111 protein-coding genes, 2 tRNA genes and 1 pseudogene (1 of these 114 only partly in view) are annotated in these 113,958 nt (G+C 59.9%); 51 read left to right on the forward strand and 63 right to left on the reverse strand.

Features of this window, described 5'->3' with window-relative positions; all coding sequences use genetic code 11:
* Window positions 1-293 precede the first annotated feature (293 nt).
* From MHX61_RS03125 to dapE, 7 genes are read right to left on the reverse strand one after another with little or no spacing between them, the layout of a single operon-like run.
* Entirely contained in the window at window positions 294-1,160 is an 867-nt protein-coding gene (locus tag MHX61_RS03125; protein ID WP_204609539.1) for a methyltransferase domain-containing protein, read from the reverse strand.
* A gap of 9 nt (window positions 1,161-1,169) precedes the next feature.
* Entirely contained in the window at window positions 1,170-1,337 is a 168-nt protein-coding gene (locus MHX61_RS03130) for a DUF3117 domain-containing protein (RefSeq protein WP_005323535.1), read from the reverse strand.
* A gap of 12 nt (window positions 1,338-1,349) precedes the next feature.
* On the reverse strand, window positions 1,350-1,643 hold the full coding sequence (locus tag MHX61_RS03135) for a DivIVA domain-containing protein (RefSeq protein ID WP_005327512.1): 294 nt from the start codon (window positions 1,641-1,643) through the stop codon (window positions 1,350-1,352).
* Between the two features lie 3 nt (window positions 1,644-1,646).
* Complete coding sequence (locus MHX61_RS03140; RefSeq protein ID WP_239192496.1) at window positions 1,647-2,369, reverse strand: glucosyl-3-phosphoglycerate synthase; 723 nt, start codon at window positions 2,367-2,369, stop codon at window positions 1,647-1,649.
* Window positions 2,366-3,178, reverse strand: coding sequence for a dihydropteroate synthase (gene folP / locus MHX61_RS03145; RefSeq protein WP_200435252.1), 813 nt, complete (start codon window positions 3,176-3,178; stop codon window positions 2,366-2,368). The genes MHX61_RS03140 and folP overlap by 4 nt, the downstream gene beginning before the upstream one ends.
* Window positions 3,179-3,192: 14 nt before the next feature.
* Complete coding sequence (locus tag MHX61_RS03150) at window positions 3,193-3,957, reverse strand: TIGR00730 family Rossman fold protein (protein WP_239192499.1); 765 nt, start codon at window positions 3,955-3,957, stop codon at window positions 3,193-3,195.
* 3 nt (window positions 3,958-3,960) lie between these two features.
* Complete coding sequence (dapE, locus tag MHX61_RS03155; RefSeq protein WP_239192502.1) at window positions 3,961-5,049, reverse strand: succinyl-diaminopimelate desuccinylase; 1,089 nt, start codon at window positions 5,047-5,049, stop codon at window positions 3,961-3,963.
* Window positions 5,050-5,138: 89 nt separating this feature from the next.
* Here dapE and MHX61_RS03160 point away from each other — a divergent pair, with 89 nt between their 5' ends.
* The 6 genes from MHX61_RS03160 to MHX61_RS03185 all read left to right on the forward strand — a co-directional run bounded on the left by MHX61_RS03160 (window position 5,139) and on the right by MHX61_RS03185 (window position 10,852).
* Window positions 5,139-6,497, forward strand: a complete 1,359-nt coding sequence (locus MHX61_RS03160; protein WP_204609545.1) for an amino acid permease — start codon at window positions 5,139-5,141, stop codon at window positions 6,495-6,497.
* Between the two features lie 17 nt (window positions 6,498-6,514).
* Window positions 6,515-7,486, forward strand: coding sequence for a 2,3,4,5-tetrahydropyridine-2,6-dicarboxylate N-succinyltransferase (gene dapD / locus MHX61_RS03165; RefSeq protein WP_239192505.1), 972 nt, complete (start codon window positions 6,515-6,517; stop codon window positions 7,484-7,486).
* Window positions 7,487-7,585: 99 nt separating this feature from the next.
* The gene (locus tag MHX61_RS03170; RefSeq protein WP_239192758.1) at window positions 7,586-8,917 is read left to right on the forward strand and encodes an amino acid permease; all 1,332 of its coding nucleotides are present in this window, start codon (window positions 7,586-7,588) and stop codon (window positions 8,915-8,917) included.
* 335 nt (window positions 8,918-9,252) lie between these two features.
* A complete protein-coding gene (locus tag MHX61_RS03175; protein ID WP_239192513.1) occupies window positions 9,253-10,110 on the forward strand; it encodes a type IV toxin-antitoxin system AbiEi family antitoxin domain-containing protein in 858 nt (285 codons plus the stop codon).
* Window positions 10,111-10,167: 57 nt separating this feature from the next.
* A complete protein-coding gene (locus MHX61_RS03180; RefSeq protein WP_049377975.1) occupies window positions 10,168-10,377 on the forward strand; it encodes a helix-turn-helix transcriptional regulator in 210 nt (69 codons plus the stop codon).
* The gene (locus tag MHX61_RS03185) at window positions 10,370-10,852 is read left to right on the forward strand and encodes a transcriptional regulator (protein WP_204609553.1); all 483 of its coding nucleotides are present in this window, start codon (window positions 10,370-10,372) and stop codon (window positions 10,850-10,852) included. The genes MHX61_RS03180 and MHX61_RS03185 overlap by 8 nt, the downstream gene beginning before the upstream one ends.
* Window positions 10,853-11,163: 311 nt before the next feature.
* On the opposite strand, the gene MHX61_RS03190 is transcribed toward MHX61_RS03185, so the two are convergent.
* The 7 genes from MHX61_RS03190 to MHX61_RS03220 are packed head-to-tail and all read right to left on the reverse strand — an operon-like array spanning window position 11,164 to window position 16,926.
* Complete coding sequence (locus MHX61_RS03190; RefSeq protein WP_204609555.1) at window positions 11,164-11,727, reverse strand: GtrA family protein; 564 nt, start codon at window positions 11,725-11,727, stop codon at window positions 11,164-11,166.
* 30 nt (window positions 11,728-11,757) lie between these two features.
* Entirely contained in the window at window positions 11,758-12,633 is an 876-nt protein-coding gene (locus MHX61_RS03195) for a pseudouridine synthase (protein ID WP_239192517.1), read from the reverse strand.
* Window positions 12,590-13,678: a succinyldiaminopimelate transaminase gene (gene dapC / locus MHX61_RS03200; RefSeq protein WP_239192520.1), complete on the reverse strand. Its 1,089-nt coding sequence runs from the start codon at window positions 13,676-13,678 to the stop codon at window positions 12,590-12,592. Before dapC ends, MHX61_RS03195 begins: the two co-directional genes overlap by 44 nt.
* A gap of 3 nt (window positions 13,679-13,681) precedes the next feature.
* Complete coding sequence (fdxA, locus tag MHX61_RS03205) at window positions 13,682-14,005, reverse strand: ferredoxin (protein ID WP_005327491.1); 324 nt, start codon at window positions 14,003-14,005, stop codon at window positions 13,682-13,684.
* 53 nt (window positions 14,006-14,058) lie between these two features.
* Window positions 14,059-14,436, reverse strand: coding sequence for a hypothetical protein (locus MHX61_RS03210; RefSeq protein WP_005327488.1), 378 nt, complete (start codon window positions 14,434-14,436; stop codon window positions 14,059-14,061).
* Entirely contained in the window at window positions 14,436-15,305 is an 870-nt protein-coding gene (locus tag MHX61_RS03215; protein WP_239192522.1) for a PIG-L family deacetylase, read from the reverse strand. The genes MHX61_RS03210 and MHX61_RS03215 overlap by 1 nt, the downstream gene beginning before the upstream one ends.
* Complete coding sequence (locus tag MHX61_RS03220; protein ID WP_239192525.1) at window positions 15,295-16,926, reverse strand: ABC transporter family substrate-binding protein; 1,632 nt, start codon at window positions 16,924-16,926, stop codon at window positions 15,295-15,297. The genes MHX61_RS03215 and MHX61_RS03220 overlap by 11 nt, the downstream gene beginning before the upstream one ends.
* An 89-nt stretch (window positions 16,927-17,015) precedes the next feature.
* Here MHX61_RS03220 and MHX61_RS03225 point away from each other — a divergent pair, with 89 nt between their 5' ends.
* Window positions 17,016-17,678 carry a GPP34 family phosphoprotein gene (locus tag MHX61_RS03225; RefSeq protein WP_239192528.1) on the forward strand — a complete coding sequence of 221 codons (663 nt, stop codon included), beginning with the start codon at window positions 17,016-17,018 and terminating at the stop codon, window positions 17,676-17,678.
* Window positions 17,679-17,689: 11 nt separating this feature from the next.
* Here MHX61_RS03225 and typA read toward each other — a convergent pair whose 3' ends face one another.
* The gene (gene typA, locus MHX61_RS03230) at window positions 17,690-19,600 is read right to left on the reverse strand and encodes a translational GTPase TypA (protein WP_239192530.1); all 1,911 of its coding nucleotides are present in this window, start codon (window positions 19,598-19,600) and stop codon (window positions 17,690-17,692) included.
* Window positions 19,601-19,875: 275 nt separating this feature from the next.
* On the opposite strand from typA, the gene MHX61_RS03235 reads away from it, so the two are divergent.
* The 3 genes from MHX61_RS03235 to MHX61_RS03245 are packed head-to-tail and all read left to right on the forward strand — an operon-like array spanning window position 19,876 to window position 22,092.
* Window positions 19,876-20,604, forward strand: coding sequence for a hypothetical protein (locus tag MHX61_RS03235; protein ID WP_204609569.1), 729 nt, complete (start codon window positions 19,876-19,878; stop codon window positions 20,602-20,604).
* The gene (locus MHX61_RS03240) at window positions 20,605-21,141 is read left to right on the forward strand and encodes a DUF402 domain-containing protein (protein ID WP_239192533.1); all 537 of its coding nucleotides are present in this window, start codon (window positions 20,605-20,607) and stop codon (window positions 21,139-21,141) included.
* Between the two features lie 3 nt (window positions 21,142-21,144).
* Window positions 21,145-22,092, forward strand: coding sequence for a DUF808 domain-containing protein (locus MHX61_RS03245; RefSeq protein ID WP_239192536.1), 948 nt, complete (start codon window positions 21,145-21,147; stop codon window positions 22,090-22,092).
* A gap of 27 nt (window positions 22,093-22,119) precedes the next feature.
* Here MHX61_RS03245 and zupT read toward each other — a convergent pair whose 3' ends face one another.
* Both zupT and MHX61_RS03255 read right to left on the reverse strand, forming a co-directional pair.
* Window positions 22,120-22,917 (reverse strand): zinc transporter ZupT, encoded by a 798-nt coding sequence (gene zupT / locus MHX61_RS03250; RefSeq protein ID WP_150851315.1) that lies wholly within the window; start codon window positions 22,915-22,917, stop codon window positions 22,120-22,122.
* A gap of 34 nt (window positions 22,918-22,951) precedes the next feature.
* Window positions 22,952-24,889: a BCCT family transporter gene (locus MHX61_RS03255; protein ID WP_239192539.1), complete on the reverse strand. Its 1,938-nt coding sequence runs from the start codon at window positions 24,887-24,889 to the stop codon at window positions 22,952-22,954.
* A gap of 194 nt (window positions 24,890-25,083) precedes the next feature.
* On the opposite strand from MHX61_RS03255, the gene MHX61_RS03260 reads away from it, so the two are divergent.
* On the forward strand, window positions 25,084-26,169 hold the full coding sequence (locus tag MHX61_RS03260; protein WP_239192542.1) for a hypothetical protein: 1,086 nt from the start codon (window positions 25,084-25,086) through the stop codon (window positions 26,167-26,169).
* A gap of 27 nt (window positions 26,170-26,196) precedes the next feature.
* Here MHX61_RS03260 and selB read toward each other — a convergent pair whose 3' ends face one another.
* From selB to MHX61_RS03275, 3 genes are all read right to left on the reverse strand, one after another.
* On the reverse strand, window positions 26,197-27,969 hold the full coding sequence (gene selB / locus MHX61_RS03265) for a selenocysteine-specific translation elongation factor (protein WP_239192545.1): 1,773 nt from the start codon (window positions 27,967-27,969) through the stop codon (window positions 26,197-26,199).
* The gene (selA, locus tag MHX61_RS03270; protein ID WP_316987277.1) at window positions 27,970-29,286 is read right to left on the reverse strand and encodes an L-seryl-tRNA(Sec) selenium transferase; all 1,317 of its coding nucleotides are present in this window, start codon (window positions 29,284-29,286) and stop codon (window positions 27,970-27,972) included.
* Between the two features lie 25 nt (window positions 29,287-29,311).
* Window positions 29,312-29,406: transfer RNA gene (locus MHX61_RS03275), tRNA-Sec, on the reverse strand.
* Window positions 29,407-29,576: 170 nt separating this feature from the next.
* Between MHX61_RS03275 and selD the strand changes: the two genes are divergently transcribed.
* Together selD and MHX61_RS03285 are read left to right on the forward strand one after the other, a co-directional pair.
* The gene (selD, locus tag MHX61_RS03280; protein ID WP_239192548.1) at window positions 29,577-30,560 is read left to right on the forward strand and encodes a selenide, water dikinase SelD; all 984 of its coding nucleotides are present in this window, start codon (window positions 29,577-29,579) and stop codon (window positions 30,558-30,560) included.
* 125 nt (window positions 30,561-30,685) lie between these two features.
* Window positions 30,686-31,153 carry a hypothetical protein gene (locus MHX61_RS03285; protein ID WP_239192551.1) on the forward strand — a complete coding sequence of 156 codons (468 nt, stop codon included), beginning with the start codon at window positions 30,686-30,688 and terminating at the stop codon, window positions 31,151-31,153.
* Here MHX61_RS03285 and nrfD read toward each other — a convergent pair.
* The 5 genes from nrfD to MHX61_RS03310 form a co-directional block, all read right to left on the reverse strand.
* On the reverse strand, window positions 31,150-32,265 hold the full coding sequence (gene nrfD / locus MHX61_RS03290; RefSeq protein WP_239192553.1) for an NrfD/PsrC family molybdoenzyme membrane anchor subunit: 1,116 nt from the start codon (window positions 32,263-32,265) through the stop codon (window positions 31,150-31,152). The genes MHX61_RS03285 and nrfD overlap by 4 nt on opposite strands.
* Entirely contained in the window at window positions 32,262-33,320 is a 1,059-nt protein-coding gene (locus MHX61_RS03295; RefSeq protein ID WP_204609591.1) for a 4Fe-4S dicluster domain-containing protein, read from the reverse strand. The genes nrfD and MHX61_RS03295 overlap by 4 nt, the downstream gene beginning before the upstream one ends.
* Window positions 33,321-36,587 (reverse strand): formate dehydrogenase-N subunit alpha, encoded by a 3,267-nt coding sequence (fdnG, locus tag MHX61_RS03300; protein ID WP_239192555.1) that lies wholly within the window; start codon window positions 36,585-36,587, stop codon window positions 33,321-33,323.
* Between the two features lie 47 nt (window positions 36,588-36,634).
* The gene (gene pcp / locus MHX61_RS03305; protein WP_204609596.1) at window positions 36,635-37,222 is read right to left on the reverse strand and encodes a pyroglutamyl-peptidase I; all 588 of its coding nucleotides are present in this window, start codon (window positions 37,220-37,222) and stop codon (window positions 36,635-36,637) included.
* A 186-nt stretch (window positions 37,223-37,408) separates the two neighbouring features.
* The gene (locus tag MHX61_RS03310) at window positions 37,409-38,476 is read right to left on the reverse strand and encodes a thermonuclease family protein (protein WP_204609598.1); all 1,068 of its coding nucleotides are present in this window, start codon (window positions 38,474-38,476) and stop codon (window positions 37,409-37,411) included.
* Window positions 38,477-38,757: 281 nt separating this feature from the next.
* Between MHX61_RS03310 and MHX61_RS03315 the strand changes: the two genes are divergently transcribed.
* Window positions 38,758-40,119: a dicarboxylate/amino acid:cation symporter gene (locus MHX61_RS03315; RefSeq protein ID WP_204609600.1), complete on the forward strand. Its 1,362-nt coding sequence runs from the start codon at window positions 38,758-38,760 to the stop codon at window positions 40,117-40,119.
* Window positions 40,120-40,188: 69 nt separating this feature from the next.
* Here the strand turns inward: MHX61_RS03315 and MHX61_RS03320 are convergent, their stop codons facing one another.
* The 4 genes from MHX61_RS03320 to ychF form a co-directional block, all read right to left on the reverse strand.
* On the reverse strand, window positions 40,189-41,109 hold the full coding sequence (locus MHX61_RS03320) for a PRC and DUF2382 domain-containing protein (RefSeq protein ID WP_239192558.1): 921 nt from the start codon (window positions 41,107-41,109) through the stop codon (window positions 40,189-40,191).
* 514 nt (window positions 41,110-41,623) lie between these two features.
* Window positions 41,624-42,535: a cation diffusion facilitator family transporter gene (locus MHX61_RS03325; RefSeq protein WP_239192764.1), complete on the reverse strand. Its 912-nt coding sequence runs from the start codon at window positions 42,533-42,535 to the stop codon at window positions 41,624-41,626.
* 226 nt (window positions 42,536-42,761) lie between these two features.
* Window positions 42,762-43,295, reverse strand: coding sequence for a type 1 glutamine amidotransferase domain-containing protein (locus MHX61_RS03330; RefSeq protein WP_239192560.1), 534 nt, complete (start codon window positions 43,293-43,295; stop codon window positions 42,762-42,764).
* Between the two features lie 130 nt (window positions 43,296-43,425).
* Window positions 43,426-44,511: a redox-regulated ATPase YchF gene (gene ychF / locus MHX61_RS03335; protein ID WP_239192590.1), complete on the reverse strand. Its 1,086-nt coding sequence runs from the start codon at window positions 44,509-44,511 to the stop codon at window positions 43,426-43,428.
* Between the two features lie 47 nt (window positions 44,512-44,558).
* Here ychF and MHX61_RS03340 point away from each other — a divergent pair, with 47 nt between their 5' ends.
* From MHX61_RS03340 to MHX61_RS03350, 3 genes are all read left to right on the forward strand, one after another.
* On the forward strand, window positions 44,559-46,028 hold the full coding sequence (locus tag MHX61_RS03340; RefSeq protein ID WP_239192593.1) for an AI-2E family transporter: 1,470 nt from the start codon (window positions 44,559-44,561) through the stop codon (window positions 46,026-46,028).
* Between the two features lie 36 nt (window positions 46,029-46,064).
* Window positions 46,065-47,135, forward strand: a complete 1,071-nt coding sequence (locus MHX61_RS03345; protein WP_239192596.1) for a DNA recombination protein RmuC — start codon at window positions 46,065-46,067, stop codon at window positions 47,133-47,135.
* A 62-nt stretch (window positions 47,136-47,197) separates the two neighbouring features.
* Complete coding sequence (locus MHX61_RS03350; RefSeq protein ID WP_239192599.1) at window positions 47,198-48,001, forward strand: DUF6542 domain-containing protein; 804 nt, start codon at window positions 47,198-47,200, stop codon at window positions 47,999-48,001.
* A gap of 65 nt (window positions 48,002-48,066) precedes the next feature.
* Here MHX61_RS03350 and MHX61_RS03355 read toward each other — a convergent pair whose 3' ends face one another.
* Entirely contained in the window at window positions 48,067-49,017 is a 951-nt protein-coding gene (locus MHX61_RS03355; RefSeq protein WP_239192602.1) for a 4-hydroxy-3-methylbut-2-enyl diphosphate reductase, read from the reverse strand.
* 141 nt (window positions 49,018-49,158) lie between these two features.
* Here MHX61_RS03355 and xseA point away from each other — a divergent pair, with 141 nt between their 5' ends.
* From xseA to MHX61_RS03370, 3 genes are read left to right on the forward strand one after another with little or no spacing between them, the layout of a single operon-like run.
* Entirely contained in the window at window positions 49,159-50,400 is a 1,242-nt protein-coding gene (xseA, locus tag MHX61_RS03360; RefSeq protein WP_239192605.1) for an exodeoxyribonuclease VII large subunit, read from the forward strand.
* A gap of 21 nt (window positions 50,401-50,421) precedes the next feature.
* On the forward strand, window positions 50,422-50,691 hold the full coding sequence (locus MHX61_RS03365; protein ID WP_204609618.1) for an exodeoxyribonuclease VII small subunit: 270 nt from the start codon (window positions 50,422-50,424) through the stop codon (window positions 50,689-50,691).
* Window positions 50,691-51,059, forward strand: a complete 369-nt coding sequence (locus MHX61_RS03370; RefSeq protein WP_204609621.1) for a hypothetical protein — start codon at window positions 50,691-50,693, stop codon at window positions 51,057-51,059. The genes MHX61_RS03365 and MHX61_RS03370 overlap by 1 nt, the downstream gene beginning before the upstream one ends.
* Here MHX61_RS03370 and MHX61_RS03375 read toward each other — a convergent pair.
* Complete coding sequence (locus MHX61_RS03375) at window positions 51,043-51,612, reverse strand: DUF4245 domain-containing protein (RefSeq protein WP_200435108.1); 570 nt, start codon at window positions 51,610-51,612, stop codon at window positions 51,043-51,045. The genes MHX61_RS03370 and MHX61_RS03375 overlap by 17 nt on opposite strands.
* 188 nt (window positions 51,613-51,800) lie before the next feature.
* Here MHX61_RS03375 and glpX point away from each other — a divergent pair, with 188 nt between their 5' ends.
* The 4 genes from glpX (at window position 51,801) to MHX61_RS03395 (ending at window position 56,660) form a co-directional block, all read left to right on the forward strand.
* Entirely contained in the window at window positions 51,801-52,814 is a 1,014-nt protein-coding gene (glpX, locus tag MHX61_RS03380; protein WP_239192608.1) for a class II fructose-bisphosphatase, read from the forward strand.
* An 85-nt stretch (window positions 52,815-52,899) separates the two neighbouring features.
* Window positions 52,900-54,300 (forward strand): class II fumarate hydratase, encoded by a 1,401-nt coding sequence (locus tag MHX61_RS03385; protein WP_239192611.1) that lies wholly within the window; start codon window positions 52,900-52,902, stop codon window positions 54,298-54,300.
* 174 nt (window positions 54,301-54,474) lie between these two features.
* Window positions 54,475-55,098, forward strand: a complete 624-nt coding sequence (locus tag MHX61_RS03390) for a TetR/AcrR family transcriptional regulator (protein WP_239192614.1) — start codon at window positions 54,475-54,477, stop codon at window positions 55,096-55,098.
* Window positions 55,092-56,660, forward strand: a complete 1,569-nt coding sequence (locus tag MHX61_RS03395) for an MDR family MFS transporter (protein WP_239192617.1) — start codon at window positions 55,092-55,094, stop codon at window positions 56,658-56,660. Before MHX61_RS03390 ends, MHX61_RS03395 begins: the two co-directional genes overlap by 7 nt.
* A gap of 170 nt (window positions 56,661-56,830) precedes the next feature.
* Here MHX61_RS03395 and MHX61_RS03400 read toward each other — a convergent pair whose 3' ends face one another.
* The 5 genes from MHX61_RS03400 to MHX61_RS03420 all read right to left on the reverse strand — a co-directional run bounded on the left by MHX61_RS03400 (window position 56,831) and on the right by MHX61_RS03420 (window position 61,667).
* Window positions 56,831-57,943 (reverse strand): hypothetical protein, encoded by a 1,113-nt coding sequence (locus MHX61_RS03400; protein ID WP_239192620.1) that lies wholly within the window; start codon window positions 57,941-57,943, stop codon window positions 56,831-56,833.
* A 65-nt stretch (window positions 57,944-58,008) separates the two neighbouring features.
* On the reverse strand, window positions 58,009-58,578 hold the full coding sequence (locus MHX61_RS03405; protein ID WP_049378460.1) for a GNAT family N-acetyltransferase: 570 nt from the start codon (window positions 58,576-58,578) through the stop codon (window positions 58,009-58,011).
* Between the two features lie 77 nt (window positions 58,579-58,655).
* Window positions 58,656-60,020, reverse strand: a complete 1,365-nt coding sequence (locus tag MHX61_RS03410; RefSeq protein ID WP_239192623.1) for a PhoH family protein — start codon at window positions 60,018-60,020, stop codon at window positions 58,656-58,658.
* A 184-nt stretch (window positions 60,021-60,204) separates the two neighbouring features.
* Window positions 60,205-60,846 (reverse strand): LGFP repeat-containing protein, encoded by a 642-nt coding sequence (locus tag MHX61_RS03415; RefSeq protein WP_239192626.1) that lies wholly within the window; start codon window positions 60,844-60,846, stop codon window positions 60,205-60,207.
* Between the two features lie 146 nt (window positions 60,847-60,992).
* Window positions 60,993-61,667, reverse strand: coding sequence for a LysR family transcriptional regulator substrate-binding protein (locus MHX61_RS03420; RefSeq protein ID WP_204609636.1), 675 nt, complete (start codon window positions 61,665-61,667; stop codon window positions 60,993-60,995).
* Window positions 61,668-61,738: 71 nt separating this feature from the next.
* Between MHX61_RS03420 and MHX61_RS03425 the strand changes: the two genes are divergently transcribed.
* Entirely contained in the window at window positions 61,739-62,068 is a 330-nt protein-coding gene (locus tag MHX61_RS03425) for a DUF5997 family protein (RefSeq protein WP_023021891.1), read from the forward strand.
* Here MHX61_RS03425 and glyA read toward each other — a convergent pair.
* On the reverse strand, window positions 62,065-63,348 hold the full coding sequence (gene glyA, locus MHX61_RS03430) for a serine hydroxymethyltransferase (RefSeq protein ID WP_239192629.1): 1,284 nt from the start codon (window positions 63,346-63,348) through the stop codon (window positions 62,065-62,067). The genes MHX61_RS03425 and glyA overlap by 4 nt on opposite strands.
* 118 nt (window positions 63,349-63,466) lie before the next feature.
* Between glyA and coaA the strand changes: the two genes are divergently transcribed.
* Window positions 63,467-64,393 (forward strand): type I pantothenate kinase, encoded by a 927-nt coding sequence (gene coaA, locus MHX61_RS03435; protein ID WP_204609640.1) that lies wholly within the window; start codon window positions 63,467-63,469, stop codon window positions 64,391-64,393.
* A gap of 3 nt (window positions 64,394-64,396) precedes the next feature.
* Here coaA and MHX61_RS03440 read toward each other — a convergent pair whose 3' ends face one another.
* From MHX61_RS03440 to mca, 3 genes are read right to left on the reverse strand one after another with little or no spacing between them, the layout of a single operon-like run.
* Window positions 64,397-65,173, reverse strand: a complete 777-nt coding sequence (locus tag MHX61_RS03440; protein ID WP_150850761.1) for an isoprenyl transferase — start codon at window positions 65,171-65,173, stop codon at window positions 64,397-64,399.
* 12 nt (window positions 65,174-65,185) lie between these two features.
* Entirely contained in the window at window positions 65,186-65,497 is a 312-nt protein-coding gene (locus MHX61_RS03445; protein ID WP_204609642.1) for a hypothetical protein, read from the reverse strand.
* Window positions 65,498-65,500: 3 nt separating this feature from the next.
* The gene (mca, locus tag MHX61_RS03450) at window positions 65,501-66,391 is read right to left on the reverse strand and encodes a mycothiol conjugate amidase Mca (protein ID WP_239192633.1); all 891 of its coding nucleotides are present in this window, start codon (window positions 66,389-66,391) and stop codon (window positions 65,501-65,503) included.
* A gap of 95 nt (window positions 66,392-66,486) precedes the next feature.
* Here mca and MHX61_RS03455 point away from each other — a divergent pair, with 95 nt between their 5' ends.
* The 3 genes from MHX61_RS03455 (at window position 66,487) to MHX61_RS03465 (ending at window position 67,919) form a co-directional block, all read left to right on the forward strand.
* Window positions 66,487-66,957, forward strand: coding sequence for a DUF4307 domain-containing protein (locus MHX61_RS03455; protein ID WP_239192637.1), 471 nt, complete (start codon window positions 66,487-66,489; stop codon window positions 66,955-66,957).
* Window positions 66,958-67,077: 120 nt separating this feature from the next.
* Window positions 67,078-67,599, forward strand: coding sequence for a transcription elongation factor GreA (gene greA, locus MHX61_RS03460; protein WP_005323614.1), 522 nt, complete (start codon window positions 67,078-67,080; stop codon window positions 67,597-67,599).
* A 41-nt stretch (window positions 67,600-67,640) separates the two neighbouring features.
* Window positions 67,641-67,919: a thiamine biosynthesis protein X gene (locus MHX61_RS03465; RefSeq protein ID WP_239192640.1), complete on the forward strand. Its 279-nt coding sequence runs from the start codon at window positions 67,641-67,643 to the stop codon at window positions 67,917-67,919.
* Window positions 67,920-67,963: 44 nt separating this feature from the next.
* Here MHX61_RS03465 and MHX61_RS03470 read toward each other — a convergent pair whose 3' ends face one another.
* The 7 genes from MHX61_RS03470 to MHX61_RS03500 all read right to left on the reverse strand — a co-directional run bounded on the left by MHX61_RS03470 (window position 67,964) and on the right by MHX61_RS03500 (window position 74,084).
* Window positions 67,964-69,823, reverse strand: a complete 1,860-nt coding sequence (locus MHX61_RS03470; RefSeq protein WP_239192643.1) for a hypothetical protein — start codon at window positions 69,821-69,823, stop codon at window positions 67,964-67,966.
* A 19-nt stretch (window positions 69,824-69,842) separates the two neighbouring features.
* Window positions 69,843-70,550 (reverse strand): DUF3558 family protein, encoded by a 708-nt coding sequence (locus MHX61_RS03475; RefSeq protein ID WP_239192645.1) that lies wholly within the window; start codon window positions 70,548-70,550, stop codon window positions 69,843-69,845.
* A 363-nt stretch (window positions 70,551-70,913) separates the two neighbouring features.
* Window positions 70,914-71,663, reverse strand: a complete 750-nt coding sequence (locus MHX61_RS03480; protein WP_255717538.1) for a Bax inhibitor-1/YccA family protein — start codon at window positions 71,661-71,663, stop codon at window positions 70,914-70,916.
* Window positions 71,664-71,873: 210 nt separating this feature from the next.
* Window positions 71,874-71,950 (reverse strand) — tRNA-Leu (locus tag MHX61_RS03485).
* Window positions 71,951-71,990: 40 nt separating this feature from the next.
* A complete protein-coding gene (locus MHX61_RS03490) occupies window positions 71,991-72,956 on the reverse strand; it encodes a Ppx/GppA phosphatase family protein (protein ID WP_239192651.1) in 966 nt (321 codons plus the stop codon).
* A gap of 10 nt (window positions 72,957-72,966) precedes the next feature.
* Window positions 72,967-73,515, reverse strand: coding sequence for a DUF501 domain-containing protein (locus MHX61_RS03495; protein WP_239192654.1), 549 nt, complete (start codon window positions 73,513-73,515; stop codon window positions 72,967-72,969).
* Between the two features lie 8 nt (window positions 73,516-73,523).
* Window positions 73,524-74,084: a septum formation initiator family protein gene (locus MHX61_RS03500; protein WP_239192657.1), complete on the reverse strand. Its 561-nt coding sequence runs from the start codon at window positions 74,082-74,084 to the stop codon at window positions 73,524-73,526.
* A 98-nt stretch (window positions 74,085-74,182) separates the two neighbouring features.
* Here MHX61_RS03500 and MHX61_RS03505 point away from each other — a divergent pair, with 98 nt between their 5' ends.
* The 3 genes from MHX61_RS03505 to MHX61_RS03515 all read left to right on the forward strand — a co-directional run bounded on the left by MHX61_RS03505 (window position 74,183) and on the right by MHX61_RS03515 (window position 76,625).
* Window positions 74,183-74,713 (forward strand): ribonuclease, encoded by a 531-nt coding sequence (locus tag MHX61_RS03505; RefSeq protein ID WP_204609660.1) that lies wholly within the window; start codon window positions 74,183-74,185, stop codon window positions 74,711-74,713.
* Between the two features lie 35 nt (window positions 74,714-74,748).
* On the forward strand, window positions 74,749-75,333 hold the full coding sequence (locus MHX61_RS03510) for a hypothetical protein (protein ID WP_239192660.1): 585 nt from the start codon (window positions 74,749-74,751) through the stop codon (window positions 75,331-75,333).
* Window positions 75,334-75,527: 194 nt separating this feature from the next.
* Window positions 75,528-76,625: an HNH endonuclease signature motif containing protein gene (locus MHX61_RS03515; protein WP_239192663.1), complete on the forward strand. Its 1,098-nt coding sequence runs from the start codon at window positions 75,528-75,530 to the stop codon at window positions 76,623-76,625.
* Here MHX61_RS03515 and eno read toward each other — a convergent pair.
* From eno to MHX61_RS03530, 3 genes are all read right to left on the reverse strand, one after another.
* Window positions 76,615-77,892, reverse strand: a complete 1,278-nt coding sequence (gene eno, locus MHX61_RS03520; RefSeq protein WP_239192666.1) for a phosphopyruvate hydratase — start codon at window positions 77,890-77,892, stop codon at window positions 76,615-76,617. The two genes, MHX61_RS03515 and eno, sit on opposite strands and share 11 nt — an antisense overlap.
* A 90-nt stretch (window positions 77,893-77,982) precedes the next feature.
* Window positions 77,983-78,744, reverse strand: coding sequence for a lytic transglycosylase domain-containing protein (locus tag MHX61_RS03525; protein ID WP_049379128.1), 762 nt, complete (start codon window positions 78,742-78,744; stop codon window positions 77,983-77,985).
* 11 nt (window positions 78,745-78,755) lie between these two features.
* Window positions 78,756-79,343, reverse strand: a complete 588-nt coding sequence (locus tag MHX61_RS03530; protein ID WP_239192669.1) for a MazG nucleotide pyrophosphohydrolase domain-containing protein — start codon at window positions 79,341-79,343, stop codon at window positions 78,756-78,758.
* Between the two features lie 57 nt (window positions 79,344-79,400).
* Between MHX61_RS03530 and MHX61_RS03535 the strand changes: the two genes are divergently transcribed.
* Window positions 79,401-80,876, forward strand: a complete 1,476-nt coding sequence (locus MHX61_RS03535; RefSeq protein ID WP_239192672.1) for an amino acid permease — start codon at window positions 79,401-79,403, stop codon at window positions 80,874-80,876.
* Here the strand turns inward: MHX61_RS03535 and mfd are convergent, their stop codons facing one another.
* From mfd to MHX61_RS03550, 3 genes are all read right to left on the reverse strand, one after another.
* Window positions 80,877-84,515 (reverse strand): transcription-repair coupling factor, encoded by a 3,639-nt coding sequence (gene mfd, locus MHX61_RS03540; RefSeq protein ID WP_239192675.1) that lies wholly within the window; start codon window positions 84,513-84,515, stop codon window positions 80,877-80,879.
* Window positions 84,516-85,121 (reverse strand): TetR/AcrR family transcriptional regulator, encoded by a 606-nt coding sequence (locus MHX61_RS03545; RefSeq protein WP_239192679.1) that lies wholly within the window; start codon window positions 85,119-85,121, stop codon window positions 84,516-84,518.
* A 159-nt stretch (window positions 85,122-85,280) separates the two neighbouring features.
* Window positions 85,281-85,997, reverse strand: a complete 717-nt coding sequence (locus tag MHX61_RS03550; RefSeq protein ID WP_239192683.1) for a trimeric intracellular cation channel family protein — start codon at window positions 85,995-85,997, stop codon at window positions 85,281-85,283.
* Window positions 85,998-86,119: 122 nt separating this feature from the next.
* Between MHX61_RS03550 and MHX61_RS03555 the strand changes: the two genes are divergently transcribed.
* The 11 genes from MHX61_RS03555 (at window position 86,120) to MHX61_RS03605 (ending at window position 97,307) form a co-directional block, all read left to right on the forward strand.
* A complete protein-coding gene (locus MHX61_RS03555) occupies window positions 86,120-87,316 on the forward strand; it encodes an MFS transporter (RefSeq protein WP_204609677.1) in 1,197 nt (398 codons plus the stop codon).
* Between the two features lie 67 nt (window positions 87,317-87,383).
* Window positions 87,384-88,829 (forward strand): bifunctional UDP-N-acetylglucosamine diphosphorylase/glucosamine-1-phosphate N-acetyltransferase GlmU, encoded by a 1,446-nt coding sequence (gene glmU / locus MHX61_RS03560; protein ID WP_239192686.1) that lies wholly within the window; start codon window positions 87,384-87,386, stop codon window positions 88,827-88,829.
* 15 nt (window positions 88,830-88,844) lie between these two features.
* The gene (locus MHX61_RS03565) at window positions 88,845-89,819 is read left to right on the forward strand and encodes a ribose-phosphate diphosphokinase (RefSeq protein WP_204609681.1); all 975 of its coding nucleotides are present in this window, start codon (window positions 88,845-88,847) and stop codon (window positions 89,817-89,819) included.
* 241 nt (window positions 89,820-90,060) lie between these two features.
* Entirely contained in the window at window positions 90,061-90,711 is a 651-nt protein-coding gene (locus tag MHX61_RS03570; protein WP_239192689.1) for a 50S ribosomal protein L25/general stress protein Ctc, read from the forward strand.
* Between the two features lie 92 nt (window positions 90,712-90,803).
* Window positions 90,804-91,334, forward strand: a complete 531-nt coding sequence (pth, locus tag MHX61_RS03575) for an aminoacyl-tRNA hydrolase (protein ID WP_204609684.1) — start codon at window positions 90,804-90,806, stop codon at window positions 91,332-91,334.
* Between the two features lie 5 nt (window positions 91,335-91,339).
* Entirely contained in the window at window positions 91,340-92,200 is an 861-nt protein-coding gene (locus MHX61_RS03580) for a fumarylacetoacetate hydrolase family protein (protein WP_239192692.1), read from the forward strand.
* Between the two features lie 76 nt (window positions 92,201-92,276).
* Complete coding sequence (gene ppk2 / locus MHX61_RS03585) at window positions 92,277-93,164, forward strand: polyphosphate kinase 2 (protein ID WP_204609688.1); 888 nt, start codon at window positions 92,277-92,279, stop codon at window positions 93,162-93,164.
* Between the two features lie 29 nt (window positions 93,165-93,193).
* On the forward strand, window positions 93,194-94,372 hold the full coding sequence (locus MHX61_RS03590; RefSeq protein WP_204609690.1) for a sensor histidine kinase: 1,179 nt from the start codon (window positions 93,194-93,196) through the stop codon (window positions 94,370-94,372).
* Window positions 94,365-95,024 carry a response regulator gene (locus MHX61_RS03595; protein WP_239192695.1) on the forward strand — a complete coding sequence of 220 codons (660 nt, stop codon included), beginning with the start codon at window positions 94,365-94,367 and terminating at the stop codon, window positions 95,022-95,024. Before MHX61_RS03590 ends, MHX61_RS03595 begins: the two co-directional genes overlap by 8 nt.
* A gap of 86 nt (window positions 95,025-95,110) precedes the next feature.
* Complete coding sequence (locus MHX61_RS03600; protein ID WP_239192698.1) at window positions 95,111-95,824, forward strand: ATP-binding cassette domain-containing protein; 714 nt, start codon at window positions 95,111-95,113, stop codon at window positions 95,822-95,824.
* The gene (locus MHX61_RS03605; RefSeq protein WP_239192701.1) at window positions 95,817-97,307 is read left to right on the forward strand and encodes a hypothetical protein; all 1,491 of its coding nucleotides are present in this window, start codon (window positions 95,817-95,819) and stop codon (window positions 97,305-97,307) included. Before MHX61_RS03600 ends, MHX61_RS03605 begins: the two co-directional genes overlap by 8 nt.
* A gap of 137 nt (window positions 97,308-97,444) precedes the next feature.
* Here the strand turns inward: MHX61_RS03605 and MHX61_RS03610 are convergent, their stop codons facing one another.
* Window positions 97,445-98,899: a glyceraldehyde-3-phosphate dehydrogenase gene (locus tag MHX61_RS03610; RefSeq protein ID WP_370658400.1), complete on the reverse strand. Its 1,455-nt coding sequence runs from the start codon at window positions 98,897-98,899 to the stop codon at window positions 97,445-97,447.
* Window positions 98,900-98,963: 64 nt separating this feature from the next.
* Window positions 98,964-99,947 (reverse strand): nitronate monooxygenase, encoded by a 984-nt coding sequence (locus MHX61_RS03615; RefSeq protein WP_239192704.1) that lies wholly within the window; start codon window positions 99,945-99,947, stop codon window positions 98,964-98,966.
* 35 nt (window positions 99,948-99,982) lie between these two features.
* Here MHX61_RS03615 and pth (MHX61_RS03620) point away from each other — a divergent pair, with 35 nt between their 5' ends.
* Window positions 99,983-100,630 carry an aminoacyl-tRNA hydrolase gene (pth, locus tag MHX61_RS03620; protein ID WP_239192708.1) on the forward strand — a complete coding sequence of 216 codons (648 nt, stop codon included), beginning with the start codon at window positions 99,983-99,985 and terminating at the stop codon, window positions 100,628-100,630.
* Here pth (MHX61_RS03620) and MHX61_RS03625 read toward each other — a convergent pair.
* Both MHX61_RS03625 and MHX61_RS03630 read right to left on the reverse strand, forming a co-directional pair.
* Window positions 100,627-101,319: a TrkA family potassium uptake protein gene (locus MHX61_RS03625; RefSeq protein ID WP_005329053.1), complete on the reverse strand. Its 693-nt coding sequence runs from the start codon at window positions 101,317-101,319 to the stop codon at window positions 100,627-100,629. The two genes, pth (MHX61_RS03620) and MHX61_RS03625, sit on opposite strands and share 4 nt — an antisense overlap.
* Window positions 101,312-102,664 carry a potassium transporter TrkG gene (locus MHX61_RS03630; protein ID WP_239192712.1) on the reverse strand — a complete coding sequence of 451 codons (1,353 nt, stop codon included), beginning with the start codon at window positions 102,662-102,664 and terminating at the stop codon, window positions 101,312-101,314. The genes MHX61_RS03625 and MHX61_RS03630 overlap by 8 nt, the downstream gene beginning before the upstream one ends.
* Window positions 102,665-102,745: 81 nt before the next feature.
* Between MHX61_RS03630 and MHX61_RS03635 the strand changes: the two genes are divergently transcribed.
* Together MHX61_RS03635 and MHX61_RS03640 are read left to right on the forward strand one after the other, a co-directional pair.
* Complete coding sequence (locus MHX61_RS03635; protein ID WP_239192715.1) at window positions 102,746-103,582, forward strand: SDR family NAD(P)-dependent oxidoreductase; 837 nt, start codon at window positions 102,746-102,748, stop codon at window positions 103,580-103,582.
* Between the two features lie 24 nt (window positions 103,583-103,606).
* A complete protein-coding gene (locus tag MHX61_RS03640) occupies window positions 103,607-105,241 on the forward strand; it encodes a peptide chain release factor 3 (protein WP_005329056.1) in 1,635 nt (544 codons plus the stop codon).
* Between the two features lie 72 nt (window positions 105,242-105,313).
* On the opposite strand, the gene MHX61_RS03645 is transcribed toward MHX61_RS03640, so the two are convergent.
* A complete protein-coding gene (locus MHX61_RS03645; protein WP_239192718.1) occupies window positions 105,314-106,879 on the reverse strand; it encodes a TrkA C-terminal domain-containing protein in 1,566 nt (521 codons plus the stop codon).
* A gap of 152 nt (window positions 106,880-107,031) precedes the next feature.
* Entirely contained in the window at window positions 107,032-107,901 is an 870-nt protein-coding gene (locus MHX61_RS03650; RefSeq protein ID WP_239192721.1) for a patatin family protein, read from the reverse strand.
* A gap of 25 nt (window positions 107,902-107,926) precedes the next feature.
* Between MHX61_RS03650 and MHX61_RS03655 the strand changes: the two genes are divergently transcribed.
* A complete protein-coding gene (locus MHX61_RS03655; RefSeq protein WP_239192724.1) occupies window positions 107,927-108,268 on the forward strand; it encodes a hypothetical protein in 342 nt (113 codons plus the stop codon).
* Between the two features lie 197 nt (window positions 108,269-108,465).
* Here MHX61_RS03655 and MHX61_RS03660 read toward each other — a convergent pair.
* The 3 genes and pseudogenes from MHX61_RS03660 to MHX61_RS03670 form a co-directional block, all read right to left on the reverse strand.
* Window positions 108,466-108,942, reverse strand: a pseudogene (locus MHX61_RS03660) (gluconokinase).
* Between the two features lie 108 nt (window positions 108,943-109,050).
* On the reverse strand, window positions 109,051-109,437 hold the full coding sequence (locus MHX61_RS03665; protein WP_239192727.1) for a hypothetical protein: 387 nt from the start codon (window positions 109,435-109,437) through the stop codon (window positions 109,051-109,053).
* 395 nt (window positions 109,438-109,832) lie between these two features.
* Window positions 109,833-110,447 carry a hypothetical protein gene (locus tag MHX61_RS03670; protein ID WP_239192730.1) on the reverse strand — a complete coding sequence of 205 codons (615 nt, stop codon included), beginning with the start codon at window positions 110,445-110,447 and terminating at the stop codon, window positions 109,833-109,835.
* A 300-nt stretch (window positions 110,448-110,747) separates the two neighbouring features.
* On the opposite strand from MHX61_RS03670, the gene MHX61_RS03675 reads away from it, so the two are divergent.
* Together MHX61_RS03675 and MHX61_RS03680 are read left to right on the forward strand one after the other, a co-directional pair.
* Entirely contained in the window at window positions 110,748-111,125 is a 378-nt protein-coding gene (locus MHX61_RS03675) for a hypothetical protein (protein ID WP_239192734.1), read from the forward strand.
* A gap of 19 nt (window positions 111,126-111,144) precedes the next feature.
* Window positions 111,145-111,684 (forward strand): gamma carbonic anhydrase family protein, encoded by a 540-nt coding sequence (locus MHX61_RS03680; protein WP_239192737.1) that lies wholly within the window; start codon window positions 111,145-111,147, stop codon window positions 111,682-111,684.
* On the opposite strand, the gene MHX61_RS03685 is transcribed toward MHX61_RS03680, so the two are convergent.
* Window positions 111,681-112,334 carry a hypothetical protein gene (locus MHX61_RS03685; protein ID WP_204609722.1) on the reverse strand — a complete coding sequence of 218 codons (654 nt, stop codon included), beginning with the start codon at window positions 112,332-112,334 and terminating at the stop codon, window positions 111,681-111,683. The two genes, MHX61_RS03680 and MHX61_RS03685, sit on opposite strands and share 4 nt — an antisense overlap.
* Window positions 112,335-112,565: 231 nt before the next feature.
* Here MHX61_RS03685 and MHX61_RS03690 point away from each other — a divergent pair, with 231 nt between their 5' ends.
* Window positions 112,566-113,958, forward strand: the 5' portion of a protein-coding gene (locus MHX61_RS03690) for an MMPL family transporter (RefSeq protein WP_239192740.1). It continues 986 nt past the right edge of the window; only the first 1,393 of its 2,379 coding nucleotides appear in the window; it begins with the start codon at window positions 112,566-112,568; its stop codon lies beyond the right edge, outside the window.

The raw sequence follows: 113,958 nt of genomic DNA on the forward strand, positions 1-113,958 counted from the left end.
CCCCCGCCCTTCGCGCTCACCAGCGCGGCCGCCCACCGCGGTTCCGCCTCTCCTGGTGAGCGGCAAGGGCGGGGTTGCGCGTTTTCAGCCTCACTCCGCTGGGTCGCGTCTTCCCTCGCCCCCTCACTCGCGTCCTTCGCGCTCACGGGGAGAAGCTGGGGCGTCGGCAAGCGCGTGCCGGTGAGCGGCAAGGGCGGAAACCTCCCCTCGCGCTCACTGGGGAGACGAAAGAACCGCCCCACGCGCTGCCGGTGAGCGCGAAGGGCGGTGAGGTGGCTGGGGCCAGCCGGGAGCTAGACGGCGCGGAGGCGGTCCAAGCGGGCGCGAGCGGTGACCGTGAGCGTCGGGGGCAGCGCGGCCATGCGCTCGGCGAGTTCGCCGGCGCTGATGTGGCGCGCGGACGGGCTCATGCCTACCTGAGCGGCGACGGAGGCCTTATCCAGCTCGATGGGGAACGAGATATCGACCGGGTCGGCCGCCTGCTCGAGGAAGCCCTCGGCCTGCTCATACATGCGCTCGACCTTGCCTTCTTCCACGCCGAGGATGCCGAGCGGCTCGCGCAGCTCATCCAGGTGTCCGGCGCCGGGGGTCAAGACGATGACCTGGCCGCCTGGGGCAAGCACGCGCTGGAATTCGGCGGGATTGCGCGGGGCGAAGACGACGGAGATTGCGTCGACGGACTCATCCTGGATGGGAAGGCGCTCCCACACATCGGCCACGACGGCGCCGACGCGCGGGTGGCACTTAGCCAAGTGCTTCGCAGCGTGCGGGGAAATGTCGAGGCCAACGCCGCGGGCCTCCGCGATGGAGTCCAGGGTGTGGGCCAGGTAGTAGCCGGTGCCGGCACCCACCTCGAGGAGGGAGGCGGGCGTGGACTCGGCCAGGGAGGCGGAATCCAGTCCGTCCTGGACGGCCCCGGTTACGGCCTCAACGAAGGGCGCGAAGTGGCCCATGGCCAAATAGGTCTCGCGGGCGTTGACCATATCCATGTCATCGCCCTTGTGCTTGAGTCCGGCGCCGGCCGCGAGGGTGACGTAGCCCTGCTTGGCCACATCATAAGAGTGGCCGGATTCCGAAACGAGGCGAGAGAAATCATCGGCACCAGAAAGCGCGGTGCCATCGTTGGGATCGGCCAGAATGTCGACGATATGAGAAAGCATGTACCTAGACTAGCTAGAAACCTCGGTCAACAGGGAACCGAGCTCGGCGGCCTCGTCCTTGCTCAGCTCGATGACGATGCGACCGCCGCCATCCGAGGGGATGCGCATGACAATTTTGCGGGACTCCTCTACTGCTTCCATTTCTCCGCCCGTCGTGCGCGGCTTCATTGCTGCCATAGTGAGTCTCCTTTAGTTAACTTCTTTTCCTTCCAGCTTAGACCTTTTCTGCGCGGAAGATAGTTGTTCTTCCAGTTGCGCGAGGAGATCGTCTACCTGGTCCTGGCGGTATCCACGGGGAACTACCTCGAATTTCACCTGGTCAAGGCGGCCTTCGCGGAGGGCGGCGCGGTTATTTTCGCGCACCTTCTGCGGCTCGTCGAGCGGGTGCATGACCTCGCCGCGGCCAAAGATGGAGCCCCATACCCAGGTGCCGATGACGGTCAGGGCGATGAGGACAAGGAGGAGCATAATCCAAGACAGCATGGCTTAAACCTTACCTTTTAGCGGCGGGCGTTGAGCAACGGGAGCGATGACCCCGGCGCGGGCGAGCAGCGTGCGCGCAACCACCTCGGCCATCGGCGCCAGCTCGTGCAGCGGCCGGTTGCGGTGTACCCGCGTGCCCAGGTCTACCTGTGCGACTTTGCCCCGCTTGGCGACGTCCACCATTAGCCCCGCTTCCACCCCATACCCCTCCACGAAGGGAAGTTCTAAGGCGGTGGCGCGGCGCAGGGCGTATTCGCCTCCAAGGGGCTGATCGATGTGGGCGAGCTCGGGAAAGAGCTGCTTGATGAGCGGCTTGGCGGTCAGTTCGGTCACGCGGCCGCCGCCGGTGGGCTGGCCGTTGAGGCTGCGGCGGTAGCAGGCTTTGACCATCTCCACCGCGGGGTCAGCGAAGGGCGCGGCCAAGGCAGTGACCATGCCGGGCGCGGCGGATTCAAGGTCGGCGTCGACAAAGACGACGATGTCTCCCTTCGCTGCGGCAACCCCGCGCCAGAGGGATTCGCCCTTACCGGGGCGCGGTTCCTCTGGGAGGATATCGCGCCAATTGCGCACATCCGCCCCGGCGACGGCAGCGCGGGAGGCGGTGTCGTCGGTGGAGTCGGCGTCGATGACGAGCACCTCGAGCGGTTCATCGGCGAGGCAGGCGCGCACGACGTCCGCGACGGTGTCCTCCTCGTTGAGCGCTGGAATGATTACAGAGACGCTCATGCAAGGCCTCGCGTGGTTGCTAGTGGGGCCACCTCGCCTTGGATGGCGGCGGTCATGCGGATGACATCAGCCGTCTCGGCCACCTCGTGCACGCGAAAGGCGGCCACGCCGCGGGCGGCGGACCACGCGGTGGCGGCCAGGGTGCCGGCCACGCGCTCTCCTACCCCGCGGTCGAGCGTCTCGCCCACGAAGTCCTTATTGGATAGCGCCATGAGCACCGGCCATCCAGTGGCGACGACCTCGTCGATGCGCCGCAGGAGCTCGAGCCCGTGAAAGGTGTTTTTGCCAAAGTCATGCGTCGGATCGATGAACGTCAGGTCCTCCGGGCAGCCGAGGGAGGCGGCGCGCTCGGCCAATTGGGTGGTTTCCGCGATGACATCGGCCACCACGTCATCAAAGTGCACTCGGTGGGGCCGGGTGCGCGGGGTGATGCCGCCGGTGTGCGAACACACGTAGCCCACGCGGTGGTGGCCGGCGACCTCGATGAGCTCGGGATCCCAACCGGCCCAGGTGTCATTGACCAGGCCGGCGCCGGCTGCGATGGCGGCCTCTGCCACCTCGCTGCGCCAGGTATCGACGGAGATGAGCACATCCGGGTGGCGCTCGTGCACCTTCTCGATGGTCGGCACCACGCGGTCGATTTCCTCCGCCGCGTCCACTGCCTTGCCGGGGCCAGCCTTCACACCGCCAATATCGACGATCGACGCACCGGCCGCGATCACCTCATCACAACGGCGCAGCGCCGGGTCAAGGTCAAAGGTTGCGCCCTTGTCATAGAAGGAATCCGGGGTGCGATTGACAATCGCCATCACACGCGCGAGGCTCAACGCGGCTCCCTGATGCGCTTATCGCTCATGACTTGGTGGCGCTGGATGATGTGGGAGAGGGCCTCATCGGGGTCGTCGGTAAGCAGGAAAAGCTCCCGGTCGCCCTCGTTGATATAGCCGTTGGCCGCGAGGGTGTTTTCCATCCATTCCAGCAGGCCGGACCAGTATTCGGTGCCCATGAGCACGATGGGGTAATTGGTTACCTTTCCGGTCTGCACCATGCACATGACCTCGAAGAACTCATCCATCGTGCCCATGCCGCCAGGCAGGCAGATGAAAGCCTGCGAGTACTTCAAGAACATTGTCTTGCGGGCAAAGAAGTAGCGGAAATTCAGGCCCAGATCCACATACTCATTAAGCCCCTGCTCGTGGGGAAGCTCGATGCCCAGGCCCACGGATAGCCCGCCGGCCTCGTGGGCGCCGCGGTTGGCTGCCTCCATGATGCCGGGGCCGCCGCCGGTGATGACGGCATAGGAGTGCTCGGCCAGCTTGCGGCCAACCTCGACGCCCAGCTGGTAGCTCGCATCCTCCGGCGTGGTGCGTGCGGAACCGAAGACGGTCACGGCCTTCGGCAGCTTGGAAAGCGCATCGAAGCCAGCGACGAACTCGCCTTGGATGCGCAGGACGCGCCACGGATCGGCATGCTGCCACTCATGGTCCGCGCCGGACTCCAAGAGCCGTTGGTCAAAGGTGGAGGTCTGTTCGCCTTCGGTGCGCAGCAGCATCGGGCCGCGCAGGGTGCGCATCTGCTCAGGGGTCATGGTCTATCCCTTCAGGTAGTTCACGAGGGCGGTGGATACTTCGGTGATCTGCGCGGTGGGGACCTGCTCGTCCTTCTTATGCGCGAACCCGGGGTCGCCGGCGCCGAAGTTTACGGCCGGGGTGCCCATTTCAGAAAAGCGGGCGACGTCGGTCCAGCCGTACTTGGCGCGGACGTTGCCCCCGACGGCGTCGATAAGAGCCTTGGCCGCTGGCTGGCCCAAACCGGGCTGGGCGGCCGGTGCGATGTCATCGATCTCGATGGTGACGTCTTCTTCCTCGCCGATGATGGACTTCATGTAGTCCAGCGCCTCGTCGCTCGTACGGTCCGGCGCGAAGCGGAAGTTCACAAACATCCATGCCTCATCCGGCAGCGTATTGGTGGCCACGCCGGACTCGAGGTGGACGATGTTGAGGCCCTCGCGGTAGGTGCAGCCATCGATGGTGACATCGCGGGACTCATAGGCGGCGATGCGGCTCATAATGGGCGCGAGCTTGTGTGCTGCGTTGGAGCCGAGCCAGGCGCGGGCCGAGTGTGCACGGGTGCCGTGGGCGGTCACGCGCAGGCGAATGGAGCCCTGGCAGCCGGCCTCCACCATGGCACCGGAGGGCTCGCCCAGAAGAGCGAAGTCGCCCTCGAGCCACTCCGGGTGGTCTTTTTGCAGGTGGCCCAGGCCATTAAATTCAGTGGCCACTTCTTCGCCCTCGTAGGCGATGACGGTCAGGTCATGCTTGAGCTCGTCCGCTTCGTGCAGCTGGGCAAAGGCATTGAGGTAGACGGCCATGCCGGACTTCATGTCCACAGTGCCGCAGCCCCACATAATCTCTACCCCGTCTTCAGAGGTTTCCATGTGATGCGGTACATTTTCTGCCAACGGAACGGTATCAATGTGGCCAGCGAGCACCACGCGGGAACCGAGCCCGCGGTTCGTGCGGGCGCACACGGTATTGCCGTAGCGGGCAACCTCGACGTCCAATCCGCGCAGCGCTTCTTCGATGGCGTCTGCGATGGCCTCCTCATGGTGGGAGGGGCTCGGAATATCTACGAGCGCCTTGGTTAGTTCGATGGGGTCTGCATATAGATCTAAAGTCACAAAGCGCCATGCTAGCGCCCCGCGCAGCTCACCGCATTGTGTAAAGTTCACTTCACTGCAAATAATTCGTCCTCCCTAAGGTGATAACAATGGCCGAAGCCACTCAATTGAAATCCCGTCATCTCACGATGATGGGCCTTGGCTCTGCCGTAGGCGCCGGCCTTTTCCTCGGCGTCGGCCTCGGCATCCAGATTTCCGGCACCTCCGTGCTCATCTCCTATGCCGTAGCCGGCGCGCTTATCGCACTGGTGATGTGGATGCTCGGTGAGATGGCCGCCGCCCGCCCCTCTTTAGGGTCATTTTCCACCTACGCCGGCCAGGCCTATGGCCACTGGGCGCGCTTTACCATGGGGTGGATTTTCTGGTTCATGCTGATCATGGTCATGGGTGCCGAAATCACCGGCGCGGCCGCCATCATTTCCAATTGGTTCGATATTGCCCCGTGGATTCCAGCGCTTATTGCCGTGGCCTTCTTCGCGGTGGTCAACTTCGCGGCCGTGGGCGGTTTTGGTGAGTTCGAGTTCTGGTTCGCCATCATCAAGGTTGGCGTCATCGTCGCCTTCCTCGTCATCGGCGTACTCATGGCGCTGGGCATCCTGCCGGGCATGGATTTCTCCTTGGCCGGTACCAACTTCACCGAGAACTTCCTGCCCAATGGCATGCCGGGCTTCGCCGCCGGTTTGCTGGCCGTTGCCTTTGCCTTTGGCGGCATCGAGCTGGTGACCATCGCGGCGGCCGAGTCCGAGGATCCGGCGCACAACGTAGCCACCGCGGTGCGCGCCATTATCGTGCGCATCATGATTTTCTACATCGGCTCCATCGTGGTGATCACCATGGCGCTGCCGTTTAGCTCCATCCAGGACGCCGATGTCGCGGCCGATTCCCCCTTCACCCTGGTGCTCGCGGCCGCCAAGATTCCTTTTGCGGCCGGCTTCATGGAGGCGATTATCGCCCTAGCACTGTTGTCTGCCTTCAACGCGCAGATTTACGCCACCTCCCGCTTGGTCTTCGATATGGCCAAAGACCACTGCGCCCCGGGATTCTTCCTGAAGCAAAATCGTGCCGGCTCCCCCATCAACGCCGTCATCTTGTCCATGGTCTTCGCCTTCGCTTCGGTGGGCCTGCAGTTCTGGAACCCGCCAGGGCTTCTGGCCTTCCTCTTCAACGCGGTCGGAGGGTGCCTGCTGGTCATCTGGTCCTTCATCGTGGCTTCCTTTATCAAGTTGCACCCCGTCCTGCGCGATAATGGCGAGCTGACCGAGATCCACGTACCCGGCTTCCCCTGGCTTCCGTGGGTTACGGCCGCCGCCCTGGCCGGACTGACCCTGCTCATGCTCTTTGATCCGGCCGCGCGCAACCAGGTCATCTCGGTGCTCATCCTGGCTGCGGTGCTCGTCATCTTGTCCTTTGTACTTCCCACCGGCCAGCGCGCGGGGGCGCGGAAGTAGTTGCTAAGCTAGCGGGCATGACTTCTGCATCCGCACGTGGCCTAGCAACCATTACCCATGACGGCACCGTCCTGGACGTATGGTTCCCGGCCGTATACACCGATAAGAACGTAGAGACCACCGAGACCAAGCGCCTGGAAGAGGTTCCCCAGCAGTTCTCCGCACTGGCAGGCCCGGACGAGGAGCGTGGCGTGGCCCGCGTCGCCGTTGAGACCTCCATCAAGGATCTGGATGACGCCCCCGTCGATACCTACGATGCTTACCTGCGCCTGCACCTCCTCTCCCACCGCGCGGTCAAGCCGCACGGCCTGAATATGGATGGCATCTTCGGCCACCTCAATAACGTGGTGTGGACCAACTACGGCCCGTGCGCCGTGTCCGATTTCCAGATGGTGCGCGGCCGCTTGGCCTCCCGTGGCCCGGTCGTTGTTTACTCCGTGGACAAGTTCCCCCGCATGGTGGACTACGTTGTGCCGTCCGGCGTCCGCATCGGTGACGCAGACCGCGTCCGCCTGGGCGCCCACCTGGCTGAGGGCACCACCGTCATGCACGAGGGCTTCGTCAACTTCAACGCCGGCACCCTGGGCGCCTCCATGGTGGAAGGCCGCATCTCCGCGGGCGTCGTCGTGGGCGATGGCTCCGATATCGGCGGCGGCGCGTCCATCATGGGCACCCTGTCCGGCGGCGGCAAGGAGGTCATCTCCATCGGCGAGCGCTGCCTGCTCGGCGCCAACTCCGGCATCGGCATTTCGCTTGGCGACGACGCCGTGGTCGAAGCCGGCCTCTACGTCACCGCCGGCACCAAGGTAGCCGTCTTTGGCAAGGTCGCGGAAGCACTGGGCGTCGAAAATGGCGAGAACGTCAAGGGCTCCCAGCTCTCCGGTGCCTCCGGCATGCTGCTGCGCCGCAACTCCGTCTCCGGTGCGGTTGAGGCCGTGGAGTGGAAGGCTGAAGCCGTCGCGCTTAACGACGAGCTGCACAAGAATTAACACCCCCGATTCCTATAGCCCAATCGGGCAAAATAAGATGGAGGGGTGACTGATAACTCCTCCACCCTCGGTTCTGGCCTGAAGGTCCGCCACCTGACCATGATGGGGCTAGGCTCCACCATCGGTGCCGGACTTTTCTTGGGCACCGGCGTCGGCATTTCCGCCGCCGGCCCCGCCGTGCTCCTCGCCTACGTCATCGCAGGCTTTCTGGCCATTTTGGTGATGCAGATGCTGGGCGAGATGGGCACCGTTATCCCCGCCTCCGGCTCCTTTTCCGAATACGCCGAACACGGCATCGGCCGCTGGGCGGGCTTTACCCAGGGCTGGATCTATTGGCTAGCCACCGTCGCCGTCCTCGGCGCCGAAATCACCGGCGCGGCCGGCTTCATCGGCTCTTGGTTCAACGTCTCGCCATGGATTCCCGCCGCCATCTGCGTGGTCCTCTTCGGAATCATCAATCTGCTGCGCGTGCGCAGCTTCGGCGAATTCGAGTACTGGTTCGCCCTCATCAAGGTCGTTGTCATCGTGGCCTTCCTCACTATCGGCGCGCTGCTCATCCTGGGCCTCCTGCCCGGCCATTCCTTCATCGGTACCTCCGTCTTCTTGGAGGACGGCTTCATGCCCAATGGCCTCGGCGGCGTCGCGGCCGGCCTGTTGGCCGTAGCCTTCGCCTTCGGCGGCATCGAGGTGGTTGCCATCGCTTCTGCCGAATCCGAGGACCCCGAAAAATCCCTAGTCAACGCCGTGCGCTCCACCATCTTGCGTATCTCCGTGTTCTACTTGGGCTCCGTCCTCGTCATCACGTTCCTCCTGCCCTATTCCATCCTGGGCGGTGCCTCCACGGCCGCGGAATCCCCCTTCACCATGGTTCTCGAGCGCGCCGGCATCCCGGGCGCGGCCGGCATCATGGAAGTCGTCATCGTCCTCGCACTACTCTCCGCCTTCAACTCGCAGATCTACGCCTCCTCCCGCATGATGCATTCCCTAGCCTCCCGCGGCGAGGCCCCGCGCATCTTCACCACCACCAATAAGGACGGCGTTCCCACCACCGCCATCGCCCTCTCTGTCCTCCTCTCGGCCGTCATGGTGGTGCTCAACTACGCCGATACCGGCTGGCTGCTTAGCTTCATGCTCAACGCCGCCGGCGCCTCTCTACTCATCGTCTGGGTCTTCATCGCCGTCAGCCAGCTACGCCTGCGCCGCCAGCTCGAGGCCCTCCACCCCCTGCCCATCCGCATGTGGGCCTTCCCCTACCTCACCTGGTTCGCCCTCGCCCTCTTTGCGGCCATCGCGGTGCTCATGCTTACCGACGCCACCGCCCGCACCCAACTCCTCTCCGCCGCCGCCATGTTCGCGGTGCTCGCCATCGCCGGCGTCATCAATTCCAAGGTTCGCGGCATCAACCCGACCTCAACGCTGCCCCTCACCTAGCCCCTTATCCCAGGGGGCTCACCTCGCCCCTCCGTCCTCCCTCGGCCACTCCTCGCCCTTGGCCCCTCCCTGCCCTTCGCGCTCACCGGCACGAGGCGGGGTTTCTCTTTTTCGTCACCTGGTGAGCGCCTAGGGCGAACTCTGCCCACGCCCTTCCCGTCGCGCTCACGGGGAACTCAAATCAGGGCCACCCGGGGCCGCCGGTGAGCGCGAAGGGCAGTTATCCACAGCTATCCGGACCACGCAGCGGAAAATCACCCCCGAACCCCGGGTTATCCACAGGATGCCGCGACGCACATAGCTCCAGCCCACCACGACCGCTTAGGTTAAGCCCCATGGGGGAATGGACTACCGCGGAACTGCGCGGGCAAGGTTTGAGCAAGGATGCGATTCGTCGCAAAGTGCGCGAGGGGAAGCTCTATCGCGTGCATCGGGGGATTTATACCGATGAATGGACGCCGTGGGCGGTGGCGCGGGCGCTGGCGCATGGGCTCAGCCGCATCCATTTCACGGGAAAGACGGCGCAAGAGATTTACCTCGGCCGGCAGCTGACATTTCCTCTGGAAGCGGAGGGACCGCACACTTTGAAGGATAAGAGCTTTCGCGTTTCACACTCGCGACTTCAAGCCACGCACAATGTCAACGGCCTTCCGGTGATGCAACCGTTGTGGGCCGCGCGAAGGATTTCGCGAGCCTGCAGGCCTCTTTTGGAAGAACACTACCGAGGGAAACACGGCCCCGGCCGTCTAGAAACGGATCGTCGGCGAATGCGGCGCGTCCCAAGGAGTCTAAATGAGACGATCCGGCACGCCGCGATTGGAGCGGATAGCCCACCGGAGCGCACTTTAAGCAGAAAGCTGCGCACTGAAGGAATTTTCCCAGAACACAATGCTCTCATTGCGGGGTACCGCTTTGATCTCAGGATTGGAAGGCTCCTTGTGGAGGTCGATGGCTGGGAATACCACAAGCACAGCGAGGCCTTTCAAGCTGACCGGTCCAAACAAAACTCGGCCGTCGCCCACGGATATACGGTTTTGCGCTTTACTGCCGACGACATCAACTACCACCTCAGCGAAGCCATCCTACTTATCAAAGCCACTCTTGAGGTGCTAAAAGGCCGCAACCCTGAGCTTCCGACCTCAGCAACTCAGCCTTACTGGAAATGGCATCTATGTGTGAAACATTTGCTTTAATGACAATTATCCTTTACATTCGGATATGCAAGCAAGACACACAGTAAAGGAGTCCAGATGGCCGACCACCCCAACATGGTCCGCAAATGGCGCCGCTGGCTCGAATTATCACAAGCCGAACTCGCTGAAAAAGCCGGCGTCTCCCGCCAGACCATCGCCAATATCGAACGGGGCAATTACTCCCCTTCGGTGCACCTCGCACTGGACATTTGCCACGAACTAGGTAAATCCGTCGAAGAAATCTTTGGAGCCGAACAACATGATTAACGCCATTGCCAACTACTCCCTCAATGAAATCGAGCGCGCCACTCGCGATGAATTCGAACGCGACACGCTCTATAAAGCCTGCGCAATTGGCATCACTCTCATCCCATTCCTCGAGCTCGTCGTCGCCGCAATCCTCGCCTGGGTTCTCCCCGGCCGAATGAGCATGCTGTGCTTCCTCGCGCTCGTACCGTCCATCCTCGGCAATTCCATCGGCACAGCTTGGATGCGCAAGCGCGTCGCCACCCCACCAGTGGGCCGAAATTGGACCGCAATGGCCGTCTATTTCATCCCACTTATCGCCATGTTCGCTGGCATTGCCTATAACGCCTACGCGCCTGCCGACGGCCACAGCCCCGCCTCTTACCTCCTCGGCACCGCCGTCGGTGTAATCACCGTACTCATCCTCACCCCCTTCATTCGTCGCCGCCAGCACCGCCGCGACCAGGCTCGCCTGGATGCCGAGCTCGAAGACTAGTCCCACTCCCGCTCCCCTCCACCCGCCCTTCGCGCTCACCGCGGACGGCGGGTTCTCGCGTTTTCTGCCCCAGTGAGCGCGTGGGGAGGTACCGCCCCCTCGCACTCACCGAGAGGCCCACTCACCGTCGTCGAAGGGATGCCGGTGACCGCGACGGGAGCATTGCTTGCCGACGCCCCCCTTCCCGCTCACCGGCAGCTAGAAAAAGCCCCATCGCCGTGCGCTGGTGAGCGCGAAGGGCGGTGGGGCGAAAGGCGATGCGGCCAAGGGGCGGGACAGAGCGAGGCGGATGAGGCCGGCCCGGGACCTGGCTAGGCAGGTTCAGTTTCCTGGACAACCTGAGGCGCCTTCGGCTTCGAGCGGAAGGTCCACAGCTTGTTGATGACGAAGTTGATGGGCATCGCCACGATGATGGAAATGGCGTTTGCCCAGTAATACATCGTGCGCAGGCCGGTGGAATCATCCAGAATATCGGCCGGCAAATGGAGCGGAGAGGTGGGATTCATCAGCAGATGCTGAATCGCCATCGACACCACGAAGGCACCAATACCGGCGAGCAGGAAGGGGAAGAATCCGCGGATCCAGGACACTTTAGACACTGACTTGAAGGTCCACATGCGGTTGAGCTGGTAGTTCCACGTATTTGCGACTAAGAAAGCGATGGTGGAATAGAGCATGAACCAGCGCAGGTGAAATTGGGTTCCGAAGAGGTTGACCAGCGGGTCATTGGGCATCGCTTCGAAGCATGCCCAGCCCCACTTCTTCGCCAGGACCGAGGTGATGAGATTTACCGCGGTACCGGAACCGCCGACGATGCCGAATTTGAGAAACTGCCCAAAATTGGACACAAAGCGCGCGACGCTGAGGTCTGCCATGGGCCGCCTTTCTAGCCAGTGATTAAATAACTACTCGATTGTAGTTCTTAAAGCCTGGGAACTGAAAAATTGACGCTCGGAATGTGATAGAGGATCTATAAAAGTTATAGCCTCGTGGAGCAGGGCGAGCGGGGTTCGGAAACCATAGAGGTCGAGCTTGCGCGGGGTAGGATAGGTATCGTCGCCAAGCAGTGGGTGGCCGAGGTAATTGAGCAGCACGCGCAGCTGGTGGGTATGGCCGGTGCGCGGCCACATGGTCACCTCCCGGCCGGCGGCGCGTACGTACGTGGAGGTCAGTGTGCCTTCGGGGGCCACGAGCACCTGGCGCGCTCCGCGGGGCTTGCGCATGCGCAGGTCAATTTCCCGGTCTATGAAAAGCGGCTGCTTGACGACGCCCCGATACCTCTTCACCGCACTCCCCTCCAGGAAGATGCGCTGGTAGGCGGCGCGGGTTTCGGGATTGCGGGAGCAGATGACGAGGCCAGCGGTCAGGCGATCCAGGCGGTGCAGGGGTACGATGTCGTCCTCGCCAAAGTCCACGCGCAGGCGCGTTTGCAGCGTTTCGCGTTGGAGGCGGCCGTTGGTGGTCGTGGGCAGGAAGTGCGGCTTATCGGCCACGATGAGGTCGCGGTCGGCGTGGACCACGGAGTAGTCGAAAGGAATCGGGGGCTCCGGCGGCACCGCAGGGTGGTACCAGGCGGGCACGGGGTGTGAAAGTGCGGCGCCGGGCGGCAGCACGGTGCCGGGCGAAAAGGGAGAGTCGCCGGCACGGGCGGCGAAGTACTCCCCTTCCTCCGGCACGCGGCCACGCAGGACCGTTTTGCGCGGGGAGATGCCCGCGCGGGCGGGAGGCCTGCCCGAATTAGGCACCGGCGAGGCGGTCGACGGCGGCATCGATGCGCTCATCGGCGCCATTGAGGCCGATGCGCACGTGCTTCTCGCCGGCCGGGCCGTAGAAGTCGCCCGGGGCAGCGAGGATGCCGCGCTCAGCCAGCCAGTCGATGGTCTCGCGGCAATTCTCGCCCCGGGTGGCCCACAAGTACAGGCCGGCATCGGAGTGGTCGATGGTAAAGCCGGCGTCGACAAGCGCGTGCATGAGCACCGCACGGCGGGAGGCGTAGCGGTTGCGCTGGAGGGCCTCGGTGTCGTCGTCGTTTAGCGCGGCGACCATGGCGGCCTGGATGGGGCCTGGAACGATGAGGCCAGCGTGCTTGCGCAGCTGCAGCAGCTCGGCGATGAGCTCGTTATCGCCCGCGAAGAAGCCGGCGCGGTAGGAGGCCATATTCGCCGTCTTGGACAGCGAATGCATGGCGATGAGGCCGGTGTTATCGCCATCGGTCACGCGCGGATCAAGGATGGACACCGGCGGATTATCGTCGTTCCAGCCCAGGCTCATATAGCACTCATCGGAGGCGATGATGGCGCCGGTCTCCCGTGCCCACGCCACGATGCGGCGCAGCTCCTCCACGCCGAGGACGCGGCCGGTGGGATTGGAGGGCGAATTCAAAAAGACCAGGGAGGCATCCTGGAAATCGGAATCCGCGCGCAGCGGCTTAGCACCGGCGAGCAAGGCGCCCACCTCATAGGTGGGATAGGCCACCGAGGGGAAGGCGACGGTCTCGCCGCGCATACCCAGAAGCGTGGGCAGCCAGGCGATGGCCTCCTTGGTGCCGACCACCGGTAGGACGCGGTCAACCTGCATGTTATAGCGGCGGGTGAGCGCGGCGGCGATGGCCTCGCGCAGCTCCGGGGTGCCGGCGGTCTGCGGGTAACCAGGGTTCTGCGCGGCCGCGGTCAACGCGAGCTGCACGCCCGGGGACACAGGGTCAACGGGGTTGCCCACCGAGAGGTCAACGATTCCACCCGGGTGGGCCTGGGCCTTCTTCTTGGCGCCGGCCAGCGAATCCCAGGGGAAGTCTGGAAGCGTCTTTCCTAGCGGTGTGCGTGCCATGTCTTACTCCTGATTCTGTGGCGGAAGCGCGGCAATCATCGGGACGTCAAAGTCCTGTGGCCCAAGGGCTGCCGCGCCGCCCGGGGAGCCCAGGTCATCGAAGAAGGCCGCGTTGGCGTCGTTGTAGTCCAGCCACTCATCGGGAACGTCATCCTCGTAGAAGATGGCCTCGACTGGGCAAGCCGGCTCGCAGGCGCCGCAGTCCACGCACTCATCCGGGTGGATGTAGAGCATGCGCTTGCCCTCATAGATGCAGTCAACAGGGCATTCCTCAACGCAGCCGCGGTCCATTACGTCAACGCAAGGCTGTGCGATCGTATAAGTCATGGAGATTCCTTGAAGCTTCCTGATTTCTCGGATTTGGGATGTTTAACAGTATGTCACTTCTGCTTGAAAAATGGCCAAACGCCCCCGCCTATCCCGGCCAAAAGCAGGAGCAGGCTGAGAATATTATTGGCCAAGAGCATGTCTCCTGTCATCGGTACGAGGAGCATGAAGGCGAAAAAGCCCAGGCACCAAACGATGAGCGGGATGGCGCCGACCATCGGCGCGGGGCTCCATAGCCGGGCGGTGCGGGTGAGCACGGAGTTAAACCACCACGCAAGCAGGATGGTGATGGGAAAAGCCACACTCGCCCCATTGGATAGCGGAATGCGGGCGGTGAGGTAGATGACCTCAAGAAAGACCGATAGCAACGCGCCGATGGCCAGCCACACTAGGCCGGTGACCTGCTCGCCGCGACTAAAATCCGTGCGCATTATAGGCCGCCCAGCAAGTCATCGGCCGGCTCACCCTGGCCCAGCTGGAAGTACTCGGCGCGCAGCAGGGGCATGACCAGCAGGTTGGATAGGCCATAGGCTCCGGGCACGTGCTCGGGTTCGTGCAGCGCGGCCACGGCGGCCTCGGGGTTGGTGCGGGTGGTGGTGCCATCGGCCACCCAGATTTGGGAGGCGTGGGCGCGCATAGCGCAGCGCTTGGCGTCCAGGGCGGCGTCGGAAAGAGCGACGGTGACGTCCGCGCCCTCGTTGGTGAAATTGTCTAGGTACTCCTGGCTGGGCTTGGTCCACCCCGCCGGCGCATCGAGGGTGTCCAAACCGGCATAGTTGGCGGCGCGTTCAAAAATGCCGTACCAAATGCGCGTGCTTGGCGACGCCGCCTTCATCACCGCCTTATGCACCGCAATGTGGTCCGGGTGGCCATAGCCGCCATCGGGCCCGTAGGTCAAGATGGCGTGGGGGTGAATCGCCTCGAGCTCGTCGCTCAGGAAATCGGCCGCCTCCTCGATGCGATTGACCAGTGCACGCGGGTTCTCGTGCGAGGGAGAGCCTGCCATGCCGGAGTCATGGAAGTGGCCGAAACCGCCCAGTTGGATGCCCTTGACGCCCAGGGCATCGAGGGCATTGGCCAATTCGCGGGCGCGGAAACCGCCGAGCTGATCATGATCGGCCAAGCCTTGGTAAGGCTCGCCGATGACCTCGCCGTCCTCGCCCAAGGTAAGCGTAATGACGATAACCTCGGCGCCGCGTGCGGCTAGAGTTGCCAGGGTGCCACCCATAAAGAGGGTTTCATCATCCGGGTGGGCGTGCACTGCCACCACGCGGTAGCCGGTTAGGTCCTTAGTCTTCATCTATCCTCCAGCGGGGCGCGGTGATAAGACCCTCGTCCCAATCATCGATGCTTTGGCCGGGGCCTACAATACCCTCCCCGAGCGCGTGGATACGCGTCTCATCCACCAAAGGCACGTAGAGAGCTTCTTTAGAGTTCACATCGCGAATGCGTCCGAGTGCTTCCTTTGGGCTCAGGGCGCCGGATAAAATCTCCTCGCGAATCTCCTCCGCGTTCTCCGGGCAGATTCCGGACAGGTCGCCGGCGAGCGGCTGCTTGTCATCGCAGCTGAAGATATTTGCCGCGGCCACCGAGTTCAGGGAGATATCCTCCCAGGTCACTACCGCATCCACCTCACCTTCGGGCAGGAGCTTGGAGGTGATCGTGGTCAGGCGCTCGGACACCACCTCGGCGGCGATCCCGTGGGCTTCGAGGACGTCATAAAGCGTATTGGCCGCGGCCAAGGCCGTGGGGCTGGTGGGGTCTACCGCAAAGCGAATCGGCTTCTTACTAGCGCGAGTGCGCAGCGCAGTGAGATCCGTGTCCTTACTAATGGGGTTATTCCCCGGTTCGAGGTTGGAGGCGCGGCCGGTGGCCAAGCGCGCGACCTGGTCCGTATCAATCAGCGAGGCCAATCCGCGGCGCGCGGCCCTTTCTTCCAGAGCTTCATCCGCGGTGGACATGTGCAGGCGCAGTTGGCGCGGGCGGGTCAGTGTCTTATCGGAAACATGCCCCAAAAGGCCCAGTGCTTCCTGCGAGGTTTGGCCAGGCGTGAAGTCCGCGAAACCAATCTGCCCGGAGCGCAGCATATTAAGCGCCTGGGTGCTATCGCGCACCTCGCGCAGCTGAATGACGTCCACCTGCGCCGGATTGGCACCCCAGAAGCGGTCGTTCCGGTTCAAGGTAATGACTCCGCGGCCGCGGTCCACGCTATCGACGAGGAAGCGCCCGGCCGATGCCGGAATCTTATCGGCCAAGGCGGAGCCGAAGTTATCGTCCTGCAGCAGGTGGGAAGGCAACAAATTATGAAAAAGCAGGTGCCAATCTTTCACCTTCTCGGAGAAATCCACGGTGACTACGCGGCCGCCATCGGAGGTATTAACAGCCGATATGGCGTGGTAGCCGGAAGGATCGCGCACACCGGCGGTAGTGGTCATCTGCTTCCACAGGTAGCTAAAGTCCGCACCGGAAATGGGTGTGCCATCGGACCATTGTGCGGGCGAGGCAATGACGTAGCGCACCCGCTGCACCATGCCCTTAGGCGCGGTGACCTCAGAGGCGGATTCGAGGATATCGGCGTCCCTTTGCCCGTTGTGGAACGCTGAGGGCAGCACCAGTTCTGCAATCTGGTCGACCAGCTCGGAGTTATTGGCCACCAGGTGCGGGTTCAATCCCGCGCGCAAGGGGTCCACGCCCACCGAGATGGTGGGGCGCTTGGCGGAGTCGGCATCCTGCGGCTGCTCTTCTTCCGGGGTAGGCGTGGTGGTGGTCTGATCTTCTTGCAGCACGGAGGCATTTTCCTCCACCACCGGTGGTGGGCCGGGGTTAGCCGCGCAGGCGCTAAGTAGTGCAAGGCTGGCGGTGCTGAGTACCGCTGCGATTGCCGACGCCGCGCGCCTTGGTGAAGCCGGATTCTTTTTCATCGCGGACTACTTTAGTCCCTCTCCCCCGCCGAAACGAAGATTATTGGCGCTAGACTCGGCCATAGACCGCAACTTTTAAGGAGGCCCCGATGCTCATCTGCCAAGAAATGTTCCTTCTACTAACCAAGGACAACGGCAAGAAGGAAGACTGGGTATCCAATAATGAGGCCGCCCTGCGCGCCACCGTACTCGCGGACCTGCTGCTGGGCGGTCACGTAGAGCTCGGTGAGAAGAAGAAGGTAGAGACCACTCCACAGCGCCCAGAGCACCCCGTGTTGGCTTGGGCCTGGGAGGAGCTGCAGCAACACAAAGCCACCAGCATGCAGAGCCTCTTGGAGGCCTCGTGGTTTACCCCGCGGGAAATCATCGCGTTGGATTTCCACGCAAATGGACAGCTCGACGTGGAAAAGGCCAAGTGGTGGCAGATAAGCGGCGACCGCTACATCATGACGGACTTGGAGCTGGAAAAGGAACTGCGCGAACGGTTGGTTGCGGTGCTGGAGGCGCAGCGGCCGGCCGAGGTCAACGACGTCATTATTCTCGATATTCTCCGCGAGGTCAGCGGCGCCTATACCCTGCTGAAAAACAATGCGGAGGGAATGAAGCGCCGGGAGATGCGGGCACGCATTCAGGACATCAAAAAAGAGGTGGAGTATGACAAAACCGCCTCCTCAGCGGTCAAGGCCGTAGTTGAGGAGGCGGCAGCGGTTGCGGCGATGGTGGCCACATCAGCGGCAATCACCACCACCTAGGGTGCGGCTTATTACTTATTCATCTGCTTCTTGCGAGCAGCAGCACGCTTGCGGTCGGTAGCGGAAAGCTCCACCTTGCGCACGCGCAGGACGTCCGGGGCGACCTCGACGCACTCGTCGTTACCACAGAATTCCAGTGCTTCTTCCAAGGAGAGGGTGTGCGCCTTGGCCAGGGTGACGGTGGCATCCGCAGTAGCGGAGCGCATATTGGTCAGCTTCTTTTCCTTGGTGATGTTGATGTCAATATCCTCATCGCGGTTATTGGCACCAACGACCATGCCCTCATAAGCCTCGGCGCCCGGCTCGACGAAGAAGTTGCCGCGGTCAGCCAGCTGCATCAGCGCGTACTGAGTGATCTGGCCGGTACGGTCAGCCACGAGAGAGCCGGTCGGGCGGGACTTGATCTCGCCGGCCCAGACATCCAGGCCGTCGGAAATGGAGTTGGCAATGCCGGCACCACGTGTCTCGGTCATGAACTGGGTGCGGAAGCCAATGAGACCGCGAGCAGGAACGCGGAAGACCATGCGCACCCAGTCGCCCTCGCGAACGTCCATGGCCTGCATCTGACCCTTGCGGCCAGCCAACAGCTGGGTAATAGCGCCCTGGTGCTCGGACGGGGAGTCAATGGTGAGGATCTCGTATGGCTCGTAGGTCTTGCCGTCGATTTCCTTGGTCACAACCTGCGGCTTGCCGATGGTCAGCTCGAAGCCCTCGCGGCGCATGGACTCGATGAGCACGGATAGCGCCATCTCGCCGCGGCCCTGGACCTCCCAAGCATCGGGGCGCTCGGTAGGCAGCACGCGCAGGGACACGTTACCGATAAGCTCCTGCTCCAACCGGGCCTTGACCATACGCGCGGTAAGTTTATCGCCACCGCCCTGTCCTGCCATCGGGGAGGTATTGACGCCGATGGTCATGGAGATGGCCGGCTCGTCCACGGTGATGCGCGGCAGAGCCTCAGGGTTTTCCGGATCGGCGATGGTGTCACCAATCATGACATCGGAGATACCGGAAATGGCTACGATATCGCCGGCGATGGCCTCCTCCGCGGGCTGGCGCTCGAAGCCAACGGTGCGCAGCAGCTCGGCGACCTTCACGGTCTTGGTGTGCTGGTTGCCATCCTCGTCGTAGTGGATCCAGGCCACCTGCTGGCCCTTCTTGATGCGGCCGGCGTAGATGCGCAGCAGCGCGATACGGCCCAGGAAGTCGGAGGCGTCCAGGTTGGTCACGTGCGCCTGCAGCGGGGCGTCGACGGTAGCGGAGGGCTCTGGGAGGACGTTGTAGATGACGTCGAAAAGCGGCTGCAGATCCTCGCCTTCAGGGACGTTGCCATCGCCTGGGTTCTCGGTGGAGGCAACGCCGGCGCGGCCGGAAGCGTAGAGAACCGGAAGGTCCAGCAGCTCCTCGGCGGCGGCCGCAGCTTCCTCGTCCTCCAGGCCGGCGGCGATTTCCAGCAGCAGGTCCTGAGACTCGGAGACAACCTCGTCGATGCGGGCATCTGGGCGGTCAGTCTTGTTCACGCAGATGATAACCGGCAGCTTGGCTTCTAGTGCCTTGGTGAGCACGAAGCGGGTCTGCGGCAGCGGACCCTCGGAGGCATCGACGAGCAAGACAACGCCATCCACCATGGAAATACCGCGCTCGACCTCGCCACCGAAGTCGGCGTGGCCTGGGGTGTCGATGACGTTAATAATCAGGTCCTGGCCGTCCTTGCCCAGGCCCTTGCGGTGAATGGCCGTGTTCTTGGCCAGAATGGTAATGCCGCGCTCGCGCTCCTGATCATTGGAGTCCATGACGCGGTCCGTGTGTTCACCGTGGTCACCAAAGGCGCCGGACTGCTCCAGCATGCCGTTGACCAGGGTGGTCTTGCCATGGTCAACGTGCGCGACGATGGCAACATTACGGAACTCGGTATTACTCACTAGTGGGGTTCTCCTTCGGAGGATCTACAGCGCTTGCGCGCGCGAAATTGATCTTGAACGAGCTCCCACGATACCCCCTTAAAGGGCCAAGTGCAGCATTGGGGATGGCTTTACCCCGTAACGCACCGTATAGAACGGGCGAAAAATCTTATAGATTGCCAAAGCACTTGACACTCCCCCAGCCATCACTATCGTTACTGTAGGTAATATTGTTACAAATGTGACAACTGGGGTTTAACCGCCCTTCCCGAGACCGCACCCAAGGAATTGATAACGTGAGCCACGCCCGCACCACCTGGCGCCTGTCCGGCCGCACCGGTTATATCGCCGCTGCCACGGCCGCGCTCATCGGCCTCGCCTCTCCCCTCGTCGCCCCAGCGCAGGCTTCCGCACCGGATCTTTCTTCCTTGGTGCAGCAGGCGTCCTCCCATAGCCCACTGGACGAGCTCGGCCGCCCCAACCAGGAAACCCAGGACCGCATCCGCGCTTTTGCGGCACAACCGTGGATTCCCGAGGATGTTCGCAACGCTATCCTCTCGGGCCTCGCGTTCTTCGCCGGCGGCGGCGATGGCAAGGACGGGGTAGCCATGCCGGAGGGCAATAACCCGAACTTCCGCCAGTTCTACTGGCCCACGGTCTCCGCACACTGCATCGACGGCACCAGCGATGCCATGGGCTCGGCCATCGCCGTTCCCGGCCCCACCGAAATGCCGGCACCGGGCGCAAAGCCCGGTGAAACCGTATTCCTCTTCACCGCTCTTGGCACCCCACCGGCCGCGCGCGAACAAGGCGGGATGAACGTGCAGTGGTTCAACCTTGACACCCTGCGCAGCGGTGTCACCCCACTGAATAACAATGGCATCAATCAGGACGGCCCTACCACCTTGTCCGGCACCGCCCAGACCGGCAAGGGCACCGTCATCGCGCTGCTTTCTGGCGGCGTGAACACCCAGGAATCCCGCTGCAATTTTGCCCCGACCGCCGCCTTCCTTGAGGTGAAGTAGATGCCGGTGGATCTCCATCCGGTCAAGCGCGAGACCTTTAATACCGCCGAGTACACCAATACCGATCCCAAGGGATTCCTGCGCGAGGTCGACACGTACACCGAGACGGAGTTCGGCCTCTACATGGCACGCGGCGCCGACCACCCACGCTTCGGGTACTTGGAATCGTGGCTGCTGCCCGATCTCAACCTGCGCGCCAATATTTTCCATTTCCGCCCCGGCGTAGACGTCCACCAAGACTTTTATATTGATGTGGCCGAAATCCAGCGCGATGGCACGGTGTGGACCACCCGCGATCTTTATGTGGATCTTGTTGCCACCCGCGGCAAGCCCATTTCCGTGCTCGATATTGATGAGCTCTCTGCCGCGACCTCCGCTGGCTTGATTTCTGCCGAGGACGCCGAGAAAGCGATCGACACTACACTTGCCGCGGTCGAGGGCATTACTCGCAGCGGTGATGATGCGATGGCTTGGCTGGCGCATCAGGGGATACACTTAACGTGGTCCGATAACATCACCTTAACCCCAGAAGGATAATTTATGGCCGGTGGCCTTTTTGCCCTGCTTGACGACGTCGCCCTGATCGCCCGCTCCGCTGCCTCCAGCGTTGACGATGTGGCCGCCCTCGCGGGCAAAACTTCCGTGAAGGCCGCAGGTGTGGTGGTCGACGATGCTGCCGTAACCCCGCAATACGTGGAGGGAATCAAGCCGCAACGCGAGCTGCCGATGATCTGGCGCATCACCAAGGGCTCGCTCATCAATAAGCTCGTCATCATCTTGCCCATCGCCATGATCCTCTCTTGGATCGCACCGTGGGCACTCACCCCCATCCTGATGTGCGGCGGTACTTTCTTGTGCTTTGAAGGTGCGGAGAAGATCCTGCACCACGTTCTCCCCCACCGGGAAAAGGAGACCGAGTCAGTCCAGGAAAAGGGCGCCGATGCCGAGGACAGCCTAGTTAAGTCCGCTATCACCACCGACCTCATCTTGTCTGCCGAGATCATGGTCATTTCCCTTAATGAGGTCATCAACGAGCCATTTTGGATGCGCCTGGGTGCCCTCATCTTCGTCGGCATCTTGCTGACCCTGGGTGTCTACGGCGCCGTTGGCCTTTTGGTCAAGATGGACGATATTGGCATGGCCCTCAATAAGCGCCACGATGGCAAGTCCACGGTGGGCAACGCCTTGGTCAAGGGCATGCCGATCGTGCTGGATATCATCGGCGTCATCGGTACCGCCGCCATGCTGTGGGTAGGCGGCCATATCGTGGTCAAGGGCCTGCACGAGTTCGGCATGGATCAGCCCCACGAATTCATCGCGTCCACGACCGAGAATATCTCCAATGGCGCCCTGGCATGGCTGGCAGATACCGGCATGTCCATGGTCTGCGGCCTGGTGCTTGGCGTAGTCGTTGCCACCATCGTGATGGCGGTTAAGGCCTCCTTTGGCAAGACTTCGGCCACTTCTGCCGAGCCGGCGGAAGCTTAACGCTCCGTAGCCCGGCTGCATAGCCGGCTACATAAATAGCATCAGCGAAACCGCCATCACGGCCATGCCGGCAATCAAGCCGTAAATGGCGTGATGGTGCTCGCCGGTCTCCTCCGCGGTGGGCAATAGCTCATCCAGCGAGATAAAGACCATAATGCCGGCGATGGCGGCGAAGCTAATGCCCATCGTCGCCGGACCAATAACCGGCATGAGAAGGCCGAAGCCGATGAGCGCGCCGAGCGGCTCGGCCAGGCCAGACAAGGTGGCCCACCAAAAGGCCTTCTTGCGGGAGCCAGTGGCCTCGCGCAGCGGAACAGCCACCGCAATGCCTTCCGGGATATTGTGAATGGCGATGGCCACCGCCACCGGCACCGCAACTTCCTTAGAATCCAGGCCGGATAGGAAGGTGGCAAACCCCTCGGGGAAATTGTGCAGGCCCAGCGCGCAGGCGGTAAATACGCCGGTTTTCATTAGCTTCTTGCGGCGGGCTTCTTCGGCCGTGGTGGCCGGCTCATGGGGGTTAATCTCCTCCGGCACGAGCCGGTCAATGATGGCGATGACGGCGATGCCAGCAAAGAACGCCCCGACGGCGGCCCAGGTGCCGGTGGTTTCCTCGCCGAGGGCGTCGGAAAGCTGCGCAATGCCTTCCGGCAGGATCTCCATAAAGGAGACATACAGCATCACGCCGGCCGAAAGCCCCAGTGCAGCGGCCATAAAAGCCGGCCCCGGCTGGCGCCTTCCCACCGCCAAAGCGCCGCCAATCGAGGTCGATAGACCCGACAGCAGCACCAAGGCGAAGGCAAAGGCAAAGGTACTAAAAGTCATAGCTGGCACCCTACCAGCCAATAATTGTCAAGTATTAATTTTCTTCCTTATCCTCCGGCACCGGCGAGATGAACTCGCCATTCTTGATAGATGGATCGTTGTCCACATACTCGCCCGCCTCATAGTCATAGCCCACGGCGCGGCCCTCTTCGTCCGTGCGCGCGTACCAATCGGTCACCTCTGCTGCAGTGGAGTTAAAGTGCGCGCCCGTTGCGTAGTCGCCGTCTGTCGGCTCGATAGACAGGGCAAAGTTATCGCCATAATCGCGCACGCCCCGCACGATCGCATTAGAGACCGCTTCGTCCTCGTAGAAATGACGGATGGAGGCAGGATCATGGCGCAGCTCGCGCACCAACGCGATGCACATGAGCACGATGATAACCGCGAAAGGCAAAGCCGTCACCGTAATAAGGTTCTGCAGGCCCTGCAGCGCATTACGGCCACCGGCAAGCAAAATGACCACGGCAATGCCAGCCATACATACCACCCAAAAGACCGTTACTGCCGGGTTGGGCTTGGGGTTGCCGCGCTGGGTGAGCTGCGAGTTCACAATGGATGCGGAGTCAGCCGTGGTAATGAAGAAGACCACCAGCATGATGATGACGATGGGCGCCATCCACTCCGCTCCTGGGAAGTGGTCCAAGACCTTGAAGAAGATGTCTTCTGCCGCCGGCATGGAATCAATAGTGCCATCTGAGGCGATATCGCCATCGCGGCGCTGCAACCAAATGGTGGTACCGCCCAGGATGGTATAAGCGGCAACAATGATGGCCGAGGGAATAAGCAACACACCGAGCACGAACTGGCGGATGGTTCGCCCGCGCGAAATCTTGGCTACGAAGACGCCCACGAATGGCGACCACGATACCCACCAAGCCCAGTAGAAGGTGGTCCAGGAGGACAGGAACGCAACCATGTCTTCCCCCTGGCCCATATTGGCAGAGAGCATCTGCGGCATTTCATCGAGATATTCAATCACCACGGCCGGCAGCATATTGGCCAAGAAGGCGGTCGGCCCCACGACGAAGAAGAACAAGGCCAGGGCCATGGCCAGCACCAGGTTGATATTGGAGAGCCACCGAATGCCCTTCGCCACGCCGGAGACGGCCGAGAAGATCGTTCCGATGGACAGGACCACGATGATTACCAGCGCCGCGGTGTTGCCGGTGGTAGACCAGCCGCTGACCAATTCCACGCCGCGGCCGATCTGCAGCGCACCGATGCCCAGCGTGGCGGCGGTGCCGAAGAGAGTGGCAATAATGGCTAAGCCATCGATGATGCGCGCGGGCAGGGAATCAGAGGAGCGATTGCCAAAGAGCGGCATCAGGATGGAGCTCATCAGCGGCACGCGGCCGCGGCGGAAGGACACGTAGGCCACGCACAGGCCCACGATGGCATAAATCGCCCACGCATTAAGGCCCCAGTGCATGGCTGCCTGCGCCATGGCGCCCAGCACCGCTTCATCGCTCGCGGCCTCATAGGCACCAGGGCGCGGCGAAAGGTAGTAGCTCAGCGGCTCGAAGGGGCCGAAGAAGATAATGCCGATGCCAATGCCGGCGCCAAAGAGCATCGCAGCCCAGCTCACCGTGGAAAATTCCGGCTTCTCCCCATCTAGTCCGAGAGGGATTTTGCCGTACTTTGAAATGGCCAAGATGATGAGCAAAAACATCAGGAACGTCGCCAAGGCGGTAAAGATCCAGCCCAAGTTACGCATCACCCAATCGAGCGCTGCCGAAGAAGCATCGAAGACCTGCTCGGGCGCAATCACACCCCAGATTACGAAGGCGACGACCAGTCCGCCGACCACAAAAAGGATCGGCTTGTCTACTCCATACTTGACCTTCTGGTCCTCAATGGCAACGCCCGGCACCAGTGCGGGGTGGATATTATGCGGGTACATAATGTCTTTGAGAATGCGCTTGGCGTTGCGGGTGCGCTTTTTGCTTTCCTCCGAATTATTCACCCCACGCACAGGGCGGGATGAGGAAGACGGTAAAGAAGAGATGGTTCTACTCCTATTTTGTTTTCCGGGTTTCACTTTTAAGAGAGCTGTCTACACATTAATAGAAACTCGCAGGATATAAAGCTGGCGCCAGCCCTATCCCCCATATGCGTAAAATGAGCTACGCATTGTTTACCGGCCTTTAACCTTGGGAGTGACTTTCTATGGCGCTATACCCGCTCGCGACTAGTTACTTCGGCGTGGAGCATGTTGCGGTCCTCGAGCACCCAGTGCTGGGCACCGCATTGAGTATCCCCGGCGTGGCGAAGCACGCTGCGCTTGTCGACGTCTCCCTAGAACCCGATACCTACACCAACGGCTGGCGCGTTCGCTCAGACTTCGGCTTCTTAGGGTTTCTGGACGAGGTCGAGGCGGCGGAGTATCCCGCCTTGGAGCGATTGAAGGCTTCCTCTGCACAGCCACAGACGATCGCCACCGTGGAGGTAGTTGACGGCCAAGTCGAGGTTGCCGTGTCACTGGGCCTGTGGCCGTGGATGGTGCCGGTCAATGACCAACCGCAAGGAACCGCGCTGCTCTCCGGCGGACGAGGCGTGCTGATCGATGCCGCCGCCGGCGACCTATCGCCCGCTCAGCTTGAGCAGATGGGCACGCAGCAATTTTTCGTCACACTGGACGACCTTGCCGGCACCGCGGTGGCGACCTGCGACGATACGGTTCTCGGCCCCCTCAGCGACAGTGCCGCGCTCCCTGGACTGCGCGCCGCATTCGCTGCGGCAAACGGTTCTGGGGCGGGGCTTTCTGCCCGCGCCTACGCGAGCCACGGCATGCTTGCCGTCGATATCCCCGCCGATGAGGCCACCACCGCGGAGCTCTTCTCCCCCGCTGTTCCACCGCTGCGCGTGCCTGCCCCACAACCTGCGATTCCCGCCGCTGCGCCCGCAGCCACACCGGCTCAGCCCGAGGTCTGGGAGCACACGCTCTCCGGCGAGGCCGTCGTGACGGCCCGGCCCACCGGCTCGCGCCGCCCGAAAGGGCCACAGGCCCAGCCGGCTGCACCCGCTAATCCAGATGCGCCAGCTCAGCAGCACAATGAGCAAACACAACAACCGCAGGCCAGCGCCAAGCTGGCGGAGTTGGTCTCCTCCATCCCAGCAGAGCAGAATTTCAGCTGGCGTGCGCTGCCGGTAGCCGAAGAACCGGGCCGCTTTTCCTCCGAATCCGCGCGCGTGCGAGCCCGGCGCGTGGCCCGCGAAACCTCTCACCACCGCGGGGGCAATCACCGCAAATAGGTGCGGCGACCGGACTCAGGGGCCTTGTTAGCGCAGGGTGCGTTGGCCCCCGTCGCCGCGGCGAGTAATCCGCTGGGCGTCGAGGTATTCCAGCAGCGGGATGGCTACCCGCCGCGTGGTGCCCAGCGCTTTACGGGCTGCCGAAAGCGTAAAGGGCTGCTCTAGTTCGGCCAGCCGCCGGCGTGCTTCCTCCGGTGCCGAGGGCAAGAGCACGATTCCCTGCTTGAGGCGCAGGAGGCGCCCGGCGCGCTCGGCGGCGGCAAGCTCCTTGGGGCCCAGGCCCAGCTCCGTGAGATCATCTGCCTCGGGGGCCACAAAAGGTTCTGCCTTAAGCCTTTCCTCGATGGCAACGACCCCGCGCTCCGCCGCGCCGAGGTCCGCCCGTTGCCCGGGAAGGCGCAGCACTCCCTCGCTGCTTTCCACCTTCGCAGCGGCGATGGCAAGGCCCAGCAAGCCTTCTTCTTGCAGGCCGAGGGCGTCCATGGCCGCCTTGCGGGGCATTCCCGGTGCCAGGGGATGTGCGGCGGCGTGGGCGTGCAGGGCGTCGGTAAGCGCGTGCTTCCACCGCGTAACTTGGGAGGCGGCAATCCACCAGTCGCGGAAGGCGATAATGCCTTGCGGCGGCGCTGCGGTAGTAAAGCCATCGCGGGCTAAGTCATCCACACGGGCAAAGCCGACGCGGCGCAGGTAAGTGGCAGGATCGCGGAATGAGTGCTGGGCGCTGAGATCTTCTGCGCGGCGGCGGGCGGCTCCGCGCCGGTTAAGCTCCGGCGGGCGCAGGTCTACTGTCTCTACGCCGGCGACGACGTGCCGGCCGCCAGGGCTGCGCACTACGAAGCGATCAAGGAGCCGCAGCGGCTGCGGGTGCGCCAGGCTGATGCGCGCGAAATCGGCGGACAGGGGACGCAGGTGGGCCTCTACCCCGGCAGTACCGGTGTGCACGACGAGGTTATCGGGCAGCCCGTCGAGCTCCGCGCCAAAGGTGCGGCGCACATCAAGGTGGTCCACCATACGCCACGCACCCGGGGTTAGCAGCACGTCGCCGCGGTGGATATCGGCGGCATCCGCCCCACGCAGGTTGACGGCCGCGCGAGTGACGGGGCCGAGTGAATCCTGCGCACGATTTTCACTATGGAGGCCACGGATTTCCACGTCCCTTTCCCCACCGGCCGCGGCCACCTTAAGGCTATCGCCCACGCGCAGGGTGCCCGCGGAAAGCGTTCCGGTCACCACGGTGCCCGCGCCCTTCACGCTAAAGGCGCGGTCCACCCACAGGCGCACGGGTGCCTGCTCATCGGGAGCGGGCGCAGCGGCAAGGACCTCATCGAGCACCTGCCGCAGCGCCGCAATGCCTTCGCCGGTGGGGGCGGATACGGGGATAATGGGGGCGTCGGCAAGCGGGGTACCGGCCAGCTGCGTCCGGATTTCTGCGGTGCGGTCCACGGTGGCGCGGTCGCTGCGAGTGAGCGCAATGATGCCATGCTTTACTCCCAGCGCACGCAAGGCATCGCGGTGGTCGGTGGACTGGGCCTGCCATCCCTCATCGGCCGCCACCACGAAGAGGACGACCGGGGCTGGGCCCACGCCAGCGAGCATATTGCCCAGGAATTTTTCATGGCCGGGCACATCTACGAAAGCCACATCCGCGCCAGAAGGCAGCGTGGTCCAGGCAAACCCCAAATCAATGGTCAGGCCGCGGCGCTTTTCTTCCTCCCAGCGGTCCGGGTCCATCTCCGTAAGAGCCCGGACCAGGGTGGATTTGCCGTGGTCCACATGGCCGGCAGTAGCGACGACGTACACCTAGCCCACCGCCTTAATAGCGGCAATAACCGTGGCGTCGTGGTGAGCGGGAACGCAGCGAATATCCACCAAGCAGCGGCCCTGATGCACGCGGCCTACCACGGGCGGGTCCTGGCGGCGCAGCGCGTCCGCATAGTGCTCAGGCAGGCTCACTGCATAGCCCGGCAGCGGGTATTCGGGCGCCCCGCCACCGCCCACGCGGCCATCATGAGGCACCACTTCTGCCCCAACTGCCTGCGCGATGGCTTCCGTGCGCTCGCGGTGGGTCTGAGGATCGAGGTGGAGGGCGTCCTGCACCGCATTCGAGGGCGTCGAAATGGCCGCCTCCAGCGCGTTGAGGCGCAGCTTATCTATGCGCACCGCACGCGCCAGCGGGTGCTTCTTCACCGCGGCAATCGCTTCCTTGGTGCCGAGCAAGATTCCTGCCTGCGGGCCACCAAGTAGCTTATCGCCGGAGGCTATGACGATATCGGCCCCGGCGCGCAGCTGAGCCTGGATATCTGGTTCTTCTGGCAGCGCCGGGTCATGGGTGAGCAGGCCGGAGCCCAAGTCCACGATGAGTCGCGTATCGTGCTCCACCGCTAGGCGGTGCAGTTCCTCTACCCCGACTGCGGAGGTAAAGCCCTCGATGCGGAAATTGGAAGGGTGCACCTTCAAGATGGCGCCGGTGTTGACGCCCAGCGCGCGCTCGTAGTCGGCCAGGTGCGTACGGTTAGTCGCCCCAATTTCTTTAAGGCGCGTGGCCGTGGACTCGATGAGCTCCGGCAGGCGAAAGCCCGCACCGATCTCAATGAGCTCGCCGCGCGAGATGATGACCTCTTTGCCGGGAGCGAGCGCAGCGGTAGCCAGCAGCAAGGCGCTGGCGCCGTTATTGACCACCAGGGCATCTTCTGCACCGGGGCAGGCTGCGAGCAGCGCGGCCGTGGCGCCGGTACCGCGATTTCTGGATCGCTTGCCCGAGTCCAGGTCCATTTCCACATCCGTATAGGAGGCGGCAGCGTGCAGGGCCTCTACCGCGGCGCCGGGAAGCGGGGCACGCCCTAGGTTCGTATGAATGATGACGCCGGTGGCGTTAATGACCGGCTGCAGGGAATGCGCATTCTTTTGTTCCAGGCGCTTCGCAATTTCTGCGGGTATATCACTGACCGGCAGCTGACCGCGGCGCGCTTGGGTGACTGCGCCCTGGATTATCGCGCGGATGGTGTGCTCGGCTAGGCGGTGGCGCGCGGATTCTACTTCCGGCAGCTGGAGCAGCTCGTCCATGCGGGGGATATTCCTGCGGGGATCCGAGCTGGCAGCAGGCGTGGGCGTGGGCACTGTGGCATTCCTCCTTGCGCGCGAGTGGCGGAGACGGACAGGAATCGAACCTGCCAGACCGAGATGCTCGGCCTCACCGGTTTTGAAGACCGGGGCGCCCACCAGGACACGTACGCCTCCGTGTGCTCACCTTACACGGGCATTCCTCGGTACCGAGACACCTACCAGACGCTACATTCACCGCGGTGCGCCACGGTGGCTCCTGCGGCACTCAAGGAGATTCCTTTGCTGCGCATTATTCCCCGCTAATACGCAGCAAGGGGCTCCCGTAGAACTAGTAAAATAGCCGTATGACCGAAGATATTAAGCTCACCTCTTTCGCGGCCGGTGGCGGCTGCGCCTGCAAGATTCCCGCTGGGCAGTTGGAATCCGCCGTCGAAGGCCTCATTGGCAAGTCCGACCCCAACGTGCTGGTTGGCTTGGACGATGGCGATGATGCCGCAGCCGTAAAGATTCAAGATGGTCTGGCGGTCATCTCCACCGCGGACTTTTTTACGCCCATGCTCAATGACCCTTATGACTGGGGACGCGTAGCCGCGACCAATGCGCTGTCTGATGTCTATGCCATGGGTGGCACCCCGGTTACCGCCATTAACCTGGTGGGCTGGCCCAATGAAAAGCTCGGATTGGACGTGCTGCGCGAGGTCCTGCGCGGCGGCATGGATATAGCCACCGAGGCCGGCATCTCCGTCACAGGTGGGCACTCTATCACCGCGCCCGAGCCGCTGTACGGCATGGCTGCTACCGGCATCGTGGCCCCCGACAAGCTCATGCGCAACGACGCCGCCGAACCCGGCCTGCCCATCACCCTGACCAAGCCCATTGGCGTGGGCATCCTCAACAACAAGCACAAGGCCACCGGCGAGGTCTCCCAGGCCGCGGTCGATTCTATGACCACCTTGAACCGTGAGGCCGCCCGCGCAGCGGTGGAGGCGGGCGTGCGTGCGGCCACGGATGTCACCGGCTTCGGGTTGCTCGGCCACCTGTACAAAATGTGCCGCGCTTCCGGCATCGCCGCGGAGCTCGACTTTTCCGCCGTGCCCACCATCGAAGGCGCGAAAGAGGCGCTGGCGGAGGGCTTCATCCCCGGCGGTTCCCGCCGCAACCTGGACTGGGTGCGTCCCCACCTCGATACCTCCTTGAGCGAGGAAGAGCTGGTGCTGCTTGCCGACGCCCAAACTTCCGGCGGCCTCCTCCTCATCGGCGAGGTTCCCGGCTACCCCGTCATCGGCCACACCACCGAGCGCACCGGCGATGCCTATATCAAGGCCTAAGATGCGCCGACGCCTCCCCACTTTCCTCGCCCTCGCCTCCATCGCCCTTGCCGGGGTGGGGCTGGTGGGGTGCTCGTCCGAGGGGGGCATCGCCAAGCGAATGCTCCCCTGTTGATATTGCCGCGGTGCGCGAGGCCCTGCCGGATTCGCTCGCTAAGGCGAAGCTCGACCCGCACTCCACCGACGAGGATGAACACTCCTTCTCAGTGCTCTACCGTGCACAGGATAAGGAGCAGGTCAGCCTGCTGGGGACGAAGTATGAGGCCGAGGGCGCACTCGTGTGCCCCGAGGATCCCGATGAGGCGGCACAGCGTTACTTAGAGCTGCTGCACGACGACCTCGATGCCCAAAACGCCGCCCAGCAGCGCCCCGCCAATGAGTACTCCCCCTTCGAGTTCACCGCCGCTGACAGGCGCTTTTATTGTTCTGCCTGGCCGGTCGAAGAGTCAGTGTCTACCACGTGCGTGACCACCGTGGGCGATGTGGCGCTGAACTACTACCTTCACCGCGATGGCCGCGATTCCGCAGCCGAGCAACAACGCATGGAAGACATCGGCTCGGAGCTCGCCCCCGTCCTGCAGGACCTGGACTAGTCCGGGCTCACTACATCGTGGTCGAGGCCCTGCTCGCGCCGGCGCTTTTCCGCCCGGCGCTTCTGCGGCCCGATGGTGGTCTCCGGATTCTTCACCGCTTCCAGCCCGGCGTTAAGCACGCCAAAGCGCGTGCACGCCGAGCCTGCCAACAGCGATAGCCCCGCGGCTACCGAGACGGCCCGCGACTTCGTCACCGCAGCCACTGCACTACCGACACCGCCGGCCTCGATGAAGCATTCCGAAGCCTTCATCAACGCGCCCGGCTTGCCCTCGTGCAGCGCCTCGCGCGGCTCCGGCTCCATGCCTTCTTCAAGAACCTTGGTCGCCACCAGATCGCTGGCCGCCGCGGCCATACCCAACGCGCGGGCCGGTCCCGCGTGCTCGACCGGAGTGGTCACCATAGCCAGGCCTGACGACGCCGCGCCCGCCGAGGAGACGAAAACATACGGCAGGTGCTTTTTCATGTCATTCCACACCGGGTTCGAGGTATTAGACAGCAATACCGCGGTATAGCCCGCGAGCGGACCACCGAGTACGCCCGCGACCGCGCCCGCCGGCCCGGCCGACTTCTTCAGCGCCGTGCGCACAAACTTCGGCAACGGCAGCTTGTGGTCAGTCGCCGCATCCACTTCCGCGGCGGCCGGCAGCGCGGCCGCGCTGGCAAATCCCGACAAAATCCACGAGCCCATGGACATTGGCGAGGTCACCTTGAAGACGCGGAACATGTTCAGGGCGCGTTCCGGGCGGCCCAAGTCCAGAATCAAAAAGACCGATCCCACGGCCGCCGCGCCAAAGGCAGAGATCCGCGTGGTGCGACGCAGCGGCGCATTGCCCACGGCCTGTGCACCAGCGGCCAAGAGTCCCGAGCCACCGCTCACACCGCCTAGAAAGAGGTAGGCGCCGATAGGCCATTCCCACGGCGGCGCCTTCACCACTGGGCGGCCATAGTAAGACGAGAACTCGAAGTCTTGCGCCATGCGCTCCTCTTTGGAGCCGTCCTGCGCGCCGGCGCCCGGCCGCTTCCGCTTCTTCTTCGGCTTTGTACCGTCGAATTTCCGGTAGCGATTGCGTCGCTCCGGCTGCGGTGGGCGATACTCATCAAAGTTGCTCATTTGCGTCCCCCAATCAGGAAGGAACCGGCCACGGCCAGCGCCATGCCGCCGATAGCCTTGGCTGCGGTCTTATACATCTGCGGTAAATCGGCCGTCGGCACGCGCGGGTCCGGCGGCAAACCGTAGACCTCAGGTGAATCCAGAAGCAGGAAGATGGAGCCGGTTCCGCCCACGCCATCGTCCTGGTTGGCGCCGTAAAGGCGGGCCTCGGTAAGCCCTTGCTCGTGCAATACACGCACGCGTTCCTTGGCTGCGGCCACCATCTCTTCATACGGGCCGAACTGGATGGAATCAGTAGGACAGGTCTTAGAACATGCTGGCTGTTCTCCCTGCTTCAGGCGGTCGTAGCACATGGTGCACTTTTGGGCCACGCCCAAATTCTTAATCGGCATCGACTCGCCTGGCGTGTGGTCCGGTCCCTGCGGGGCAAGCTGCTTCAGCTTTTTCAGCACGTTCACGCCGGCATGGGAATTATCCACGTAATCCACCGTGGCCGTCTTGTCGTACTTCAGCGCCACACCGCCGTCATCGCGGCGCTCGATGACGCCAAACGGGCAGCCGGCCACGCAGGTGCCGCAGCCATTGCACACATCATCCTGGACCACAACGGTGCCAAACTCGGTGCGGAACAGCGCGCCTGTAGGACACACGTCCAAGCAGCCCGCATGCGTGCAGTGCTTACACACGTCCGAGGACATGAGCCACCGGAACGTATCCGTATCCGGCGGGGTGGTATCAACCTCTGGGGCCTGCACCCCTACCGAGGGCATACCCAGGGAAATGAGATTCTTTCCCTCCTCGCGGGCATGCTCGATGCGGTCATTGTTTTGCTCCACAAAGGCCACGTGCCGCCAGGTATTTGCACCCAGTGCGCCGGTGTTGTCATAGGAATCACCCGTGACGTCATAGCCTTCAACCGGGTTGCGGTTCCACTCCTTGCACGCCACCTCGCAGGCCTTACACCCGATGCACACGGAAGTATCGGTGAAAAAGGCCATGCGGCGGTACTTGTCATAGCCATGCCGGCTCGCGTTTTCGGTCAGAAGATTTGTCATTTACTTACCTTCTTCGCTTTCCTCGCCCTTCTCGCCGTGCTCATCCGCATCCGCGGGCTGCTGCGGCTCTGGGTTATAGGTGAAGGAATCATCCACGGTGAGCAGATCATTGCCGGAATCCAGGTTCAGGTGCGCGCGCTTCTGATACTCCTTGAGCATCTCCACACGGGCCTCACCACGCGGGCGACGCCCCGGCTGGATATCGCAAGCGCCGATCTTGGAATTCTGGATGAATACGTTCGGCTCCAACGTAAGGCCCAGCAAATCATTGGCACCATCGCCTGCGACGGCCGTGGAATCGGACTCGCCATAGTGATACGGCAAGCCGATCTGGTGGAACTCCTCACCATTGATCTTCATCATCTGCATGCGGTCAGTGACCAAGACCTGCGCCTCAATGACGCCGCGTGGCGAGATGATCGTGGCCCACTTACCGTTTTCCAAGCCACGCTTTTCTGCCAAGGCCTTATCGACCTCGCAGAAAAGGCCCGGCTGCAGCTCCGCCAAATACGGCAGTCGGCGCGACATCGCACCCGAAGTATACATCTCGGTGAGGCGATAGGTGGAAAAGACAAACGGGAACACCTCCGAGCCCGGCTCACCAGGCTCTGGGCGCGACAGGTTGTCTGGGCGCTTAATGGTCAGGCGCGTCGGCGATTGCTGCTGTTTGTACAGCACGTTGTGCACCGGGGACTCGTGCGGCTCATAGTGGGTGGGCAATGGGCCGTCGGAAAGCCCGGTCGGTGCAAAGAGCCAACCGCGGCCATCAGCCTGCATGATGAAGGCATCGGTGCCGTCGAGGGCGTCCGGGCCCACGGCGTCGACCGGAGCCTTGTAGTCCGGGGCCTTGGTAGCCGGGAAGTCCGGCACGTCATCGCCAACCCATTGACCCTGGTCAGCGTCCCACCACACATACTTCTTGCGCTCGGACCACGGCGTGCCGTCAGGCTTCGCCGAAGCACGGTTGTAGAGCAGACGGCGGTTGGCCGGCCATACCCAACCCCACTCGGGAGCTACCTCGTTTTGCTCCGAACCCGGGACCTTGCGCGCGGACTGATTAATGCCGTCCTTAAACACGCCGGTATAGATCCAGCAACCACCCGAGGTACTGCCATCGTTTTTCATCTCCACGAAGGCAGGCAAAAGCTCGCCCTTCTTCGGGCCCTCTAGGTAGTAGCCGTTGATCTCCTTGAGGACGTCCTCAGAATTCGGCTCGCCTTCCTCGGTTTCCACATAGTCCCACGTGACCTTCTGCAATGGAATATCTCGCGGATCGGTGGAATCGCGCAGGCGCTCCTTGATCTTCTTGCCCAGTTGGTAGAAGAACCACAGGTCACTTTTCGCATCGCCTGGCGGCGGGGCCGCCTGGAAGCGCCATTGCAGCATGCGCTGCGTCTGGGTAAAGGTTCCCGCCTTTTCTACGTGGGTGGCCGCCGGCATCAAGAAGACCTCAGTGCCGATGTCTTCGGTCTTAAGCTCGCCGTTTTTAATCTCCGGCGAATCCTTCCAGAAAGAGGCGGTCTCAATCTCCTGGAAATCGCGTACGACCAGCCACTTCAGCGCCGCCAAGCCGCGGCGCTGCATACCGCCATTGGACTGCGCCACGGCCGGGTTCTGGCCAAAGACAAAGTAGCCTTCCACCTGCTCATCCAGCATGGCCATGAGCGTTTCATAGGTCGAATGCGCACCAGAAATGCGCGGCATGAGGTCATAGCCCCATCCGTTGTCCTTGGTTGCCGCATCGCCCCAGTAGGACTTCATCAGCGAGACCGCGTAGTTCTCACCAATCTGCCAAAAGCCCTTCTGCGACTCATTACGGATTCCATCAACGAACTCTGGCCAGCTTTGCTTATCGACGCTCGGCATGGGCAAATACCCCGGCAACGAGTGGAACAACGTCGGGATATCGGTAGAGCCCTGAATCGAGGCGTGACCGCGCAGCGCCATAATGCCCGAACCTGGGCGACCCACATTGCCGGTGAGCAGCTGCAAGATGGCGGCGGTACGAATGAACTGCGCACCCAGGGTGTGCTGGGTAAAGCCCAACGCATAGGCAAAGCAGGTGGTGCGATCCGGCGTGGAATTCCGCGCGATCGACTCCGCTAGGTAATAGAAGTCCTCCTGCGCAATACCGCAGGTCTCCTCCACCACCTCAGGCGTATAGCGCGCGTAGTGCCGCTTGAGAATCTGAAATACCGAATTCGGATGCTCTAGCGTCTCATCGCGTTCCACATTCCACGACGCGCCCTCCGGCTTCTGCACGTATTGCCACGAATCCGTGACGTACTTACCGGTCTCCGGGTCATAACCAGAGAACAGGCCGTCCAGATCTTCGGTGTCCTGATAATCCTCCGAGATGATCATTGGCGCATTGGTATACGCCACCACGTAGTCATGGAAGTACAGCTCGTTTTCCAGCAAGTAGTTAATGACTGCGCCCAAAAGCACCACATCCGTGCCGCCGCGAATGCCAATGTGGCGATTCGCAAAGGCTGACGTGCGCGTATAACGCGGATCCACGTGAATGATGCGGGCACCACGCTTCTTGGCTTCCACCACCCACTGGAATCCCACGGGGTGGCACTCGGCCATATTAGAACCCTCAATGACGATGCAGTCCGCATTCGCCATATCCTGCAGCGGTTGGGTTGCGCCGCCGCGGCCAAACGAAGTTCCTAGACTAGGAACGGTGGCGGAGTGTCATATGCGCGCCTGGTTCTCGAGCTGAATCGCACCAGCGGCGGTAAACAGCTTCTTAATGAGGTAGTTTTCCTCATTATCCAAGGTCGCACCGCCCAAACCGGCGATGCCCATCGTGCGATTGAGCGCACGACCTTCATCGTCCACATCCTGCCAGCCATTGTGGCGGGCCTCCAAGAAACGATCCGCAATCATCTCCATCGCGGTATCTTCATCAAGGTCCTGCCACTCCGTAGAGTGCGGTGCACGATACTTAATCTTGGTAAGGCGCGTAGCGGAGTTAATCAACTGCTCCGACGCAGATCCCTTCGGGCACAGGCGTCCACGAGAAATAGGCGAATCCGGGTCGCCCTCCACCTGGATGACGCGGTCATCTTTGACATAAACGCGCTGCGAACAACCAACCGCACAGTACGGGCACACCGACTGCACCACGCGGTCTGCTTCCACGGTGCGCCCATGCTTATCTTTACTCTTTTGAGACTGCGTATTGACGTCCCTTCCGAAGGGATCGCCACTGCGCAGCTGGCGCACAACCGGCCAGTTGAGAGGGCTAAAGCGAGACATGTCCTTTAATCTATATTTTGCCGGTTAAAAAAGCCACAAAGGCTACCCTAACTAGCTTGCACCGCCCAGAGTGCCCGCTTAATCCCCTCGACGATCTCCGCCAGCTCCATCATGGGCTTATCCGTTTTCTCCTGCTCTGTAATGAACGGGACGTGGACAAATCCTGCACGCACCCTCGTCGCTGCAAAGTGGTGCAAGAGACCATAGAGCAGCTGATTGCATACAAAGGTCCCGGCCGTATTCGACAACCGCGCCGGACTATCCTCCATTGCCGCAACCATTTCCTTTACCGGCAACGTAGAGAAGTATGCCGCCGGGCCGCCTTCCACAACCGGTACATCCACCGGCTGATAACCCACATTATCAGGAATATCGGCATCCATAACGTTAATCGCGACCCGCTCTGGAGTGATATGCGCCCGCCCACCGGCCTGGCCCAAACATACAATTGCATCGACCGCCGAGCCCTCCGCGGCCTCGATCGCCCGACGCAGCGATTCCCCGAACTTCGTCGGAATCACCAGCTTGATGAGCTCCGCGTCACCAATGCGATCCGGCAGTTGTTGAAGCGCTCGTTCCGTGGGGTTGATGCTCTCTCCGCCGAACGCGTCAAATGCGGTTACGAGGATTTTCATGCTGCCAGTATTCCAGATCCCGGGCCCTCCCACCCTTCGCGCTCACCGGCAGCGCTTGGATGGCACTTCCCCTTGGTCCCGGTGAGCGGCAAGGGCGTAGGCCCTAATCCCCGCTCCCCTCGCGCTCACCGGGAGCCATACTCCAAGCACTCAGGGCCCTGCCCGTGAGCGCGAAGGGCGGGGTGCCTAACCGATCTGCTGCTTCGTAGTGCAGTCGATCTTCGCGTATGAACGTCCATTCTTATCTACAGACGTCATGGCATAGTTTCCGCCATAAGCTCGGCACCCGGTGTAGTTATCGACCACCGGTGCCGGCCGAGGTGCGGGCTGCTGCTCGGGCGCTTGGTATTCAGCCACCTCGTCGTGCGTTTGTTGCTCCGCTACCTCTACTTCCGGCGCATCGTGCTCCTGCTGACGAATCTCTTCTTTCCGCTCCTCTGCACGGCGGCGTTCTTCTTCCTGGCGCTCCTTCTCGCGCTTCTCTTCCTCCAATTTCTCGATCTCTTCGCGGGCTTGTTTCTCCTTTCCCTCAAGCTCGCGTTCCTTCTTCGCGGCAATCTCCTTGGGAGCATCCGGATACGCTGCTTTCTGGAAGGTGCTTCGAGCATCTTTGTGGCGAGTCAGAACCGCTAATCCGGCCTTCGCAGCTGCTGACTTGTCCAATACATCCTCGTACCCTGCAATATCAGCTTCCCCGGAAGCTGCAAATGCTGCCGCCGCAGCTTCAGCGCCGCTAAGCGCTTCGGCCATGTCCTCATCGCTGGAGACCTTGCACTCGTCCGAGACCCCAAAGATCCCTTCGCCAGCATCTTTAGGGCGGCGTTCGGCGTTGTGCACTTCGTCATAAAACTTGTCGTTTCCACCAAATACGACTGCAGTGGCCAGCCCTTCGGCCGCGACATCCGCGTTAATGAAGTCATCGTCGATAAAGACACCGGCAAGGGTGCGGCCGTACTTGTCGGTCCGCTCGGAGTCATATTCCAACCGAACCTCCGTCCCCTTTGGCAGCCGTCCTTCCAAGTACTGCTTCGCTTCCTCCGCGAGGCACTCACTCGGTTCGCCGTTATGGCCGATTTCCGGCGTATCAATATTAAGTAGCCGGACGCGGGTATTTTCGCCGTCTATGTCGACGTCAATGGTGTCGCCATCGATCACTCGATTGACCACCACTGCATCTTCATCGCCGCCGCCTAAGGCAACGGACGCCACTGCGCCAACTGCGAAAATGCCAACGAGAGGTTTAACCCAGCCCATGAATGTTCCTCCTGAGAAAGATAGAGAGAGTAGCTACTTAAAGTTAGCAATGGGACACACGTGGTAGTTCAAGCTCTCCTCCCTTCGCGCTCACCGGCGTCGAAAAGCAAGCGCAAAACCACCTCTCCGTGAGCGCGAAGGGTGAGGTTGTGGCCACAGCAAATATCCCGCACCTTGTACCCAAAGAGGTTGAAGGAATAAGCTGAGCGATGTTGAAGTTGAACAGAACAGTATCTGGAAAATAGTCCGATCTGTCCATTTTTATTTTCAAAGGAATCTTAATGTCTCAACAAGAATCTTCGCGCTCCAAGCTTCCAGGCTGGGCCACGGGATTCGGTGCCCAGGTCATCGCGGGCCTTATTATCGGCCTCATCCTAGGCTTCATTGCCTCCGGCATGGATACCGACCCAGACAACCCCGGCTGGTTGACCACCCTACTCACGGGCGTCGGCGGCGCCTACGTCCAGCTACTCAAGGTGATGATCCCGCCACTGATCTTCGCCGCTGTTGTCACCTCCGTCGCTAATCTGCGCAAGGTGGCCAACGCCGCGTCCCTGGCAATCTCCACACTGGTATGGTTTGCCATCACCGCATTCTTCTCCGTCTTGACGGGCATCATCGTCGCCGTCGTGATGAAGCCGGGCATCGGCACAAGCATCGATGCTTCTACCGCGCAGGACCCTTCCCACGTCGGTTCATGGACCGCGTTCTTTGAGCAACTTCTCCCCCAGAACTTCGTGGGCCTTTCTGCCTCGCTTTCCGACGGCGAAGTATCCCTCAGCTTTGGTGCCCTCCAGCTCCTCGTCATCTCGCTAGCCATTGGTATCGCCGCCGTCAAGACTGGTAAGTCTGCTGAGCCTTTCCTGCGCTTTACCGAGTCCTTCCTGAAGGTCATTCAGGTCATCCTGTGGTGGATTATCCGCCTTGCCCCGATTGGCACCGCGGCCCTTATTGGTAAGGCCGTAGCTACCTACGGCTGGGATGCATTGGGCTCGCTGGGCAAGTTCGTCTTGGCCATGTACGTAGGCATGGGCCTGGTATTTGCCGTGATCTACCCGGCAGTACTGAAGTTCAACAAGATCCCGGTCATCGGCTTCTTCAAGCGCGTGTGGCCCGTGACCTCCCTGGGCTTTGTCACCCGTTCTTCGATGGGCGTCATGCCAGCTACCGAGCGCTTCAGTGAAAAGGCTATGGGAGTTCCGTCCGAGTACGCTTCCTTTGCCATTCCGCTGGGCGCAACTACCAAGATGGATGGCTGCGCTTCCGTATACCCAGCCATCGCTGCCATCTTCGTCTCCCAGTTCTACGGCATCGACCTTGACTTCACCCAGTACCTGCTCATCATCTTCGTGTCCGTTATTGGTTCCGCTGCTACTGCAGGCACCACCGGCGCAACGGTGATGCTCACCCTGACGCTTTCCACGCTCGGCCTGCCACTGGCCGGCGTTGGTCTCCTGCTTGCTATCGAGCCGATTATTGACATGGGCCGTACCGCACTCAACGTCACCGGACAGGTGCTGTGCGCCACCATCGTGGCTAAGCGCGCCGGCATCCAGGACAAGGCAACCTGGGATGCTGCCGAGAACGGCGTCAAGGACATTATGGATTCTGACTCGGCTGAGGCCATCGGCGTCAAGGCTTAAACCAGTCTCCTAAATAGGCAAAAAGAAACGCCCGCAAGGTAATCCTTGCGGGCGTTTAGCTATGCGCTTTTACTTCTTGAGGCCGTCAACACCATCGGTGTCGATCTGCTCCTTGCGCAGCTCCTCGGTGTGAGTCTCGGTGTCGCGAACGGTGTCCTTCTTCAGGTTGATCTTCTCAACCGGAACGGTTTCCTTGTTCACGTTCACGCGCTCCTCGTGCAGGGTGACGGAAGCTTCCTCGGAGTCACCGGAGATGGAGCCGTTGTAGTTCTTAGCATCCTCAGCGTTGATCGGGGTGCGCTCGACGCGAACCTCTTCACGCTCAACCGGAACCTCGACGCTCTCGGTGTCAGTCACAACGTACTTGCGCAGGCGAGCCTCACCGCTAGCCACACGCTCCTTGTTGACGTTGAGCTGCTCCTCGGAACGGATGAGCTCGCCATCGTTGTTAGTGCGTGCAGCTGCAGCGTCATCAGCTACGCCAGCTTTGCGCTCGGTAGCAGCAGCGTCGGTGGTGTGGGTGTCTGCCTTATTCCCGTCAGCATGCGCACCAGCAACGCCTGCACCTGCAATTCCTGCGCCAGCACCAGCACCTGCGGTCAGGTTGTGATCCTTGTCAGCGCCAGCCTGAACGTCGCGCTTGGAGTCAAGGTTGGAATCCTTGTAGTCGGTAACGTCGCGTGCGTTATCCAGACCGTAGTGCTTGAAGATATCGGACTGTGCCTCAGGGGTCAGCGGCTTATCGGAGTCGAAGTCCGGAGCATCCTTGATGCGGTCCTTGGAGAAGCCCAGCTTCAGGTCATCGCCGGAGAAGTCGTGTCCACGCAGCGGAACTAGGCTGGAGTTCATGCCGAACAGGCCGTGGTTAACCTCAACGAAGGTAGGCTGGCCGGACTGGTCATCAACGAATACCTCGTTAACGTCGCCCAGCTTCTCGCCGTCCTTGTCGTATGCGGTTGCGTTAAAGAGGTCCTTAATGTTCTTACCCATTGTCAGTAAATCCTTTCTGCTATTGGTATAGCTATCTTCAACCAAACAAAAGGACATTTTCTAACCCCGCCACGTGGAGTGTGGGGGTGAAAATCTCCAATTGATTGCTGTGACAACCACCATACGGAGAATTCAAATTTTTTCGACCGCTAGCGGGAAATTTCCTCGATTTTGTTCACCAAAGCCGAGCTTCATGCAGCTCAGGACGGTTGGTAACAGTTCTATAACATTGGGAAAACTGCACCATAAGTACCCAAACCGCGGGAGGCGGATGTCGATTCTCTCGCCCGCAGCGCCCTAGCCGCGACCCCTCACGATCTCCAAATCGTCCATTGTTCACCACACCCCCGAAATGCGGTGACAGCGGTACCACAGGATTCTTTAAAGAGGGTGTAGTTTTACCCCGCCAATTTACAGGCAACATACAAGCCCGTGCCCCCGAACAGGCCTACACACATATTGGTCTAGTGCGCATACACCACAGTGGTCGGCAGAAAGCTGAGAAGATTAAGCCTTAGCGGAATAGGTACGGACGCCGATCTTCCAGGCCGGCTGGTTCCACATGAATGAACGCACTGCAGCCTGGGTACAGCTCGTCGAGGGCAATTTCCACTAAGTCTGCAACCTCGTGAGAGTGCATGACGCTCCACTCCCCTGGCACCTCCATGGTCAGGTACACCAACCGCTGGCGGCCAGAGGCCACGGTGCGACGATCCGTGAAGTTTACCGAGTGTTCCTGCTCCAGCTGGGCTAGCAGTTGCCGAATATTCTGACGCTCGTCGTCGGGAAGCGCCTCAGAAAGCAGGCTGCTCACCGAATCGCGCAGGAGGCTATAGCCCGTCCACAAGATATTGATGCCCACTGCCAGCGCCACTACGGGATCCAGCCACCACCAGCCAGTAAGGAATACGGCGGCGATGCCTATAAGGACGCCAACGGAAGTCCAGACGTCGGTAAGCAAATGGTGCCCATCCGCATCCAAGGTGGCGGAACGGTAGCGCTTACCCGCACGGATGAGCGCAATGCCCACCACGCCGTTGAGCACGGAAGAAAGCGTGGACAACGCCAAGCCCCAGCCTGGCTCTTCAATCGGCTGCGGAACAAAGAAGCGTTGGATCGCCGTATAGATGATCATGCCGGCCGCAATAAAAATCATTGCGCCCTCTACCAAGGCGGAGACGTATTCGGCTTTGCCGTGGCCAAACTGGTGGTTATCGTCGGCCGGCTTAGAGGCAATCCGGAGGGCATAAAAGCCGGCGACGGCCGCGACGAGGTTTACGATGGATTCGAGGGCATCGGACAGGAAACCCACCGAGCCGGTAAACCACGCTGCCAATGCCTTGAGGATAATGGTGGCCACAGCGGCGGCGATGGATAGCTGCATGAAGCGCTCAAGAATGCGCTGTTCTGAGCCCATGGAGGACATAGTCACTTCTCCCTTCGGTTCGGTTGCGGACCGAAGGTCTCGTTCACGGCCGCGGGCACTGCGGGCGCTGGCTGGCCGGGCTAAACGCCAGTATGTCGACCAGTCATCTCAGAATTAACCGAGGGAACTACTCCCCTTCAGGAAACCCCAACTTTATAGGGCAGGTGACACCGGCGCAAGATCGAAAAAGCCACGGGAAACTCCCGTGGCTTAAATTCGTGAAGCTTTAGTGCTGGCCCTCTGCAAACTCTTCTACCAGCTTGGCGTTAAAGGCTGGCAGGTCATCTGGAGTGCGGGAGGAGACCAAGCCCTGGTCGCAGTGGACTTCCTCATCTACCCAGGTGGCACCCGCATTGCGCAAGTCGGTCTGCAGGGACGGGAAGGACGTCAGGGTGCGGCCCTTGAGGGCTTCAGCATCAGCCAGGATCCAAGCACCGTGGCAGATCGCGCCGAGCGGTAGATCCTTGCTCATGTGGTTGCGCACGATTTCTACTGCGGCCTTGTCCAAGCGGATGAGGTCAGCATTATCGGTACCGCCAGGCAGAATGATGCCATCGAAAGACTCGCCAGTGGAGTCAACGGTAGCGGCGCCAACGGAAATTTCCGTACCCTTCTTGCCGGTAATGGTGCCGGCCTTTGGAGCGAGGACACGCACGGTAGCGCCGGCGTTCTTCACGGCCTCTAGTGGGGAGGTCAGCTCAGAGTCTTCGAAGCCATCGGTAGCGATGATGGCAATGGTCTTATTATCTAGTTCAGCCATGTTGCAGCCTCCTTTGTTCGGGTACGCCGCCCACGGTAACGCGGAAGTTTCGTCTTCGCTACCTTCTCTTGCGCGCGAGTGGGCGGCGCCTTCTCCTTCTGACAAAGGGTCGGTTCCAAGCGGTGTGGAATTAGCCGCCGATCTTAAAGTCGCACACGTCGCCGTCCTGCATGATGTAGTCCTTACCCTCTTGGCGGACCTTGCCATGCGCACGAGCCTCAGCCATGGAGCCAGCGGCTACAAGGTCATCGAAGGAAACGATCTCGGCCTTAATGAACTTCTTTTCAAAGTCGGTGTGGATGACTCCGGCTGCCTGCGGTGCGGCAGAGCCCTGCTTAATGGTCCACGCACGGGCCTCCTTCTCCCCGGCGGTGAGGTAGGTCTGCAGACCCAAGGTGGCAAAACCTGCCTTAGCCAGGGTGGCTAGGCCCGGCTCATCTTGGCCTACGGCCTCGAGCAGTTCGCGGGCTTCATCTTCTTCCAACTCGAGCAGCTCGGTTTCGGTCTGCGCATCGAGGAATACGGCCTCAGCCGGGGCGACGAGCTGGCGGAGTTCTTCCTTCTTAGCGTCGTCGGTAAGCACTGCTTCATCCGAATTGAAGACATAGAGGAAGGGCTTAGCCGTCATCAGGTGCAGATCGCGCACGAGGGCGAGGTCAATCTCGCCCTCCTTCGCTGCGGCGAAGAGGGTGCGATCATCTTCCAAAATCTCCTGGGCCTTCTTGGTTGCTTCCACCTCGACGGCCAAATCCTTATTCTTGCGCGCATCCTTTTCCAAGCGCGGCAGGGCCTTTTCGATGGTCTGGAGATCCGCAAGAATGAGCTCGGTATTAATAACGGAGATATCGTTGCGCGGGTCCACCTTGCCATCGACGTGAATGACATTGTCATCAGAGAAGGCGCGTACAACCTGGCAAATGGCGTCTGCCTCGCGGATATTGGCTAGGAACGCGTTGCCCATACCTTCACCCTGCGAAGCGCCGGAGACGATGCCGGCGATGTCCACGAAGGACACGGTGGCAGGCAGGATGCGCTCAGAGTTAAACATCTCCGCCAGCTGGGTCAGGCGGGAATCCGGCAGCTCCACCAAGCCCACGTTGGGCTCGATGGTGGCAAACGGGTAGTTCGCCGCCAGGATCTCGGAACGGGTCAGGGCATTAAACAAAGTGGACTTGCCCACATTGGGCAGGCCGACGATTCCTAGTGTAAGACTCACGGGGCCAATCCTAACGCACCCGCCTTCTTTTAAGGCAAGATGGTGGGGTGAATTCTGATAACCAACCGCTGCCCGATGACCCCCAAACGGGCTTGGGCGATAAGTTTGATGAAAGCTTCGACACCAGCAAGCTGGAGGATGTATCCCCACATCCACCAGGCGATCAGGTAGACCGCTCCGTCATCGCCGGCGAGGTGGTTAAGGCCGCTTCCCTATGGGCCGTTCGCCTGCTCATCATCTGCGTATTCCTCTACGCCCTCTACCGTTTGCTGGGTAACTTCTGGCAGGGGCTTTTGCCAGTTCTTTTGGCCCTTATTATCTGCACCGTTCTGGCACCGGTGGCTAAAAAGCTGCGCAATATTGGCCTTCCCGCCGCGTTGGCGGCCGCCGTAACCATTTTGGTTTCTTTCACGGCTGTTGGCGGCCTCATTGCTTTTGTTGCCCCAGATTTCATGCGGCAATCCCGGTCGCTGTATCTGCAGACGGTCTCCGGCATCCAAAGCCTGCAGCTCTGGGCCCAGGGTCCACCGCTCAACCTTGATAGCGATGACATGAGTAGCTACATCGACGAGGCGGCGTCCTGGCTGCAGCAACGTGCCGGCGCCATCGCGGGCTCGGTCTTTACCGGCATCGGCACCGCCACCTCCATCTTGGTCACGCTCTTCATCGTGTTGGTGCTGACCTTCTTCTTCCTGAAGGACGGCGCTAAGTTCCTTCCCTGGCTGCGCGATGCCACGGGCAAGCGCGCCGGCTGGCATCTGACGGAGCTGCTTACTCGCGCCTGGAATACGCTGGGCGGCTTCATTCGCGCGCAGGCAGTGGTTTCGCTTGTCGACGCCGTCTTTATCGGCGTCGGCCTCGCCCTTATCGGTGTTCCGCTGGCCATGGCTTTGGCGATCATCACCTTTATCGCGGGCTTCATCCCCTTCGTCGGCGCGATCGTGGCCGGCGCCCTCTCCGTCACCATCGCGTTGGTCTCCCTTGGCGTAACCAAGGCTCTTCTCGTCCTCGGCTTGGTGTTGCTGGTCCAGCAGTTGGAGGGCAATGTCCTCTCGCCCTGGCTGCAGTCCAAGGCCATGGACCTGCACCCGGTCATCGTCTTGGTTTCCGTCACGGTCGGCTCAGCTCTCTTTGGCCTGATAGGTGGTTTCCTCGCGGTTCCGACGGCCGCCATGTTTGCGGTGGCCTACCGCTACGGACAAGACATGATGAAGCTGCAGTCGGGCGAAAAGACCGCCGCGGATCTGGACTTTTCTACCGTAGCTGGTTATCTCATCGGCCGCTACACCGAAGACCAAGGGCGCTATAAGCGCGAGGCATGGCTCAAGATGCCGGACTATGCAGCCCCAGAAGGCGCGTTTGCCGACGTCTCCGCGGACGGCGATTCCAATTCCCTCGACGCCGCCCTCAATGTGGAATCCACCCCCAAGGAGCATGACAAGCCCGGCATGCGCGCAAACCTGCGCCGCGCCCGCGACGCCTTCGAAGGCCTTTTGAACGGAGATTCGAAAAAATAATGGGTCGTGTCGGCCGCGCGTGCCATGCTGGAAGTCATGACTTCCACTTTGCCCGTGCTGCTACTTTTTATCGGCCTCATCCTCGGCGCGGTATTGGGCTGGCTGGCCCATTCTTACTCCGCTACGCGCTCCGCGCCGAGCGCCGAGCACCGAGCGCTGCAAGACTCGCAGCGCCGCCAAGCCGAACTCCAACCGCTAGAAAAGGCCATGGACCGCTTGGGATTTCAGCTCCAAGAAATTGAGGAGGACCGCACCGCGCTGCTCGCCTCCCTCTCCAGCCAGGTGCAGGCGGTGACCCGCACCTCCTCCCGCTTGACCGAACGCACCGACAAACTAGTAACCGCTTTGCGCTCGCCCAATGTGCGTGGCCGTTGGGGCGAGGTGCAATTGGAGCGCGTGGTGGAGCTCGGCGGTATGACCAAACACGTGGACTTTGATTGCCAGGTCTCCGCCCCATTGGGCGGGCGCATCGTCCGCCCTGACATGCTCATCAATTTGGCCGGTGGCCGCCACATCATCGTCGATGCCAAGGTTCCTTTTACCTCTTACCTTGACGCCCTAGAAACCGATGACCCGGAAGAGCACGCCGGCTTCCTCCGCCGCCACGCACACCTCATGCGCGGCCACGTCCAAGCACTATCGCAGAAGGACTATATCGAGGCGTTTCAACCAACGCCCGAGTTCGTCATCCTCTTCGTTCCCGCAGACCCCTTCCTTGATGCCGCACTATCGGTGGATCCTGAGCTAATCGAGTACGCCTTTGAACGCAATGTAGTCATCGCCACCCCCAGCTCACTTTTTGCCCTCTTGCGCACGGTGGCCATGGGGTGGCACCAGGAAGACATTTCCGCCAAGGCTAAGGAAGTCCAGCGCTTAGGGCGTGAACTGTATACGCGCCTTAATACGCTTTCTGATCACTACGGCAAGGTGGGCCATAACCTGGAGAAAGCAGTCGAGGCTTATAACGCCACGCTTTCTTCGCTTGATTCCCGCGTGGGCGTGACCGCCCGCAAATTGCATGAGATGGATATCCCCGGCCGCACGGATCGCACCCCGCGGGAGCCCTCGCCTATCGATACCTGGCCGCGCGGGAATTCGGCACTATAAATCCGCCGCTTTCGTGCGTGGAAATAGCCATGGGCCGGCGGCAACCGGTAGGATCTTCCGACGTGTCACAAGCCAAGCAAAGAAAGTCCTCCGCCGCCCAAAGCTCCGGTCTCCCCAGCATCACGCTGGGCAAGGGCCTTGGGCTGCTCGCGGCACTCTTGCTCACGGGCGCGTTGATTTCCATCCTGATGGGTTCCATCGGGTGGGCTTACCTCGCGTTCCTTGTCATCGGCTCGCTGCTGGTGGCGCTCATCGTAGAAGAACGCGGCCTCTTCCTCACCGTGGCTTCTATCCCCATTGTGTATGCCATAACGGTGGGCGTGGCCGGTTTCTTTATCACCAAGGCCAACTTGCCAGAGGGCGCATCGGCGTTTTCCAAGACGGCGATCGTCACCGCGGCGTTCCCCCTTGTCCAGAGGTTCCTGTGGCTCCTTATTGCCTTGGTGGGCGCGGCAATCATCGCCTGGCTGCGCTGGGCGCGCTTCCGCAAGACGGCCAAGCGCACCGCCAAAATGGAAACCGCTTCCCGCCGTGCCGACGCCGAACAAGACCGACGCAACCGCGAGGAACGTCTATCGGTTGCAGATTTGATGGCTCGCGATAAACCGGCAAAGAACTCCAAGCAGTCTCAAGCCGCTCCGCAGCGTGCCCGCGCCTCGCACACGCTGAAGAAGTCACGCCCCGCGCCCAAGGATCGCCTACGTGGTCGCGACCGTGAAGAGCGTCGCCGAATGCAACAAGAGGAACGCGACAATCTACTGCGCCCGGATCCAGCCCGGCGCACTGGCGAGTCCGTTCCGGCGTCTCAGCAGCAGAAGGAACAGCCCAAGCAAGGTTGGGACGATAACCTCTACGACGAGGACTAAAGCAAAAAGAAAGGCCCGTTTCCGGGCCTTTCTTCCGTTTTAACTGCCGTATAGGCAAACGCTACTTAGATTCGTGCTGGGCGCAGGTCGCGCGGTAGGGCGAAGGTAATCGTCTCGGTAGAGGTCGTTACCTGTTCTACGTCGCTATAACCGCGCTCGTCCAGGAACTCCAGTACTTCGCGTACCAGCAACTCAGGTACCGAAGCACCGCAGGTTACGCCGACCGTCTGGACGCCTTCCAACCAAGATTCGTCGATTTCCTTGGCAAAATCCACGAGGTGGGAAGTCTTGGCGCCTGCCTCAAGCGCCACCTCAACCAAGCGCACCGAGTTAGAGGAGTTCTTAGAGCCCACCACAATCATCAGGTCGCACTGTGGGGCGATGGCCTTGACGGATTCTTGGCGGTTTTGGGTGGCGTAGCAAATATCGTCTGAAGGCGGGTTCTCCAAGTGCGGGAAGCGCTCGCGCAGCTTATTGACGATGGTGATGGTCTCATCCACCGATAGCGTGGTCTGGGACAGCCAAATAAGCTTCTCATCCTGCAAGAAATCTGGCAGCTTGGCGACGCCCTCGACACCGTCCACGAGGTGGGTGACCTCAGGTGCTTCGCCGGCAGTGCCTTCTACTTCTTCGTGGCCTTCGTGGCCAACCAAGAGGATGTGGTAGCCATCGCGCTGGAAGCGCTGGGCTTCCTTATGCACCTTGGTAACCAATGGGCAGGTGGCGTCCAAAGTAAGCTGCTTGCGCTGCGTTGCTTCTGCGCGCACGGCAGGGGAAATACCGTGGGCAGAGAAGACTAGGTGGGCGCCTTCTGGCGCCTCAGAGGCCTCGTCGACGAAGATGACGCCGCGTTCTGCCAGAGATTCTACGACGTAACGGTTGTGCACGATTTGCTTGCGTACATAAATGGGCGCGCCGTACTTTTCCAGCGCCTTTTCTACGGTCTCGACCGCGCGGTCCACGCCTGCGCAGTATCCGCGCGGGGCCGCGAGGAGAACATTTTTACCATCAGTCATGGCTCCCAGAGTATCGAAACACTACGCAAAACAATAGTGGGGCCTAACGTCACCTTTCTGGCTACCCCGAGCGGGACAATAGACCGCGCTGGCCCCTAAACTAGACGGAAGAACACGGCAGACTGAAGAAAGGGAGGCTGTGTGAATCAACCGGCAAATACTCCGGATACTCCCTGGCCCGTTGGCAAGGTCAATGACCAAGTCAAGGGCTGGATCGAGCGCCTGGGTTACCTGTGGGTAGAGGGTCAGTTGACCCAAATTAACTTCAAGCCCACCTGGAAGCTGTCCTACCTCACTCTGCGTGACGTACAGCAGGAAAAGTCCGTGCAATTGACTTGCCCATCATCGATGCTGCAGTCATTGTCAGCACCGCTGAAAGACGGCGACCGCGTCATTGTCCATGGCAAGCCAGCCTTTTACGCGGGACGCGGGTCCTTTTCACTGTGGACCACCGAAATTCGTCATGTAGGCATTGGCGATCTGCTCGCTCGTATTGAAAAGCTGCGCCAACAGCTGGCTACTGAAGGCCTTTTCGATCCCGCACGCAAGCGGCCCCTCCCCTACCTGCCACACAAAATTGGGCTGATTACCGGACGCGGCTCGGCTGCAGAGCGGGATGTGATGGCGGTAGCCCATGACCGCTGGCCAGCGGTGCAGTTCCGCGTCCTCAATACCGCGGTCCAGGGTGCGAATACCGTGCCTGAGGTTATTGATGCGCTCCAGCAGCTTGATGCGGATCCTGAAGTCGACGTCATCATCATCGCCCGTGGCGGCGGCTCCGTGGAAGATCTGCTGCCTTTCTCGGAAGAAGCACTGCAACGCGCAGTGGCTGCGGCCGGCACCCCGGTAGTCTCTGCCATTGGCCATGAGCCGGACAGCCCGGTGCTCGATAACGTCGCCGACCTGCGCGCTGCGACGCCTACCGACGCCGCCAAGCGCGTCGTGCCCTCTGTGACAGAGGAGCGCGCCATCGTCGCAGAGGCTCGCTCTCGCATGGCGGCCGCGCTGCGCGGCTGGGTGGAAAGGGAACGGCGCGGCCTCGACAATATTCGTTCCCGGCCTGTCATGGCGGACCCAATGACCCCTATCCGTGCGCGCCGCGAAGAGGTAGAGCGCACCCGCGCCACCATGCGGCGAGAAATTGAAGTCATGGTGGAGCGAGAAACCCGCCACGTGGAATCGCTGCGCGCCCGCGTTTCGGCCTTGGGTCCGTCGGCGACTCTCGCCCGCGGGTACTCCATCGTCCAGGTAGTGCCCAAGGACGGCTCCGGCCCTGAGGTTGTGACTTCATATGAGCAATCCCCACCCGGCGCACAGTTGCGCATTCGCGTAGGCGATGGATCTATTACCGCAGTTTCTATGGCCTCCCAGGCCGCCGATTAATCACCAGACGAGGAGAAAATCATGTCCGAGGACACCATTGGTACCGGCCAGCCAGGCCAGGATGCTTTTACCCCAGTAGAAGAATTGAGCTATGAGCAAGCTCGCGATGAACTCATTGAAACCGTCAAGATTCTCGAGCTCGGACAAATGGGCTTGGATGAGTCGCTGAAGTACTGGGAGCGCGGGGAGGCGCTTGCCCGTGCGTGCGAGGCGCACCTCGACGGCGCGGCGAAGCGTGTGGAAGACGCGCTCGATCGGGCCGAGGACGCAGACGCTGAAGGAGACGAGTAGTGCAGATTTATGGGTATCCAGGCGAGCGCGTGGACTTTGTATCGAAATCCGCGGCCGCCGGTTCCATCATGGCGGGAGACTCCCGAGAATTCGTAGAAGAATTCTTCGGCCCTGCGCACACCCGCGACGATAATGAGGTGAGCTACTTCTCCCAATCTGTGGTGCTGCGCTTTACGGACGACAAAGTACGCGAGATTGCCATTTATCCGCAGCGCTCGCAGCGCGAGCGCATCGATGTCTTTGCAGGAAAAACACGCCTCAGCGGCCTAGATTCGCAGGCCCTAGCTGAAGTTATCGCCCAAGCCGGCGACGGTCTTAGCGCCACCGCCGCGGAAGAAGGCTTGGGCGAGGTTATTTTTCGGCTATAGGTGCGGCGTCGATAAACGCAGCGGTAGCAGCCTCAAAGTCACTGTCGTCCGCGGCGCCGGAGATGATGAGACGGGCATCGCCCAAATCCGTAACCCACAGGCGGCGCACGGAATCATCGTCGCTTTCTAGCACCCGCACTTGGTGGCCCTTGACCTCGCGGGCGGATTCAATGCCGCGGTAGTTGGCATCGTACGCCTCGCCTGCCTTATCGGCCGCGACCTGCGTTTGTGTAGACTCCACAAACCCTTGGTCAGCGGTCACCCAGCTGACCACGGTGGCATTCTCGCCGCCCATATCTACGCGGCGGGCAGCATTGGCCTCCCAGCCCTCCGGCATTTCGGGATTGCGAATAGCACCGACCCCTGCGCGAGCCTGGGTGTCTAGGAAGGTTTGTTCATCCACTTCCTGCACCGCTCCCTGCTGGGTTTCGGAGTTAATTGAGCACAGGCCGGTCGCTCCCACGGCGAGCAGCATCATAATCACCACGACGGCGAGGGACAGGGAAATATCCTTCGCGCCTTCAAAAATCTTTGGTCTTTCTTCTGCAGCCACGCGCCTTAGTATCGCACGGCCTGCTTTCAAAAAGCCACACGGCCCCTTTTGCTCCGAAAGATCTGTCAATCCCCCACAAATGGGGCGCAAAATCGAACCCATTAGAGCAAAAAAGTGCGAGAATGGAAAGGTAGAGCATCAAGGGGAACACCCCTCGATGAGAAAACTATGGAAGGCAACCACTACACATGTCCGAAAATACGTCTTATCTTCCTGACCGCAACCTGGCAATGGAACTGGTTCGTGTCACCGAAGCAGCAGCACTCGCTTCCGGCCGTTGGGTAGGCCGCGGCCAGAAGAATGAGGGCGATGGCGCGGCGGTCGACGCCATGCGCAAGCTCATCAATTCCGTAGCGATGAACGGCGTCGTTGTCATTGGTGAGGGCGAAAAGGATGAGGCCCCCATGCTCTTTAACGGCGAAGAGGTAGGCACCGGCGAGGGTGCCGCGATGGATATCGCCGTAGACCCGGTTGACGGTACCCGCTTGATGGCGGAAGGCCGCCCCAACGCCATCTCCGTCATTGCGGCTGCCGAACGCGGGACCATGTATGACCCTTCCGCAGTCTTCTACATGGAAAAGATTGCCGTTGGCCCCGAGGCAGTTGGCGCTATCGATATCAACGAGTCCGTGGAATGGAATATCCAGTCCGTAGCAAAGGCGAAGAATATTCGCCCCACCGATCTGACCGTGGTGGTCCTTGACCGTCCCCGCCACGAACAGCTCATCTCTGAAATTCGCGCCGCAGGCGCCAAGGTCCGCCTCATCATGGATGGTGACGTAGCCGGCGCTATCGCTACCTGCCAGGATTCGAACTCCATCGACATGATGATGGGCATCGGCGGCACCCCAGAGGGCATCATCACCGCCTGCGCTATGCGCTGCATGGGCGGCGAAATCCAGGGCAAGCTGTGGCCGAAGGATGAAGAGGAAGCAGAAAAGGCCCGCGCCGCCGGCCATGATTTGGGCCGCGTCCTCAAGACCAATGATCTAGTATCCTCTGAGAACTGCTACTTCGCAGCCACCGGCGTGACCAATGGTGACATGTTGCGTGGTGTTTCCTACCGCAATTCCGGTGCTACGACCCGCTCGCTGGTTATGCGCTCCAAGTCCGGCACCATCCGCTACATCGACTCCATCCACAAGCTGTCCAAGCTGCAGGAGTATTCCGTCGTGGACTACAACACGCCAACCAAGAAGTAGGGTTCACCCCCGAAGGCGGCCCTTCTTTTAGATCTCCGCCATACTGGAAAGCACACACTACCCAATTAACTGAGGTGATCTTCACATGACTGAATACCGCATTGAACATGACACCATGGGCGAAGTTAAGGTTCCTGCAGATGCCCTGTGGCGTGCACAAACCCAGCGCGCAGTGGACAACTTCCCGATTTCCGGCCGTGGCCTGGAAAATGCACAGATTCGCGCCCTTGGCCTGCTCAAGGCAGCCTGCGCTCAGGCAAATAAGGCTTCCGGCAAGCTGGATGCGGATAAGGCCGATGCCATCATTGCTGCCGCCACTGAAATCGCCGAGGGCAAGCATAACGACGCCTTCCCAATCGACGTATTCCAGACCGGCTCCGGTACCTCGTCCAATATGAACACCAACGAGGTCATCGCCTCCTTGGCGCATAACAATGGCGTGGAAATTCACCCGAATGACCACGTGAACATGGGCCAGTCTTCCAATGACACCTTCCCCACCGCTACGCACGTGGCTGCTACGGAAGCTGCCGTTAATGACCTCATCCCGGGCCTGAAGGTCCTCCACGAGTCCTTGACCAAGAAGGCCAAGGAATTCGCTGATGTGGTCAAGGCCGGCCGCACCCACCTGATGGATGCCACCCCGGTTACCCTGGGTCAGGAATTCGGCGGCTACGCCCGCCAGATCGAGCTGGGTATCGAACGCATTGAGGCCACCCTGCCACGCTTGGGTGAGCTGGCCATCGGCGGCACCGCCACCGGTACCGGCCTGAATACCTCCGCTGACTTCGGCGCCAAGGTTACCGAGGAGCTTAAGAAGCTCACCGGTGTAAAGGAACTAAAGGAAGCGGAAAACCACTTCGAGGCACAGGCTGCCCGCGATGGCTTGGTGGAATTCTCTGGCGCCATGCGCTCGGTTGCTGTATCCCTCAATAAGATTGCCAATGACCTTCGCATGATGGGTTCCGGCCCGCTGACTGGCCTGGCCGAGATTCACCTAAAGGACCTGCAGCCGGGTTCCTCCATCATGCCGGGTAAGGTCAACCCGGTTATCCCAGAGGCCGTCACCATGGTGGCGGGCCAGGTGGTAGGCAACGATGCAGCCGTAGCCTTCGGCGGCGCTCAGGGCCACTTCGAGCTCAACGTGTTCATCCCGATGATGGCGCGCAACGTGCTCGAGTCCGCTCGTCTGCTGGCTAATGCTTCCCGCGTCTTTGCCGATAAGTGCATTAATCACATCGAGGCCAACGAGGAGCGCATGAAGCACTTTGCGGAGTCTTCCACCTCCATCGTGACCCCGCTCAACTCTGCCATCGGCTACGAGAACGCAGCAAAGGCAGCAAAGCACGCCCTGCACGAGAAAATCACCGTCCGCCAGGCCGTTATTGACTTGGGTTTCGTCGACGGCGAAAACCTCACCGAGGAAGAGCTGGATAAGCGCCTCAACGTGCTGAGCATGACTAACCGCGACCGCGATAACTTCTAAGTAATCGCCGCACCGCTTCCCCGCCCGGGCAGGACTCGGGCGGGGTTTTGCATGTCTGGGGGTAAGGGGGCGTCGACAAGCGCTATGGCATAGCACACATTAGAGGAAACGCACCTCTAAAATCACCACTTTTGCACTTGGTGCAAGTTTGCACCGAGTGTAAAGTTGCATGGTGTGCAAGAAGAACTATCACTACGCGAGCAGAAACGCCTCGAGACGCGCCTGCGCATAGAGGATGCCGCCACAAAACTGGTGGATGAACAATCCTTCAGCGCGGTCACCATTGAGCGGATCTGCGAAGTAGCCGGTATTTCTCGGCGCACCTTCTTCAATTACTTCGATTCCAAGGAATCCGCCGTTTTAGGCGCTCCAAGCACCGAGTTTACGGAAGAGATGCGGGAGTTCTTCCTCAATGAGCCAACGACCAGCATGGTAGACCTCGTCCTCCAGTTGGTCAGACAGCATATGGAAGGCCACCACATCAACCCAACCATCCGGGACCGCCGCAAGCGCATCTCTAATGATCCTGATGCGGCCGCGGCGGCAATAAGCCGGAAGCGGGCAAAATCCATTGAGCTTATCGATCTCATTGAAGAACGCCTCACCACAGAACCGGAGCTTCGCGTCCTCGATAGCTGCTCCTCGAGCACCGAGGCGATGCTCATCGCCGGCCTCGTCCGCGAGGCACTTTGGCTTGCGATGGCATCCCCCGATGCGGATTGCAGCAAGGACCTCCACGCGCGACTCGATACTTCCCTCACGCTAATAACAGATTTTATGAAAGGAATGCGATGGTAGATACGGCTACTAAAGCCCCCTCGCAGGGCCAATCCCGAGCCGATAACCTCGGGCTTATCTTCTCGGCTTTGATGCTCACCATGCTGATGAGCTCTTTGGGCCAAATGATCTTCTCTTCTGCTCTTCCAACCATCGTTGGTGAGCTTGGCGGCGTCGACCACATGAGCTGGGTCATCTCCGCCTTCCTTGTCACCATGACCATCGCCATGCCTATTTCCGGCAAGCTGGGTGACATGCTGGGCCGCAAGTGGCTCTATATCGGCGGTATCGCCACCTTTGTCGTGGGCTCCACCCTCGGCGGCTTTGCAGACTCCATGACGCTGCTGATCATCGCCCGCGCTGTGCAGGGCTTTGGCGCAGGTTTTATGATGATTTCCTCCCAGTCCATCATCGCCGAGGTCACCTCCTCCCGTGAGCGCGGCAAGTTCATGGGCATCATGGGCGGCGTCTTCGGCCTGTCCTCGGTTCTCGGCCCCGTCCTCGGCGGCTGGTTCACCGACGGCCCCGGCTGGCGCTGGGGCATGTGGATGAATATCCCGCTGGGCATCCTCGCCATTATCGTGTGCACCCTAGTGCTGCACCTGCGCGTGGGTGATGCCGATATGAAGCGCTTTGACTGGCTTGGTGCTACCTTCATCGCCATCACCACCGCTTCCCTTATCCTCATGACCACCTGGGGCGGCACCGAGTACGAGTGGGGCTCTTCCATGATCCTCACCTTGGGTGCCATCACCATCATCGGCGCCATCATCACCGTCCTGGTGGAACTGCGCGCCAAGGAACCGCTCATCCCGGTCCGGCTGTTCAAGAACCGCAACATGGCCCTGACCACCCTCTCCGGCGTGGTACTTGGCCTGGCAATGTTCGGTGTTCTGGGCTACATGCCAACCTACCTGCAGATGGTGCACACCCTGACCCCGACCAAGGCGGGTCTCATGATGATCCCCATGATGGTGGGCCTTATCGGTACATCCACTGGCGTGGGCTTCATCATCGCCCGCACCGGCCACTACAAGGTCTATCCCATCATCGGCCTGGCGATTACCGCCGGCGCCCTATTCTGGATGTCCCACCTCTCCGTGGAGACTTCCCTGAAGCAGCTGGGCTGCGAGTTCCTGGTCTTCGGCATCGGTCTGGGCATGGTTATCCAGGTCCTCGTGCTCATCGTCCAGAACTCCTTCCCACTGTCCCAGGTGGGTACGGCTACCGCGGCGAATAACTTCTTCCGCCAGATTGGTTCCGCACTGGGCGCTTCCCTGGTTGGCTCCATGTTCATCCACAACATGAAGGATGAGATGGCCACCCGCATGCCAGAGGCTTTCCAGAAGATGGGCCCGGAGGGTGCCGCCTATGCAGAGAAATTCGGCGATGCCGATGGCGGCGCCAATAGCCTCACCCCGGATTTGGTTGCCTCCTTCCCTCAGCCGATCGAAGAAGCAATCCTCAACTCCTATAATGACGGCCTGACCCCGGTCATCGCCCTGATGGTTCCGCTGGTTATCGTCGCCCTCATCCTCCTCCTGCCACTGCGCGAGGAGCGACTGAAGGAAACGATTGACTAACGGCTCCTCACCGGCACGGGCTCAGTCCACAAACGAGAAGCTGCATGCCTAGCCCCCGCTTGCCGACGCCGCCCCATTCAATCCGCCCGCGGCTATGCCGCTAGCGGCTTGAGAGACAATATGCGCTCTTCGGCGCAGCGCTGGTTCACCCCGCCCTTGGCGGGGTATTTTTATTGCCAGAAACCCATCTGCCGCAGAACTTGGGACCCAATTCCCAAAATGGCAACGATGGCGGCAATGATACCGATAGCCGCGCCGGCGCTCGATCCTCCGCCAATGCCGCTTATCGCCGGCTTCTTGGTGACCGCTACCGTCTGGTTCAGTGCTTCTCCGGCCGGGCGAGTTTCCCCGTTGCGCAGCAGGTATGGAGTGATACGTACCTCAGCCGTGCCTTCTTGCATTGCCTCATAAGTACCGTCAGGATGCACCGCAAGAACGTCCGGATCGGACGAGGTTACCGATGACCCCGGCACCCCTAACCGGGCACCGTCCCATCCCGCAATGCTTAAGCCAATGCTGCCGGAATCGCCCACATGGGTACCGCCGCTAAAACGAATAGCCGCGCCTGCCAGAGCGGTTTCCGGTACCGCAATGGGAAATGCGTGCCGCCCTTCGAGGCGCTCTGGGGCTCCCGACACCGCGTGCTCGGAATAATGGCCGGCCGTCGTGTTTCCAACCTGGGCTTGCGCAAAATGGTGGTTGGCTGGGTTAAGCAAGCTGTAGATATGTCCCGCACCGCCGGAATAGGAACCGTTGGAGCGGATGAGCTGATTCCACTCGCTACTCGAACCGCCATCAGTAGACCAGTTGGAAATGGCGCGTTCCATCGGTGAAGAGGTGAGGTTTTCTGCGAAAAAGGCGCCGGACTTTACCGTCCACGGCTCCTCCCCGTCTCCACGGCGATGATCAAAGTCAAAGTTTTCCTCCGCAGCGCGCTGCATTGCAGTGTGCTCCAATCCCCTGCTCCAGGATATGCCGTTGATATAAGCGGTGCGGTCCGGTGCGACGTCGCGAAGCCTAGCACCATCAAACGGAAGATTGGCATCCCAGGCCTTGGCGCGCAACGAATGCAATTGGCGGGTCACCGTCTCGATATGGGACTGTAGCTCAGGAGTGGCAAAAACATAGGCCACACCACCATCAACCTGGGTGATATCCAACTGGGCAACGGGCACCGAGCCTGCGGAGGGATAGGACACAGCTCCCGCTGCAGGAACAGAAAGCGCCCCTGCTGTCATAGCCGCAACGGTGGAGAACGCAAGGGCACGAATACGCACAGACATTTAAAAGCCTTAGAGAGATAGGGTACGGATACTCTCTTAACCTTATTCCTGTGCGCTGGGAAAAGCTAACGCTTCTTTTCCTCCGGCTTAGGCAAAAGCAACTCATATACGTCGGTATCGCGCCACTGGCCTGCAAGCTCGCCGTAGGTCATCTTCGCCATATGCGAGTAGGTGCCTACTTTCACGAAGCCGCGCGACTTATGCAGCCCCGCAGAACCTGCATTTTCGGGAAAAATCCATGAGTGGATGGCCCACTTGTGTAGGTCTTGGCACACCTCAATCAGACGATCCAGAAGTGCGCCGCCGATGCCGCGCCCTTGTGCCTCGGCACCTAGGTAGATGGAATCCTCCACCACTCCGTGGAAGACGGTGCGAGTAGATACCGGTGCTGCGGAAACCCACCCCAGGACCTTGGAATCATCATCTGCTTCAACGGCCACATGCACCGAAGGCATGATCTTGCCGGCTTTGAATTCCTCAAAGGTCAGGGATCGGGTCTCATAGGTAGCGTGCCCAGTATTGAGCCCCTGTTCATAGATCTCTCGCATCTGCGGGTAATCCGCCGCGGTAAAGGGGCGGATGCGGAAATCTTTCTTCTTGTCGTCCGAAGACGTCTGCTTAGCGTTCTCGCTCATATACAACATTATTACTGGGTATGCCCAGCTTCGCCACGGTGTACACATAAAGATCGCCAAACGCGAACGAACTTGGCCTAGTTGCCGCCTTCCAACAGGTCAGTAACGAGCTCCGCAATGGCAGAGCGCTCGGAACGCTGCAGCGTAATATGCGCAAAAAGCTCGTGCCCCTTGAGCTTTTCAATCACTGCTTGGACTCCGTCGTGCCGGCCCACGCGCAGGTTATCGCGCTGTGCAACATCGTGAGTAAGAACTACTCGCGAGCCCTTCCCCAACCGAGAGAGCACAGTAAGCAAGACGTTTCGCTCCAAGGACTGTGCCTCATCCACGATGACAAAAGCATCATGCAGCGAGCGCCCGCGAATATGCGTCAGGGGCAAGACTTCGATAAGGCCACGCTCGTGTACCTCTTCCATGACGTTGTCAGACACCAAGCCCTCCAACGTGTCATAGACCGCCTGCGCCCACGGGTTCATCTTGTCCGATTCAGTGCCCGGTAGGTATCCCAGCGACTGCCCGCCAACCGCATACATCGGGCGGAAGACCACAATGCGGCGGTGCTCGCCGCGCTCGAGCACCGCCTCCAAACCGGCGCACAGCGCAAGTGCCGACTTGCCGGTGCCGGCGCGGCCACCGATGGAAACTATTCCCACGTTTGGGTCCATCAGCAAATCCAAAGCGATACGCTGCTCCGCGGAGCGTCCCTGAAGGCCAAAGGCATTGATATCACCACGTACGAGCTCGACCACGCCATCAGCACTCATGCGACCCAGCGCGGATTGCGCACCTGCCGCCAAGGTCAAGCCGCAGTGCACCGGCAGGTCCTCCACGGCGGTACCCTTTTCCGTTTCGACGCCGTCTAGCATGACTTCCCCATCACGATAGAGGGCATCGATGACATCCGAGCTGGTTTGCACCATCGCCATTCCGGTATAGCCGGTCAAGACTACGTCCTGGGCGTGATACTCATCCGCTTGCACGCCAACTGCACCGGCCTTCACACGCAGCGGCACGTCCTTCGTGACCAGCACGGTGTCCTTCCCTTCGTGCGCAAGGTTGAGAGCGCACGCCAAGATGCGGTGGTCGCCCTCGGGCCCGCGGAACGCGGTAGGTAGCAAGGATTGGTCTTGATGGTTCAATTCCACGCGCAGGGTGCCGCCATCCACGTTGACGGGAACCGGCTGGTCTAAGGCCTCATAGGTAGCGCGCAGCTCCTCCAAAAAGCGAAGAGCTTGGCGGGCGAACCAGCCAAGCTCCGGGTGATGACGTTTTCCTTCCAGTTCAGAAATAACTACTACGGGAAGGACCACATCGTGTTCTGCAAATTTGCGCAGGGCCCAAGGGTCAGAAAGCAAGACCGAGGTATCCACTACATAGGTCTTGGTAGCGAGGGTGTTATCGGTAGTGGCAAGCGGAGTAGAAAGTACAGAGGGACGAGACATGATGGCAGGGTTCTCCCTTAGTGTGCGGTAGATCAGACTTCTTCCGAATCACCCCGAATCCCCGGGGTTGCCACCCAAAGTAGGCACCGAAGGTTGAAATTACATGGGTGCAAGATGAACATTAAGAAAACGAAAAATCCCTCCGCAGCAGAAGCTGCAGAGGGAGAAGCTCTAAAAGAGCTATTTACTTCTCTACGGAAGAGGTGAACTTGCCGCTCTCGTCCTGGATCCAGGAGATAACGCCATCGTCGAACTGCTGGGTCCAGCCCTTGCCCTGAGCAGCCTTTTCCTCAGCAGCCTTAGGCAGGCCTACCTCAGAGTCCAGGCCACCCTGCTCCTTCCAGGTTTCAGCAATCTTGCCAACGATAGGCTGAGCGCCCTCATCGTCGTCGAAGGTCAGCAGGTTGCCGTTATCGAAGTTAGCCAGGAACTCATCATCGTCACCCTGCTCGATGCTCTTTACGTCGCCCCACTCAGCCTTCTTCTCTTCGATTGCGGAAGCGAAATCAGCCGGAACATCTACGTCACCGTTAGCGGTAGCGATGGACTTGGTAGCGCCGCCCTTGTCGTCAGCGTCATCCTTGTCGTCGGCATCTTCAGAGTCAGATGCTTCTGCATCCTCAGAATCGTCCGCGTCATCAGCGTCATCATTGGAAGTAGCCTCAGCAGCAGCGGAGCCAGCAGCGTCGGTAGCGTCTGCCGCTACGGAGCCGGCGGAATCCTTAGCGTCGTTAGCTGCATCCTCAGCATCGGAGCATGCTACGAGAGCTACGGACAGGGTTGCGGCTGCAAAGCCACCTGCGATACGACGGGTCATCTTCTGCATTACTGCATCATCCTTTCATCGAGAAAGTAAGTTAATCCTAAATTTATTGTTAAATCGTCCTTTATGACGAACAAAGCCCACCGTAACGACGACTCCCAGCTGGCACCACCCGCTCAGACAGGAAGTAGACAGCAAACAGTAAAGGCCTACCTACGTTTGCGCTGCTTAGGGGCCTTCTTTTTCTTTTGTAACGAATTGTTAACGTTTCTCCGCGCTTGCTTCGCCTTCGCCTTTTCCCTGGCGCTGCGTTTCGGCTTCTCTTGGCGGGAGGAACGGGCCGTGCGGCCCTTAGCGACGCCCACGAAGTCCTGAATTGCTTCCCCGTCATCGTCCTTGCGCCACACCAATGCAATCTCCGTCACCGGCACGGACTCGTCCTTAAGGCCCAACGGCACCACCTGCTTTTTACTCAGGACCTTCAGCAGGGGCCGCGGCGCAATCGCGATACCCACATTGGCCGCCACTACCTGCAAGGCGTCGCGGACGGCGGGGACATCGACAAGCCCGGAATCGGCGAGGCGGTAGTTGAGGTGTTCATCGGCGACGTCGGCAAGCGCAAGCTCCTCGCCCACCTCCGCATAGACCGAGTCTTTGGGTACGGCAATGCCAGGGGCCTCTTTATAAAGTCGCACCACATGAAAGGTGTCATCCACCCGCGCATCCGGCAAGCGCGCAAGAGCTAGGTCCACCTCGCCGGCTACCAGCGGGGCAAGCGCATCGTCCGCATCAACGGTGTACAAGCCACCATGAGCAGTATTTTCCTCGAATCGGCGGAACCACTTTCCGGGTTCTGTACCGGTGGCAAAAGCTAAGCGCAGCATAGAGGACAGTCTACTGAAAGTGCTACGGTAAAAGCGTGACTGAAGAACAAAAGCAACCATCCGGCACCGCCATGCGTGCCCAAACCGCGGCGAAGAAGCTAGGCATCTACCTGCCCGCCGCGCCGGACGAGTTCCAAAATAGTGCCATTAGCCACGAAGAGCTGCGCGAACTGCAGCACAACCCACCCGAGTGGCTGCAAACCTTGCGCCGCGAAGGCCCCCATCCCCGCCCCGAGGTTGCCCATAAGCTGGGAATCTCTGTTACCGCGCTCAAGAAGAACGATATGGATAAGCCGCTGACCACAGCGGAAATCAATCAGCTCCTCCAAGAGCAGCCGGAATGGCTCCAGCAGGCCCGCGCTACCATGGCGCAGGCCCGTGGCCATGAGGTGAAGGACTAAACCAGCTTCCAGTCCTCGAGGCCCTCATACAGCGGGTAGTGCTGGGCAATCTTGTCCACGCGAGCACGCAGGGCCTCCACATCGGCATTCTTGCCCTGGACCAGGGCGGTACCGATAATATCTGCAACCTCGGTGGAGGCCTCGGCGTCGAGGCCGCGGGTTGCCAGCGCAGAGGTACCAATGCGCAGGCCGGAGGTGACCATCGGTGGACGCGGGTCATTCGGCACGGCATTGCGGTTAACGGTAATGCCTACCTCGTGCAGCAGATCCTCTGCCTGCTGTCCATCCAATTCGGAATTGCGCAGGTCCGCCAAGACCAAGTGCACATCGGTGCCGCCGGTCAGCACGTCCACGCCAGCCGCCTTGGCATCTTCTGCAGTAAGGCGCTCTGCCAGAATGCGAGCACCCTCCAAGGTGCGCTCCTGGCGCTCCTTGAATTCCTCGGTAGCAGCAATCTTCATAGCAATGGCCTTGGCAGCGACCACGTGCATCAGCGGTCCGCCCTGCTGGCCCGGGAAGACGTTGGAATTGATCTTCTTGGCATAATCCTGCTTGGCCAAAATCATGCCGGAGCGCGGGCCGCCCAGGGTCTTGTGCACGGTGGTGGACACGATATCCGCGTGAGGCACTGGGCTCGGGTGCAGGCCCGCCGCCACAAGACCCGCAAAGTGGGCCATATCTACCCACAGGTAAGCGCCGACCTCATCAGCGATTTCACGGAAGGCCGCGAAATCCATGGTGCGCGGGTAAGCAGACCAGCCGCCGATAATCACCTTCGGCTTTTCCTTCAGCGCCTGCTCGCGCAGCTTATCCATGTCCACACGCATGGTCTCTGGATCCACCTCATAGGCAGCGACATCATAAAGCTTGCCAGAGAAGTTCAACTTCATGCCGTGGGTAAGGTGGCCGCCGTGAGCCAGGGACAGGCCCAAAATCTTGTCGCCCGGCTCAGCGATGGTGGAAAGCACCGCTGCGTTCGCCTGCGCACCGGAGTGCGGCTGAACGTTGGCGAATTCCGCACCAAAGAGTTCCTTAGCGCGGTTGCGGGCTAGGTCCTCCACGACGTCGACATGCTCGCAGCCACCGTAGTAACGGCGACCCGGGTAGCCCTCGGCGTACTTGTTAGTGAGCACGGAGCCCTGTGCCTGGAGCACGGCGCGAGGCACAAAGTTCTCAGAAGCGATCATTTCCAGGGTTTCGCGCTGGCGGGAAATCTCTCCCTGAATTGCGCCGAATACGTCCGGATCGAGGTCGCGGAGGTCAGAGGTAAAAGAAGCCATAAAGGTGTGGTCCCCTTCTCAAAATCAAGCGGTATGGGATGCTGCATATCTTATCGTGCCATGCACCCTTAGGGGGCATACTTTTACCCACGGATTATGCAAGTGCGACAATAGAGCCATGGCGCGCACATTGGATTCGAGTCCTTACCTAGATTTTGACCGCGAGACCTGGCGTGAACTGCGTAAATCCATGCCTCAGGTGCTCACGGAAACCGAGGTGGAAAAGCTTCGCGGCCTAGGAGACCGCATCGACCTAGACGAGGTAGCTGATGTCTACCTTCCCCTCTCTCGCCTCATCCATATGCAGGTCATGGCACGCCAGCAGCTCACCACGGCTACCGAATCCTTCTTAGGCAATCCTCCGACGCACGTTCCCTTTGTCATCGGTGTGGCCGGCTCCGTGGCAGTGGGAAAATCCACCACCGCCCGCCTCCTCCAGGTGCTCCTGCAACGCTGGGAGTCCCACCCCAAGGTGGCGCTCGTGACAACCGACGGCTTCCTCTTCCCCACCAAGACTCTCAAGGAACGCGGCCTCATGCAGCGCAAGGGATTTCCGGAATCCTATGACCGGCGCGCACTCCTCCGCTTTGTCACGGACGTAAAATCAGGAAAGCCATTTGTCAAGGCACCGCTTTATTCCCACATCACCTATGACATTGTGGACGGTGAGTACCAAGAAGTTCACCAGCCCGACATCCTCATCCTGGAAGGGCTCAACGTGCTACAAACGAGCCCCACGTTGACCGTGGCGGACCTCTTTGATTTCTCGGTCTACGTTGATGCCCGCACCGACGATATCGAGCAGTGGTATATCGACCGCTTCCTTACTCTGCGCCACACCGCTTTCCGCGAGCCCAACGCCCACTTCTCTTCCTTCGCAGACATGAACGATGAGGAAGCCCGCGCCCAAGCCCGCGAAATTTGGCAGTCCATTAACCTGCCGAACTTGGTGGAAAATATCCTACCCACCCGTGTGCGAGCCTCCCTCGTGCTGAAAAAGGGCTCGCATCACCTGGTAGAACAGGTGCGGATGCGCAAGCTCTAGCGCCTACTTACCAAAGCGGCGCGAACGTTGGGAGTAATCCCGCAAGGCGCGAAGAAAGTCCACCTTGCGGAATGCTGGCCAGTAAGTATCCGTGAACCAGATTTCGGAGTACGCGGCCTGCCACAGGAGGAAGCCCGACAGGCGTTGTTCACCAGAGGTGCGGATAACCAAATCTGGGTCCGGAAGACCCTTGGTGTACAGGTGCTCCCCAATGGATTCTGCGGTGACGCGGTCCGCCATCTCAGCTGCGGTAGTTCCCTTCTCTGCTTCCGCGCGCACCAAGTTCTGCACGGCGTCCACAATTTCTTGGCGCCCGCCATAGCCCACCGCCACATTGACGATGACACCCGTATTGTCCTTGGTTTCCGCTGCCGCCGTCACCATGCGCTGGCGAATATCATCCGGGAGTAGATCGAGGTGGCCGACCAAGCGCACCTGACAGCCGACGTCGCTATGGGATAGGTGCGTGACCACATCCGAGATGATGTCAAAGAGCAGCTCTACTTCCTGCTCGCTGCGCTTCAGATTCTCCGTGGACAGCAAATAAATGGTGACCACTTCGATATCGGTATCGCGGCACCACGAAATCATCTCTCCGATTTTCTTCGCACCTTGGCGGTGACCATGGCTGATATCGGTGAAACCAGCCTCACGCGCCCACCGACGATTGCCATCGGCCATGATGGCGATGTGCTTAGGCTGCGGCTTGCCCTTGATCAGGCGCGCCAGCCGCGCTTCATAAGCTGGGTAAGCCAGCTGCTTGAGAGAACTCACGCTCATCAGTCTATCCGCCTAGAAAATGGACTTCTTGCGGTTATCGTAAATGCCGGCTTCCTTCATCGCCTCATCCACGGCTTCCTCATCGAACGGATCGATTCCGTGATCCTCCGCAAACATCATGCGACGACGAAAGCGTGAGTAACGGCGATGGAAATTCCAGCCTGCAAACAGCACCGCAACTCCCATAAGCGCCAAGATCAGTAGACCGATGGGCGAAGCTTTGCCAAATTCAGGGCCCATTGGGCCTCCTTCGGCGCCTTCGGTTCCCTGGGCGAGTACAAATACGTCATGTGCGGCAAGCACGAAAGAGCCATACATGCTCATGTCTTAGGCCTCCTCTTTCTCTTCGATGCCGGCGAAGAGGTCATTTTCTGGCAGGGAGGTAGAAACGCGAGTCTTCGCCAGCTCGAACTCCTCGGTGGGCCAAAGGCGCTGCTGTACCTCCACCGACGTCGCCAAGAAGGCACCCGCCGGATCGATCTGCGTAGCGTGCGCCCGCAAGGCCTCCTCGCGATTGCTGAAGTAATCCGCGCATTCCACCTGGGTGGTTACACGCGCCATGATATCGCCAAAAGTGGTGTCCCAGCGCGCCAGCATCGGCCCATAGGGGCTGGTATTCCCCTCTTCTAATAGCAAATCATGGAACATCTTCATGCGCTGGTAGACGAAGCCGTGCGAGTAGTAGAGCTTCAGCGGCTCCCACGGCTTACCCAGCTCTGGGTGATACTCGGCATCGCCCGCCTTCTCCCACGCGATCATTGAAGCCCGGTGCACCATAAGGTGGTCTGGGTGCGGGTAGCCACCATTTTCGTCATAGGTAACAATGACGTGTGGACGAAATTCTCGGATAACCTGGACGTATTCCTGCGCAACGGTGTCATCCCCCAGCAACGCAAAACAGCCCTCCGGCAGCAATTCCTCCATAGTCTTGCCTTCAACCGGATCCGGCAATCCGGAATCAACGTAGCCCAGCCAGCGATGTTGTACGCCCAGCGCCCGCGCAGCGTTAGCCATCTCTTCCCGGCGCACCTCGCCCATCTTTTCCTTGATTCCCGGGCGATCCATGGCGGGGTTAATCACATCGCCGCGCTCGCCGCCGGTACAAGTCAGCACCAAAACCTCATTGCCTTCTGCGGCATAGCGCGCGGTGGTTGCAGCACCCTTAGATGATTCATCGTCTGGGTGCGCGTGGATAGCTAGTAGGCGAAAATCGCTCACTGAAAATCCATCCCCTTATTAATCTAGGTTCTTTGAACAGATGATTATCCTAGTAGATAATTGGAAAACAGTGGTCCTCAGCTAGAGTGGAAGCTATGACTTCCGCCGGAAAATCTCGCCCAGCCGCCCGCTACGGCTCCCGCGGCTCCTCTGAAAAGAACTCTGGTAGCTGGACTAATAGGGCGCTGGTACTCATCTTTGTCGCCATTTTTATCGCGCTCATTTTCTTCGGCTTCCGGTATTTCCAGGAGAAAGAACGCGTGAACGCACAGGTGTCCATCGTGACCCAGGAGGTTTTGAGCGATGATTCCACCCGCGTTTGGGTCGATGTCACCCGCAATCACACCGATGAAGACGCTTATTGCATTGTCCAGGCCTTTGACTACTCCAAGTCCGAAGTAGGCCGCCGCGAATTCCCTGTTCCCGCGGGCGGAAACGAAACCCAGCGCATCGCTGTCGACGTGCCGACCAACGCTCGTGCCGTAGCTGGCGGGGCCTATGGTTGTTCCGGCAATATCCCCGAATACTTAGATATGGATAACCCTGACTACGCGGAAAGCCGCTAGCCGCGTGTGCTAGGATTTGTAGCGCCTAGAACTGGGCATATGCCCCGTTCCACTTTTACTTATAGCCCCAGGGATTAGCAGGGGCTTTGACCACAATTCCTATCTACGGAAGGTTGCAGAATGGCTGAGCAGCAAAAGCAGTACATCACCCCGGAAACCAAGGCGAAGCTCGAGGCCGAGCTGCAGGAGCTCATCGACCACCGCCCAGTAGTCGCGGCTGAGATCAACGAGCGTCGTGAGGAAGGCGACCTCAAAGAGAACGCCGGTTACGACGCCGCACGTGAGATGCAGGACCAGGAAGAAGCCCGCATCAAGCAGATTTCTGAGGTTCTTGCGAATGCCACCACCGAGCGCGGTGCTGTTCAGGAGGGCGTCGCCCACACCGGTTCCGTAGTTCACGTTTACTACAACGGTGACAAGGACGATAAGGAGACCTTCCTCATCGGTACCCGCGCCGCTGCTTCCGATAACAAGGACCTAGAAACCTATTCTGAGCAGTCCCCGCTGGGCGCTGCCATCCTTGGCGCACAAGAGGGCGAGACCCGCGAGTACACCGCTCCGAATGGCAAGACCATTTCGGTCACCATCGAATCCGCAGCGCCGTATGATTCTGCTAAGGCCGCTGCTCCACGCGAGTCCTAAACTTTTAACCACTTACTACTCTGGAGAAAGAGCACATCCCCATGAAGAAGTTCTCCCGTTTCGCCGCCGCTGGCCTGGTCTTCACCGCTGGCCTCTCCCTCGCTGCTTGCCACCCACCGAACCAGCAGGATTCTGATTCCAAGGTAGAAAATGCCTCCACCTTCACCGGTGAGGCCCCGATGCAGAAGGATGCTGAGACCAGCTCTTCCGCACCAGAGACCGTTATTGAAGAGGAAGCACCTGTAGTCGAGTCCGGTGTTCCAGAAGAGCCAGCACAGCCGCACTTGAACGGTACCGCCACCGAACTGCCACAGCAGTAATAAGGCTTGAAAGGCCGAGGGATATCCCTCGGCCCTTTTTCATGCTATTTTTCTGGGTCCACTTCCCGCACCCAATCCCCGATGACACCGGGTACGACAGCAGGCGGCTCTCCCAAGAGGTCGCGCTTATTTGGATCCCGTTCCACCTGCGTGGTGACGGACTTTACGCGCTTTTTCTCACTGTCTTTACCTCCGCGCATCCCCATCATTGGACCATAGGCCCGCGCCCCTCCGGTTGAGCGGCCTGCATTGCCACCGCGCGCTGCCGCCGCGCTTTCGCTGCTACCTGTTCCTGGAACAAGGCCGCCACCCACGCCGGGCCGCATGCCCGCACCAGCACCGCTGCCAAGACCAGCGCGCATGCCCGAACCGCCGCCGAGTGCATTGCTATGGTCAGCGCGCATGCTCGAACTGACACCGGCGTAGGGCGCTCCGGCTCCGCGTCCAAAGTGCTGGCCCGACTGCGCTCCTCTTCCGGCGCGCGCAATATCGGCGCTGCCACTTACATTTCCTGCAGCGGATCCAATTCCACCTCGTAGCGACTGACCGCCGAGTACGCCGCGGCCCGCATCCGCAGGCCTTCCGGCTGCCATCATCGGCGCCATCCCAGTATTGGCGGATTGCGCTGTAGCTGTCGGCGCCATCGCACCGCTGTTATTAAGCGCGCCTGTATTTGCTCCTGCGGCAACCGGATGCGATGTACCACTAGGAACCTGCCCCATCGCCCCGTTCGGCGCAGTTACGCCCGGCATGGATGCACCTTGGGTGAACACTTCATTTCCGCCGATGGCTACGTGGTCTCCCAGGCCCAGCTTTTCCAGCGAGTTCCTGCCGCTATTATGCATCTGCTGGTGAAAATCATTAATTTCTTGTGGGCTCATCCCCACTGCTTCTAGCCCGTCCACATTGCCATTGACGACGTCGAAGTTCCCCGGCCCCAAATCTCCTCGCGCTATCGCTTCCGCAATCTTCTTTGGCCATACCACGGCATCGGTGGTGTAGCGCTGCCCATCACCGTCAACGCCAGCGAGGCCCGCGTCGACACCGCCGCCTCCCGACGCCGGCGATTGTTCCATCAAAGCGTGCTGGTAAGGCATTGCCTCAACCGCGAAGCGCTGCAGGTCAGGCTGCAACGCGGCCAATGCCGCCTTTTCCGCAATTTCGCGCTCGACCGGTTCTGGAATGGCCATCACTTCCATCGCCATGGCCATCGCAGTGGGCTGCATGCCCATCAGCTTGGCGTGGAATCCGGTCAGCTTCTCCCCCATGACCTTGGCATTTGCTACAAAGTGGCTTCCCGACGCCGCCACTTCCCTAATCTTGGCCGCCGCCCTCGACGTGGCTTCGCTGTCGTTCTCGCCTTCCAAAGACCCGGCTGCTTCCTGCAACCCGCTAACGATATCGTCGACTTCCGACGCCAACGAGGTCCACCGCGCATTCGCCTCCGACACATTCCAAATCTGCGTCGACATTAGGTCTGTAGCCAGCTTCACAATGTCCGTACCGACATTCACCACCGGCATGGAAAACCCAAATGGGCTGTACCCCGGCTCCGGCTGGTTCATAATCGGCATCGACTCAATGCCGATATCCCCACCCGCATCCGCGATCTCCATTCCCCGACTATTCGCGTCCTCCTGCGCCTGAAACCCTCGAGCCTCCCGCCCCAAAGAATCAGAAAGCCACTCCAGCTGTTTTACAAAGCTCGAAATGGAGTTTCGAGCTGATCCTGGATCCGAACTCAAAACTCGCTCATGAATTGCACCAACATGATCGATGCCAGTCACCGGAGAGAAGCTACCCGTAAGCGGACTTACGGCAGCCATATTATTCCCGGCAATGTTATGATTCATGCGTTCAATTTGGTTTATATTTCTTCCTACATTAGCAACGTTAATTTTCATTTAATCCCCCGATAATCATTTAGATTAGGTCTTTGGTCAATCTACTTGCCTTTTCGCAGGCACTACTTTTGGTGTCACCAAAGCTATTCGCCGAGACCGTTACCACGCCTCGCACAGTTGAAATCGTTACGGTGCAAGCCATTTCTGGGAAAATTTCCCCTCTCTGAATTAGAACTCCTGACAATTCGCTGTCGGTGGAATTGACCACCAAGTCTGGCCTAACATTTGAACTCTCAAATGGCTTGAATGTGGAACTAATAGAAAGAACTGTCTCTTCGGAAACACTTTTGTAGCTACACCCCTTTTGACCTGCCTCTATAATGTCTGGGTCACCATAACGCTCCAGTCCAAGATCTTGCAGTTGGTCTTCCGAAATCTCTGTACAAGGATCGAATACTTGGAACCCTGGCTGAGCCGGATCGAATTCCCCCAGTGGCGGTAGGACGCCGGAAGTGTCTTCCGACCCCGTGGCGCCGGCCTCCCCCGGTTGGCCGGCGCCGCCCGCATTCTCCCCGCCATTGGTGTGTGCCGTTTCCCCCTGATTGTCGTGCACATCATCCCCCGCGTCCCCGTTGGTTCCCCCTGCACCGTCGGTCGAACTAATGCCGCCAGCCTCGTCCACCTTGGTGGTCTCCTCTGACGCGCTCCTCGTGCCGATATCCGCAACGCAGCTACTCAGCATAACGGTGCTGACCATCAACGTTGCTACGGTGACCTGACGCTTCACAACAATCCTTCGCGCACTCACTTCCTGACGAGAGGAACAGGAAGAGTGAAACAGAGAACTTTTCACTTCGTATTTCCCGTTCCGGTACACAGCATGCATGAGACTCCAAGAATTTTCTACGCAACCGCAAAGGTTAACGGCAATTTAACAAAATTATTTGTCCCATATGTCACACCCATCACGCCTAAAAGGCGAAGTTTCCTGCTCATTAGCTGTATCAGTTCTGGGAGTGGTTTTGTAGACCAAATGAAGGTTAAACCCGCACTTTATCCCCCAGTACTACCCCAGAAATTACACGTTTGTAAGCGATTCTCGGCAACAAAAAGGCCCGCACCGAAGTGCGGGCCAATACAAAAGAGTCAATTAGTCTCGCTGGAAATAGCTCAGCAGACGGAGGATCTCAGTGTAGAGCCAGACCAAGGTAACTGCGAGGCCGAGAGCCACGCCCCACGCGTTCTTAGCGGGAGCACCGGCGCGGATCATGCGGTCAGCCTGATCAAAGTCAGTCAGGAAGGACAGAGCACCGAGAACGATGCAGACGAGCGAGAAGATGATGGCAATCGGGCCACCATCACGCAGTGGGTTGAAGTCAAAGAAGATCGCGCCCAAGAAGTTAACAAGAGCCATGACAGCAACGCCAGCAATCAAGCCGAAAAGGATCTTGGTGAACTTCGGAGTCACCTTCACTGCGCCAGTCTTGTACACAATCAGCATGCCAATGAATACACCAATCGTGCCGACAATCGCTTGGCCAATGATGGCCATGCCGCCCTCGCCCTGGAAGTTGACGTTGGCGAACATCAAGGAGAAGCCACCGACAAATAGGCCTTCAAATACGGCATAAATCAGGGTGACTGCAGCAGACCCCCACTTCTTGCCAAAAGAGGCAACGAGCACGGTAATGAAGCCACCGATACCACCGACCAGAGTCAAAGCCATGGCGATACCTGGGCTAACTAGCATTCCCAGGGCGAAGTTGATGGCTGCGGCGACGATGATAACGCCGAGGGTAATGCCCGTCTTGGTCACTACGTCATCCACAGTCATGGGACGGGTAGATACGTCCGCGTAACCAGAATTTTGGCGGCTACTATTTTCGGTCAGAGAACTCATTACCGGATTGCTTGAACGCACGGTTGTCCTTTCTAAGAGAGGTGCAAATTAGCTATCTCACCCCATTCAACGAGACACCACCCCATAAAGTTCCACAATCTTTCCATTTAGCTAGAAGTTTTGTGGGTAACTTCCGCATAAAGTCTGTGGAGACCTGTTGACGAGAAAAGTCTCGAGACACCTTCCAGAACGATGTCTCGAGACTTCACATGGTGCCCCCAGTGGGACTCGAACCCACACTGAATCGATTTTAAGTCGACTGCCTCTGCCGATTGGGCTATGGGGGCAAGGGCAAGGAATATTTTAGGCCACCCCACCCTACGGGAGTTAACGAGGGGTACCCTCAGCAGTCAGACCAGCGATAATGCCGTCGAGAATGTCCTTTTCACTGATGAAAAAGCTGCGCGCATCGCAATTGCGCTCGATAAGCTGCATGATGCCTTCGACGGCTACCGCCCCACCGCCAATGACGTCGGCACGGCCGGGGTGAATGACGGGGTTGAGAGCGCGGACGTCGGAAGGCAGGTTAATAAGCTGCTGCAAAAGTACGCGCAGGGCATCGAAACGGAGCTCAGACCCGTGAATGGCATCGGCGTCGTAGCGCTCAAGGCCCTGAGCCAAGGCAGAAAGAGTGGTGAACGTGCCTGCGCAGCCGACGATGGTACGGGCCTTAGAAATAGGTACTATCTTCTCAACTTCCGCCGTGCGCTCGCCGACGTACTCGGAAGCGATTTCAATCTCCGACTCGGTAGGCGGATCTGTACGCATAATGCGTTCGGTTAGCCTGACGCACCCCATGCGGGCAGAGTGGGTGCCCAAGATATCGCCATCGGCCGTGCCTACGACGAACTCGGTCGAACCGCCACCCAGGTCGATGACGCAGAATGGCCCGCGGTCTGGCTCCACATCGGCCACGGCGCCATTAAAGGACAGCAGAGCCTCTTCCTCACCCGAGACGACCTCAGCCTGTGCGCCAGGCTGAATTTGGCCTAGCAACTCAGCGGTCATGTCGAAGAATTCCTGTTGATTCTTGGCATCGCGAGTAGCGGAGGTAGCGACCATCCGCACGCGGGTGACCTTCTCAAACTTCATCTGGCGTACGTAGCCTTCCAAGGCCACGCGGGCGCGGTCTAGGGCCGCAGGGGCAATTTCGCCAGTGGCATCGACTCCCTCTCCCAGGCGGATGATTTCCATGGTGCGGGTAATATCGCGGACCTTGCCGTCATCCTGAATCTCAGAGATGAGCAAGCGAATCGAATTCGTACCGCAATCAATCGCAGCAACGCGAGTCATAGCAGCCCTCCTATTCCGCGTTAGAGAAATCGAACTGGGCCAGGTCAATCCCCAGATCCTCGACGCTGGGCCAGTCCTGCGGGATGGCAGCGCCTCGTAGCTTGCCGTGGTCAGCGGCCATGGCCACCGCTTCAGTTCCCAACCGGAAATGCTGTGGGCCCTCAGCAAGCGAGTACGCGATGAGCACATGCAGACACTTCACCCGATCGGGCATCCCGCCACCGGAGAAATCGGTGCCAAGGTCTTCGATGTCATTGCGCTTGGCCAGGAAGTATTCGTGGGCGCGCTGATAGTCGGCAGCCAAATCCTCGTCCTCACCCAAGCGGGCTTCCATCCACTTCATAACGTGGGCAACCTCCAAGCGTGAGGCTTCGGCAGTAAGCCGTGGGTCGGTGAGGTAGTAGAGGGTGGGGAATGGGGTGCCGTCGGCAAGCTTGGGCGCCGTCTTAATTACCGCGGGCTGCCCATCCGGCGTGCGATAAGAAACCTCCAGGACCCCGCGCGGGGTGCGGCCCAATTGCTCAGTTACTACAGCGATATCTGCATCAGTGACGGTCATGCGGACAATTATCGCACATCTGGATTCTCTTCCGGCGCCGGCTCAATCGGAAGATGATTTACCTGCTCGGACGGAGCTTCTTCCTCAGGCGGCTCGGCTACGGAATCCCACAAAACTTCGTACCATTCGCGGGAATCTTCTTCCTTCTGACCATCTGTGGTGAGCTGGTCATCCGGCTTAATCTGCGGGTCAATGATGCGGTAGGCGGTCTCGCCCTCATCGACGACCCCGAATCGGCGCCGCGCCTCCTGCTTGATGTACTCATCGGATTTATATCTATCAATCTTCTCCAGCAAAGCAGCTTTCTCATCCTGCTTGGCAGCGATTGACTCATTGAGGCGGGCAATTTCGGACCGGCCGTGGTAGTAATTGCGCAGCGGAATGGCGATAGCAAACAAAACCACGAGCACGATAGCTACGATTACGCCTACTCCGGCAATACTCATCCGGTCCGGCTTCTGTTTCTGCTTCAGCTGTGCACGCTGAGCTTTGCGGATATCCGCAGCACGCGAGGCCACCGGAACCTTAGTGCGGCTCCGGTTTCGCTGCCTCTTCTTTTCGCGTGCCATAGGCCTCTAATCCTAGCGCCGTCACTCCTGTAACAGGGACGTGGCACGCGCAATTTGGATACACTAAAAGAAATTCTCCCTCCCAGGAAGGAAGTTTCATGTCCCTCAAGCGCCTCCTCCCCGTTCTCACCGCAACCCTATTCCTTGCCAGCTGCAGCCCTTCCGCCCAAGACGGCGAATACCCCGTCTACGGAGACGGCTACGACCTGAACACCAAAGACGGCATGGCCGACTATCTCAAGGAGTACAAAACCCTGCCGGATGATTACATCAACCACGATGCTGACCAGCTCGAGGGCGACGATCAGCCCGAGACCTTTGAAACCAACGCGGATTCCGTCAAGAAGGCCGGCGAAGCTACCTGCAAGAATGACGAGTTGCTCGACATTTCAAAGGAATATTTCCGAGGAAACACCGACAAATTTGGGGAAGCTGTTATGTCATCAGTCAGCGGCTCTGATGATAAATACAGTGATGTTTTTGAGGCACTGAACATCCCCGATGACGCACCAGACAATGACAAGATCATGGCTGCAGCGATGACCTCACTCGGTGCCGTGATGGCTTGCGGCGATGAATTCAGCGATGAGGAACTGGAAGAGGTCGCTGAGGCCATCCATTCCAGCTAAAACCTCGAACCGGATTCCCTACTTAAGGAATAGCTATGCCCCTCAAGCGTCTCCTCCTCCTAGCCGCCGTAGGCACCCTACTTACCGGGTGCAGCTCGACCGACCACAAAGAAGAAGCAGCCACCGAAGCGGAATCCCCCACTAGCGAAAGCTCTACCAGCAGCGAAACCCCCACCACCACAAGCAGAAAGCACGACCTCAATACCAAAAGCGGTTTCATTTACCACATAAAGGAACACGGCACGATCCCGGACTTTTACCTAGACCTGTTCGGCGCTGGAGCTTCCGAAGAGGCCGACGGCCCTACAAGCTACGAGGTCAACGCCACGACACTGAAGAAGGCTGGATCTATTGCCTGCGAGAATGAGCAAATCCTGGACGACGCCAAGTATTTGCTAACCCATGGCGACAGCGCGTTTGAAGAACTCGTCCCTAGCCTTGAGGAGTTCGATAGGAAATACGCTCCCGTCTACGAAAAGCTTGAAATATCAGCGGCTTCTCCCGTCCTAGACAAGCTTTTTACCATGTACATGGCTGGCGTGGGTTCCCTAGCCACCTGCGGTGACAAATATGACGATAAGGAACTCGAAGCAGTAGCTGACAACGTTTTCAGTTACTAACCCCCAGAGTTTCGCACACTCTTTCGTTTTACCCCTTGCGCACGCCGGAAAGGCGGCTTATACTAGGGGCAGAAATTCGATTGGGTGTGCGATTTATTCCAGAGGGGGAATTTACCGTGACAGCCAGCGACGCACCACCAAAGAAAGCTTATTTTTCTACCAATAACCTCGACGATACGGTTTGCGTTTTGGGCATGCTCCAACGCATTCAATCCTGGCAGCTATACCAATCCGTGCTTCCGCGATTAGAAGACGATGTCGAATGCACTACCTCCGCTTTAGCTAAGCGGGTGGGCTTGAGCTACTGGCGCGTCTTATCCGCGCTGCGCTCTCACCTGCGCATGCGAGAATTGCCGTTAACCACGGCGGTACAGACCGAACATTGGATTCTTGACCTCCCGCGGCTGCACGTTATTGATGCCGAGCTTGCCCCGCTTGGCGACGACGCCGAGGGCATCCAACTAGTCGATGCCGCCCTTGCAGACTTCCTCACCCCGAAGGAACCTGCTCAGCATGTGCCCACGGAATCTGAAATCCGTAGATTCTTGCGCGACTACATCGACGGCATTCTCAAACCAGATATTGAGAAGGAAATCGAGCGCTCCGTTTCCATTTCTTATTCCAAAGGCCAAGCCACCATCACTCTGAAGACGGATAAAGCAACCGCCAGTGCTATTTCACGGCACATCGATAAAGCAGCGCGAAAGAAGAACATCACTAAGTCAGAGGCTTTGGAGACGCGGATCTTTAATCGCACCCAGACAAAAGTAGTAATCAATACCTACGCAGCGGGTGACGATGCTTCTCGCGTATACATACCTTCGGCGGGATGGTGCGTTCTTACAGAACATTTAAGCAATTACTCGATGACTCGCGAGCTGTGCCCAGAAGAAACATCCTCCTACGTTCCCACCGAACAAATCAGGACATGGGTTCACGGTCGCGATGCCACGTGCCGTTGGCCGGGGTGCTCCATGCCGGCGCATTACTGCCAGCTTGATCATCGAGTGGAGTATGCCGACGGCGGACCGACGAGCGTCGATAATCTTGTCACTCTCTGTCAACACCACCACAACGTAAAGACCGATGGTAGGGCACGCTACATAATGGATCCCATCACTGGGGACGTTGCCTGGCTCTTTTCGGACGGCACCTTCGAAATTGACCGTGCCCAAGGGCCTTTAGCACCGCGGACCATGAATTGGAAGCAAACCTGGCAACAATACCTAGACATGCGAAAGCGCCCCCGCGGCAATGCGAGGGCGCTACGAAAGGAGGCGATTAAGCCTTAAAGCGCGGGAATGCGGAGCGGCCGGCGTAAACTGCGCCGTCGCCAAGCTCCTGCTCAATACGCAGCAGCTGGTTGTACTTAGCTACGCGCTCGGAACGAGCCGGTGCACCGGTCTTGATCTGGCCACAGTTCAGAGCAACAGCCAAGTCTGCGATGGTGGTGTCCTCGGTCTCACCGGAGCGGTGGGACATCATGGTGCGGTAACCATTTCGGTGAGCCAGCTCGACAGCGTCGAAGGTCTCGGTCAGGGTACCAATCTGGTTGACCTTAACCAGCAGGGCGTTAGCAGCCTTCTTCTCAATACCCTCCTGCAGGCGGGCAGGGTTGGTGACGAAGAAGTCATCGCCGACGATCTGTACCTTCTCGCCAATTGCGGCGGTCAGGGCGGTGTAGCCATCCCAGTCATCTTCCTGCAGCGGATCCTCGATGGAGACGATCGGGTACTGGTCGATGAGGTCCTCGTAGACCTTGGACATTTCTTCAGCGGTGTGCTCGCCACCCTCGAAGTGGTACTTGCCGTCCTTGAAGAACTCGGAGGAAGCAACGTCAAGTGCCAGGGCTACGTCCTTGCCTGGCTCGAAGCCGGCCTTCTTGATGGCGTCCACGATAACGTCGAGAGCAGCCTTGGTGGAGTCAACGGACGGAGCGAAGCCGCCCTCGTCGCCTAGGCCAGTGGACAGACCCTTGTCCTTCAGCACTGCCTTCAGTGCGTGGTAGACCTCGGCGCCCATGCGCAGAGCCTCGGCGAAGGACTCCGCACCAATCGGAGCGATCATGAATTCCTGAACGTCAACGCCGGAGTCAGCGTGTGCGCCGCCGTTGAGGATGTTCATCATTGGCACTGGCAGCACGTGAGCGTTTGGGCCGCCGATGTAGCGGTACAGCGGCAGTGCAGCGGACTCTGCAGCGGCCTTGGCTGCGGCGATGGAAACGCCCAGGATGGCGTTTGCGCCGAGCTCGGACTTGTTATCGGTACCGTCCAGCTTAATCAGTGCCTGGTCAATGAGGCGCTGGTCGTCGGCTTCGAAGCCGGCGATCTCATCGGCAATCTTCTCGTTGATGTTCTCAACAGCCTTCAGAACACCCTTACCCTGGTAGCGCTCGCCGCCGTCGCGCAGCTCGTGAGCCTCGTGCACACCGGTAGAAGCACCGGAAGGAACGCCGGCAACACCGCGGGCGCCGTCATCAAGGAAGACCTCGGCCTCAATGGTTGGGTTGCCACGGGAATCAAGAATTTCGCGGGCGAAAGTGTGGATGATATCAGCCATGCTGTTTTTCACTCCTCATAAAAAAGTTCGCTCTGGACCAGCCGGCCCAGCTACGTTGTCAATTGTTGCAGAAAACTTTACTGTGTGACGCTACTTAGCACTTTGCGGAACCGAGTAAGCATTGGCGGCGTGTGCAACTTTATGCAAATACTCGCTGGACTGATTGTAATTTAGGACTGCTTCCTCCCACTGTTCTGGGTTAGAGAGATCTCTATCACCAAAACATAAAAGTCCGGCGGCGCCAACTGCGGCGTCGTCGATTTGGTTGGGGTCCGCCTTCCCATCGCCGTTGGCATCAGCGCCCACCGACTCCCACGTGGTCGGGATAAATTGCATCGGGCCGACGGCGCGGTCATATTCGGAATCCCCATCGATGTCGCCATTATCGGTATCTGGGGTGTGCGCCGTATTGTTCAGGCCATCGAGGGCGATGCCGTTGATGGGTGGTTGGGGGTAGCCGGCGTCGTCAAGCTTGGAGGGCTTAAACCAATTGCCGTTGTAGGTGCCATGGCGGGTCTCCACGTAGCCCAGCCCGGCAAGGGTATTCCAGCGCAGATGACAATTCGGCCATTTTTGCTGAGCGATGAGTTCGGCGTTGCCATAAGCGCGCAGGGCGGCCGGCGGGATGCCCGTCTGCTCAGCTAGGTCAGAGGCCCAGTAGGTAAGCTTATCCGCGGTGCGGCCGGGGGCGTTGACGTCAATATGCGCGACCTCTTTGCCTTCAACGGGCGGAATGTTCTCCGGTACGGGCTCCTGGGAAGTGCCGTGCCCCGTCAACAGCCATGCCACCAACGCGATGATCACGGCTACGGCCACCCCGCAGCCCCCGAATATCTGCAGGAGCCTCTTCATGAGAAGCCATCCTACATTCCCTTGCCTTCGCGCCACAGCCTCTCTTGCGTGTCAACGTCGACAATCTCCGTGGTGCCATCAAATAGGTATGGGGCGCGGGCGCGCATTTTGGTGAGGAAGCTCTGGGCGACGTCGTCAAGCGAAAAGGTGGAGATTTCCGCATGGAAGAGCACCTGGAGGAAGACATCCCCCAATTCCTTGAGCATCTCGCTTTCCGGTTCGCGATTGCGCACGGCCGCGGCGAATTCGGCGGATTCCTCCTCAAGATAAGGCAAGAGTGAGGTATGGGTTTGCTCGCGCTCCCACTCCCCAATGCGCCGCGCCGTGGCCATGGTCTGGCGCGCCTGCATGATGGGATCCGCAAGGGATTCGGCGCGAATGACGGACTCGCCGCTAGCGAGGCGGGCGCGAGTTTCCGGATCGTGTTCGTCGGTGCTTACCAAGGTGCCGGTGGCGTCCTCGCCTACCAGCAGATCGGAAAAATTCCACCGTACGGACACGGGTACCTCACCCGTGAAGTGGACGGGGCCACGCAGCTTCCCGTATGCCTGCATGGGGATCATGGTGGGCCAGCGTTCATCGAGCAACAGCACAGTCATGTGCACAAAGTCTAGCCCGAGTTCCCATTATGGGGCTATTCAAGGTATTTTAGGCCAATGACCTCCAGCCAGAATAGATCCCACTCCGTGACGTTGTGGACCCTCGTCGCGCTGATTATCGGTTCCACCGTGGGCGCGGGTATTTTCTCGCTGCCCCAAAACATTGCCTCCGTTGCCGGCCCAGGCGCGATGCTCATTGGCTGGCTGGTAGCGGGCATCGGCATGCTGTCTGTGGCGTTTGTTTTTCAGATTCTGGCCCGCCGCAAGCCGCACCTTGATTCTGGCGTTTATTCCTACGTGCGTGCCGGCCTCGGCGATTTTATTGGTTTTACCTCCGGCTGGGGCTACTGGCTGGGCTCCGTTATGGCACAGGTGGGCTATGCCACCCTCTTTTTCAATACCTTGGGCCATTACCTGCCGCTTTTCGACGCCGACCATTACTGGACCTCCGCCATCGCCGTCTCCCTCCTTTCCTGGGGCATTTTTGCGGTGCTTGCCCGCGGCATCAAGCAGGCCGCGTTCATGAACCTCATCACCACAATTGCCAAGATTGTGCCCATCCTGGCCTTTGTGGTGCTCATTGCTTTCCTCGGATTCAGCTGGGATAAATTCACCTTGGATTTCTGGGGACGCGCTTCAGAGGCCAGCGTCTTTGAGCAGGTCCAGGGGATCATGCTCTTTACCGTGTGGGTCTTCATTGGTGTGGAGGGCGCATCCGTTTATTCCAAGCAGGCTTCTAAGCGCACCGACGTCGGCCGCGCGACCGTCATCGGCTTCTTCTCCGTGCTGGCGCTGCTGGTTTCCGTGTCTACCCTGAGTTTTGGCGTGATGACCAAGGAAGAACTGGCCGCACTGCCGGATAATTCCATGGCCTCCGTACTCACCGAGGTCATCGGCCCCTGGGGCGGCGCGCTGGTGTCTATTGGACTGTGCTTGTCGGTTTTGGGTGCCTACGTCTCTTGGCAGATGTTGTGCGCCGAGCCCATCGTAATGATGGCCATCGACGGCCTCATTCCCCGCCGCATTGGCACCATTAACGTGGCGGGTGCGCCGTGGGTAGCGCAGCTGATTTCCACGATGGCCATCCAGCTATTCATCATCGTCTTCTACCTCAACGAGGCGTCTTATAATGCCATGGTGCAGCTGGCCACCATCATGTACTTGCTACCCTATATCTTCTCTTCCCTGTACCTGCTGCTCTTGGCGCTGCGGGGCAAGGGGCTGTCTCACCCGCAGGCGGGTATCAAATTTGACCTTTCAGGGCCAGAGGTAAGCCGCAAGGAAAACCGCAAGCACCTAGCCATCGCTTTGCTCGCGTTTATCTATTCGCTGTGGCTAATTTATGCGGCCGACCTCGTCTACGTCCTACTCGGCGCATTGGCCGTGGTACCGGGACTTATTCCGTATGTCGGCACCCGGTTGTGGAAGAAGGAACGCATCTTCAACACCTTCGAGTGGTGCGTGGTGGCCATTGTCTTTGCCGGTGCCGCCACCGCCATTTGGGGCTTGAGCACCGGCTGGCTCACCCTCTAGCTACTCCCCTACGCTGACCACGTTCGAGGTGGGCTGGGCGCCGCTGACGTTGATGGGGTCGACGTCGAAAAGCGCGCTTAGGAAGTCCGCCGCCCACTGAATGAGCTCGGTATCGCGCAGCTTCGGCGAGGTGACATTGCGCCCAGCTTTGGGGAACGGCACGTTGATTGCCTTCGCCGCCGCACGGAAGCTGGAGCCCGGATATAGGCGCTTGAGACGCACCTGCTTGGAATCCGGCAGCTCCACGGGGTGGAACTTGACGCGGGTGCCCTGCACGGTGATATCGGAGATGCCGGCGCGGCGCGCCTGGTGGCGCAGGCGAGCAACGGAAAGCAGGCGCAGGACCTCCTGCGGCAGCGGGCCGAAGCGGTCTTTCATTTCCTCGATGACGGCCTTGAGATCATCGTCATTCTGCGAGGCCGCAAGCTTGCGATAGACCTCTAGGCGCAGGCGCTCGGAGTCGATATATCCTTCCGGAATATGCGCATCCACGGGGAGATCGATGCGGATTTCCTTCGGGCCCTCATCAGTAACGGTGGGGGCCTCGCCGCGGGCGAGCGATTTGAAGGTCTCGACCGCCTCGCCAACGAGGCGCACGTAAAGATCGAAGCCCACACCGGCAATGTGGCCGGACTGTTGGGCGCCAAGGACGTTGCCGGCACCGCGCATCTCCAAGTCCTTCATGGCTACGGCCATGCCGGCACCAAGGTCATTGTTTTGCGCGATAGTTGCCAGGCGGTCATAGGAAGTTTCCGTGAGCGTGGCCCCCTTGGGGTACAGGAAGTAGGCATAGCCGCGCTCGCGGGAGCGGCCCACGCGCCCGCGCAGCTGATGCAGCTGAGACAAGCCCATATGGTGGGCGTTTTCCACAATGAGGGTATTCGCATTAGCGATATCCAGGCCGGTTTCCACGATGGTGGTACATACCAAAACGTCATACTCGCGATCCCAGAAACCCTGGACGGTCTGCTCGAGCACCTCCTCGTTCATCTGGCCATGCGCGACGACGACGCGGGCCTCCGGTACCAGGTCACGCAGCTCGCGGGCCTTCTTTTCGATATCAGAGACTTTGTTGTGGATGAAAAAGGTCTGACCATCGCGCAGCAGCTCGCGGCGGATGGCCGCGGCTACCTGCTTATCCTCATAAGCGCCGACGTAGGTCAGCACCGGGTGGCGGTCTTCCGGCGGGGTCAGGATGGTGGACATCTCGCGGATGCCAGCCATAGACATCTCCAAGGTGCGCGGGATAGGTGTCGCGGACATGGTGAGCACATCCACGCTGGCCTTGAGCGCCTTAATGTGTTCCTTATGCTCCACGCCAAAGCGCTGCTCCTCGTCCACGACGATGAGGCCGAGGTTCTTCCAGTGCACGCCAGTCTGGAGGAGGCGGTGCGTGCCGACGACGATATCGACGCTGCCATCGGCCAGGCCCTTGAAGATGTCCTTCGCTTCCTTCTTTGAGGTAAAGCGCGAAAGCACCTCAATCTTGACGGGGAAGCCGGTCATGCGCTCGCTGAAGGTATCAAAATGCTGCTGCGCCAGCAGCGTGGTGGGCACGAGGACGGCCACCTGCATGCCATCCTGCACGGCCTTGAAGGCGGCCCGGATGGCCACCTCGGTCTTGCCGTAACCCACATCGCCGACGACGACGCGGTCCATCGGCACTGTGGACTCCATATCGTGCTTGACGGCGTCGATAGCCAGCATCTGGTCTTCGGTTTCGACGAAGGGGAAATTATCCTCCATCTCCGCCTGCCACGGATTATCCGGGGAGAATTGGTGCCCCGGCGCGGCCTGGCGCTTGGCGTAGAGCTCAACCAGCTCGCCGGCGATTTCGCGCACGGCCGCGCGCGCCTTCTTCTTGGTGTTCTTCCAGTCGGAACCGCCCATCTTGGACAGGTGAGGCGATTCGCCACCGGTGTACTTGCTGAGCAGATCCAGCGAGTCCATGGGAACCCAGAGCTGATCGGCGGGTTGACCACGCTTGGAGGGCGCGTACTCGAGCACGATGTATTCGCGGCGGCTGGTTTCATCGCCGGACTGGATGGTGCGCTCGGCCATCTTGAGGAACTTGCCGATGCCGTGGGTCTCGTGCACCACAAAATCGCCCTGCTTGAGGGCCAGCGGGTCAACCTTATTGCGGCGTTTGGCGGGTCGGCGCTTTGCTTCGGCGATATCGCCTACGCGGTTACCGGTCAGATCCGTCTCGGTGACAACGACCAGTGGGAGGGGCTCAGCGTCCTTGGGCTTTTTCACCTTGGGAAATACCAGGCCGGCGTGGCTTAGTGCTTGGTAGAGGGTGACTTCACCGGCGGTGGGTTCCCAGCCAGGGGTAGCCACCTTGGTGCGGATGCCCTTTTCTGCAAAGCGATCCACCATACGCTTGATGGCACCTTGCGCCGGCGCGATGAAGGCTGCCCGGCCGCCGGCGTTGGTGTGCGCGAGGAGTTGGGCCATCATGGCATCGATTTCTTCGATATTGCCGCGCGGGGTGGGCCCTGGTTCGAATTCGAGCGGGAGGGTCTCCTCTTCCGGGGCGGCGAGCATTCCCGGTGGGGAGAAAGTCCACAGGGGCAGGCCGGCCTCGCTTATGGAGACCTCGAGGGATTCATAGGAGCGGTAGCTGGATGCCTCGGTATCGAGCCCTTCGGTTGCCAGCGGGCCATCGGCACCCATGGCCGCGGCTTCCCAACCGGCAGCGAGGAATTCCGCATCGGTCTTTTCTAGATCCGCCACGCGGCGGCGAATCTTTTCCGGGCCGACCATCACCACGTGGGTGGTGGGGCGCAGGAATTCGGGGAGGGTGATCATGGGGGCGTCGGAAAGCGCGGGCAGGAGCGCCTCCATACCTTCGGCCGGGATGTGCTCGCTTACCTTGGTCAGCAGCTCCACCAAGGCGGGATTGCCGGGGTGATTGACGGCGAGATCGGCCGCACGCTTGGCAATGGCGTCCGTAATAGGCAGCTCGCGGGCCGGGAAAATGTCTACGCGGCCCACCTCGATTTCAGGGATGGTGCGCTGGTCAGCTACGGAAAATTGGCGGATATCGGTAATCTCATCGCCCCAAAACTCCACGCGGACCGGATAATCCAGCGTGGTGGGGAAAATATCGATGATGCCGCCGCGCGTAGCGTACTCGCCGCGCTTAGCCACCATGTCTACGTGCTTATAGGCGCGGAACTCGAGCTCGCGGACTACCTCATCGAAGTCATATTCTTGATCTTCTTCGAGGTGGACGGGAGCGCGGCCCTCCACCTCCTGGAGGATGGGCTGGGACAGGCCGCGGGCGGCGGTGACGATGACCTGCAGGCTATCGAGATTGTGCAGAACTTCAGCGCGGCGGCCGATGATGTCTACGCCGGGGCTCAGTCGCTCGTGCGGCAAGGTCTCCCAGGCGGGGAACATGGCCACCTTCTGCCCCAGCATCGCCGTAAGCTCCGCCGTGAGGTCCTCGGCCTCGCGGCTCGTAGCGGTTACCACGAGCACTGGGGCATGATGAGCCAAGGTGCCCAAGGCCCACGGCCGGGACTGATCCAAGCCTGTGATGTGGAGGTCTTCGCCCACATGAGAAATCATGCCCTTGAGCTTGGGATCCGAGGCCGCTACCTTGAGCAGGCCGGCCAGCATTGGGGTCGCCATCTATTTGCCTCCTAGCTTGGGCTTTACTTCCATACCGGACAAACCATTCCAGCATAGATTGACAATATGCGTGGCGACGACTTCCTTGTCCGGGTTGCGCTCATCCAGCCACCATTGCGCAGTGGTCGATACCATTCCCACCAGCGCTTGGCCGTAAATATCCGCCAAATCCGGGTCGATGCCACGGTGCTCAAATGCTTCGCTCAAAATATAGGAAACCTGGCCCACCGCGGAATTCAACAGCGTGGAAAAGCTGCGTTCGTCGCCGGGCTTGGCATCGCGCACCAGGATGAGAAAGCCATCAGTTTCTTCCTCGACATAGGTCAAAATGGCCATGACGGCCTGCTCGATGCGCTCGCGCCAGCTTCCGGTCTCCAAGGAATCAGTAATAACCTTTTCCAGTGCTAGCATCTCGCGGTCCACGACCACCGCGTAGAGGCCTTCCTTGCCCCCGAAGTGCTCATAGACCACAGGTTTGGATACCCCGGCGCGTGCCGCGATCTCTTCGACGCTGGTTCCTTCAAAACCCAGTTCCGCGAATGCGGCGCGTCCGATGGAAATGAGTTGTTCGCGGCGTTCCCGGCCGGTCATCCTTTGTCGAGCCATGCCCTCTACCCTATCCTTTGCCCCGCAATTTGTGATTTACCCGGGGCCGTCAGGTACGCTATGCCTACAGCTTTTGCTGTGTTTCCCCATGGTGTAATCGGCAACACTACGGTTTTTGGTACCGTCATTCTAGGTTCGAGTCCTGGTGGGGAAGCTTTTTTAGTTTTTCTTCCTGCCGCGGCGAAAGCCTTTGAGCTCGGCTTTCTTCGCAATCGCCGCCACTTGGGCAGCGGTGTAGTTAACAGGGGCTACACCGGCACGGGGCAGAACCCAGCCGCGCCAATAGGACACGATGGCCATGCCACTGCCGACGATCGGCGCAACCACCATGCCGAGTGCAAACTGTCCATAATCGGCAAAGGTAACCATGACGATGCCGGTGAGGATAGAGGGCACGGCATACAGGGGGCTGCCGCCAAAGATGGACGGGATTTCCCCGGAGGCAATATCGCGGACCATTCCTCCGCCCACCGCGGTAAGCACGCCCAGAAAGACACAGGGAATAAGTGGCATGCCGTGGGTGAGCGCTTTAACGCAGCCGGTGGTGGACCACACGCCGAGAATGATGGCATCGCCGTGTTCGCGGAAAAGCTCCCACTCCTTGCCCTTGAGATCGATAAGAAACGCAATAAGCGCACCACAGCAAGCAAGGCCGAGGTACCACGGGTCCGAGATCGCTGCCGCTGCTCCATCCCCGATGAGCATGTCACGGATCATGCCACCGGCCAGCCCAGAAAAGAGGGCGAGGAACACGAAGCCCACGATGTCGAATTCACGGCGGCGGGCAAGGGTGCCGCCAATGATGCCGTTCAAAACCACGCCGAGAAGATCGAAGGCTTGGTACAGCGAATTGATGAGGGGATCGACATCGTGCATGATTCTTAGGCCTCCTGCCGCGCGGGTAGAATTTCGGCGTGACTGCGGCCGTGTTTTACTCTCCGGCGTGTCAGCATGGCTCTTATTTAACCAACTCGTTTCTCTGAAAGATCGCATTTCTCATGTCTAAATCCAATGCCCGGTATTTCATCTGGTCCAACGGCCTGCAAAATTTGGGCGATCAGATTGTTGCCGCCAAGACGGTGCTGCCCGCGCTCTTTAGTGCGGCCGGAGTGCCTGCGTTCTTTACCGGCCTACTCACCCCTATCCGCGAGTCCGGTTCGATGTTGCCGCAGGCGGCGCTGACTCCGTGGGTGACTACCTATAGGGCCCGCAAGCGCTTGTGGATTATCGGCTCTTTGGGCCAAGCGGTATCCGCCGCGGTCATCGCGCTCGCGGCATTTTTTACCCGCGGGGCTGTATTGGGCGTGGTGGTGCTGGTGGCCTTGGCGTCACTTTCCCTCTTCCGCGCGCTGTGCTCGATTGCGGGCAAGGACGTGCAGGCGCGCACGATTTCTAAGGGCGCACGCGGCCGGGTGACCGGTAGCGCGGCAGCCCTCGGTGGCGGTGCTACTTTGCTGACCGGCATTATCCTCTACTTTTTGGGCGAGCTCAGCATTCCCATGATGGGCACGGTCCTCGCCATTGGTGCGTCCACCTGGGCCATTGCCGCGTGGGTCTTTTCGCACGTGGATGAGCCGGTGCCAGAGGAAGCCGAAGGGGGCATCGATAAGCGCTGGTGGCAAGATACCTGGCAGCTTTTTACCAGCGACGGCCAATTTCGTAACTTCGTCATCGTCCGCGCGCTCCTGCTCGTTTCGGCGCTATCGACCTCTTTTATTGTGCTGCTCAGCAGCAACCTTTCTGGGCTCTACGGATTCGTGCTAGCTTCCGGCCTAGCCTCTCTGGTGGGCGGGCGCATCTCCGGTGTGTATTCGGATAAGTCCTCTAAGAACACCATGGCCGTGGGCGCGGCCGTGGCCTCCGTCGTGCTGGTGCTTTTGGTCGCCAGCTCGCACTGGGCACCGGATGCGGTCAATGCCTGGGTCATGCCGATTGGCTTCTTCGCCGTGAACCTGGCGCACACGGCCATTCGCGTGGCGCGTAAGACTTACGTGGTGGATATGGCCGGCGGCGATAAGCGCACCCAGTACGTAGGTGCGGCCAATACGATGATGGGCATTATCTTGCTTATCGTCGGTGGCATCTCCTCCGTGGTGGCACTGGCCGGACCTGAGGCGGCGCTGCTCTTCCTTGCCCTCATTGGTTTCCTCGGTGTGTGGCGCGCCCGCGGCCTGAAAGAGGTTTCTCACACATAAATCGCACTCGGGCTATAGGATGTAGTCCGGATAAGAATCAGACTCGACCCCAGGAGTTCAATAACCCGTGGTAGCAACAACCTCGTGTGCTGTCGTCGTCCTTGCGGCTGGCGCCGGCACCCGCATGAAGTCCACCAAGCAGAAGACCTTGCATGAGATTGGCGGGCGCACTTTGCTCGGCCACGCTCTGCATGCTGCGGCCGGGATCAACCCGGAGCGCATCGTGACGGTGGTGGGCCACCAGCGCGATCAGGTCTCCCCCGCCGTGGATGCCATCGCCCAGGAGCTGGACTGCGAGGTACTGCAGGCGGTGCAGGAGGAGCAGCTGGGTACCGGTCATGCCGTGGCCTGCGGCTTGGAGCCGCTTCCGGACTTCGAGGGCACCGTCATTGTCACCAACGGCGATGTCCCTCTGCTGACCCCAGAGACCATCGAGGGCCTGCGCGCCACCCACACCGAGCAGGGCAACGCGGTCACCGTGCTCTCGATGCGCCTCGATGACCCGACCGGTTACGGCCGCATCATTCGCGCTGAGGACGGCAGCGTGTCTGCCATCGTTGAGCAAAAAGATGCCACCGAAGAGCAGCGCCAGGTCGATGAAGTCAACTCCGGCGTCTTTGCCTTTGATGGGCGCGTGCTTGCCGACGCCCTCCAGAAGCTCGACTCCAATAACGCCCAAGGCGAGCTGTATATCACTGATGTGCTCGAGATTGCCCGCACCGCAGGACACGGCGTCGGCGCGCACGTAGCAGCGGATCCGGCCGAACTCGCGGGCGTCAATGACCGCGTGCAGCTCGCCTCTGCCGGCCGTGAGCTCAACCGCCGCATGGTAGAAAAAGCGATGCGCGGAGGGGCCACCATCGTGGATCCGGAAACCACCTGGATTGGTGTCAACGTCACCGTGGGCTCCGATGTCATTATTCACCCAGGCACGCAGCTGTGGGGCGCTACCAGCATCGCAGATAACGCCGAGATCGGCCCCGACACCACCTTGACCAATATGCAGGTGGGCGAGGGCGCTTCTGTCGTGCGCACCCATGGCAGCGATTCCGTCATTGGTACCAACGCTAAGGTCGGCCCGTTTACCTATATCCGCCCGAAGACCGTGGTGGGCGAGGACGGAAAGCTCGGCGGCTTCGTAGAAGCAAAGAACGCCCAGATTGGCCGCGGCTCCAAGGTTCCGCACCTGACCTATATCGGCGATGCCACCGTGGGCGAGCAGTCCAATATCGGCGCCTCCTCCGTCTTTGTAAACTACGACGGCGTGAACAAGCACCACACCACCATCGGCAGCCACGTGCGCACCGGTTCTGACACAATGTTTATCGCTCCGGTCAATGTCGGTGATGGCGCATACTCCGGTGCGGGTACAGTAATTAAAGACGATGTTCCTGCGGGAGCACTCGCAGTCTCCGGTGGCAAACAGCGCAACATCGAGGGCTGGGTTCAAAAGAAGCGTCCGGGTACTCCCGCGGCTGAGGCCGCAGCCCGTGCGCAGGACAACGAAAAGTAAGGGGCACATTCTCCCATGACTGGCAAGGTAACTGGTAGCAGCAAGAACATGAAGCTCTTCTCTGGGCGTGCACACCCAGAGTTGGCAGAGGCTGTGGCTAAGGAGCTCAAGACCGATCTGGTTCCTACCACCGCCCGCGACTTCGCCAACGGCGAAATCTTCATCCGCTTTGAAGAGTCCGTGCGTGGTGCCGACTGCTTCGTAATGCAGTCTCATACCCAGCCGCTCAATAAGTGGCTGGTAGAGCAGCTCATCATGATCGATGCTTTGAAGCGCGGCTCCGCTAAGCGCATCACCGCCATCCTGCCCTTCTACCCATATGCACGCCAGGATAAGAAGCACCTGGGCCGCGAGCCGATTTCTGCCCGCCTGGTAGCAGACCTTCTGCAGGCTGCTGGTGCGGACCGCATCGTGTCCGTGGACCTGCACACCGATCAGATCCAGGGCTTCTTCGACGGCCCGGTCGATCACATGCACGCTCAGCCCATCCTGACCGATTACATCAAGTCCAAGTACGCCACCGATAACATCACCGTGGTTTCCCCGGACGCCGGCCGCGTGAAGGTTGCGGAAAAGTGGGCCCACGACTTGGGCGATGCCCCACTGGCCTTCGTACACAAGACCCGCTCCAATACCGAGGCCAATAAGACGGTGTCCAACCGCGTGGTAGGCGATGTTGACGGCAAGGACTGCGTGCTTCTCGACGACATGATTGACACCGGTGGCACCATCGCCGGCGCCGTGCGCGTTCTGAAGGACGCCGGTGCGAAGAAGGTCATCATTGCCTGCACCCACGGCGTCTTCTCTGATCCAGCCCGCGAGCGCCTCTCCGAGTGCGGCGCGGAGGAAGTTATCACCACCGATACCCTCCCGCAGTCCACCGAGGGCTGGTCCAACCTCACGGTGCTGTCCATCGCTCCGCTGTTGGCACAGACCATCCACGAAATTTTTGAGAATGGTTCCGTAACCACCCTCTTCGATCGCGCCTAAGCGCAGGGCCGCCGAGACTTACCTCGGCGGCTTTTGATTTGCTTCTGGTGCGCGTGCTAATCTAACTCAGTCTCGGCGAGGGCGACCTCAGGATGAGGAAGCCGTTATCGACGCGATTGAAGTTAGAGCATGTTGCTTTTATATACGCCTGCGATGACTCGTCCAAGACGTCCATCGGCAGGCTTTCGTCGTTTTTATCGCGTTGGCCGCGCCGCACTACTTTAACTAAGGAGAATGAAGCATGGCACAGCGCCCAGTAATCAAGGCTGAAGCACGTACCGAATTCGGCAAGGGTGTCGCACGCCGCCTGCGCCGCGAGTGGAAGGTTCCAGGCGTCATCTACGGTTCCCACCAGGAGCCGGTCCACTTCGCAGTTCCGCTGCTGGACATCCAGTCCCTCGTCCGCAACAACGGCGTCAACGCCGTTCTGGAGCTGGAGATCGACGGCGAGCAGTACCTGACCATGGTTAAGCACGTTGACCAGAACGTTCTGACCTTCGACATCGACCACGTTGACCTGCTGGCTATTAAGCGCGGCGAGAAGGTTGAGGTTGAGGTTCCGGTTACCCTGACCGGCGAGGCGGCCCCAGGCACCATGCACATCCAGGATGCTGACGTACTGCTGGTTGAGGCAGACGTACTGAACATTCCGGAAGAGATCGAGGTTTCCATCGAAGGCCTCGAGGACGGCGCAGTTATCACCGCTGGCGACGTCACCATGCCGGAAGACACCACCCTGGTGGCAGAGGAAGACACCGTTATCGTCTCCATCTCCCTGCCTGAGGTTGATGAGGAGCTCGAGGAAGCAGCCGAGGCTGCTGAGGAAGGCGGCGCTGACGCTGGTGCCGAGTCCGTCGACGAGGGCGAAGAGTCCTCCGACTCCGAGGAGTAATCCCCTCCCCTTTACACGCAAAGGCCGCCGTGAGAATCACTTCTCGCGGCGGCCTTGCCGTTTTTCTCTCTGTCTATGAGACAATTGAGCGCGTGACTCCACTTCTCGTTGTAGGCCTTGGCAACCCCGGCCCCAAGTACGCAGGCACTCGGCACAATATCGGCTTCGATGTGGCAGATGAACTCGCAGGAGAGCTCATGAGCAGCTTTTCGGTACACAAAAAGACCAACACCGAAATCGCCGAGGGTATGGCTGGCGGCCGCAAGATTATCTGCGCAAAGCCACGGTCCTTTATGAACCTTTCCGGCGGGCCGATCAAAGCTTTGGCCCAATACTTTCATCTCTCCGCCGCCGACATCATCGTTGTTCACGATGAGCTAGAACTCGATTTCGGCACTATAAAGCTCCGCACAGGCGGCGGCGACCATGGCCACAATGGGTTGCGTTCAACCACAAAGTCCCTGGGCACCAAAGACTATCAGCGCCTTTCGGTAGGAATCGGGCGCCCACCGGGGCGCATGGATCCGGCGTCGTTTGTGCTCAAGCCTTGGGCAAAGCAAGAAAAGGCAGAAATCCCCATCCTTTGCGCCGACGCGGTCGAGGAAATCTTGCGCGTAGGATAGTCGCCATGAAATTGGCTACCCTACGCACTGGCTTTGGCACTTCCGCTATCCGAATCGACGGCGATAACGTGGGTGTTGAGTTGGATTATGAGGACGTGGGCCAGCTGCTGCGCAGCGAGGATTGGCGCAAGGCCGCCCAGCTTTCCGGCGAGCCCGTGGTCTTTGACCACGCTGATTTGGAAGCCGTCGTACCAACTCCCGGGAAGGTCATCTGCGTGGGGCTCAATTACGCCAAGCACATCCGCGAAATGGGACGCGATTTCCCCGAACATCCCACCTTGTTCATCAAGTTCGCCGACGCCCTCACCGGCCCTTATGATGATGTCTTCATTCCCGAATATGGCACACAGAAGCTGGATTATGAGGGAGAATTGGCGGTCATCATCGGCGAGCGCGCCCACCGTGTCAGCCGCGACGAGGCCCTAGATTATGTGGCCGGCTACGCCATCATGAATGACTACACGCTGCGTGACTTCCAGCGCCAAACTAGCCAGTTCCATGCCGGTAAATCCTTTTATCGCACCGCCGGCTTCGGTCCTTGGCTTACCACCGCGGATGAGTGGTCACCGGGGTCCGGAGCTGTCCTCACCACTACCGTAGACGGTGAGGAAAGGCAGCGCGATAATACCGATGACCTCATCTTTTCCGTAGCTGAGCTCATTGAGTTCTGCTCACAGCTCTATCCACTCAATCCGGGCGACGTCATCATTACCGGCACACCGGAGGGCGTGGGTTTTGCCCGCACCCCGCAGCAATTTATCGAGGACGGCCAAAACGTCACCATCGCCATCGAAGGCTTGGGGCATATTTCCAATACCACCCGCTATGGCGAGCCCGGCTGCGGCCCCAGCTGTACCTGCTCCTAGGCTGTGCCCAGGTTCTCACTCCAAAGTGGGCGGTCCCGTTTTCATCCCAGCCGCTAGTGCCGGTTAAGCTGGACTAATGAGCACAAAAAGCAGTAAAGCCCCTAAGAAACTCAACAAGAAGGCCTACGAAAAGGAGCTCGAACGCCTCCAGGCGGAGCTCGTGGACATGCAGCAATGGGTCGTTGAAACCGGCGCCCGCGTAGTCATCATCATGGAGGGCCGCGACGCCGCCGGCAAGGGCTCCGCGATCAAGCGCATCACCCAGTACCTCAACCCGCGCACCTGCCGCATCGAGGCACTGCCCGCACCGAACTCTCGCGAACAGGGCCAGTGGTACTTCCAGCGCTACGTGGAAAAGCTGCCCACCAAGGGCGAAATCGTCATCTTTGACCGCTCCTGGTACAACCGCGCCGGTGTCGAGCGCGTCATGGGCTTTTGTACCGATCAGGAATACGTCCGCTTCCTGCACCAAGCACCCACCTTTGAGCAGATGTTGGTCGAAGACGGCATCATGCTGCGCAAGTACTGGTTCTCTGTTTCTGATGAAGAGCAGATTAAGCGCTTTGAATCCCGCCGCAACGATCCGCTGCGCCGTTGGAAGCTCTCCCCTATGGATCTGCAGTCCATTACCCGCTGGGAGGACTACTCCCGTGCCAAGGATGCGATGTTCATCCACACCGATACCCCAACCGCGCCGTGGTACACCGTGGAATCAGAAGACAAGAAGCGCTCGCGCATCAATGTCATTTCGCACCTTCTGAGCACCATTCCGTACGAGAAGCTCGAGCGCGAGATGCCGGAGATCCCGCAGCGCCCAGATTCCGATGGCGAAACCTATGAACGCCCTGCCCGCGAAGAGTTCCGCTACGTGCCGGACGTCGCCGCCAAGCTTGAGCGCAAGTCCGAGCAAAAGACAGCGAAGAAGACGTCCAAGAAGGGCAAGAAGAAGGATAAGAAGAAGTAGCACTCAGGGCTGTATTATTATCTTCCTTTATGAGCACTGACACCGCCGCGCGAGCGCGTTTGGGAGATAAAATCCTCACCGCGGTGGCGGTGCTCATTGCGCTGTTTTATGTGATTTCTGCTGCGAAGAATCCCAGCATAATTGAGATTATTCAGGCAGGTCTATCGTTGCTATTCCTGCCATTTATGTGGATCTGGCGGAGCCGTCCCGTGCTCAGCGCCACGGGCTTTATTGTGCTGCTCGCGGCATGGGCCGTGGCTTGGATGAGCCAGCTGCCCACCAATCTAGGGCTTACCCCTTGGGCCCTGACTGCACCCATGGCGGTGTATGCCACCTCCCGCTATGTCACGCGCCGTGCCATTCCCCGCACGGTGCTGGCGCTGACGATTCTTGGCTCCTTCATCTCGCCCTTCATGTGGCGCATAGATCCGGAGTCATTCCTGCTGCACTACCAGTTAGACCTCCGTTATTTGGCCATGGTGGTGGTGCATTGGGCGGTTTTGGGCAGCACCTACTTCATCGCCGCACGCTACTTCGACCTGGCACGCCAGCGCGAGCGGCTAGCCCAGGAGCGTTTCCACCAAGCCCAAGAAGAAGAGCGCCTGCTCATTGCTAGGGAATTGCACGATGTACTCGCGCATTCCCTAACTTTGATCAAGGTTCAGGCGAATGCCGGGATCATTGCCGGGCGTGTAAATAGTGACGCTGCCCAGGATGCTCTTGCCACTATTCGTGAGGGCGCGGATTCTGCGTTGGAAGAGGTCCGCGGCATTGTCACGGCACTGCGGAGCACCGGTCCTTCCGCTCTCAAGCCGACAGAGCAGCTTGAGCACATCGAGGGCATCATCGACGGTTTCCGCGCGGCGGGCTTAGAAATTGCAGCGGACTTACCAGAGACCTATGAGGCGCCTGCACTTACGCAATTGGCCTTGGTACGTATCATTTCTGAAGGCCTGACCAATGCTCTGCGCCACCAAGGCCCCGGCACGCACGTCGAAGTAGAGCTCGCGCTTGCCGACGCCGCTCAGATCACCCTTACCTCTACCAATCCCTCCCCTACTCCCAGCGAAGTTACTGGCAGCGGAGTCGGCCTCATTGGCGTCGAAGAGCGTGCTCACACGTTAGGTGGAAAACTAGAGAGCTCGGGTGATGCAACAAAGTTCATACTGCGTGCCGAACTACCGATGCAGAAGGAAAACCGTGCCTAAGATTCGTGTCCTACTCGCCGATGACCAAGCAATGCTTATTGCCGCATTGTCTACCATCCTTAACGCACAAGATGATATTGAGGTCGTGGCCACCGCAAATACCGGCTCAGAGGCCGTCACCGCGGCATTGAGCCACCGCACTGACGTAGCCATCCTGGATATCCGAATGCCCGGCATGGATGGCATCGCTGCGGCCCAAGCAATTCTTTCCCGCGTCCCCGAATGCCGAATCATCATGCTCACCACGTTTAATGAAGAAGAATTGGTGGCTCAATCTATCGCCGCTGGCGCGCATGGGTTCCTTCTCAAAGATGCAGATCCGGAGGTGCTAGTGGGAGCAGTCTGGGACATCGCCAAGGGCGAATCGGTGCTGGCTTCTCAGGTCACCGGACCAGTTTTGGAGGCCTATCGCACCGCCCTTACCCGCGGCCAGTTGAGCGCGCAGGAGCGCCAAGGGCTTAGCCTGGTAACCCGGCGCGAGATGGAAGTTCTTTCGCTCATCGCACGCGGTGCTACAAATTCCGAGATCGCCGCCGAGATGGTCATTGCGGAAACGACGGTAAAGACGCACGTCTCTTCGCTCATGTCTAAGCTTGCGGCGCGCGACCGCGTGGCGCTGGTGCTGTTCGCCCAGCGCGCTGGAATTGCCTAGTCTCCTACTGCAGTAGGAGACATTCACTGCGAAGTCCGTCTTGCGGGCGGAAGATTTTCGCGCCCCAGCACGCGAGACTTCGCAGTATGAATTATGAAATCTCCTTTGAGCAGGTCTCAAAGTCTTTTGGCTCCCACACAGTTTTGAGGGATGTAGAATTTAGCATCACCCCTGGTCGCGTCCATGCTCTTTTAGGGCGTAACGGCGCCGGCAAATCTACGCTCTTTTCCATCTTTCTAGGCCTTCTTGCCGCCGATTCCGGGACTATTCGCGTGGCCGGTGCGCCCTGGTCACGCGAGGTTCTCGACCACGTGGGGGCTTCCGTTAACGGTCCAGCTTTTTATGGGCACCTTTCTGCAGCAGCCAATCTTCGCGTCCATACGCGGTTGCTTGGTCTACCAGAATCCGAGATAGAGCGAGTGCTTGCCATCGTGGGCCTCAACGGGGCTGGGAAGAAAAAGGCTAAGTCATTTTCTACTGGCATGAAGGCACGGCTCGCCCTAGGCCAAGCACTGCTCGGTGATCCCGAAATCCTCGTTCTCGATGAACCACAAAATGGCCTTGATCCGCAGGGCATCGTAGAGCTTCGTGAGCTCCTGCAGAACCTGGCCGGCGCCGGTCATACCGTCATCGTCAGCTCCCATCAGCTCGGTGAGATTGTCCACTTAGCCCAGGACATCACCATCCTTGCCGAGGGCACCATCCGCTATTCTGGTTCGCTTAAGAATTTGGCTCCCAGTGGTCAGCTGGAAGCCGAGTTTTTCCGCCTGACCTCCCCGGATGGTGAGGCTCATGTTTAATCGCTACCTTTCCGCCGAGGTCCTTCGCAGCCGCGGGAGCGCGCTGCAATGGCTCCCTCTACTGGCCGTACCATTAGTGGTAATGACAGCGTTGTTTTCCGCGCTTGCTTCTCCCACGCAGGACGCCACCGGCGTATTGGGATGGCAGTCCATGTTCATCACGGGCATGTATGCACCTCTCATTGCGCTTTTTGCCGCCATTCCCGAGCGCCGAGAAGTCCGTACTCGCGACGGCGGTACGCTCTGGCGCCGGTTCAACGCCCACTATGAACAGACCTCGCGCTTTCTTGTCATACTTTCTAGCCTGGCGATCTTCCATGTCCTCAATTTCGGCCTTTCTTGGGCAATCGTGGCTCTTCAGGGCCGTGCCAACCATCAGCTATTAGTAGTGGCTGGGCTCTTTTCCTTCCTAGGGGCTATCGGGATCGCCGGGCTCGCTGCAGGGTGCGCGCGCCGCTGCGGCCTCGTCGCCGCGTTGGCTGGAAGCATTGTCTGGCAAGGAATTGGAATTCTACCGAGCACTGTCGAGGGCAACGCGTGGTGGGCATTCCCACCTGCGTGGCCGATGAGATTATTGCTTTCTGCCCTGCGGATTCATCAGAACTCTGTTCCTCTCGATCCAGATGATCCGCTACTGCAAGAAGGTCCACTGCCCGCCGCACTGCTATGCCTAGTTCTTGCGGCTGTAGGTACGTGCGCGGCAATCTTTACTCCTCGCCGCAAACAACCTCTTAGATTGCGCCTGCCCCAGGGCGATACTCATAAAGATGCTGGCGCAATCACCACTGGTGGGGAGTGGACCCCTACTGCTACTCCGAGAGCTTCCGCTCGGTCCAAGCTATCTGGCGCGCTGATCGGGCTGCACCGTGCGGCGTTCAGTCCCTTGCTTATCGGGTGTCTAGTGCTGAGCATCGTGGCTTTAGCCGTCATTGCCCTCACCTACCCTGCCGATTATGTCCACGGCTTCTTCGTCTTTGCGCTCCTGCCTGTGGGCGCGGGAGTCCTCCCTTGCATAGTGTGGCCACTGCTAGAGGCGGCGTGGCCGCTGAGCTACAGCGAATCACGTCATAGCCCTAACGCCCTTCTCATCTGGATCTTTGGGGCAATAGTATTCGTGTGCACGGCTGCTTCGCTCGCTTCAATCTGCGCCGGTACTTCTGCTCCTGCTGTATTGGGACGACTGCCGCTGGCCGTAGGTGTAGGTTTCAGTATTGCGGTGATTTCCCTGTGCATCGTGGTGCGCTTCGGGATTATTAGTGCACTCGCCCTCACCATCATGGGCACCATTGTTTCTGCAACTCTCGGCGGTGATGTCCTCGCCAAGACTTACCTGTGGCTAATTGCCTTTTCGGCGTGGCCGATAAATGCCAACACTCCTGCACGCTACGCTGTCGCGGCATTCTTAACATTGCTCATCGCCGCCGTTGGTTCATGGACCGCGAAACGGCTGCTGCAGACAAAAGCACTGCAGCCAATGGATTAACCGCATAATGCAGACACGTTTCAAGTCCATTGGCGTGCTTCCAGGCCGATAGCGTGGCTGCTTTTCGGGGTGGGGTGGTTGGAGCCGGGAGAAAACGGCAAAAGCCCGCGGAAACCGCGGGCTAGAGCTAGGTGAGCTTAAAGCTCAGAAGGAGATACGCGCTTCGGCAGAACAACCGGGCGGGTGTGTGCGAGCTCTTCTACGATGCGTACTACCTGGTTGGAGTAGCCATACTCGTTGTCGTACCACACGTACAGCACCAGGTGCTTGCCGGAGGCGATGGTAGCAACGCCGTCGACAATGCCGGCGTGGGTATTGCCGATGAAGTCAGAGGAAACAACCTCTGGGGAGGCAATGTAGGAAATCTGCTGGCGCAGGTCGGAGTGCAAAGAGACATTGCGCAGGAAGTCGTTGACCTCATCGCGCTCTACTTCCTTGGACAGCTCGAGGTTGAGCACAGCCATGGACACGTCCGGGGTAGGAACGCGGATGGCGTTGCCGGTGAGCTTGCCCTCAAATTCCGGCAGAGCCTTAGCAACAGCCTTGGCTGCGCCGGTAGCGGTAAGCACCATGTTCAGGCCTGCGGCGCGGCCGCGGCGATCGCCCTTGTGGTAGTTATCGATGAGGTTCTGGTCATTGGTGAAGGAGTGCGCGGTCTCCACGTGGCCGTGGGTTACACCGTAGCGGTCATTGATGACCTTAAGAACCGGGGTAATGCCGTTGGTGGTGCAGGATGCAGCGGAGAGAATCTGATCCTCGTCGCTGATGTTGTCGTTGTTGATGCCGTAGACGATGTTCTTGATATCGCCCTTGCCCGGTGCGGTCAGCAGCACGCGGGAGATGCCCTTGGCTTTGAGGTGCTGAGACAGACCCTCGCGGTCGCGCCATGCGCCGGTGTTATCCACCAAGATGGCGTTATTGATGCCATAGGAGGTGTAATCGATTTCGGCGGGATCGTTGGCGTAGATCATCTGGATCTTGGTGCCGTTAGCCCAGATAACCTCGTTTTCCTCATCTACAGAGATGGTGCCGTTGAAAGCACCGTGAACGGAATCGCGGCGCAGCAAGGAAGCGCGCTTGAGGATGTCACCGTCGCCCTTCTTGCGCAGGACAATGCCGCGCAGGCGAACGCCACCATAAGCTGCCTCGCGGGCGACGAGCAGGCGGGCCAGCAGACGTCCGATGCGGCCGAAGCCGTAGAGGACGACGTCGGTGGTCTCTAGGTCAACGCCAGCACCGACGATCTCGCACAGCTCGCCTTCCAAGTACATGCGGAGGTTTTCCTCGTTGGATTCCTCCCACCCGAGGACCAAGCGGCCGAGGTCGACGCTTGCGGCGCCCAGGTTCATGTCTGCCAATTCCACCAGGATAGGCAGGGTCTCCGCCGTGGACAGGTGGCGCTGCGCAATGCGGCGGCCGTAGCGGTGAGACTTGATGATGTCGATATCGGTCTGGCCCACCAGTGGGCGGCCGAAGATGGTGGTGACAACGTTATTGTTGCGGTGCAGCTGGTGGATGAGCGGAATCATCTGCTGCGCCAGCTCGAGGCGCTCGTTCCAATCATCATGGCCAACATGTGCGTTCGCAGTCACGTAATTCATTCCTTTTCTGTCACGGGGGTGGCATTAAATCTTCAAACATAAATATTAGCGCCTACTACTGTGGGTTTTGGCATAGTTGGTTCAGGATGTTGGCCACAGTACCCCCGTTTATTTTCTCCACTTCGGTTCCTACGAGGCAGTAGGCTACGGCATCATCGTGCTGCGCACGGCGTTCCTTAAGTACAGGGTTCAAGAGCGGATAAACCGGTGGAAGGTTGGGGTGGCTGCGGGTGTACTGAGTTTCTAGTCCACGGGCAAAGCGGCCCGAGAAAGCACGGGTAGACACGGTCTGCCCACCACGGCGCAGTAGCTGCCGGTTGTAGTCACTCGTTCCCGCCTCTTCGGTGAGCAAAAATGCGGAACCGCAGGAACATGCGGCGACGCCATCCCAGGACATAGCGGTGGCTATATCTTCTGCAGTGCGCAGGCCGCCAGCAGCGATCAGAGGCAGATCAGGGGCTGCGGTATGCACGTCGGACACTAGCTCTTCCAGATCCCGGGAATCGGGAGTCGCGGCTAAGTCCCAAGTTCCACGATGGCCGCCGGCGGCCGGGCCTTGGACGCAAAGCACGTCGACGCCCCGACGTGCGGCCACGGTTCCCTCCGCAGGGGTGGTGACGGTGGTCCAGGCCTCTGCGCCCGCGGCGTGGATTCGCTCTATCTGTTCGGGTGTGAAGGTTCCAAACATGGACCACACCACGCGGGCGCCACCGCGCAGCGCTAGATCCAGCTTCTCTTCGAAGCCAAAGGAGTAATCGGGATCAGGCAGTGGCTGGTTTTCTGCCTGCGCCAGCTCGCGTGCGGCTGCTAGGTGCGCCTCGGAAAGCGGCTGCTGTGGGCAAAAGAGATTTACTCCAAACGGAATGCCGCCACACTGGTCAATCTGTGTGCGGGCAGCGTCTATGCTGGCAGAGCCCACACCTAAGGTGCCAAAAGAGCCGGCGGCATGGGCAGCGCGCACTAGTTCCGGGGTGGTGGGACCGCCGGCCATCGGCGCGGGGATTACGCTACGGGAAAGGGAGCTTATAACCTGACTCATAGCACCCCACCTTACTGAGAGAGGAAGCTAGTGCAGTGGCACCTTTAGGAGATTTTTTCGCGCGGTTCTTTGGCTCGAAGAATAAACCCACGCCAGGTCTCAATCCGGACGAGCTAGAGGCGGAGTGGCTTATTGTGGGCTTGGGCAACCCCGGCGCGAAGTATGCCGCTACCCGCCACAATGTGGGCTATATGGCCATCGATGATCTGTTAGCCGCAGGGGGAGACGTACTCGAGCCGGTACGTGGGATGGATGTACAGGTCGCGCCACTTAGCTGGGCGGGACAGAAAGTACTTGTCGTGCGTTCGGGCACGTTTATGAACCTTTCTGGCGATCCAGTAGCGCCGCTGGCACAGCAGCTAGGCATCGCCCCAGACCATGTGATTGTTCTCCACGATGAACTGGACCTTCCGGCCAATAAGATCCGGATCAAGCAGGGCGGAAATGAAAACGGGCACAACGGCCTCAAGTCGCTCACCGAGCGCTTGGGCACCCGCGACTATCTGCGCGTGCGCATTGGTATTGCCCGGCCGCCCAAGGGTTCGTCCATTCCGGATTACGTATTGGGCCCCGTGGATGCGGGCGCAGGCTTTGATGACGCCATCGCCACCGCGGCCGAGGCCGCCCGCCTCATCGTGACGGACGGGCTAGGCAAGGCCCAGAACCAGATCCACTCACGCTAGCACTGGGAGAATTTTTCCAGCGCCTTGGGGCTGCCGGCAGCGACGATGAAATCGGTGGGGGTGAGCTCGGTGGCGTCGGCAAGCGGGGCCCACTCCCCTTCCGCGCGGCGCACAGAGACCAATTGCACGCGGTGCGTGCGCCAGATGGCAGAAAGGTCGAGCGGCCGGCCCACCAATGAACTAGGAACGGCCATCTGGGTCACGCCATAATCGGTAGCAATCTCCGCAAAATCACGGAAACGCCCGCCCAAAAGGTAAGCCACGCGGCGGCCGGTATCGCGCTCTGGCCGGATGACATGGTGGGTACCAATCTGGCTGAGAATACGCGCGTGTGCCTCCGAGTCCGCCTTGGCCCAGATGTCTTTGACCCCCAACTCCACCAGGTTGGACGCGGTGAGGATGGAATCTTCCAAATGGGAGCCGATGGCGACGATGACGCGCTCGACCTCCTCCACGCCCAGCTGACGTAATGCTTCCGGGTCAGTGGTATCTGCTGCAATGGTCTCAGTGAGGTAAGGCGCTTCCTCGCGCACGCGCTTTTCGCTGGAGTCGATGCCAAGGACCTCAACGCCATTGGCCATCAACTCATGGGCTAGCGAGGAGCCAAATCGGCCTAGTCCAATAACGACGACGGGTGGAATATCGATGCCGGCGCGGGAGCGTCCCAACGCCTTGAGAATATTAGCCAAGGAACGGCCTTTCTTCGGGATAGCTATAGCGTCGGCTGACGGATTTCGCCGCCAGCGCTGCTACCAAGGTGGTTGGGCCAACGCGGCCCAAGTACATGATGAGGCATAGCACAATCTGCGAGGGTGCAGACAGGCTTGCAGTAATTCCGGTGGACAAGCCCACCGTAGCGAAAGCAGAAAGGACTTCGAAGGAGACTTGATCACCGCTAAACTCCGGATCAAAAAAGCGCAGCGCCGCCACACCCAGTGTGACGACCAGAACCCCGGCAAAGCTCAGCGCCAGCGCCTGGCGGGTCACCGATCGCGGAAGACTGCGGTGGCCAATGGTGGTGGTTTCGCGCCCAGTGAACTCTGCGGCCATGGCTGCTAAGAGCACGCAGGCGGTGGTGACCTTGATGCCGCCGGCCGTACCGGCCGAGCCACCACCGATGAACATCAAAATGTCGGTGCCCATCAGTGTAATGGGATGTGCCTGGCCATAATCAATGGCGTTAAAGCCTGCCGTGCGCGGAGAAGCGCTGGCAAAGAAAGAGTTGAGCAACTTATCTCCCAGCGACATCGAGGACAAAACCCCGGTCCACTCCACACACGCGAAGAAGACGCCGCCGGCGAGCAAAAGCACGGTCGTGGCCGTTAAGGTCATGCGGGCAGTAATGGAAATGCGGTGGACCACATGGCGATCGCGGCGTACCAACCGCGCCAACTCCGCCCACACCGGAAAACCTAAACCGCCACCAATCAATGCGGCGGCCAAGGGCAGCAAAATCCAGGCATCAGAAACAAAAGGCACCAGGTTATCGCTATTGGTGCTAAAGCCGGCATTGTTAAACGCAGATACCGCATGGAAAATGCCCTCCCACACCGCGCGCGGAAAGGAGTGCCCATAGCCAATCATCAAGCGTGCGGCCACAATGGCAGCAATGATGATCTCAGCTACCGCGGTAAATGCGAAGGTAAAAATCAGCGTCTTGCGGATTCCACCGGGGGCAATGGGGCGCCCCTCATACGCACCGGTTTTGCGCGCCTTAAAGCTTATCCGGCCGGTAAATAGCAGGCCAGATAGCGAAGCGAGCGACATGATGCCCAAGCCGCCCAGTTGGATAAGCGCCAAGATGATGACCTGTCCGGCCGGGCTCCAAAAACTACCGGTATCCACCACGATAAGGCCGGTAAGCGAAACCGCAGACGTAGCGGTAAACAGGGCAGACAGGAAGGAAGCGCGGGCGGTGCCGGCCTCGGCGAACGGCAGCATGAGCAAAACCGTTCCCACCAGAATCAGCACAAGGAAGCCAGCTGCGGTCAATCGCGCCGGGCCCCACTGCCGTATGGAAAGCAAGTGTTTCACCAGCGGAAGTATAGACCTGCTTTAGGCGCAGGGAAACTGCTGGCCGGCGCTATCCCTCGGTGGGCGGTTAGGATTGGTGCTATGACTTCGCCAAATAGCACTGCCAAGACCATTGTGATTACCGGCGCATCCGGCGGGTTGGGGGCCGCGGCCGCTCGTCAGTTGCACCGCACCCGGCCACAAGACAACCTGGTTATCATCGGCCGCAATCCGGAAAAGACCCGCGCGGTGGCCGAGGAAGTCGAAGGCCAGTACTTCCTGGCGGACTTCGAATCATTGGGCCAGGTACGCCGCTTGGCACAGGACTTGGAGGGCCTAGAGCACATCCACGCCTTGGGCAATAATGCCGGCGGCATTTTTGACGGCCCATCCACCACCGCCGATGGATTTGAGCGCACCTGGCAGGTCAACGTGGTCGCGCCTTTCCTGTTGACCTCGCTGCTACGGGACAAGCTGCGCGCGGATAAGGCGAACGTGGTTCAAACGGCTTCCCTAGCCAATTTCCTCATGTCTCAATTCGACCTCAGCGACCCTAATACGCTGGAGCACTTCAGCCCTGAGCGCGCCTACGGCAACGCCAAGCTGGGCGATATCCTGCTCACCCGTTATTTTGATGCCCACGGGCTTTCCGCGGTGTCCTTCCACCCTGGCGTGCTTGCCACTGACTTTTCCAAGTCCTCTACCGGCATGATGTCCAAGCTGTATTCCGGGCTGATTGGCAAGACCTTTGGCAAGCCTGCCGACGGCGGCGAAAACCTCGCCTACTTTTTGACGGGCACCGAGGGAATCCACTTTGAATCCGGCGAATACTACAACGACAAGCGCAAACCTGGTCTCCAGCGCCCCATTGCGAAGAAGCTGTCGGTGGCTCGTCGCGTCTTTGATGATTTGGGGCGCCGCCTCAATGTGGAGTGGTAGCGCGAAACCACTAGACTATGGCGCATGAGTTCTGTCGTTTCTGAGGCCTCCCGCCGCCGCACGTTTGCCGTTATCGCCCACCCGGATGCTGGTAAGTCCACGCTGACGGAGGCGCTGGCGCTGCACGCACACGTTATTAATGAGGCCGGCGCGGTCCACGGCAAGGGCAACCGCAAGTCCACCGTGTCTGACTGGATGGATATGGAAAAGGACCGCGGCATTTCCGTGGCTTCCTCGGCGCTGCAGTTCGAGTATGCGCCGGAGGGCCACGAGGGCGAACCCTACATGATCAACCTGGTCGATACCCCGGGCCACGCGGACTTCTCGGAGGATACCTACCGCGTGCTCACCGCGGTGGATGCGGCAGTCATGCTTATCGACGCCGCCAAGGGCCTCGAGCCCCAGACCCTCAAGCTCTTCCGCGTGTGCAAGGCCCGCGGCCTGCCTATCGTTACCGTGATCAATAAGTGGGACCGCGTGGGCCGCGAGCCCTTGGAGCTTGTCGACGAAATCGTCAACGAAATCCAACTGCAGCCCACCCCGCTGTACTGGCCGGTAGGCATTGCCGGTGACTTCCGCGGCTTGGCACATATCAACGATGATGGCGAGGCCGATGAGTATATCCACTTCATCCGCACTGCCGGTGGTTCTACCATCGCCCCGGAGGAACACTTTGCTCCGGATGCCGCCGGTGAGAAGGAAGAAGAGGTGTGGGAGACCGCAGTCGAGGAAGCCGAGCTGCTCGCCGCCGACGGTGCCCTGCACGATCAGGAGCTTTTTGAACAGTGCGTGACCTCCCCGCTCATTTTTGCTTCTGCGATGCTGAACTTTGGTGTGCACCAGATTTTGGACACCCTGTGCGCCATTGCCCCGGCTCCGCACTCGCGCGAATCCGACCCAAAGGCAGTCGAGGCTGCCACCAGCGCCATTGATGAGGTCCGCGAGGTTAGCGATGACTTCTCGGGGGTCGTCTTCAAGGTCCAGGCAGGCATGGACCAAAAGCACCGCGATAATCTGGCCTTTATGCGCGTGGTCTCCGGTGAATTCGAGCGCGGCATGCAGGTCAACCACGCCCAATCCGGCCGCAGCTTTTCCACCAAGTACGCCCTGACTGTCTTTGGTCGCACGCGCGATACCGTGGATACCGCCTATCCGGGCGATATCGTAGGCTTGGTCAACGCCGGTTCGCTTGCCCCTGGTGACACCATCTATTCCGGCAAGAAGGTGCAATTCAAGCCCATGCCGCAGTTCGCGCCGGAGGCCTTCCGCATTCTGCGCGCGAAGTCGCTGGGCAAGTACAAGGCCTTCCGTAAGGGCCTGGAGCAGCTGGCGGCCGAGGGCGTGGTCCAGATTCTCAAGAACGAGGCGCGTGGCGATGCTTCCCCTGTCATGGCGGCGGTGGGCCCCATGCAGTTCGAGGTGATGCAGGCCCGCATGGAGTTCGAATACAACGTGGAAACCGTCACCGAGCCTATTCCCTATTCCGTGGCTCGCCGCACCGATGCCGAATCCGCCCCAGAGCTCGGCCGTCAGCGCGGCGTGGAAATCTTTACCCGCCAAGATGGCGAGCTCATCGCGCTCTTTGGCGATAAGTGGAAGCTCGCCTTCATTGAGAAGGAACACCCAGAGCTCACCATGGAAACCCTCGTGGCGGATTAGAAACCACACAGCTTCACACGGCAGAGTAAAAGGCCGCTTCCCGTTCTGGGAAGCGGCCTTTTCCGTTGCGTGTTAAACCATCAACATCACAGGGACAACGGCAATCTTGACCACCTGCCCCACCACAATGGTGGCCGCATAACCGGTCATGATGCGCGAGTCGGAGCTCAGCCCCGTGGCGTAATTGACCACGGCCGGCTGGGCAAAGATGCCAGAGAGTCCGCCAGAGGTACGGGTTTCGGACTGCCCCATGAAGCGATTCGCTACAGCGAATAGGACCGAAACCACCACGGTGACAATGGCGGCGAGGATCATGCACTTCAGACCCATCCAGGAGAAGGCGGTGGACAAGAATGCCTCGCCGGATGATAGGCCCACAGACGCCAAGAAGATGACGAGGCCCCACTGCTGGAAGGCGGTATTAATGGAAGCCGGAACCTGCCATGGAATGCGGCGGGTGCGGTGCAGCGCACCGAGGATAAGACCGGTAATCAGCGGGCCGAGCGCGAAGCCCAGCTCGAAGGATGCGCCACCCGGCATCGGAACCACAACCTGGCCCAGCAGGTAACCCAAGAACAGGCCACCGCCCAAGGCCACCCAGTTCAGCTCGGAGTAGGACTTAATGGAGTCGCCGAAGTAATCCTGGATATCGCCCAAGCGGTCAAACTTCACAATGAGCTCGAGGGTATCGCCGGAAGCCAAGTGGGTTTCATTATTGGCCAAGAACTCCTCATCGCCGCGCTGCACGCGCACGATGCGACCGCCATAGCGGGAGAACAGGTTGAGCTCCTCAACGGTGCGGCCGGCAATATCTTGGTTAGAAATAGCCACGGTTTCGATGACTAGGCGCTTATCCACGAACGGAGTTTGCGGCTGGCGCTTGCCTAGCATTTGGGTCAATTCACGGGCCTTAGCTTTGGTGACCATCGCGCGCAGGATATCGCCCTTGTGCAATTCGGGGCGATCGCCGGCAACCCGGACCTTATTACCGCGGCGAATGGTAGCGATAACAAAGTGATCCTTGAACTGTTCTTCCAAATCATCGTAGTTCACGTCTTTGGTAACGCGAATGGTGCGGGAGCGGAAGATCTTGGAGGCAGAATTGTCCTTATCGTGCTTGGCGGGCCAATTCTGCTTGAGCAGGAATGCCACGACCAAAATGGCCACCGCCACACCCACGGGATAGCCCAGCGAGTAGCCCACGGCGGGTAGCTCTTCACCTGTTTGTTGCTGGGCAACTGCCAGCGACGGCGTCGAGGTCGTGGCGCCGGCAAATACACCAACGGAAGCCAAGGTATCCAGCCCCAGCATGCCACCAAAGAGGATGGCTGCGCCCGCGGCCACCACAATCGCAATGGCCGCCGTGAGCATGTGCTTCATCTGCTTGGAAAAGCCCTTGAAGAAGCGCTCACCGGCGGACAGGCCTTGCATATAAATAAAGAGTCCCAAGCCCAGCTCTTGCAGGGAGCTTAAGATGTCTTTATCTAGGTCAATAAACGAGCCGAAGGCCAAGCCCACAAACAGCGTGCCTGCCGCGCCAAAGCGCAGCGGACCGAAGGGGATCATGCCAAATAGCGTGCCGAGCAGCACTATGAAAAAGATGCTCAGCCATATATTTCCATCAAAAATTGCTAACACGCTGGAATATTTTAGGCATTTTCCTCCAAAGTGCCACGTGAAAGGCACATTCTTTAACGACCACCAATGGCATCGCTACTGCTTAGACCCTTTTCGCCAGGGGCCACCCACCCCCAGCAGCGGCACATCTCACAGCTAACGCCCATAGTGAACTAGTCGAGGAGGAATTCCCTCCACCGGGGCCACTCCGCATATGTTTGTGCCTTACCTGCCTGATAGTTCGCCCGCAGCTTGTGTACGTTGCGTTCGGTAGAGGCTACCTGCATATCTTCCGGGAAAAATAATTGCGCCTTCCCTTGGCGCTCCAACTCCAAAAGCCGATCTTTGGCTGCGTTATAGAGGGCGGGGCGGGCTATAAGGGCGTCGGCAATAGCGGGGTACCTGCGGAAGATGCGGCGGACGAAGGCTGGGCGCGCGACCTCCGGGCGCACATACCCACGCGGCTTAGTACCAATAAACAGGAACTTTTCGTATCCGGCCTTTTCTGCTTGCGCAATAGTAATGCCACCGGACGAGCCCAAAGCACCGTCCACGTACGGCGCGCCGTCGATAAATCGCATCGGCATAATCAGCGGCAGCGTGGAGGAAGCGCGCACGCGCACGAAGAGGTCTTCCGGGGTGTGGATGTCCTGGCGAGTCCAGTAAACAGACTCGCCGGTATCGGCGCGCGCTGCAGCAAGCACCATATCGGCCGGATGCTCGCAATAGGACTGCCAATCAAAGGGCAAATCCCTGTCTGCTGCGCGCTCATAGATGTACTCGGCATTGAAATACCCGGTGCCACGCACCAGCGAACCCACGCCACCGAAGCTGGGATTTTTGGCAAAGTCCGTAAAGGACTCCTCCGCGCGCCGGGCATCGCGCGACAAGTAATTAACGGTGTGCGATGCCCCGGCGGAGACGCCGCCTACCCAACCAAAGTCCACGCCCTCTTCGATGAGTTTGACCAAACAGGCGGCCGTATAGGAATTGCGCATGCCGCCGCCTTCAATAACGAGTGCGGTGTTGCTGGCGTCAATCATGGTGCCCCATACTACGCTGGGCCCAATGAAGCGCATTTTCCGGCAATTGCTCGCGGACGAAGAAGGCACCTTCGATATCGAAACCGGCCAGCAGCCCCGCACCGGGTTCGCCTATAACCCCACCGGGAAGGCGCTCCTGCGGGTGACGGAGCCTACCCCAGCCGCGGTGAGCAAGGCCTTGGCCTTAGCCAAGGAACACGGCGCGCGGTATCTCGGCACATGGCGCCAGCCCGATGGTCCACTCGTCTTCCTCGCCGCGGCCGTAACCCACGATGAATCTGTGGCCCGCGAGCACGTTGCCGCCACCGGGCAGCGTGCGTACTTCGACTTGGAGCGCTGCCGCACCATCACCGTGAGCGCTCACTAGACTGGGCTCCCATGGGATCAAAAGATGCACTTGCCCGGCTAACCGGCACGCAGTCCCCGCGCTTAGCGCGCCCCGATTCCACCTGACTTAGGCCACTTTAGTGCGGAACAATCCCACCCCACCGCCAAATACCACCAGGTAGCAGTGTCGAGAGAAACGTTTCTCACCCACACATGACCTAAGTCGGGAAGCGCCAGCTAACCCCGTAAGTATTCGGCCGCCGCGGTGGCAAGTTCCTCTGGGGACTCGCTGACATCCAGCACGATGCCCGCTTCCCCCGGCTGCAGTTCCTCGAGTGTCTCGAATTGCGAGTCCAGAAGGACGACCGGCATGAAGTGCCCAGAGTGCTGACTCATGCGCTCCTTGAGCAGCTCATAAGAGCCGTGCAGGCCCACAAAGATCGTATCGATAAAGTCGCGGTGGGAGCGCTTGAGCGCGGAGCAGCCCACAATGGCACCGGCGTCCTGGTCCGCGAGAAAGCGGCCTAAGGACTCGAGCCAGGGCTTGCGGTCGACGTCGTCAAGGGCCTGCACCGAGGCCATTTTCTAGATGTTCGCCGCCGGATGCATATCGCCCCCATCCCGAAAAGGCAGGCCGGTGCGCTGCGCCAGCAACTCCCCGACCGTGGACTTACCGCAGCTCGAGACTCCCTTGATCACCACGTGCTTGCGCATCATCCCTCCTTGCAGCATTCCACCAAATCGAACGCGCTGCGCACTGCCTGACGCAGCGCGATTCAACGCACCCTGACGCAACCACCGTGCGGCTCGATAAAGCGCGGTTTAACCCAGCGGCGCGTACATGAGGTTCGCGCGCTGCACCTCGCCACGTGTGGTCGGGTCAAAGGTCGCGCACAGGGCAGCCGCCACGTAGCGCACGCCACCCACCGGAGCAGAGGAGCCGACCCGCTCGGCGCAGTTCTGCAAGGCCGGCAGGCCGATGTCGTCGCCCGGCGAAGTCATGGAGAAGAAGGACGCGGCCATCATGGTGTCACCATCGGCACGCACATACTCGGAAGAGCCCTTGATGGCCTGCCAGGCAATCGCGCCAACGGGGTCGGTACGGAATTGGTCCCGCTCAGTCTGGGTCAACTCGGCGTTGGCGGCGGGTACGGACAGAGATGCGACGAGGAGCGCAGCGCATGCTGCGAGGAAAGAAGACTTTTTCATAGCAATATTGTATCCCCGTGCATTGGGGTTGTCCTGGTATTCCTTCGCTATTGTCCAGAGGAACCGCTTGTTGCGCGAAGGATGGAAGCGCGCAGCTGGCGTATCTCAGTGGCCCCACGCGGCAGCACCCCCCAGCAGGCTAGCACCGGCAGCCACGAGATCCGTTACGGCCTCAGCCAGGCTCGCCGCGCCAACGGGGGCTGGCCGCCAATCATGAGCGCCGTTGTCCCAGCCGAGGCTTGTGTCCAGATCTGACCGTGGGCGTAGTCTTCACCGGGGTTTTCCCGCCGCCAGGTTTCAATCACCTCAGGCACGGTGGAGGTTTCACCGACAAAATGTAGTGCAGACCTGCATCGATGGGTGCTTGCTTGTTCGCCGCTGAAACCATGCCCGCATCAGCAACGACGGAAACCTCGTCGAGCTGGTAGGCATCTTGGAACCGTGTGATCATCGGTAGCATCGTGTGGGTTTATGCCGAGTTGCCAGCAAACGCGCCCCACATGCAGTGGAAAACCGGTGGCATCAGTAAGCAGCCCGACAAGGTTTTGTGGCTCCACACGGCGTTCTTTGGAAAATAGGGGTTTGCGAAGCTCATCAGGAGTACCGGCTTCAAAGTACAAGATGGTCACGTCGTACAAGATAAATGCGCCTGGCCCAATACCTACATGATGGGCCAACGCTTGGGTTTGTATCTCCCCGAACGATTCGGTGGCGAAGGAGGAACGACGCCTCTGGATGGTGCGGTAGCTTGCGCTGGTGATGCCAACCTCGACAAGAGTCTCGATGAAATCCAGCTTTGAGCTGGGATGGATGATCCGGGCACGCACCAGAACACGAAGCACCGGATCATCGCCGCTTGCTGCTGCAAGGCCTAGCTCGTTGAAACACGCATCAATACAGTCCAGCAAGTATCCAGCCCGCTGACCGGCTACCGGCAGCGGGTTGGAAACACTGCCTGTTGCCGGTGGGGTGTGTAACCTCGCCGAAGTCCATTGCGAGTTGGTCACCATCGACGATGCGTTGAGCCTCAGCCCGCAAAAGCACAAGCTCAGACTCTGAATGCGCTGAGCCGATATGCTTCATTCTTTTCGCACTTTTGCGTTCAGAGAACACCACGTGCACCGCTATCGCTCCTGAGGCGGTCTTGACGGTGCGAATATAAGGACTCACCAAAATCAGAATACTGAACACCCCAGAACTACCCACTTAGTGCGGAAAATCCCACCCCACAAACAAAACCACCAGGTAACAGTGTCAAGAGTGACGTTACTCACCCGCCCATGACCTAAGTCAGGTTAGACTAAGGGCTTATGGGATTAAAAGACGCCCTCGCCCGACTTACCGGCGCGCAGAGCCCGCGCTTAGCTCACCCCGATTTCACCGCCCCCACCGCACGGGTAGAAAAACTGGAAATCCACACCGCTGGCCCACTTATCATTGTGGTCACTAATCAGCCCGGCGCGGAGGTACTGCTGAAGGTAGCCCGCGCCCGTGAATCCGCTACCTTGGTCTCTCCCGCTGCCACGGTTCATTTTGCCGCCACAAACAAGGAAGCCCTGCCCATCAAAGATCCCCGGCGCGGCTGGGTCATTCCGCTTACGCCCGCGCTTGCCGACGCCCTCGTAGACCACCTCCCCTACCCCGGCGACTACGAGCTTTCCCCCGCCGTCGCCGTGGTGGTGGAATAGTTTCCTCGAAAGGACTGACATGCTGCTTTTGCCTTGTGCGGGAAAGAAGCCACGCATCCACCGCAGTGCGTGGATTGCGCCCAATGCCACCATCATTGGCGATGTAGAAATCGGCCCGGATTCCTCCGTCTTTTATGGCAGCGTACTGCGCGGCGACGTGGGCGCGATTCGCATTGGCGCTAGGTGCAATATTCAGGACAATTGCGTCTTCCACGTAGAAGAAGACACGCCATGCGTACTAGAAGATGATGTCACGGTGGGACACATGGCAATGGTCCATGCCGCGTATGTGGAGGCCGGTTCCCTGGTGGGAATGTCCTCTTCGCTGCTCTCGCGCTGCACTATTGGTGCCGGCTCGCTCATCGCGGCAGGCGCCGTGGTACTGGAAGGAACCACCATTGCGCCGCGGAGCCTTGCCGCCGGCGTGCCGGCCAAGGTGCGCCGCGAGCTCAGCCCGGAGGAATCACAGGCCTTCATTGCGCATGCTGCCCGCTACGTGGAGTGCGCGCGCAGCCAATCCGATGTGGCGTTGAGCCTGGATGAGGTCACCTTTGATTAAAGGGAAAGCACGCCCATAAGGATGAGGAAGACCGCCACGAGGTAGCCGCCGAAGAGCGCCACCTGGGTGCTATTGGCGCGCGCCGCGGCAAAAAGACGGCCGGCGGCCGATTCGGGATGCGCGCGCACCACCGCAATAAAAAGACCACAGATAGTGGGCAGGGACAAAGCCAGGCTGGCGTACCACACCAAGCCGCCGTACTGAGCGGCCGGAGCGATGTCTTCGGTAGCCAGGTGCATGAGTCCGTAATAAAACGGCACCGAGGTCAGCGATTGCACCACGCCCATAATGAAACCGATGATCGCGGTAAGCAGCGATGGAGTACGCAACGGCTCGAGCAGCCGATTTACCAAGGCATTGGGCTGGCCTTGAGAGCGCCACGAGCCAAACCCCACCGCGATGCCGACTGCGACAAGTACCCAGCCGGCAACGGGCGAGCTCAAAATGGCCTCGATCTGGTCTTTTACTCCCAGCAGCACAAACATCACCACGGCCGCCGCGGCGAGGACTCCCATCCAGTCTCCTATCACCACTAAGGAGGCAATGCGCCGGTACTTGCCGCGGGGCAAGATGATGCCAATGGCCACGAGGATTCCGATGAGTAAGGCATTGACGGAATCCAGGAGGGCAAAACTAACGGCGTGGAGCATGCCGGTCAGTCTACCGCCCCATGCCGCCATCGCCGATACGCCTGAGGGTACAAGACCTATATCTCACGAGCAGCTTCCTATGGTCCACCGCACAGGTCTTTGCGCACATTCCGTAATTTTGCGTACACTATGCAATGTTCCGCACGGGGTGCACATTCCTCCTCCCCACGGATTCCTTATACATCTTCGCGCGCACAGAATTGCACGCATACTGCACAAGAAAGCATATTTATGTCTAAATTCCTCTACCGGCTAGGTAGCTGGTCCTACCGCAAGGTGTGGCCCTTCCTAGCCTTTTGGCTCATCGTCTTGGTGGCCATGGCGGGACTTACCGCCGGCTTTGCCAAGGCCCCGAACCCTAATTTCTCCATGCCGGAGATGGACTCCACCACCACCCAGGACAAGATGATGGAGCGCTTCGGCCAAGATACCGATGCCATGAGTGCACCCGAAGGCACCGTGGTCATCCAAGCGCCAGAGGGGAAGAACCTCACCGATAAGCAGGTAGCCGGCGAGGTAGATGACCTCCTTGGCGAGCTCAAGGACACTGGCGCGCTCAAGGACCAGGACAAACTGGTCAGCCCGGTGATGGCTGCAGCCGGTATGGAAAAGCAAATGGGCGAAAAGATGAAGGCCCAGCGCATTCCAGACGAGCAGATTCACAAGAACCTGCAGCAGCTCTCCCCTCTGAGCGAGGATAAGTCCACCGGCACCGTCACCATCACTTTTGATGCGGAAACCGTCATGGACATCCCAGAAGAGGACATGACCAAGGTCACGGACGTACTCAATAAGTACGACGAGGGCGACCTCACGGTGAAGTACCAGGGCAATGCCTTTAGCTCCGCCGGTCAAGAGATGGGTGGCAGCGCCGAGATTATCGGCCTCATCGTCGCCGCAATCGTGCTGCTGATTACTTTCGGTTCCTTCGTGGCCGCTGGTATGCCGCTAATTTCCGCCATCATCGGCGTAGGCATCGGCATCCTCGGCGTGCAGGTATCCACGGTCTTTACGGATACCATCTCCGATATGACCCCGACGTTGGCCTCCATGATTGGCCTGGCCGTCGGCATCGATTACGCGCTGTTTATTGTCAACCGCTTCCGCAACGAGCTCATCACTTCCTCTGGCCTCAACGATCTTTCGCCAAAGGAACTGGCCCAAGAGCTCAAGAAGATGGATAAGGCCACCCGTGCCCACGCCATGGGCATGGCGCTGGGCACCGCGGGCGGTTCCGTTGTCTTCGCCGGCACCACCGTGGTCATCGCCTTGGCCGCGCTGACCATTATCGGCATCCCGTTCCTGGGCACCATGGCCATCGCTGCTGCGGCTACGGTCATCATCGCCGTACTGGTTGCCAATACCTTCATCCCTGCCCTGCTGGGACTCTTGGGCACCAAGATCTTCGCCGGCCGCGTACCTGGCCCCAAGGTTCCAGACCCAGAGGACGAAAAGCCCACCATGGGCCTGCGCTGGGTACGCCGCGTGCGTGCCCACCCGTGGCTGCACCTTATCGCGGGCGTCGTCTTGCTAGGCATCCTGGCCGTACCATTTGCCCAGCTGCGCCTGGCCATGCCTACCGATGGCACCGCAAAGCCCGGCACCCCGCAGCGCGAGGCCTATG

Source organism: Corynebacterium sp. ACRPF (assembly GCF_022347395.1).
Taxonomy (GTDB): Bacteria; Actinomycetota; Actinomycetes; order Mycobacteriales; family Mycobacteriaceae; genus Corynebacterium; species Corynebacterium tuberculostearicum_D.

Coding starts and splice junctions, on each gene's coding strand:
- MHX61_RS03125 (WP_204609539.1), bottom strand. CDS start 1,160: ATGCTTTCTCATATCGTCGACATTCTGGCCGATCCCAACGATGGCACC.
- MHX61_RS03130 (WP_005323535.1), bottom strand. CDS start 1,337: ATGGCAGCAATGAAGCCGCGCACGACGGGCGGAGAAATGGAAGCAGTA.
- MHX61_RS03135 (WP_005327512.1), bottom strand. CDS start 1,643: ATGCTGTCTTGGATTATGCTCCTCCTTGTCCTCATCGCCCTGACCGTC.
- MHX61_RS03140 (WP_239192496.1), bottom strand. CDS start 2,369: ATGAGCGTCTCTGTAATCATTCCAGCGCTCAACGAGGAGGACACCGTC.
- folP (WP_200435252.1), bottom strand. CDS start 3,178: ATGGCGATTGTCAATCGCACCCCGGATTCCTTCTATGACAAGGGCGCA.
- MHX61_RS03150 (WP_239192499.1), bottom strand. CDS start 3,957: ATGACCCCTGAGCAGATGCGCACCCTGCGCGGCCCGATGCTGCTGCGC.
- MHX61_RS03160 (WP_204609545.1), top strand. CDS start 5,139: ATGGCCGAAGCCACTCAATTGAAATCCCGTCATCTCACGATGATGGGC.
- dapD (WP_239192505.1), top strand. CDS start 6,515: ATGACTTCTGCATCCGCACGTGGCCTAGCAACCATTACCCATGACGGC.
- MHX61_RS03170 (WP_239192758.1), top strand. CDS start 7,586: ATGATGGGGCTAGGCTCCACCATCGGTGCCGGACTTTTCTTGGGCACC.
- MHX61_RS03175 (WP_239192513.1), top strand. CDS start 9,253: ATGGGGGAATGGACTACCGCGGAACTGCGCGGGCAAGGTTTGAGCAAG.
- MHX61_RS03180 (WP_049377975.1), top strand. CDS start 10,168: ATGGCCGACCACCCCAACATGGTCCGCAAATGGCGCCGCTGGCTCGAA.
- MHX61_RS03185 (WP_204609553.1), top strand. CDS start 10,370: ATGATTAACGCCATTGCCAACTACTCCCTCAATGAAATCGAGCGCGCC.
- MHX61_RS03190 (WP_204609555.1), bottom strand. CDS start 11,727: ATGGCAGACCTCAGCGTCGCGCGCTTTGTGTCCAATTTTGGGCAGTTT.
- MHX61_RS03195 (WP_239192517.1), bottom strand. CDS start 12,633: ATGAGCGCATCGATGCCGCCGTCGACCGCCTCGCCGGTGCCTAATTCG.
- dapC (WP_239192520.1), bottom strand. CDS start 13,678: ATGGCACGCACACCGCTAGGAAAGACGCTTCCAGACTTCCCCTGGGAT.
- fdxA (WP_005327491.1), bottom strand. CDS start 14,005: ATGACTTATACGATCGCACAGCCTTGCGTTGACGTAATGGACCGCGGC.
- MHX61_RS03210 (WP_005327488.1), bottom strand. CDS start 14,436: ATGCGCACGGATTTTAGTCGCGGCGAGCAGGTCACCGGCCTAGTGTGG.
- MHX61_RS03215 (WP_239192522.1), bottom strand. CDS start 15,305: ATGAAGACTAAGGACCTAACCGGCTACCGCGTGGTGGCAGTGCACGCC.
- MHX61_RS03220 (WP_239192525.1), bottom strand. CDS start 16,926: ATGAAAAAGAATCCGGCTTCACCAAGGCGCGCGGCGTCGGCAATCGCA.
- MHX61_RS03225 (WP_239192528.1), top strand. CDS start 17,016: ATGCTCATCTGCCAAGAAATGTTCCTTCTACTAACCAAGGACAACGGC.
- MHX61_RS03240 (WP_239192533.1), top strand. CDS start 20,605: ATGCCGGTGGATCTCCATCCGGTCAAGCGCGAGACCTTTAATACCGCC.
- MHX61_RS03245 (WP_239192536.1), top strand. CDS start 21,145: ATGGCCGGTGGCCTTTTTGCCCTGCTTGACGACGTCGCCCTGATCGCC.
- zupT (WP_150851315.1), bottom strand. CDS start 22,917: ATGACTTTTAGTACCTTTGCCTTTGCCTTCGCCTTGGTGCTGCTGTCG.
- MHX61_RS03260 (WP_239192542.1), top strand. CDS start 25,084: ATGGCGCTATACCCGCTCGCGACTAGTTACTTCGGCGTGGAGCATGTT.
- selD (WP_239192548.1), top strand. CDS start 29,577: ATGACCGAAGATATTAAGCTCACCTCTTTCGCGGCCGGTGGCGGCTGC.
- nrfD (WP_239192553.1), bottom strand. CDS start 32,265: ATGAGCAACTTTGATGAGTATCGCCCACCGCAGCCGGAGCGACGCAAT.
- MHX61_RS03295 (WP_204609591.1), bottom strand. CDS start 33,320: ATGACAAATCTTCTGACCGAAAACGCGAGCCGGCATGGCTATGACAAG.
- pcp (WP_204609596.1), bottom strand. CDS start 37,222: ATGAAAATCCTCGTAACCGCATTTGACGCGTTCGGCGGAGAGAGCATC.
- MHX61_RS03310 (WP_204609598.1), bottom strand. CDS start 38,476: ATGGGCTGGGTTAAACCTCTCGTTGGCATTTTCGCAGTTGGCGCAGTG.
- MHX61_RS03315 (WP_204609600.1), top strand. CDS start 38,758: ATGTCTCAACAAGAATCTTCGCGCTCCAAGCTTCCAGGCTGGGCCACG.
- MHX61_RS03320 (WP_239192558.1), bottom strand. CDS start 41,109: ATGGGTAAGAACATTAAGGACCTCTTTAACGCAACCGCATACGACAAG.
- MHX61_RS03325 (WP_239192764.1), bottom strand. CDS start 42,535: ATGTCCTCCATGGGCTCAGAACAGCGCATTCTTGAGCGCTTCATGCAG.
- MHX61_RS03330 (WP_239192560.1), bottom strand. CDS start 43,295: ATGGCTGAACTAGATAATAAGACCATTGCCATCATCGCTACCGATGGC.
- MHX61_RS03345 (WP_239192596.1), top strand. CDS start 46,065: ATGACTTCCACTTTGCCCGTGCTGCTACTTTTTATCGGCCTCATCCTC.
- MHX61_RS03355 (WP_239192602.1), bottom strand. CDS start 49,017: ATGACTGATGGTAAAAATGTTCTCCTCGCGGCCCCGCGCGGATACTGC.
- MHX61_RS03365 (WP_204609618.1), top strand. CDS start 50,422: ATGTCCGAGGACACCATTGGTACCGGCCAGCCAGGCCAGGATGCTTTT.
- glpX (WP_239192608.1), top strand. CDS start 51,801: ATGTCCGAAAATACGTCTTATCTTCCTGACCGCAACCTGGCAATGGAA.
- MHX61_RS03385 (WP_239192611.1), top strand. CDS start 52,900: ATGACTGAATACCGCATTGAACATGACACCATGGGCGAAGTTAAGGTT.
- MHX61_RS03395 (WP_239192617.1), top strand. CDS start 55,092: ATGGTAGATACGGCTACTAAAGCCCCCTCGCAGGGCCAATCCCGAGCC.
- MHX61_RS03400 (WP_239192620.1), bottom strand. CDS start 57,943: ATGTCTGTGCGTATTCGTGCCCTTGCGTTCTCCACCGTTGCGGCTATG.
- MHX61_RS03405 (WP_049378460.1), bottom strand. CDS start 58,578: ATGAGCGAGAACGCTAAGCAGACGTCTTCGGACGACAAGAAGAAAGAT.
- MHX61_RS03410 (WP_239192623.1), bottom strand. CDS start 60,020: ATGTCTCGTCCCTCTGTACTTTCTACTCCGCTTGCCACTACCGATAAC.
- MHX61_RS03415 (WP_239192626.1), bottom strand. CDS start 60,846: ATGCAGAAGATGACCCGTCGTATCGCAGGTGGCTTTGCAGCCGCAACC.
- MHX61_RS03420 (WP_204609636.1), bottom strand. CDS start 61,667: ATGCTGCGCTTAGCTTTTGCCACCGGTACAGAACCCGGAAAGTGGTTC.
- MHX61_RS03425 (WP_023021891.1), top strand. CDS start 61,739: ATGCGTGCCCAAACCGCGGCGAAGAAGCTAGGCATCTACCTGCCCGCC.
- glyA (WP_239192629.1), bottom strand. CDS start 63,348: ATGGCTTCTTTTACCTCTGACCTCCGCGACCTCGATCCGGACGTATTC.
- coaA (WP_204609640.1), top strand. CDS start 63,467: ATGGCGCGCACATTGGATTCGAGTCCTTACCTAGATTTTGACCGCGAG.
- MHX61_RS03440 (WP_150850761.1), bottom strand. CDS start 65,173: ATGAGCGTGAGTTCTCTCAAGCAGCTGGCTTACCCAGCTTATGAAGCG.
- MHX61_RS03445 (WP_204609642.1), bottom strand. CDS start 65,497: ATGAGCATGTATGGCTCTTTCGTGCTTGCCGCACATGACGTATTTGTA.
- MHX61_RS03455 (WP_239192637.1), top strand. CDS start 66,487: ATGACTTCCGCCGGAAAATCTCGCCCAGCCGCCCGCTACGGCTCCCGC.
- greA (WP_005323614.1), top strand. CDS start 67,078: ATGGCTGAGCAGCAAAAGCAGTACATCACCCCGGAAACCAAGGCGAAG.
- MHX61_RS03465 (WP_239192640.1), top strand. CDS start 67,641: ATGAAGAAGTTCTCCCGTTTCGCCGCCGCTGGCCTGGTCTTCACCGCT.
- MHX61_RS03470 (WP_239192643.1), bottom strand. CDS start 69,823: ATGAAAATTAACGTTGCTAATGTAGGAAGAAATATAAACCAAATTGAA.
- MHX61_RS03480 (WP_255717538.1), bottom strand. CDS start 71,663: ATGAGTTCTCTGACCGAAAATAGTAGCCGCCAAAATTCTGGTTACGCG.
- MHX61_RS03490 (WP_239192651.1), bottom strand. CDS start 72,956: ATGACTCGCGTTGCTGCGATTGATTGCGGTACGAATTCGATTCGCTTG.
- MHX61_RS03495 (WP_239192654.1), bottom strand. CDS start 73,515: ATGACCGTCACTGATGCAGATATCGCTGTAGTAACTGAGCAATTGGGC.
- MHX61_RS03500 (WP_239192657.1), bottom strand. CDS start 74,084: ATGGCACGCGAAAAGAAGAGGCAGCGAAACCGGAGCCGCACTAAGGTT.
- MHX61_RS03505 (WP_204609660.1), top strand. CDS start 74,183: ATGTCCCTCAAGCGCCTCCTCCCCGTTCTCACCGCAACCCTATTCCTT.
- MHX61_RS03510 (WP_239192660.1), top strand. CDS start 74,749: ATGCCCCTCAAGCGTCTCCTCCTCCTAGCCGCCGTAGGCACCCTACTT.
- MHX61_RS03515 (WP_239192663.1), top strand. CDS start 75,528: ATGCTCCAACGCATTCAATCCTGGCAGCTATACCAATCCGTGCTTCCG.
- eno (WP_239192666.1), bottom strand. CDS start 77,892: ATGGCTGATATCATCCACACTTTCGCCCGCGAAATTCTTGATTCCCGT.
- MHX61_RS03525 (WP_049379128.1), bottom strand. CDS start 78,744: ATGAAGAGGCTCCTGCAGATATTCGGGGGCTGCGGGGTGGCCGTAGCC.
- MHX61_RS03530 (WP_239192669.1), bottom strand. CDS start 79,343: ATGACTGTGCTGTTGCTCGATGAACGCTGGCCCACCATGATCCCCATG.
- MHX61_RS03535 (WP_239192672.1), top strand. CDS start 79,401: ATGACCTCCAGCCAGAATAGATCCCACTCCGTGACGTTGTGGACCCTC.
- mfd (WP_239192675.1), bottom strand. CDS start 84,515: ATGGCGACCCCAATGCTGGCCGGCCTGCTCAAGGTAGCGGCCTCGGAT.
- MHX61_RS03545 (WP_239192679.1), bottom strand. CDS start 85,121: ATGGCTCGACAAAGGATGACCGGCCGGGAACGCCGCGAACAACTCATT.
- MHX61_RS03550 (WP_239192683.1), bottom strand. CDS start 85,997: ATGCACGATGTCGATCCCCTCATCAATTCGCTGTACCAAGCCTTCGAT.
- MHX61_RS03555 (WP_204609677.1), top strand. CDS start 86,120: ATGTCTAAATCCAATGCCCGGTATTTCATCTGGTCCAACGGCCTGCAA.
- MHX61_RS03565 (WP_204609681.1), top strand. CDS start 88,845: ATGACTGGCAAGGTAACTGGTAGCAGCAAGAACATGAAGCTCTTCTCT.
- MHX61_RS03570 (WP_239192689.1), top strand. CDS start 90,061: ATGGCACAGCGCCCAGTAATCAAGGCTGAAGCACGTACCGAATTCGGC.
- MHX61_RS03580 (WP_239192692.1), top strand. CDS start 91,340: ATGAAATTGGCTACCCTACGCACTGGCTTTGGCACTTCCGCTATCCGA.
- ppk2 (WP_204609688.1), top strand. CDS start 92,277: ATGAGCACAAAAAGCAGTAAAGCCCCTAAGAAACTCAACAAGAAGGCC.
- MHX61_RS03590 (WP_204609690.1), top strand. CDS start 93,194: ATGAGCACTGACACCGCCGCGCGAGCGCGTTTGGGAGATAAAATCCTC.
- MHX61_RS03600 (WP_239192698.1), top strand. CDS start 95,111: ATGAATTATGAAATCTCCTTTGAGCAGGTCTCAAAGTCTTTTGGCTCC.
- MHX61_RS03605 (WP_239192701.1), top strand. CDS start 95,817: ATGTTTAATCGCTACCTTTCCGCCGAGGTCCTTCGCAGCCGCGGGAGC.
- MHX61_RS03615 (WP_239192704.1), bottom strand. CDS start 99,947: ATGAGTCAGGTTATAAGCTCCCTTTCCCGTAGCGTAATCCCCGCGCCG.
- MHX61_RS03635 (WP_239192715.1), top strand. CDS start 102,746: ATGACTTCGCCAAATAGCACTGCCAAGACCATTGTGATTACCGGCGCA.
- MHX61_RS03640 (WP_005329056.1), top strand. CDS start 103,607: ATGAGTTCTGTCGTTTCTGAGGCCTCCCGCCGCCGCACGTTTGCCGTT.
- MHX61_RS03650 (WP_239192721.1), bottom strand. CDS start 107,901: ATGATTGACGCCAGCAACACCGCACTCGTTATTGAAGGCGGCGGCATG.
- MHX61_RS03655 (WP_239192724.1), top strand. CDS start 107,927: ATGAAGCGCATTTTCCGGCAATTGCTCGCGGACGAAGAAGGCACCTTC.
- MHX61_RS03665 (WP_239192727.1), bottom strand. CDS start 109,437: ATGAAAAAGTCTTCTTTCCTCGCAGCATGCGCTGCGCTCCTCGTCGCA.
- MHX61_RS03670 (WP_239192730.1), bottom strand. CDS start 110,447: ATGGTGACCAACTCGCAATGGACTTCGGCGAGGTTACACACCCCACCG.
- MHX61_RS03675 (WP_239192734.1), top strand. CDS start 110,748: ATGGGATTAAAAGACGCCCTCGCCCGACTTACCGGCGCGCAGAGCCCG.
- MHX61_RS03680 (WP_239192737.1), top strand. CDS start 111,145: ATGCTGCTTTTGCCTTGTGCGGGAAAGAAGCCACGCATCCACCGCAGT.
- MHX61_RS03685 (WP_204609722.1), bottom strand. CDS start 112,334: ATGCTCCACGCCGTTAGTTTTGCCCTCCTGGATTCCGTCAATGCCTTA.